Raw genomic sequence first — 99,267 nt, 5'->3', positions numbered from 1 at the left:
CTCTAACGACCAGGATGCCGGACGACCTTCCGCCCGCACACATCATACCACAAGCCGCTATACACAGGATGCCGGCTCAAGGCCGGCATGACGGAAAGGCTGGGCAGGCGACAATCAGAGCGTCGTCGCCGCAGGTAAGCACGGTCTACCGCGTCAGCCGCTTGTACGTCACCCGCTTCGGGTTGACGCTTTCGGGGCCGAGCCTTCTGATCTTGTCGGCTTCGTAGTCGGCGAAGTTGCCCTCGAACCATTCCACATGGCTGTCGCCCTCGAAGGCGAGGATGTGGGTGGCGAGGCGGTCGAGGAACATGCGGTCGTGGCTGATGACCACGGCGCAGCCGGCGAAGTTTTCCAGCGCGTCTTCCAGCGCCGCCAGCGTCTCGGTGTCGAGGTCGTTGGTGGGCTCGTCGAGGAGGAGCACGTTGGAACCGGATTTCAGCATCTTGGCAAGGTGAACGCGGTTGCGCTGGCCGCCGGACAGCGTGCCGACCTTCTGCTGCTGGTCGCCGCCCTTGAAGTTGAACGAGCCGCAATAGGCGCGGCTGTTGACCTCGTGGCTGCCGAGCTTGATCACGTCATTGCCGCCGGAAATCTCTTCCCAGACCGTCTTGTTGCCGTCGAGCGTATCACGGCTCTGGTCGACATAGCCGAGATCGACCGTCTCGCCGATGCGGATTTCGCCGGCGTCCGGCGTTTCCTGGCCGGTGATCATGCGGAACAGCGTCGATTTACCGGCGCCGTTCGGGCCGATAATGCCGACAATGCCGCCGGGCGGCAGCTTGAAGGAGAGATCGTCGATCAGCAGGCGGTCGCCATAGCCCTTGGAAAGGCCTTCCGCATCGATGACCACCTGGCCGAGACGCTCGCCCATGGGGATGACGATCTGGGCGTCGCCCGGACGGCGGTCGGCCGCCGACTTGACGAGATCGTCATAGGCGCGGATACGGGCCTTCGACTTGGTCTGTCGGGCCTTGGGATTGGACGAGATCCACTCCTGCTCGCGCGACAGCGCCTTCTGGCGGGCGGCATCCTCGCGGCCCTCCTGCGCCATGCGCTTGGCCTTTGCCTGCAGATAGGCCGTGTAGTTGCCCTCATAGGGAATGCCGCGGCCGCGGTCGAGCTCAAGGATCCAGCCGGTGACATTGTCGAGGAAGTAGCGGTCATGGGTGATCATCAGGACGGCGCCCGGATATTCGCGCAGATGCTTTTCCAGCCAGGCGATGGTTTCGGCGTCGAGATGGTTGGTCGGCTCGTCGAGGAGCAGCAGGTCGGGCTGTGAAAGAAGCAGGCGGCAGAGCGCGACGCGGCGCTTTTCACCGCCTGAGAGGTTGACCACATTGGCTTCCCCCGGCGGGCAGCGCAGCGCGTCCATGGCCATTTCCACCTGGCTTTCCAGGTCCCAGAGGTTCTGACTGTCGATGACGTCCTGCAGCTTGGCGGCCTCGTCGGCTGTCTCGTCGGAGTAATTCATCATCAGTTCGTTGTAGCGGTCGAGGACGGCCTGCTTGTCGGCAACGCCTTCCATGGCGTTTTCCATCACCGTCTTTTCCGGGTTCAGCTCCGGCTCCTGCGGCAGATAGCCGACGGTTGCGCCGTCCGCCACCCAAGCTTCACCGGTATATTCGGTGTCGAGGCCGGCCATGATTCGAAGAACCGTCGACTTACCGGCGCCGTTCGGGCCGAGAATGCCGATCTTCGCATCCGGATAGAAGGACAGGTGAATATCCTCGAGAACCTTCTTGTTGCCATAGGCCTTGTTGAGGCCTGCCATGTGATAGATGAACTGACGTGCCATATGCCGCGTGATCCTGGTTTGAATTGCTTCATTCTCTTGGGCCGCTATTTAGGCGAAACACTCCCCTTTAACAATGCGCCTTGCGAGAATTGACCGATTTGTCCCTGCCCCATGGTGGCCTTGATCGGGTCACGAATTGAACAATCGCCGCCGCCATACGTTTTTACGTTACGAGAAAACGAGAAGAGGAAGGACGCGACGATGGTACACAAGAAAGCAGCTTTCTTCGGTAAACCGGTAGAGAACACCGAGGACTGGAAGGAAGGCGCGCGGAAGGAAGACGCAATCGCCTCCGAACTGGCCGCCTCCGGCCTTGTGGACGCGACCGAGGTGCAGGTCACCGTCGAAGGCGACGAGGCGAGGCTGATGGGCGATGTCTATCTGAGGGAAGAGATCGCCACCGCCGGCAATATCGCCCTCGGCGTCGAAGGCATCAACCGCGTCAGAAACGGCCTTCGGGCGCGCGAGCACTCCATCCAGAGCAGAGGCAAGGAAGCCGACGCCCGCGCCCAGACGCGCACGCTGTAGGCCTCATCGATCAAGGCCTGCGCGGTCGACAATGCCGCCCTCGCAGCCGAACGACGTGCCGCCCGCCGACTGGATGAGGTCTGCGAGCGGTTTATCGTTGCGATAATCAGCGCCGAGCCCGATGGTCAGTTCGGTGATCAGGAGGCGCCCGTCATCATCCTTGCGGCATTTCATCTTCACCCGCCGTGCCGCGCCTTCCCCGAAGGCCTCGTCAAAGGCATGCATGACCGCCTCGGACGAGACATGTTTCCCGGTATTTTCCGCAAACAAATCGGCTACCCCCGATATGTTCAGGTCTTCCATCAGGGCGATCGAGCGAGCGTAGTACCGTTCCGCATCCATGCCGCTGCAGGTGCCGTGCTTGATCCATTCATGGCGCTGAAGGCCTGACTGCGTGCCGGGCATGACCGTCTCGAGCAGATGCCTGGTTTGGGCGTCAAGTTCGAGCGCGGGAAGCTCAAACCAGTCGCCCGCCTCATCCAGCTTCCTCGGCTTTGCGGCGACCCCGCAATAGTTCCTGCCCATCGGCCACAGGCCGTGCAACGAGAAACGGCGGGCATCGAAGCGGTCTCCGGTCTGGCTGCGGCATTCGGGCTTTTCAGGCCGCCCCTCGCAGAAGGCCGGCTGCCAGCTGACGGCCAGAAGCGCCACTGTCTTGCCGGCCATGGCAGTACTGCCGGTCCCGAGCATGACGAAAGCCGCGAAAAGGCCGAGAACAGATCTTGATATCTTACCGGTCACATTCACTCTCCCAAACACAAACGGCCCCCGCAAACGCGGAGGCCGCCCAGTATCCTCAGAGTCGAGGCAATCAGTCCAGTGCGGCTGTCACGGTGAACTCGACCAGGATCTCCGGCTTGGCAAGCTCGGCCTGGCTGGTGGCGCGGGCCGGCGGATTTTCCGGATCGATCCAGTCCTTCCAGACGGCGTTCATCTCGGCGAAATCGCTCATATCCTTCAGATAGATCAGCGTCTGCAGGAGCTTCGACTTGTCACTGCCGGCGGCGGCCAGAAGTCTGTCCACCTTGGCAAGGCAGTCCTTCGCCTGCTCGGCCACGGTCGCGCCCGAACCCGTCTGGCCGGAAAGGTAGATCGTGTTTCCATGAACAACGGCGCCCGTCATCAACGGGCCGACTTCAATACGTTTTACAGTCATTTATCACTTCTTTCCAATGTGATTTACAAACAGAAATTCATCCGCGGAACCGCTTCGCTTCCTCATAGATGCGGGTGGAGCGGGCGCCTGATCGGCAATAGCCGAGCACGGGCTTTTCAAGATCGTCCAGCGCGTCGACCATGCCGGTCACCGCGTCCGGGGTCAGCCCCATGCCGCCGACCGGCACATGGGCGACGTAAAGACCTTCCTTCTCGGCGGCAGCCGCGACATCGGCGAAGGCGGGTTGGCCGGGCTCCTCCTCGTCGGGCCTGTGGCAGACGATGGACTTGAAGCCCGCCGCCTTGATCTCGGCGACGTCTTCCGGGGTGATCTGTTCGCTTACGGCGTAAAAATCATCGATGGGACGGATATTCATTCCGGCACTCCTTGCGTTTTGCCAGGAAATTAAGACAAAGCCGCGCCATTGCAAGGGCGAAAGGGTTCAGGCGAAGCGAATGCGCAGGCGAAAGGTCCGGGCTTCATCCGGTGCCAGCGGCTCCAGTGCGCCCTCCTCCGAGAGCTTCCGCCGGCTGGTCCAGCGATGCGAGGCAGGCTCGATGCCGACGATATGGGCCGGGGCCTCCTGGTTACGCCAGATCTGCAGGAAAGGCAGCGTCGCCGTATCCACCTCGAGATGAAACGACAGCCCGCCGAGGGCGGCGATGGGGCCGAAATGCGTGGACGACCATCCGTCTTCGCCGGCAACGGCCGGCACGCAGAAAATGCCGTGATCGCCCTCGCCGAAGCGCCAGGGCAGCGACTTTTCCGGCAGCGAGTGGCTCTCCAGCCGCACGCCGTCATCGAGGTGCTTCGCTCCGAAATTGATATGATACATCATCATCGCCGGCAGCGGGCGATCCGATTTGTTGACCACGGTATCGGTGAGTTCCAGAACCCCGGATGCCCCGTTCAGGGTCCACTGGCGCTCGATCAGCATGTCGCCGCCATTGGCGGTCTTCACCGGGATATGGCAGACGCACTCCGCGCCCAGATCGCTGATCTCCAGCGATTTCACCGCCGGCGCATTGCCCGAGGCCGAGCCGTGCAGCGGGAAGAACCTGCCCTCATCGCCCTCCACCGGTTCGGGGTGGCGGATATGATCGGGACCGCAGGTAAAGAGAAAGCCCTCGAGCGAATGGTCGATCCGGGCATCGCCGTCGTCGGGGATCGCCCGCTTCGGCGCGATGTCGACGCCGGCGACGACGCAGCCGGCGATATCCATGACGGAGGTGGGATCAAGAAAGACGCGGGGTCCGTTACCGGCGGCAAATTCTATCATTTTGTTAACCAAGTTACTCGGTAGTGGAAACAAGCGCGTTCAGCGAACGTTCACCTGAAAAGCGCCCCAATGGACAGTCAATAGGCAAAGGCCACGCTAGGCGAAACATCGCTCCAATGACAGCAGCAATGCGTTGAGACCATGAAAAAAGCGACCTTTTACACCATTCCCTTGCTGATCGCCGCGCTCGCCCTACCGGCGACGGGCGCCCATGCGCATGAACCGCTCTACAAGAACGGGCAACAGATCTTTCTCGTCGCCCCGGACGGGAGACAGCTCGACTATATTCCCGAATATGGCAGCGTGGTGATGGGCCGGGATGCAAGAGGACGGCCGATCCTGCTCGATCGCAACGGCAATCTGGTCGCGACCGAAATGTCTGCCGGTGACTACCGGGCTATCCGCGACAGCTACGGCGGCGCACCGGACCCGGCCGCCAACGGCTGGGGCCGCAGGGACTGGCGGCAGAACGGCGACCGGTACGCCGCGCGGCCGAACCGGCCCGGCGCGTTCGAAGAGGCCCCGCCGCGCTGGAGTGACAGCCCGCCCGCCGCCTTCCCCCAGGCGCCCGAAATCCCGGCGCCTGCCACACCTGATACGGCCCAGGAGCGCCCCGCCGTCAGGACAAGCAGCGCCAAGCCGGACATGAACGTCGTCGCGCTTCAAGTGTTTCTCGACCGCAACGGCACGTCCCCGGGCGTCATTGACGGGCTGATGGGCGACAATGTCCGCAAGGCGCTTGAGGCCTATGCCGAGAAGAGCGGTCGCGCGATCGACCCGGAGGCCGACAAGGAGACCATCCTGCAGTCGCTCTCGCTGGAAGGCGGCCTGCCGGTCCGGACATACACGATCACGGCAGAGGACGCCGCAGGCCCCTATGTCGCCAGCATCCCCTCCGATTATGGCGAGAAAGCCCAGCTTGCCGAACTGTCCTACACCTCCGTCTCCGAAATGCTGGCCGAGAAATTCCATATGGATGAGGGCTTTCTGAAGGCGCTCAATCCCGACGCCGATTTCTCCCGTCAGGGCACTGTCATCAAGGTGGTGAACCCCGGCACCAAGCAGAAGGGAAAGGTCGCCCGCATCATCGCCGATAAGTCCAGAAAGCAGCTCTTCGCCTATGATGCGGCGGGTGCCCTGGTAGCGGCCTATCCGGCCACCATCGGCTCAGCCGACACGCCCTCGCCCTCCGGCACGGTCTCGGTCGAGCGGATCGCGCTTGACCCGAACTACACGTATGATCCGGAAAAGAACTTCAAGCAGGGCGACAACAACCGCGTGCTGACCATCAACCCGGGCCCGAACGGACCTGTCGGCAATGTCTGGATCGCGCTCTCAAAACCGAGCTACGGCATTCACGGCACGCCCGATCCGGCCCGGATCGGCAAGACGTCCAGCCATGGCTGCGTGCGCCTGACGAACTGGGACGCGCAGGAGCTTGCCGGCATGGTGAGCCCCGGCGTGACGGTCGAGTTCATCGACTGAGCACGCCCGGCGAAGCCGACAATCGCCAAAAAATGACTTTCAGGATGTGACTGTTCGCAAAAACGGGCGTGCCCCGTCTTCGCAAATGCGAAATATTCGTTTATGTTCGGACTATAGTTTAGCCAATTCCGATAGTTCTTTTCCAATACGGCTGCCGCTGCAGGGGTAGCCTGATTTCAGCGGCTCGCTCCGAACATGAACGACATTACCTCTTTCGAGATCATAGGCATGTTTTCCGAAATCGCGGCGTCGGTTTCGCGCAACAGCCACTGGCTCACCCGGCTCGACACAATCACCGGCGATGGCGACCATGGCGAGGTCATGGCCTCCGCCTTCATGGCGATGGAGCACCAGCTTGCCGCCATCGATCCCTCATCCGTCACGCCCGCCCAATTATTCGACATGGCTGCGGAAACCTTCCTGACGATCGACTCGGCCTCGGCCCGGCTTTACGCATCGGCCTTCCGCCGCGCGGGCAGCCGCCTTCCCGGACGCCATGTCATCACCGAGGCGGAATTCGATCGCGCCTTCGAGGCGATGGCGAGCGGCATCATAGACCACGGACAGGCGAATGCGCCGCACAAGAACATGGTGGACGCTTGGAATCCGGCGCTCCTGGCCTATCGCTCCGCAAGGGATACGGGCGGCCCGCTCAGCGACAGTCTGACGGCCGCCGCCGATGCAGCGCTCGCTGGCGCCGAGCCCGATCCGAAGCGGGCAGATCCCCTGCCCTTCGCCCATCCCGACAGGGTGATGGACCCAGGCTGCGCCTCGGCGATCCTGATCATGCGTTCGATGCGATACGCCCTGCAGGAGTGAGGCAAAGCGGGCTCTCACAAGCCGGGGCCTTTTCTTGATCGAGGCCTGCCCTACATCATGGCCATTCATTGCCGTGACGGGACATCATGCCGAACAAGACGCCTGCCATATACTGGATCCGCAAGGACCTCCGCATTGCCGACAATCGCGCGCTTCTGGCCGCGGCCGAAAACGGCCGGCCGGTCATTCCGCTTTTCATCTGCGAGGACGACAGAGCCGGCGCGCTTGGCGGCGCTCAGTCCTGGTGGCTGGAGCGCTCGCTCGCCCGCCTCGGCGAATCCTATGAAAAGCTCGGCGTCGGACTTGTTCTGAAAAGCGGGGATCCCGCCGAGATCATACCCGATCTCATAAGGGAAACCGGTGCCGAGGCCGTCTACTGGAACCGACGCTATGCGCCCGACGGGATAAAGACCGACAAGGCGCTGAAGCAGAAGCTCAAGGCAGAGGACATCACCGTCGAAAGCTTTGGCGGCCACATCCTGCACGAGCCATCGAAATTCAGGACAAAGACCGGCGGCCCCTACAAGGTCTATACCCCGTTCTGGAAGGCATTCTCGGCCGAGCCGCACGTCCCGGACCCGCTCGATGCGCCTGAGCGGCTGGAAAAGCCCGGTGCGATGCCCGAAAGCGAGAGGCTTGCCGACTGGGCGCTTTATCCGGGAAAACCGGACTGGGCTGAGGGGTTTGAACCGATCTGGACACCGGGCGAGGCCGGAGCATGCGAAAGGCTTGACCGGTTCCTTGACGAGATCGCCGAGGACTATGCTGCCTCGCGCGACAGACCGGACATCGAGGCGACGTCCATGCTTTCCGCGCATCTCGCCCTTGGTGAAATCTCTCCGGCAACGGTCTGGCACAGAGTCAACGCAGCCAGGGACCTTTCGGCTGAAAACAGGAAAAAATACCTGCAGGAACTGGTCTGGCGCGACTTCTGCCATCACCTTCTGTTTCACGCGCCCGACCTTGCGACTATAAACTGGAACGACCGTTTCGACGGGTTTGACTGGTCCGATGACGACAAGGCCTTCGAGGCTTGGAAGCGCGGCCGGACCGGCTATCCGATCGTCGATGCGGGCATGCGTCAGCTCTGGGCCGAGGGAACGATGCACAACCGGGTGCGGATGATCGCCGCCTCATTCCTGATCAAGGATCTGATGATCGACTGGCGCAGGGGTGAGGCATGGTTCCGCGACACGCTTGTCGATGCCGACCCGGCCTCCAATCCGGCCAACTGGCAATGGGTGGCCGGTTCCGGCGCCGATGCCGCGCCATTCTTCCGCATCTTCAACCCCGTGCTCCAGGGCGAGAAATTCGACCCGAAGGGGGATTATGTCCGCCGCTATGTGCCCGAGCTTGAGGCAATGCCGGCAAAACACATCCACGCGCCGTTCGACGCGCCCGAAAAGGCTCTGAAGGAAGCGGGCGTCACGCTCGGAGAAACCTATCCAAAGCCGCTTGTCGACCACAAGACCGCCCGCAAGAATGCCCTTGCCGCGTTCGAGAAGATCAAGGACTGAAATGGCTTTGCGCCAAACAGCCCTTCCGCGCAATCGATTTCCTTGCCCGCCCCCGGCGGCGGGTTCATAGGGAACGAAAAATCAAGGATTTTGCGATCATGACGACACCAAGCTCGGTCATAGACCTCATCGGAAACACCCCTCTGGTCAAACTCAAGGCGGCTTCCGAAGCCACGGGCTGCTCCATCTACGGCAAGGCCGAGTTCCTCAATCCCGGCCAGTCGGTCAAGGATCGCGCCGCGCTCTACATCATCCGCGATGCCGAGAGGCGCGGCCTGATTGCGCCCGGCGGCACCATTGTCGAAGGCACGGCCGGCAATACGGGTATCGGGCTCACCATGGTGGCCAACGCGCTCGGCTACAAGACGGTGATCGTCATTCCCGAGACGCAGGCGGAAGAAAAGAAGGATGCACTTCGCCTTCTGGGCGCGAGACTTGTCGAGGTGCCCGCCAAGCCCTACCGCGACCCGAACAATTACGTGAAGCTCTCCGGCCGGCTGGCGAAACAGCTGGCGGCGAGCGAGCCGAACGGCGCGATCTGGGCCAACCAGTTCGACAACACCGCCAATCGCGACGCCCATATCGAAACCACGGCGGAAGAGATCTGGCGCGACACCGACGGCAAGATCGATGGCTTCGTGGCGGCCGTCGGCTCCGGCGGCACGCTTGCCGGCACCGCCATGGGCCTGAAGGCCAGGAACCAGGACATCAAGATCGCCATCGCCGATCCGGAAGGCGCAGCCCTGTTCGAATATTACACCAATGGCGCCTTGAAGAGCGAGGGCGGTTCGATCACCGAGGGCATCGGCCAGGGCCGCATCACCGCCAATCTCGAGGGCTTTGCGCCCGATTTCGCCTTCCGCATCGCCGACAGCGAGGCTCTGCCGCTGATATTCGATCTCGTCAGCCATGAGGGCTTGTGCCTCGGCGGTTCATCGGGCATCAATATAGCCGGCGCTATCCGGCTTGCGCGCGAGCTCGGCCCCGGCCACACCATCGTCACCGTGCTGTGTGACTATGGCAACCGGTACCAGTCGAAGCTCTACAACCCTGCCTTTCTGAAGGAAAAGGGCCTGCCCGTGCCGGAATGGCTGACGGCGAAAACGGAGATCGCCGTACCGTTCGAATAGAAAGTGACCCATGCCTGTTGATGCCCTCTTCCGCGACGATTTCTACCTTGCCAGGTGCGATGCGGTGGTCACGGCGGTGCATGACGACGGCACGTTCGAAACGGACCGGACATGCTTTTACGCGACCTCGGGCGGCCAGCCGGGCGATACCGGCCTGGCCCGGCGCGCCGATGGATCGACGCTTCATCTCGACGTGACCCGCCATGGCGACGGGAAGGACGTCATCCTGCATGTTCCAGCCGAAGGCGAAACGCCACCTACCTTTGGTGAGGCCCTGGCGCTCGAGATCGACTGGCCGCGCCGGTTCAAGCTGATGCGCATGCACACGGCCTGTCACCTTCTTTCCGTTGTCTGTCCCTGTCCGATCACCGGCGCCTCCGTCGGCGAGGACGAGTCGCGCGTCGATTTCGACATGAGCGAGACCATCGACAAGCAGGCGGTCAGCCAGGCGATGATGAGGATCGTCGCCGAGGACCATCCTGTCTACGTCCAGTGGATCAGCGACGATGAGCTCGCCGCCAACCCCGACATCGTCAAATCGAAGAATGTCCGCCCGCCAATGGGCATGGGGCGGATATCGCTTGTGTGTATCGGGAAGGACTCATCGGTCGACAGCCAGCCCTGCGGCGGCACGCATGTGGCCTCGACCGCCGAGGTCGGCGCCGTCTATATCGGCAAGATCGAAAAGAAGGGCCGCGAGAACCGGCGCTTCCGCATCCGCTTTGACGCGTGAGCTATCTGTTTTTCAAGGAGTATGATCGAGATGAGTGCTGAAAGCCGGTTTATCGTGTCGCCGGACTGGGTGGCAGAACGCCTCAGGACACCCGGGTTTGCCGTCATCGATGCCTCATGGTATCTGCCCGCCCATAACCGCGACGGCAAGGCGGAATATGCCGCAGGCCACATTCCCGGCGCCGTTTTTTTCGATCAGGACGAGATCGCCGACAAGACGACCGGCCTGCCGCACTCCCTGCCCTCGCCCGAATTCTTCGCCGCCGAAATGGGACGGCGCGGCATCAGCGATCGTCACACGATCGTGGTTTATGACGGCCCCGGCTTCTTCTCCGCACCCCGCGTGTGGTGGATGCTGCGGATCATGGGCGCAAGCGACGTCTATGTGCTGAACGGCGGGTTTGACGGCTGGAAAGCGGACGGCCATCCGGTCGAAGCCGAACTGCCAAAGCCGGAAACCGTAAGTTTCTCGCCGCAATTTGCAGGTCATAGGGTCACGACATTCAACGCGATGCGCGACATCATCGCCTCCGGCAGCCGCCAGATCGCCGACGCGCGCGGGGCCGGCCGGTTCGAGGCAGCCGAACCGGAACCGCGCCCGGGCATGCGCGCCGGCCACATGCCGGGCGCCAGGAACCTGCCGGCCACAGCTTTTTCGAAAGACGGACGGTTTCTTTCCAATGCCGAACTGAAGGCGCTGTTTGATGAAGCCGGAATAGACCTCAACGGGTCCGTGGTGACAAGCTGCGGCTCCGGCGTCACGGCGGCGATCATCACGCTGGCGCTCGAGAGCCTGGGCCATCAGAACAACAGCCTCTATGATGGCTCGTGGTCGGAATGGGGCAGCCGCGACGACACCGCAATCGTGACCGGAAAGGCCTGAAGCAGGATGAAAAGCAAAGAGCAGAAGCCGATCCGCGTTCATGTTACGGAACTGGAAATGACGGCGCCGCCGAAGGCGCACATGATCGCGCCGTCCAATCTGCATATCGCACTGATGCGCGTGCCCGATATTCCGCTCCCATTCTACCGTTTCCTCTATCGCCAGGTCGGCACACGCTGGGAGTGGGTGGATCGCGTGCGCATGGAAGACGAGGAGCTGTCGGCCAACATCCACAATGACCGCACCACGATCACGGTCTTCTATCTTGAGGGAGCGCCTGCCGGCTTTTACGAATATCAGCAGCAGGATGACGGGGTCACCGAGCTCATTCATTTTGGCCTGTTCGAGCGCGCGCTCGGCCTTGGCGTCGGCAAATGGTTTCTGCTTCAGGGGCTGAAGGCGATGTGGGCCGACAAGCCGGAAAAGATCATTACCGCGACCAACAGCCTTGATCACCCGCGCGCGCTGCAGCTTTACCAGCAGTTCGGCTTCTCGCCGGTCTCGACCTATGAAAGCGAGATCACCCCGCTTTCGGACGCCGAACTGCTTGCCTTTGCCCGCAAGATGTAGCCCGCGCCCGCAAACCGGAGGCGGACTGTCGCGAGCCTTGTCGCTCAGTCTTCTCCGGAAGACGATTGGTCGTCGTGCGGCCCGCCGGCCTTTTCGATCCGCTCGGCTAGAGCCAGAAGCTCGGCGACGACGGAGCCTGCTGCGCCCGCGTCCTCTTCCAGCCTTCGATCTATGACCTCGCGCATGTTGAGAAACGCCGCCTCCACGCTGCGCGGCAGATTGTCGCCGCCGCGCGCGCGTTCACGCTTGCGTTCGCGCGCACCGAGGCGTTCGGCAACCGATTTCAGCGCCGTGACCGCCATTTCGGCTTCCGGCGCCTCCTCATCGAGATAGGCCTGGCCCCTTTCGGTGATCGAATAGGACTTTTTGTTGCCGTCGGCAGAAACCGCGACATAACCGCCATCCTCGAGAAATGAGAGCGTGGGATAGATCACGCCCGGGCTAGGCGAATAGAAGCCGCCGCTCAACTCCTCGATGGCCTTGATGATGTCATAACCGTGACGCGGCTCCTCAGCGATGAGCTGCAGCACGAGAAACCGCATCCGGCCATGGCCGAGAAGCCGGCCGATCCGGCCGAAGCCGTCATCGCCGCCTGATCCACGGCCGCCTCCCCCGTGGCCGCGCCCCGGCCCTCGTCCCTGTCCTCGTCCCGGTGCGCGCGCCATGGCGATGCGCATGCCGCAATCCTGGCCGTGCCCGCTGAAACGTCCCAACATGATCTGTGCCTTTCAATCATTTTCGATATATCGAAATATAGATCGAAATCAGATCAACGCAAGCTATTCGATATATCTAAAACATATTTTTTCAGCGAATGTGCCGTGATCGCCGGAAGACGCCCCGAATGTCTGCCTCCGGCGAATAGGTTCCCTTACGAACGCAATGCCCCTCCGTGACCGGGTTGATCGCCCGCACGGAATTTCCTTGCGGGACACGGCTTGTCTCGCCGCCAAATCAGACTATTATTCGAACAAGAAGAACAAAATTCGCAGGGAGTTCGAAAATTGGACCTCGACGACATCGATCGTGCGATTCTGAAAGCTCTTCAGAACAATGGCCGCATCACCAATGCCGAGCTGGCCGAAACCGTGGGCCTTTCGCCCTCGGCCTGTTCGCGCCGGCTGGACCTTCTGGAAAAAAGCGGCGTGATCGAGGGCTATACCGCCAGGATCTCGCCCGAGGCGCTTGGCTACAAGATGACGGCGCTGGTCCACATCTCGCTGTCCGGCCAGTTCGCCCGCACGCTTGCGGAGTTCGAGGAGGCCGTCCGGCGCTGCCCGAACATCATTGTCTGCTACATGGTGTCGGGCCAGTATGACTATATCCTGCGCGTGGCGGCAAAGGACCTGAAGGATTATGAGCGCATCCACCGCGACTGGCTCTCGGCCCTGCCGCATGTGGTGCAGATCAATTCGTCCTTTGCGCTGAGGCCGATCATCGAACGGCTCAATGTCGATGTCGACGCAGCCTTCACGGCGCCGACGGCTTGATCATCAGCAGCCAGTCATCGCCATCCGCATGCCAGTCGGGCGCCGTCACCAGGGTCTGGCGCGCCTTCTCCTTGAAGCCGAGACGCTCGTAGAACCGTCTGGCGGGCGCATTGGCGTCGGAGACGATCAGGCTGATATCGCTGTCACCTGAAAGCCTGTCCGCCTTGTCGAGCAGGAACGATCCGAGCCCGCGTCCCCTGTATTCCGCATAGGCCGCCAGCACATGGATGTGGAATGTGCCCTCGGCCTGGCGTTTCAGGTCGCGCAGAGGCGTCACCACGGGATGATCGATCTCGCAGCCATAGCCCGGCGCCTCGCCCTCAAGCGGATAGGCGAGCATCAGCGCGGCGACGTCCGAACCGAGCGTGGCGACCGTGCCGTTGGTCCAGGAAATCGCCCCTTCATCGCGTGCGGCAAGCGTGCGGCCGACCTGCCACGGGTCTTCCCGTCCGCCCTCAAGCTGGCCCCAGCACCACAGCGGCAGGCGATGACCGGCGATATTGATCAGCCGCACCATGTCCGGCACATCCTCGCGGGCCGCATTTCGGATCGTGAAACTGGTTACCAAGCTTTCCTCCCGTATTGACGGCCGGCACGCCCTCCAAATAGCGTACCACTTTGGTTTCATTGTCGACCCAAGGTTGGTGCTTAATCACGCCCGATGTCAACCGCCTGTCACACGACGGTGCGAAGCGATGATGGCGTTCCATAATTTTCCGCGCAAGCGATGAACCCCGGAGCTCTCATGACCACGACCCTTCTGATGCCATCGATCTCGCGCCGCGCCCTTCTGAAGGGCATGACGGCCGCTTCCGCGCTGATCGCGCTCCATCCCTTCGCCGTCCATGCGGCCGAAAACCAGGCGCATCTGCGGCTGATGGAAACCACGGACATCCACGTCAACGTGTTTCCCTACGACTACTACGCCGACAGGCCCAACGACACGATGGGTCTGGCGCGCACGGCCTCGATCATCGATGCGATCCGCGCCGAATCGGCCAATTCCATGCTGATCGACAATGGCGACTTCCTCCAGGGCAACCCGATGGGCGACTATATCGCCTATGAGCGGGGCATGAACGAGGGCGACGTCCATCCGGTGATCAAGGCGATGAACGTGCTTGGTTATGATGTCGGCACGCTCGGCAATCACGAGTTCAACTACGGCCTCGACTTCATGTTCAAGGTCGTCGGCGGCGCGAACTTCCCCTTCGTCTGCGCCAACCTGACCAAGGGGCAGCTTGCCGGCGACCCGCGCAATGACGACCTGATGTTCAAGCCCTATCTGATCAAGGAAAAGATGATCACCGACGGCGCCGGCAACACAAGCCCGGTCAAGGTCGGCTTCATCGGCTTTGTGCCGCCGCAGATCATGGTCTGGGACGAGAAGAACCTTTCCGGCAAGGCCAATACCCGCGACATCGTTGCCGCAGCCGAAGTCTGGATACCGGTAATGAAGGAAGAAGGAGCGGATATCGTCATCGCCCTCTCCCATTCCGGCATCGACGGTACCGGCCCTGCCGAGCTGATGGAAAACGCCTCGCTCTATCTCGCCGGCGTTGACGGCATCGACGCGGTCTTCACCGGTCACCAGCATCTGGTCTTCCCCGGCCCGACCGATTTTCAGGGCATTGCCGGCGTCGACCCTCAAAAGGGCACGCTTCAGGGCAAGCCCGCCGCCATGGCCGGCTTCTGGGGTTCGCATATGGGCCTCATCGACCTGCTTCTGGAAAAGGACGGCAATAGCTGGAAGATCGTCGACTTCACCACCGAGGCGCGGCCGATCTATCACCGCACCGAGGACCGCAAGGTCGTCGCCGATGTCGCCTCCGACACCGCCGTCGTCGCCGCCGCCAAGGCCGATCACGAGGCAACGCTCGAATATGTCCGCACGCCCGTCGGCAAGACCTCGGCGCCGCTGCAGTCCTATTTCGCTCTTGTCGCCGATGATCCCTCCGTCCAGATCGTCTCCAAGGCGCAGACCTGGTATACGAAGGAGATGCTGAAGGACAGCGAATACAAGGACTTCCCCGTCCTGTCCGCGGCAGCGCCCTTCAAGGCTGGCGGTCGCGGCGGTCCGGACTATTATACGGAAGTGCCGGCGGGCGACATCGCCATCAAGAACGTCGCCGACCTCTACCTCTATCCGAACACCACCCGCGCCGTGCTGATCAACGGCGCGCAGGTGCGCGAATGGCTGGAAATGTCGGCGGGCATGTTCAACCAGGTGGAACCGGGTGCCACGGATGCCGCCCTGCTGAACCCGGATTTCCCGTCCTACAATTTCGACATCATCGACGGCGTTTCCTACAAGATCGACCTCGCGAAGCCGGCGCGCTACGCCAAGGACGGCAGCCTCGCCAATCCCGACAGCCACCGCATCATCGACCTTTCCTTTGACGGCAATCCGATCGATCCGGAACAGCAATTCATCGTCGCCACCAATAATTACCGCGCCGGCGGCGGCGGCAATTTCCCGGATATCAATGGCGACGTCATCGTCTTCGTCGGTCCGGACACCAACCGCGACGTCATCGTCCGCTATATCGTCGATCAGGGCACGATCAACCCGTCCGCCGATTTCAACTGGACCTTCGCCCCGATGCCCGGCACCACCGCCACCTTCGAAACCGGCCCGCGCGCCAAGGCCTATATCGACGACGTGAAGGGCGCCAGGATCGAAACCGCCGGCGACGGCGAGAACGGCTTTGCGCTTTATCGGGTGGTTCTGTGATCGGTTGATTTTGCGGCAAAGCGGGATGACAGGAGCCGGCCTGAGGGCTACTAACAAACCCGCCCCACCCTCTTTCGTCACCCTCGGGCTTGTCCCGAGGGTCCAAGCACCTACCCGCGCGACAAGCCTTTCGGATTAAAATGGAAGAAAGAACAGCGTCTTACAACCGCAGACTCCGCTCGCATGGAGGGGTGATTAGATCCTCGGGTCAAGCCCGAGGATGACGTTGAATAGAGGGGGACGTTTGTCAGCAAACTGGGGCCAGCCTTGGGACTGGGCGTTGCTCGTCATCGCTGGCCCACTTCGCACACTAATCGGGCTTTGACTCAGTGAGTGCAGATCCAGCACAGCGGGAACACGCATCAAGGAGCCGGTCGGCGGAATGCCCGATATTGAATATGGATGATAAAATAGCTGTCATGAGGGACTGCGATCTTCACGCCTGCTACCGACCCCATTCACCTGTCTCGACCGAGTTTGAGGCTATACAATTCGCTTTGCGTTGATGAGATAAGGGCTGGCGATGGCGTCCATCCAAAGGCATCTAGGAATTCAGCTATTATAGAAAGAGAGATGTCCTTTGGGTCACCAAGCAATAGCTCTGATGTCTTCAGAGATCTTTCAACCGCAATGCTTTCTGAACTGGTGGTCATTGGAGATATGAAATCCAGCCGATTGGGGTCCTCAACCCATAGCCTGCGTCCTCGGGTATTACCGAGAGATATTTGAATTGTCGCGCCTTCTTTGTATAATCCGGCCACTCGGAGACGGTGTGCAAATTCGGTCACTTCGGTAACCGTATACATGAAGCTTCCGACCGCAAGGACGGGACCCGCGGGCACATTGCCTTCCTTACTAAGGTCCTCACGAAGGGCCTTGTAGTGCAGGAACTGACCGCTTTTATACATGCGCCAGAACTCGACATGGTGATACCAGTCACACCACTCTTGGGCATATTCTGCGTGGTGTTCGTACCCGCCATGCTCATCGTTCCGTGACGCAACGTGCGGATAGTCCCAACCACGTAACGATACGCTGGCTTTATTTACAACTTCTCTGGCAGTCGCGACAGTTAAGGACTCGGGGATTACTGTCGGGCGGATCACCACACGGACGAAGCCAACAGATTTTATCTTTTCCAGTAGGTCTTGAGGCATCATAGACCGCCAAGCTCCTTGTCGAAAATCTCTGCCATTTTTGTGGCCAGAGCGGGCGCGCCAAGAGGCGCGGCCGTCTCAATAGACCCGGCCTCAAGGCCCAGATTATGGAAGTGCCGCATTGTCTGAATAGCTGCGCGTTCGATGATGTCACGCATGTCGTTTGCATTATCGACGCGCGCACTTTTGGGGCGTCCGGTTTTGCTCCGGTAGTACATCGCTCCGCGTTTCAACTCGTTTTTGGCTCCCCCGTCTCTACTGCAGATTACGGGCGTTCTATCAAATGCCGCGACGCTGATTATCACAAAATGCAGGCCTGTTGCGTCGGGGAGCTTATCAATCGAAAAAGAGACGTGTGGGTCCGCAAAAAGCCCTACTCTGTCCATCATGGTATCGGGACTGAAACTATCCAGTTGCTCTTGGCTAACACCTTGGCGCGTTAAGGTCCCGTCCTCAATACCTATCACAATGCGCCCGCCATCCTGGACATTCGCCATGGCGAGGATGTCTTTGACAAGGCCTAGGTCCCAGCCCATTGCGCCTTTGAACTCAAGGCTGTCGCTCTCTTGTGCACCCTGCAGCAGCTCCTCAAGTTCTTCAGTGGTCACGTCTGGTCATCTCCGCAAGCAGATATCTAAACAGTTGCTCAAAAGGCCTTTCAGCACAAGAGTCGCCCCTTCGTTTTCAACGCGCTTAACCGTCTTTACAGGAGGCTGTGCAAAAAAGGATTGCGGAGATCACCCAATACTAGACACTCCACTCAAATAAACGGAACGGCAGCTTTCGGGCGTGCCGCTGGTCGGTCGAACGTCCAAAATGGAGGCGCAAAGCAGTCGCCAATAGTCACCCCTCACACAACAGTCTCAGGCCGCCCAACTCCCTGCCCCAACAAAAAACTCACCCCTCCCGAAGCATCTCCCACACAGCCGCCACAAGCTGCTTCAGGTTATACGGCTTCGGCAGGAAGCCGAATTTGGCATCTTCCGGCAGGTTTTTTGCAAAAGCGTCGTCGGCATAGCCGGAGACGAAGATGAATTTCAGTTCCGGATATTCCTTGCGCGCCTCGCGCAAGAGCGTCGGGCCGTCCATTTCCGGCATGACCACGTCGGAGACGACGATGTCGACCGCGCCTTCCAGCTTTTCCAGGATCTTCAGCGCATGCACGCCGGTGTCGGCCTCGTGCACGGTGAAGCCGCGCATTTCCAGCATGCGCTTGCCCGAGCGGCGCACGGCGTCCTCGTCTTCCACCAAGAGCACCACGGCCGACTGACCGGTGAGGTCCATATCCTCCTCGCGGGGCGCCTCGTTGTCGCTCTCATTGCCCTCGGAGAAGGCCGAGGCGATCGGCTGGCCCTTGTGGTCTTTCGGCGCCTCGACCGTTTCCTCTGTTCCCACGCGCTGATGGCGCGGCAGGAGGATGATGAAGCGGGTGCCCTTGCCGACCTCGGAGACGGCGTTGAGGAACCCGCCCGACTGGGTGACGATGCCATAGACCATGGCAAGGCCGAGCCCGGTCCCCTTGCCCACATCCTTGGTGGTGAAGAAGGGCTCGAAGATCTTGTCCAGCACTTCCGGCGGAATGCCCGTGCCGGTATCGGCGACTTCGATTTCCACGTAATCGCGCTCCGGCACCTCGCGCAGGCCAAGGCTCGCCACCTCGCCGGCGGCGATATTGCGGGTGCTGATCGTCAGCGTGCCGCCCTCCGGCATGGCGTCGCGCGCATTGACGCAGAGATTGGTGATCACCTGGCCGAACTGGCCCGGATCGGTACGCACCGGCCAGAGATCGCGGGCGAAATCGGTCGTCAGCCGGATATCCGATCCGCCGGTCAGCCGCTCGATCATCATCCGGTTGTCGCCGATGACGTCGTTGAGATCGACCACTTCCGGCCGCATGGTCTGCTGGCGCGAGAAGGCAAGCAACTGCCGCACCAGGCCCGAGGCGCGGTTGGCATTGCGCTTGATCTCGACCAGATCGGCAAATTCCGGGTCGGAAGCGCGCGACTGCAGCAGAAGATGATCGGCCGACAGGAGAATGGCCGTCAGCACATTGTTGAAATCATGGGCGATGCCGCCGGCAAGCGTGGCGACGGCATTGAGCTTCTGCGTGCGCGCCATCTGCGCCTCGAGCGCCTTCTGCTCGCTGATCTCGATGACATAGACAAGCGCCACGGCATCCGGCCCGCAATCGCGCGCGGCATGGACGAAAACCCGGAAATGGCGGGCATCATCGCGCGCATGGCGCACCTCGAAAGGGGCGATCTCGCCCTGCCCGTCGGCGGCAGCCGCCAGCGCGTCGCGCGCCTTCTGCCGGTCGCCTTCCTCGATCAGCCCGCCGATGCGCGCGCCGCGCCCGACTTCGTCGCGCTTCAGAAGATCGGGGAACATGGCGAGGAAGCGCGCATTGGTGGTCAACAGACGGCCGTCGCGATCGAGCGTGGCAATCGCCATCGGCGTGTCGTCGAAGAAACGCCCCTGGCCCGCAAGGCCGGTCTCGGCGCCCTTTCCTTCCTCGCGCTTCAGCACCACGGTGCGGCTTTCCGCCGGGTGGCCGTCACGGCCGCCGGTCAGGTCATGCAGCAGGGTCACCGGCATATGGCGCCCGGACGGCAGGCGCAGCGAGGCCTCGACCGTCTCGCTCAGCCGCTGCCCCGGCTCGGCCGCTAGCGTGTCGATCAGGGTCATGCCCTCGCCGCCGACGACATCGGCCAGACGCACCGTCCCGGCGACGAAGCCGGCAAGGTCGATGCCGAGCCAGCCGGCGAGCGTGGCGTTGAGATAGCGGATCTTCCCCTGGCCGTCCGATGTCAGGAAACCGACCGGCGCATGATCCAGATAATCAATCGCCTTCTGCAACTCCTTGAAATAACGTTCCTGTTCCTGCCTCTCCTCGGTAATGTCGGAGACCTGCCAGATGTTGAAATTGCGGGTGTGGGCGCGGCTGTCGGTCACCGGAAAGAACCGGGCGCTGAGGCGATACCACCGCGCCTCGCCCTTGCCTGAAAGCGGATGCGCCAGGCGGAACTCCTCCTGGTCGTCGTCGCCGCCGCGCACAGACTGCGTCAGCCGGTAGAGGGTTTCGGAGCTCTCCGGCTCCTCCGACAACAGGGCCTCGAGGCTCGGCGGCGAACCGCCATCCGTTACCCCCGTCAGCCGGCCATAGGCCGAATTGGCATAGACCATCCGGTCGCGGTGATCGGTGATGACGACCGCCTCGGGGAATTGATCCAGGAACGGGCCGGCAAAGCTGTTCTGGCGGGCTCCGGGAAAGATCTCAGCAAGACCGGTGAGCACGGCAAGGCCGAAAAAAACGCCGAGAACCGCAAAAAGGCCCAGAATCGCCAGCAGGATATCCTCCGGCAGATAGCCGCGATACTGATAGCCGATCGTGACGATCACCGCCAGAATGAGCAATACAAGCGCAAGCTTGGCGACAACGCCGGAGCCCGGGCCACGCCTGACAACAGGCTTGGCAGCCTTTTCGCTCTTTCGAACCATTGTAACCTCATCATCTGCACTGTTCAGCACGAAGCCGCTTCAACGCAAAATTCCATCACCACGCCAGCCGCCGAAGCCGGAATGCCGGATTTCCCGGACGCGCCGGGACCGGCATCGACGGGCAAGTTTTAGCCATTCTGACGCGTCAGAATAGGCCGAAATGCTTAATTTTGGGTGTTGGCCGGGCAATTTTCCGAAGCTGGGACAAAGCTCTGCGTTTCGACCTTGAAGGTCCCGACCAAAAAGTTGATATTCCGAACACAAACCGCGTATTAAACCACTACGCGAAATGAACTCCTCCGGCCGCAACCCTGCCCGGACCCTTGAATGAAGACTGCCGATTGAAAGACGAGCGATGGGAAACATGACATTCAGCAACGCCATTTTCGATTTCCCGCTGCTGTCCCTTGGCGTCATCGTGCTGGCGATCCTGGCGATCTGGTTCCTGCTGCGTCACCGGCCGCCGTCCCCCTTTATCAAGGGTGGCAAGAACAGGCGTCCGCGCCTTTATGTCGTCGATGCCGCGGCTGTCGACGCCCGCAGGCGCGTCGTGCTCGTGCGGCGCGACAATGTCGAGCATCTGGTGATGATCGGAGGTCCCAACGACATCCTGCTTGAAACCCGCATCCCCGCCCCCATCGGCACACGCCACAGGCCGCAGTCCGCCCAGCAGGAAGCCAAGAACGAACCGCAGAAGCCTACAGAGGAAAAGCGCGAAGCCGAGTGATTCGCCGGACAAAGGGCCACAAGGCGGCAATGTCGGCGCCGCCGAAACGCGGCCGGAAGGTCATGGCATCACGGTGACGGAACGATGCTGAGACATCAAGGCACCAGCCGACCATCGGCGGCCCGGACACAACAGAAGCATCAAACCAAAAGGCCGCGTCCTCATCGGACGCGGCCTTTTGATGTGTTATTCTATTCGTCGCGGTAGACTTTCTCGCGTCGCTCGTGACGCTCCTGCGCCTCGATCGACAAGGTCGCGATCGGCCGCGCGTCGAGACGCTTCAGGCCGATCGGCTCGCCCGTCTCCTCGCAATAACCGTAGGTCCCTTCGTCAATCCGCCGCAATGCCGCATCGATCTTGGAAATCAGCTTGCGCTGACGATCTCTCGCCCGCAATTCGATGGATCGGTCGGTTTCGGAAGAGGCCCGGTCCGCAAGGTCCGGATGATTGGCGCTTTCGGCTGCCAGATTGTCGAGCGTTTCGCGGGCTTCCCGCAAAATATCATTTTTCCAGGCGATCAGCTTCGCGCGGAAATAGGCTCGCTGGTTGGGATTCATGAACTCTTCGTTATCGGAGAGAACATAGCTACTAAGATCAATGTTCTTGTTCAAAGCCATTCTCCTGAACAACACCCCACGGGCGCTGTATATCCCAAACAAACCTGATTATTCAAGCCTCTGCTGTAAATTTGAGCAGTCTAAAAACTGTTGAAAAAATAGGCCGACTTTCCGGTATTTCTGCAAAAAAAGAAGGCAACTGCCATAAAACATTCATCTGCGGCCTCAACGCCCGGTTTCGCCGGGGCTGAAGCCGATTCGTCCGGATGGCGGCACTGTTGCCGTTGCCTGAAATCAGGTCATTCGGCAAGCTGTCTTTTTGTGAAAAGAACAATCCGGGGCTGCAAAAAAGCACGCGGGCTTGCGGAAATTTCGTGATAAGGACATGTTCAAACCCGCTGCACCGCCCAAACCGACGGATGCCGCACCGCCGAAACCGCTTATGCCGCTTAGAGATGAGCAATGTCGACGATCAGTCCTCACCCTGAACGGATCTACCTTTTCCGGCATGCCCAGGCCGTCTGGCCGGAGCCAACCATGCGCGACTTCGAACGCCCATTGTCAAAGCGCGGCGTCGATGACGCCGCAGATATCGCAAGGCGCATGAAAGCATCAGGCTACGTGCCCGAAGTGATCCTGTCATCGTCGGCGATGCGCTGCCGTCAGACGGCCGATGCGGCCTACCGGGCGCTCGATCGCATTCCTTCCTGCAGGTTTATCGATGATTTCTACCAGGCGGCGCCGATAACCTATATCGAGGCGATCTCGGACCATGCCGACCGCCAGTCGGTGATGATCTGCGGCCACAATCCGGGCATCGAGGAAACGCTTCTCATGCTCGTCGGTTACGAGGCCTTCAACGCCACCTGCCCCTATGGCTTTCCCACGGCCGGCGTCGCCGTGCTCGACCATTCAGGCGCGCGGCAAAAGCCCGGCGACGGATCGCCGGAATGGAAAGTGACGGCCTTTCTCGCGCCGTGACGGCGCAAGCAAGGCCCAACCTTTCAACACGGATCGGCCCTGCCTATATTGCGTTCAGAACCGCAAAAGAGAGCCGATCTTCATGCCGATCCACACGTCGCTTGGCGATAATGCCAGAATTACGCTCGACACGATTTCCGATCGCGCTTCCGATCTCGTTCAGCCGACCCTGAGACTGGGCGTCACCGGGCTCTCTCGCGCCGGCAAAACCGTGTTCATCGCCTCGCTGGTTCACAATCTCCTTCATCGCGGCCGGCTGCCCATGTTCGAGGCCATGCGTTCGGGACGGCTGTCGAATGTGCATCTTGACGAGCAGCCGGACGACCAGATCCCCCGCTTCGACTTCGAAACCCACATCGACCGGCTGGTCGATGACCGCGTCTGGCCCGACTCGACCCGCGCTATCTCCGAATTGCGGCTGACCATCGAATTCGAAAGCGCCAGCCGCTGGAACCGGATGTTCTCGCGCGGCAAGATCGCGATCGATATCGTCGACTATCCAGGCGAATGGCTACTGGACCTGCCGCTTCTGGGTCAGGATTTTCGGGCATTCTCGGCGGAAACCGAGGCGCGCGCACAAAACGGAGCGCGTGCGGCGCTGGCACGCGACTGGCTCGAATTCGCCAAGGGCCTCGACTATGACGCTCCGGCAGACGAGAAGACGGTAAAGGCACTGCACGAACGCTTTGCCGCCTATCTGGTGGCGTGCCGGGCAGACGAACACTCCCTGTCCACGCTCCCGCCCGGCCGTTTCCTGATGCCCGGCGACCTTGAAGGCTCTCCGGCGCTTACTTTCGCTCCGCTTCCGGGGCTTGGCGAAGGAACAGCCAAACGCGGCTCGTTGGCCGCCCTTATGGAGCGCCGGTTCGAGGCGTACAAATCCGTTGTCGTCAAACCCTTCTTCCGCAATCACTTTGCCCGTCTCGACCGGCAGATCGTTCTGGTCGACACGCTTCAGGCCTTGAGCCGTGGTCCGGAAGCGATCGCCGATCTGGAGCGGGCGCTGTCCGAGGTGCTTGCCTGTTTCAGGCCCGGCCGCAACACCTGGCTATCGGCACTGGTACGCCGGCGCATCGACCGGGTGCTGATCGCCGCGACAAAGGCCGACCACCTGCACCACGAAAGCCATGACCGACTGGAAAAGCTGACGCGCCGCCTGGTTGATGACGCGGCGAAGACCATCGGCGCATCCGGCGCCGGGATCGAGGTGATGGCAATCGCTTCGGTCAGGGCGACGCGGGAAGCAACGGTGGAGAGCGGCGAAAGCCTTCTGCCGGTCATCGTCGGAACACCGATAAACGGTGAGAAGATCGGCTCAGAAACATTTGACGGAAAACGAAAAACGGCGATATTCCCCGGTGACCTTCCTGCCAATCCAGACGCCTTTTTCCGGCTGTTGCGACGCGGCGGCAAGGCGCCGGACAATCTCGCCGAGATCAACGCCGTGCGCTTTCGACCGCCGGAAATCGACGTCGCGAGCCAGGAGGATGGCCTCTCGATCCCGCATATCCGCCTCGACCGCGCCCTTCAGTTTCTTTTGGGAGACCGGCTGGCATGACACCCAATGATCCGCGCAAACCCGCAGTGTTCGATATCGAGAACGAGGAGCGCAAGGACAACGGCGCTCCGCATCGCAGGCCGCGTCATTTCGATGACCCCCATGTGCGGGTGACGCCGGACGAGGAGGATCCGTTCCTCGGCGACGCTGAAGCGATTGCCGCCGAGGAAGGCGAACCGCCGGTCGCGACCATGAAGAAACGCGGCTTTTCCTTCACGAAACTGGCCGCCGCCGCCTTCGGCATCGTGCTCTCGCTCGCGATCGGACTCTGGATCGACGACCTGGTGCGCAGCCTGTTCGCCCGCGCCCCCTGGCTCGGCTGGCTGGCGCTCGGCGCCGTTGTCGTCGGTATTTTCGCGGCAATCGTGGTCGCGGCGCGCGAGGCGATCGCGGTCCTGCGGCTCGGCGCCATCCAGAACATCAAGCTCGGCCTCGCCGAGGCCCATGCCGGAAGCGACAGCGCCGCCGCCCGCAAGGCCGTCGGCGAGCTATCCGCGCTTGTGGCGGCCAAGGCCGAAACCGCGCGCGGACGACAGCGTCTGCGCGAACTCGACGATGCTGTCGTCGACGCGCCGCAACTGGTGGAATTGGCGGAGCGCGAAATGATGGCGCCGCTCGACATCAAGGCCCGCGCGCTGATCCTCAACGCCTCCAAACGTGTGTCCGTGGTCACAGCCATCAGCCCGCGCGCGGCGGTCGACATCCTCTATGTCTTCTACGAATCGGTCCGCCTGATCCGCAACATGGCCGAGCTCTACGGCGGCCGGCCGGGATCGATCGGCCTCACCCGGCTGATCCGCGACGTACTCGCTCATCTTGCCGTCACAGGCTCGATCGCCGTCGGCGACAGCCTCGTCCAGCAAGTGCTCGGTCACGGGCTCGCCTCCAAGCTATCCGCCCGATTCGGCGAAGGCATGATCAACGGGCTGATGACGGCGCGGATCGGCATCGCCGCCATGGATCTCTGTCGCCCGATGCCCTTCACGGCTCTCAAGCGGCCGGGCATCGGCGATTTCATCAACGATCTCGGCCCCGGCGAAAGGCGCGATCTTTCAAACCCGTAACGTTCATCCACCCGCAATGCGGGCAGAAAAACCAAAGCTTAACGTTTGACCTTCATTCTTGCCGCTCGATAGAAACCGCCCTGCCCGGAAGCGCCAAGATGACACGACGGCCAGCACGCCTGTTCAGTTCCGCGATGATCGCCGCAGCCCTTGTCTCCGCCCTGCCCGCAGCCTCAGCGGCCGAAAGCGACGACAGCGCCTTCTTCCGCCAGGTGGCCGGCAAATGGTCCGGCCCCGGCAAGATCGTCGAGGGCAAGATGAAGGGCACACGCTTTCGCTGCGAGCTTGACGGGCTTCCCATCGAAGGCGACACGCAGGGCTTCAAGCTCGACGGCAAATGTCGGGCTGGATTGTTCACCCATCCGATGACCGCCATCTTCATTCGCGAGAAGGACGGCTATCGCGGCCGGTTTCTCGATGGCGAGGACGGCGACGGGCTCGAGGTCACCGGCGGATCGGTCGAGGACGGCAAGGCGGTGATCGCGCTCAGGCGCGAGGAGGTCGAGGGCGCGCTCGTGACCAATCTCATCGGAGACGAGGACCTCAACATCACGCTTCTGATCAAGGGCGGCACGCGCTACGTGCCGGTGATTGGCCTGTCGCTGAAACGCCAGACGGACCCGTTTTCGGTCGGCTCCGTCGACTGAACCGCATCAGACCTTCCACCACGATCCGTCTTCGCTGACGGGGTCGATATCGGCCGTGTCCGCCATAGCGCGCCATTCGGCGACCGTCCGCCCTCCCACCAATTGCTCCGGCGCGATCTCGGCAAGCGGCACGAGCACGAAGCCCCGCTCCGTCATGCGTGGATGCGGGAGGGTGAGCAAGGCGCTTTCACGAGAAAGATCGCCGAAGGTCAGGATATCGATATCGATGAGGCGCGGGCCCCAGCGCTGGTCGCGCACCCGTTTCAGCCGCTTTTCGATATCGAGGCAGAAACGCATCAGCGCTTCCGGCGCGCGTTCCGTTTCGATCAGCGCACAGCAATTGATGAAGGGCGGTTGAGGAACCGGCCCCCAGGGCGGCGTCCGGAAAAGACGCGAAACCGCGACGACGGTTGTTTCCGGATCGCCGTCAAGCAGGGAAAGCGCGCTGGCCATGGCCAGGGCCGGTTCTCCCAGATTGCCGCCAAGGCCGAGCGCGGCGCGGCCCCTCTCATTCGACATCGTAGGCGACCTTGGCCTCTGCATGGTCGAGCAGGCCGGGCACCGGCGCGGACGGCTTGCGCACCGTCACCTCGATCCGCCTGATCGCATCGTAATGGCGCGAGACCGAAACGGCGATCGCGTGCGCAAGGGCCTCGATCAGTTTGAAACGGCGGCCGGTCACGACGTCGTTGATGATGCGGTAAACCTCGCCATAGTCCACGGCCTCGGAAAAGTCGTCATGGAGCACGGCCGTCTCGTCCTCGATTTGCATGGTGATGTCGACATAGAAGCGCTGGCCGAGCCGTTCCTCCTCCTCCATCACGCCGTGGGTGGAGAAGAAAGCGCAATTCTTCAGCGTTATGACATAATGGCCGTTCATGACAGGTCTCCCATGCGCCGCGCGATCATGGCATCGGCAAATGCAAGCGCCGCGCGACTGGCACCGACATTGTGAACGCGGAAGATCGCGCCGCCCGAAAGGCGGGTGATGGCGGTGGTCGACGCCGTTGCGAAATCGCGGGTCAGATTGTCCTCGCCGCCGCCGATCGCGCCGACGAAACGCTTGCGCGACGTGCCGATCAGGATCGGCAGGTCAAGCGCGTGAAGGGCATCGAGATGCGCCATGACATCGAGATTGTCCTCGACGTCCTTACCGAAGCCGAAACCCGGATCGATTGCCAACTGCGCCTCTCCGACGCCGGCAGCGCGCGCGGCGGCAAGCGCCTTCTCCAGAAAGAAGAGCTGGTCGGCGACGGGTTCGGCAAGCGTCTCGCGATCGCGGCTCGTATGCATGAGGCAATAGCCCGCTCCGGTCCTGGCCGCGAGCGCAAGAATGGCCGGCTCGCCAGTACCGCCGGTTACGTCGTTGATGATGTGGGCCCCGGCGGCAATGGCAAGCCGCGCCGTATCGGCACGATAGGTGTCGATGGAGATCAGCGCCTCGGTCTTTGTCGCCAGCGCCTCGATCACGGGCAAGACGCGCGCCTGCTCTTCATCGGCGGAAACCGGAGCGGCGCCCGGCCGGGTCGACTCGCCGCCGATATCGAGAATGGCGGCTCCATCGGCGACAGCCTGAAGCGCATAGTCGATGACGGCAGCAGTATTCGCAAAACGGCCGCCATCCGAAAAGGAATCCGGCGTCACGTTGATAATCGCCATCAACACGCCTGCCGGTCCAAGCGCAAGCGTGCGACCGCCGGCGCAGGAAAGCATGCGCGGCCTGAAGCAGGTCTTCGGGGCTCGCATCATGTCGCTACCCTTCCCTCATCACCCGTTCCGGCTTGCCATTTGCGCGTCCGGCCGGTTTGCGCCCTGCGGAACGCCTCAACCCTGCTCGTCCGGCACGCGCACCGTCAGCCCGTCAAATTCCGGGCGCATGTTGATCTGACAGGAGAGACGCGAATTGGCGCGCAGGTCGACAGCGAAGTCCAGCATGTCTTCCTCCATCGGCTCGGGCTCGCCGACCTTCTCGAACCATTCCTCATCGACATAGACATGACAGGTGGCGCAGGCGCAGGCGCCGCCGCATTCGGCCACGATGCCCGGAACGCCGTTGCGCACCGCGTTCTCCATCACCGTGGAGCCTTCCTCCACCTCGAGATCGTAGACGGTGTCATCATTGCCGATGATTTTCAGTTTGAGCATGTCATGGACCTTAATGTTCTAAAGTGCCGGGCGGCTTCGGGATTGACCGGTTCTTCCCTCATTCCGCGCGAACAGTCAATATTGCGACCAACCGCCGCCCCATCATCGTGGCGTGTGCGTGCGTGAGAAAAAACGTGACGATGTGGAAAGCCTCAGAAAAGGCGTATTATGGTTAATATTTGCTAAATGACGGAATTTGATCGCTTTTTGCAGCTTCCGCTGACGGCATTTGTCGACCGAACCGGCTTGCGGCCCGGTCCGGCCTTCTGGTTGATGTTGTATGGCTATTGTGAATATGCGATTGAAAACGGGGGTAATCCCTTGAAATAGAAGACATTTGCCTGTCTTCAACTGCCCGCCTTCAAGGTCGCGGGTGTTTGAGACAAGGCATTTGGAGACTGTTTCAAACCTGTGTGCCGGCCGTCCGCCCCGCCCCGAAAGGGACAGAGTGGCCACCGGTTTTGAAGTTTCTGGGTGTTTGCGGCGCATCGGCTTAAGACGGGCGCCCTGAATAGGCCCATGTGTCACGAGGCGTATCCATGGCGAAACAATCAGGCGGCACTTCGCTCGATGATCAGGCACTCCACGCGCTGGAGGATGCCCTGTCCCCCGATTCGTCGGAACAGAACGCTGAAGACGAGGCGCAGCGCGAACAGGAAGCGCCCCGCAAGGAAAGCGTCTTCGCGCGCCCGGCCGCGAGCGGCGCCCGCCCGGAAGATAACCGCGCCAACGCGCCGCGCCCGAAATCGCCCGCCTTCCGGCCTGCCAATGATCCGGGCATGCTGTCGACCCAGCGCGTGCTGAAGGCCTTCGAACGCCGTTCGACCGTCAGGGCGCTTCGCAATTCCACGATCATGTCCGCCGGCTGGCTTGCAATCGGCGTCACGGGAACGCTGGTCACCTTCGGAAGCCGGATCTTCAACGCCTCCTCCTTCGCCGACATTCTGAGCATCGACGGTATCGGCCTCGCTGCGGCGCTCACCGTTGCCCCGATCTTCGTCTTCTACGCCTTCAACCTCATGCTGGCGCGCGCCCGCGACATGCAGGAAGCCGCCCGCTCGATGGCCGAAGTGGCGCTTCGCCTGTCCGATCCCGACGAAAATGCCGCACAGCAGGTGCGCAATGTCAGCCAGGCGGTCCGCCGCGAAGTCTATGCCATGAACGAGGGCATCGAGCGGACTATTGCCCGCGCCTCCGAGCTGGAAAATCTCGTCCATTCCGAGGTCAACGCGCTCGAGCGCAGCTATGCCGACAACGAGATGCGCATCCGCAACCTGGTGCAGGAACTGACGGCCGAGCGCGAGGCCGTGGTCAATCACGCCGCCCGCCTCAGGACCTCGATCCTCGGCACCAACGACCAGCTCAAGGATGAAATCGGCACGGTAATGGACGAACTCACCCGCAAGGTGAGCACGGCCGGCGATGGCGTCGCGGAAATGCTGGAGACCCGCGCCGCGGTGATCGACGAAAACACCGCCCGCGCCGTGTCCTCGATCGGGGACCTTCTGGAGGATCGCTCGAGCGCGCTCAGAAGCGAGTTCGACCGAAGCTACGGCGAGCTCTCCGATCTCTTCGACAAGCGCTTCAACGACCTGTCCCAGCGCTTCGAAGAGCGCGGCAGGACGCTGATCGGCGACTTCAACACCAGCGCCACCGCCCTCAACGAGAAGACCGAACAGGTCACCTCGGCGCTTGCCGAACGCGGCGGCGCGCTCGAAACGCTTCTCGGGGAACGCACCGAAACCCTGCGCACGGTCGCTGAGGACAGTGAAGCCGCGATGAACGCAGCGCTGGAGCGGGTTGTCGGCGGCCTTTCGGCGACGCTCAGCGAGAGCCAGGCCCGCTTCAACCAGCAGATCAGCGAGACTGACGCCGAGATCGCCCGTCAGGTCGAAGAGCGCAGCCAGTATGTCGACCAGCGCCTCGAGGCGACGATTGCGCGTCTCGGGACAGATCTCGACGGCAGGCTCGACGCCTTCACCGGCGCGTTCGAGGACAGCGGCAGCGCGATGGAGAGCCGGATCGACAACACGCTCGGCCGCTTCAACCAGATCTTCTCCGAGGGCGAATCGAGCATCGATTCCATGCTCTCGCACGCCTCCGACCGGCTGCAGGAGCGCATGACCGACCATACGCTGTCGCTGGCGACGACGCTCTCGACGAGCACAGAAATGCTCGACCAGACGCTGAAAACCCGCACGGACGAGATCACCGAGACGGTCGGACGCGACCATGGAAAGCTCGAACAGGTCTTCGGCGAGGCTGCCGAACGACTGGAGGAAAAGCTTACCCGCTTCAACCAGCAGATCACCGGCGGCGAGGCCAATATCAGCGCCACGTTGAATGATGCGGGCGAGCGACTCGGCGAACGCATGAACGATCAGGCAATCATGCTGGCCACCACGCTGTCGACGAGCGAAGAAGCCTTTGCGATGTCGCTGGAGGGCCACACCACGCGGATCGAGGAGCGCATGCGCGAGGGCAATGAACGCCTGAGCGGCACGCTGACGGGCGCCTCGGACCGGCTTGACGCACAGCTTGCCCAGTTCAACGAACGGGTGGGCAACGGCGAAAACGGCATTGCCGCCGTTCTCGACAATGCCTCGGAGCGCCTGCAGGATCGTATGCATGAGCATGCGGCAGGCCTGGCGGCCACATTGTCCTTGAGCGAAGAGACTTTCGGCGAGACCCTCGGGGCTCATTCCGACAAGCTTGAAGAGACCCTGCGCCAGGGCCATGAACGGCTCAGCGGCTCGCTTTCGGGCGCGTCCGAACGGCTCGATGCGCAGCTCAGCGACTTCAGAGCGAAGGTTGACGAGAGCGAGACGGGCATCACCTCGGCCATGTCGGCCGCCTCGCAGCGCCTTGGCGAACAGATGAACGATCAGGCCATCATGCTGGCCACCACGCTTTCAGCGGCCGAGGAAACCTTCGGGGACACGCTGAACACCCATTCCGAGCGACTGCAGGAAACGCTGAATACGGGTCATGGCCGCATCGACAGCTCCCTCTCCGGCGCGTCGGAGCGGCTCGACGCCCAGCTTCAGCGCTTCAACGCCCAGATCAATGACGGCTCGACCGGCATCGGTGCGACCATTTCGGCTGCCACCGAACGCCTCGGCGAACAGATGAACGAACAGTCCATCATGATCGCCACCACGCTTTCGACCGCCGAAGAAACCCTTGGCCAGACGATCGGCTCGCGCACCGCCCGGCTCGGAGAGACGCTGGAAGCAGGCCAGGGTCGGCTGGACCGCTCGCTTGCCGATGCCACCGGCCATATCGACCGCCAGCTTGAGCATTTCAACGAGCGCCTCGGCAGTGGCGAGGCCGACATCACCGCCGCCCTTTCCGGCGCGAGCGAGCGGCTCGATGCCCGGCTTACGGAAAGATCCGACGCGCTTTCAAAGAGCCTTTCCTCGGCACAGACCGCTCTGGAGGAAACTTTCGGCGAGCATGAGCGTCGCCTCAGCAGCGCCAGCGAGAAGAGCCAGGAAAAGATCGCCGAAACGCTAGAGACGGCCGGCCAGCGCTTCGAGACCTCGGTCGGAAACGCCGCGGACAGACTCGAAACCGGCCTCGGCCAGCGCGAGCAGAACATCACCGCCGCCCTTTCCGGCGCAAGCGAGCGGCTTGACGAACGGCTGAACGATCACGCCATCATGCTGGCCACGACGCTTTCGACCAGCGAGGAAAGCTTCGGTCAGACGATCGAATCATCGACTACGCGTCTTGCCGAAACGCTTACCGAAAACCAGAACCGCCTTTCGGGCGCCTATCGGGAAGTCTCATCCAAGCTTCAGGAAACCGTGGACACCCAGGCGAGCGCCCTCGACGGCCGCATCGCCGAAATCGACGGTCGGATCACCCGGACATTCGCCGAACGCGAGGCGGGCATCCGCGACGCGTATGAGCATGGGCAGTCGCGTCTGGAAGAAAGCCTGCGCACAGGAACGGGCGCGCTCGAAGGCGCCATCGAGCGGGCGAGCGCCGATATTTCGGAAACGCTTTCCGACGGCACCACCAGCATTTCCGCGACGATCGCCGCATCCTCCAGCCTGCTTGAAATGTCTCTGGAAGGCCGCGAGAGCGCGCTGCGCGACACGATCGACAAGGCCGGCATGGCGCTTGAGGACCGGCTGCGCGGCTCCGCCGGCGCGATCGCCGAAAGAGTATCCACCGCAGCCGGCTTGATCACGCGTTCCGCCGAGACGATGACCGACCGGGTCGAAACCTCGTTCGGCGCGCTTGGCGAAAGCCTCGACAGACACGGCCAGAGCGTGGAAAGCGGCGCGCTGCGGATCGAGGGTCTGGTTGACGAGGCCGGACGCCGCCTAGACAAGGCGCTGCACGACCATGCCGGCGCCATTGAAAACACCGGCGGGGCCGTCGAAAGCCGCCTCACCTCCTCGCTTTCGCGCCATGTCGAGAACCTCGCCGAAACCGGAGAGACGACGCGCAGCCGCCTGGAAACGACCTTTGCCGAGCAGAGCGCGGGCTTTGAGCGGGCGACGCAGGACGCTGCCGACCGGCTCGCGGCCTCGGGCGAGACCATCAACGGACGCGTTGGCGAAACGTTGGCCGAGAACACCAGAAGGCTCGAACAGGCAGGCGAAACCATCGCCAACACGCTGAACGAGACGCTGCTGACGCATGAAAACGCCTTCATGCTGACGGGTTCGCAGATGGACGAACGTCTTGGCGGCATGCTCGATGAAAAGACCCGGATGATCGAGACGGCAAGCGGCGCGGCCGCCGAAAGGCTCAGTGAAACGCTCGAGGCGCGCCGCTCCGCCATCGCCGCGGCGCTCAACGACGGCCAGGAACACATCGAGACCCGTTTTTCGAAACTCGAAGGCGCGCTCGACCAGGGCCTCGTCAATATCAGCGAGACCATGGACCGCCGCACCACCGAGCTTGCCGGGCGCATCCGCGAAACGGTTTCGGAGAGCTCAGCCGAGATGGGCCGCAGCGCCGAGGACGCACGCATCAAGCTGGAACAAGCCGGCCAGGGCTTCACCGAACAGGTTTCCGGCGCGGTCGCCTCCGCGCAGCGGAGCATGGAGGGTTCGGCCCACGAAATCTTCGATCGCGCACGTGAAATGCAGGCGGAGCTTGCCAATCAGGCGGCTGTCGCCGGCGAGCACGCCTCGGAGAACAGCACACGCATCTCCGAGATCCTGTCCGCCACCAGCGCCCGGATCGACAACCAGATCGAGACAATCCGCCTGACGATGGGTGAGGCAGAGCGGCTTTTGGCCGAACGCGGCGAACGGCTCAACAGCGGCATCGCCGGCACCGCCGAAATGCTTTCCGAACGCCTTGGCGAATCGGAACAGTCGCTGACGGCACGTGCTCAGTCGCTGCGCGACAGCCTCGGCACCCAGATGAAGGCGCTGGAGGAAACGCTCGGCACGGTTGATCGCGTGCTCGCCGCGCGCGGCGATGCCGTCGGCACTGCCCTTGACGAGCGCGCCCGCGACATGAATTCTATGCTTGCCGGCCATACGAGCGAGCTCAGCAGCCTGATCGAGGAAAAGGCCCGCCCGCTGATCGAAAGTTATGGCGAGACCGGCCGGGTTGCTGCCGAGCAAATCCACCGCGCCTCCGAGGAAAGCAGCCGCCAGTTGCGCGCCGACGGCAATGCGCTTGCCGGCAATGTCGAGGCGCTGGTCAGCCATCTCAGCCAGAGCCACCAGATGCTGGCCGGCATTGTCGACCAGGCTGCCGCGCGCCTGTCTTCCGCAGACGAGCAGTTGAGCTCGACGGCAAGTCGCATCGAAAACACGGCCGAGCGTTCGGCTGCCTCGCTTGCCGATTCGAGCAATCTCCTCGGCGCGAAGGTCGATGCGCTTGACGGCAGCGCGGCCGGTGCGCTTGAGACCGTTCGCGGTCTCGTTTCCCAGATCGAAAGCCATGCGGGCGTGCTCGACCGTGCCTCAAACCTGATCGAGGCTGCCCAGTCGAACCTCGCCAACACGCTGTCCGAACGCCAGGAAGCGCTTGGCCTGCTTTCAACCGGCCTTGCCGAACGTTCGCAGGAGATCGAGAAGGGACTGACGGGCGTCGCCGCCGCGGTCGCCGCGACGATGGAAAAGACGGGTCAGGACGCCGAAAGCGTGTCGCAGCGGGTTGCCGAGACCATGCGCAATTCGGTGGAAGACGCCGCCCGCCGTTTCTCCGGCGCCACAAAGGAAATCGAGCGGATTTCCGCGGAGATCCGTTCCGAACTCGACAATACGCGCGAGGCGGTCAAACGCGGCATTCATGACATGCCGGAAGAGGCGCGCGAAAGCGCGCAGGCAATGCGCAAGGCCGTCGAAGACCAGATTCGCGCGCTTGAGGACATCTCCTCCGTGATCGCGACATCCCGCTCGCAGGTTTCGGCACCCGAGACGCCCCGCCCGCAGCCGAAGAAGGAAGAACCCGTCGCTCAGCGCCCGTTCACCAGCCCCCCGGCCGGTTCCCTCAGCGCACCGGATCTTTCCGCTGCAACGCCGAAACAGCCGGCCCGCGAACCGCGCCAGCAGGCTGTCACCCGGTCCGCTGGAAGCAATGCCCCGGGCGGCGAAGGCTGGATCAGCGACCTTCTGCGGGCGGCCGCCCGCGAGGAAGCCGGTCAGCGCGAGAGCCAGAAGGCCTGGACCGGCCAGCCGACCGCCAGCGAGCGCAAGCCCAACCAGGTTGTCGACTCACTGAATTCCCTGTCGGTCGATATTGCCCGCGCAATCGATCACGACGCCTCCGTCGAACTCTGGGGACGCTACCAGCAGGGAGAGCGTGACGTCTTCACCCGCAGGCTCTACACGCTGAAGGGCCAGCGCACCTTCGACGAGATCAAGGCAAAGTACGAGGGCGACCGCGAATTCAAGACCGCCGTCGACCGCTATATCGCCGATTTCGAGAAGCTGCTCTCCGACGTGATGCGCAAGAACCGCGACCGCACCGCCGTCCAGTCCTACCTGACGTCGGACACCGGCAAGGTCTACACCATGCTTGCCCACGCTGCCGGACGGCTGAAATAGGAACCGGAATTCCGTAAGTTGAATTAAGGATGGGGCGGCTCCAATGGGGCTGCCCCAGTTTTTTTGGACAATGCGCGCCTCACCCTCATCCGTCATGCTCGGGCCTGTCCCGAGCATCTAAACACGCATCAACGAGGCAAGCGTCTCGGCCGATCAAAATGCATTTAGATACAATATATTACAAAACACCAACGCCGCGCGTGCGGAACGGTGGTTAGATCCTCGGGACAAGCCCGAGGATGACGTCCATACAGAAGGATGGCTTTGTCGTTAGCCTGAGAGGCAGCCCCAGCAGCCTTTCCCGAACCCGGCCTTTCTAAAGCCTGCGCGAGACCGGCAGAACCGAGAGATTGCTGAAGGCTGACTGCAGCGCGCCCCAGACGCCGCGCCGGTTGACGATCATGACGGCGATCGCGATCGCGCCCATGGCCATCAGATACCAGGTGCCCCAGTCGGCGGCGATCCAGCGCAACAGGAAGAACAGCACCGTGCCGATGATCGGCCCCTCGATGGAGCCGAGCCCGCCGATGACGACGATGAAGATGACGAAGGCCGTCCATTCATTGACGCTGAAGGCGGCATCCGGCGTGATTCTCAGCTTCTGCAGGAAGATGAAGGCGCCGGTCAGGCCCGTATAGAAGGCGGCGAAGACATAGACCATGAATTTGACCGCCTCGACGCGCACGCCGACGCTTTCCGCCGCCGGCGCGCTGTCGCGGATCGCCGTAAGCGCCAGCCCCCAGCGCGAGCGCAGAAGCCCCCAGACGGCGAGAATGGAGACGACGCCGAGGCCGAAGGCGATGTAATACATGATCATTTCGCGAGCAAAGCGGTCTGCCGAAAGCGAGCGGACGATGGAAACAGGCAGGGATATGCCCGACCCGCCGCCAAGCGCGCCGATCTGGGCCATGGAAAGCCGGAAGACCTCGGCGATCACCCAGGTGCCGATGGCGAAATAGGCCCCCTTCAGACGAAAGGCGACCCAGCCGGTGGGCACCGCGATGACGGCCGTGGCGACGGCTGCCGCCGGAATGGCCACGAGCAGCGGCACGTTCAAAAACATGGCGAGCGCGAAGAACAGATAGCCGCCGAGCCCGACGAACGCCTGCTGGCCGACCGAAATGAGCCCGGTATAGCCGGCAAGCAGGTTCCACATCTGGGCAAGCGCCAGGAGGCTGAAGGCCTCCATCAGAAGCCGCATGCCCGCAGGCCCGGTCCAGAGCGGCGCGACGGCAAGCAGCACGAGCGCTGCCGCCAGAACCGTGCGCAGGCCGGGCGAGACGAAATCGCGCGAGACGGGCGGTGCGGTCGGAACGGAAAGGGACATCGGCTCACCTCACATTTTCGGAAACAGGCCGCGCGGCCGCACGACGAGAAGGGCGAGGAAAACGAGATGCCCCGCAAGGATCTGGTAGCCGGCGTCGATCTGGGCGCCGACCGTCTGGGCGATGCCGAGAATGATGCCGCCGGCAAGCGTGCCCCAGAGGCTGCCGAGACCGCCGATGATCACCGCCTCGAAGGCGAAGATCAGGCGCGCCGGGCCGGCAGACGGATCGAAATTGGTCTTCATCGCCAGGAAGATGCCGGCCACACCGACGACAACGCTCGCCATCATCGTCGCCAGCGCGAAGATATGAGCGTTCTTCGCTCCCATCAGCGGCACGATTTCCGGGTCGTCGGAAGTGGCGCGCAAGAGCCTGCCGAGCGATGTGCGATAGAAGATGAACTGCAGGATGGCGATCACCGCCACCGCCGCCGCGAACATCAGAAGCGGCAGATAGCCGACGGCAAGCCCGCCGCCGAGCGAAAGGCTGCCCGTGTCGAGCCCGCCGGTGGCAAGCCGCTGGCTGTCGGCGGAAAAGATCTCCAGAAGCGCGTTCTGGATGATGATCGACATGCCGAAGGTCACCAGGATCGGCGGAAGAATGTCCTTGCCCAGCATGCGGTTCAGGAGAACGCGCTGATTGAGGTAACCGGCAGCCCCCAGAATGGCGAGAACAGCGACGGCGGCGATCGCCGGATGGATCGCCCAGCCCGCGACGAAGGCGACCATGAGATAGGCCGCCGTGACGATGAAATCGCCATGGGCGATGTTGATGAAGCGCATGACGCCGAACATCAGGCTGAGGCCCGCGGCAAAGAGCGCATAGAGGCCGCCGAGCAGGATGCCCTGCAGCACAGCGTTGACGAAAACCATCATGAAGCCTCCTTCAGATCGGACGCGCCGAAATAGGCGGCAGCGATTTCCTTGCGGGTGAGCGAGGCGGGCGTGCCCGTCAGCGTCACCCTGCCCTCCATCAGGCAATAGACCCGGTCGGCGACGGCAAGCGCCTGCCCGACATCCTGCTCGACGACGAGCACCGACGCGCCGGAAGCGCGGATTTTCGGAAGAGCCTGGTAGATGTCGCGGATGATCTTCGGCGACAGGCCAAGGCTGATCTCGTCGCAGAGCAGCAGCACGGGGTTCGACATCAGCGCCCGGCCGATCGCCACCATCTGCTGCTGGCCGCCGGACAGCGCCGTGCCGGGATTGTTGCGCTTTCCGACAAGATCGGGAAAGAGATCGTAGACCGCATCGAGGTTCCAGGCGCCCGCGCGGCCGCCGGCAGCGCCGATCAAAAGATTCTCCTCGACGGACAAGGAGGGGAAAAGCCTGCGTCCCTCGGGCACCAGCGCAATGCCGGCGCGATGGATGCGATCGGCCGGCCAGCCCGATATCGCCTCGCCGCTGAAGGAGAGCGTCCTTGCGCGCGACGGCACCAGGCCGGTCAGCGCCTTGAGGAAGGTGGATTTTCCCGCGCCATTGGCGCCGATCAGCGCCACGGCCTCGCCTTCGCCAACCGAGATATCGACGCCGAACAGCGCCTGGAAATCGCCGTAGAAGGCTTCGAGGCCTTCGGTTTCAAGCAGTTTCGTCATCGACGGCAATCCCCATGTAGATTTCCTGAACCAACGGATCGGCCATGACGGCGGCGGGCTTGCCATCGGCGACGATACGGCCGAAATCGATGACGATCAGCCGCTCGACCACCGCCGTCAGCGCATGCACGACATGCTCGATCCAGATGATGGACACGCCCGCATCGCGGATGCCGCGGACCGTTTCGACGAGATCATGACACTCCGCCTCCGTCAGCCCGCCGGCGATCTCGTCGAGCAGCAGAAGCTTCGGCCCGGAGGCGAGCGCGCGGGCAAGCTCCAGCCGCTTGCGCTCCAGAAGCGTCAGGCTGCCGGCCGGCCGGTTGGCCTTGCCCATCAGCCCGGTGCGCTGAAGGATTTCGGCGCATACTTCCTTGCCGCCGCTGCCGCCCGGCGCGCCGAAGGCGGCGGCCACCAGCAGGTTCTCGTAGACGCTCATGCCGGTGAAGGGGTGCGGGATCTGGAACGAGCGGGCAATGCCCATGCGGCAGCGCTCGGCGGCGCTCTTGCGAGTGACGTCGCGGCCCTCAAAGAAGATGGCGCCCGAGGACGGCGACAGCGCGCCGCCGATCAGGTTGAACAGCGTCGACTTGCCGGCGCCGTTCGGGCCGATGATGCCGAGCGCCTGGCCTTCCGGCAGGTCGAAGGTGACATTGTCGGCAACCGTCAGCGCGCCGAAACTCTTGTTGACGCCCGAAAGCGAAAGGATCGTCGTCATGAAAACTCTCCCGGCGGGATCCGGGGCGGCCTTCCCGCCCCGGACCTCACCCTCAGCCGATCGGCTTCATTGTGCCCGTAAGCGGGATTTCCGGGTGGTCCTTGTTCTCGACGATCTCGAGAACCGGCTTGTCGCCGTCCATGTGCCACTGGCCGCCGACCAGCGGCGTCTTGGCGACATTGGGAACCGGACCCTTGGAGAAATCGATCGGGCCGACGATGGAGTTGTAATTCGTCGCCGCGATCGCCCTTGCGATCGAATCCGGATCGGAGATGTCCTCGGTGCGCTTCAGCGAATCGACGACGACCTCGAACAAGGCGTGCTTGAAGCCGAGCGGCATGGTCCAGGGATTGCCGGTCGCATCCTCATAGGCCTTGGCAAGTTCGGCCGATGACTGGCCGGTGAAGCCGGAGGAGAAGGGATGATAGGGCGACCACCAGACTTCCACCGAAAGACCATCGGCGCGCTGGCTGAGACCGGCGACCGCTTGCGGGAACTCGGTGGCCTTCGCCACATTGACGACCTTCGGGGCAAAGCCCTGCTGGGCGGCCTGGGTCCAGAAGGTGGTGAAGTCCGGCGGCACGACGACGCCCGTGACGATTTCCACGCCGGCATTCTTGAAGGCGGAAATCTGCGCGGAAAAGTCGTCGGAACCGGACTGGAAACGGCCGGGATCGACAAGCGAATAGCCGCGCTTTTCCATGACCGGGGGGAAGCCCACCGTCTTGTCGGCCCAGCCATTGCCGTCCGGATCGTTCGGCCATAGCGCGCCGACAACCTTGTTGGTCGGCACCTCGTCCCACATGTTGATGAAGGTCGAGATCACGTCCTCAAGCCCCCAGAAGAAGTGGTAGGTGTACTGGAAGCCGACCTTGGGGTCGCCCTGCCGGCCGAAGAAATGCGGCTGCCAGGGCGTGTCATTGGTCACGCAGGGCACGCCGTTCAATTCGGCCTGGTCGGCCACCGGGTTGGTGGTGTCAGGCGTCGAGGCGGCGCAGAGAATGTCCACCTGGTCGCTGAAGATGAGGTCCTGGGCAACCGACGAGGCGCGGTTCGAACTCGACTGACTGTCCTTGACGATGATTTCGACAGGGTGCTTCGTGCCGTTGATCATCAGCCCGTCGGCAAGCCCCTTGGAGAACTGCTCGATCGTGAAGCGATCCGGCTCGGCGAAGATGGCGAGTGGCCCCGTTTCCGGCGAGACGAAGCCGATCTTGATCGTCTTCGGCGCCGCAATCGCCGGCATGGCGAGCCCGCCGGTCGCGGCGAGCGTTCCGGCCACGCCCGTCGTCTTGATGAACGTCCTGCGCGTGATGAATTTTCTGGACATGGGGTTTCCTCCTCCTGAACGTCCTGTCGTGCATGAACCCGCTTTTCGGCACAGCCTCACCCAGTCCGCGCGCGACAGGCGTGCGCGGATCAATCGAAACCGGCTCGGAAAAGGTGTTTCTTCAAATGCGGCCGGCGACCTCCCGCTCGCCGACGCGCCTCGCTCTGGGCGGACGCCGTCCGGTCGCATGAAAGCGCCGGTATTGCTTGTTTCGTCCGCGCGTCCCGGCCAGGGCCGGAGCTGTTCCCTTCAGGCTATTTTCCCGTTTCTCCCGCTCCCCTTTCGGGGAATTTCTTCATCGTGTTCTCGATGCCGCGCAGCGTGTTCGTCACGTCGGCCCAGAGATTGGGCCCGCTCTGGATCGCTACCGCGCCGATCACATTGTCCTGCTTCACCCAGATCTGCGCCGGCTCGAAATTGAGCGCCGGAGCCTCCGGCTCGCTGCTTGCGCGCGTGACATAGAGCCCGAAGGCCTCTGCGATCGCCGCGACATCCAGAGAATAAGCGAGCGGCAGGCGAATGAGCTGCATGTCCTCCTTCAGCCGCTCGGTCTCCGCCCGTCCGTCGGCCGATGCGGCGATGAGCCGAATGCCGCGAATGGCGAAATCGCCAATCCGGTCGTCAAGCTCCTTCAGCGCGTTGCGCGTCCACTTGCAGTGGCGGCCGCGATGAAAGGCGATGAACGTACCGCCCTCCGGCGCGTCCACCGCAAGATCAAACAGGCCGTGCGATACGGTTTCGCACCGCAATGAGGGAGCCTCGATACCCGGAACAAGCCGCGCAATCATGGCCGGACCTCACGCGGTAAGCTTCATCTCCGCAAGCCGCGCCTCGATTTCGGGTACGGTGCGGAAAATGTGGTCGGCGGTCAGTTTCTCGGCGCGCTCGGCGTCGCGATCGATCACCGCCTCGAAGATCGCCTGGTGCTCGGCGCGCACGTCACGCGGGATGCAGCGTTTCTGCGCGAACGAGATCTGCAGATAGCGAACCGAATGGCTGTAGAGCATGGACCGGCAGTTCAGAAGCCAGACATTGGTGCAGGCTGCCGTCATCGCGTCATGGAAGGCGCGGTTGCGCTTTTCCCAGTCGCTGACCAGTTCGTCCTCGTGGCCGACGGCATCGGTCTCAAGCTTGGCAAGCCGGTGATGGGCGGCGACGAAGGCGCTTTCCCAGTCATCATCGCCCGTCTCGATTGAATGGCGCACCGCGCGCGCTTCAAGCAGCGCCCGCATCTCGACGATCGACTTGAAATCCTCGATCGAGATGGTCGCGGCGCGGAACCCGCGCTGGCCTTCGGTGGTCACCAGATTTTCGGCAAGAAGCCGCGACAGCGCCTCGCGCACGGTCGATGAGCCAACGCCGAAGGTCGCGCGCAGATCCTCGACGCGCATCCGGCTTTCCGGCGGGATCTCACCACACAGAATCGCCCGGCGCAGCGCTTCATAGACGAGTTCGATCGTCGTCCGGCTGCCCGATGTGGCGCTGATTTCCTCGACCTTCTTCAGATGTGTCACGACCTCTCCGTCCCTTGCGGCGTGCTTGTCTTCCTCAATGCTTAACATATCGGCGATCAAAAACAACGACAAAATTGCAAAATATCGTTTTTAAGTTCTAATTTATAAAAATATCGTTTTTTGTGTTTGACAAACGAGATTGCCGGGCGCAGTCTCAGATCATCGGTTTCGACTGCGGGAGGAGAGATGACCGAAAGCAATGACACGAAAGAACACACGATCCGTATCGCCGGCCGTTCAAAGGTCTTTTCCTGCAGGGACGGCGAACCGGTTCTGTTTTCCATCGAACGGGCGACATCGTCGCATGAGCGTCCGCCGGTCAGGATCGGTTGCCGTCGCGGCGGCTGCGGCGCCTGCCGGGTTCGGGTCATCTCCGGAAGCTACGAAACCCTGAAAATGAGCCGTTATCACGTCTCCGAGCAGGAACAGGAGGAAGGCTATGCCCTCTCCTGCCGGCTCATTGCCCGGAGCGATCTCGTGATTGAACCCGCCTATCGTCCGCCGCGTGCGCCGGACGAGACGCGAAACGAGAGACAACGGGAAGAAGTCTGAGAACAGGTAAGGAGGAACGCCAAAATGTCTCAGGAAGGTCTGCTGCGCCCGGGCATCGCCCAGTTGCGCGTTCTCGACATGGACGAGTCGATCACCCACTATGTGGATCGGCTCGGTCTCGAACTCGTCAGCAAGGAGGCCGACGGTCGCGTCTACCTGAAGGGGTATGACGAATTCCACCGTCATTCGGTGGTGCTGCGCGAAGCCGATCGCGCCGGTATCGATTACTTCGCCTTCAAGGCCGACAGCCAGGAAAGCGTCGACAATTTCCGCCGCCGCATCGAGGAATGGGGCCTGGCCGTGGACGACGTGCCTGCCGGCGAACAGCCCGGCGTCGGACCGCGCATCGGCTTCACCATCCCTTCCGGTCACCGCATCGAGCTCTTTGCCGACATGGAGCTCTCCGACGACGGCCCGGACACCCGCAACCCCTACACCTGGAAGACCGAGCCGCGCGGCATGCGCGCCCAGCGCATGGACCATTGCCTGCTCTACGGTCCGAATATCGACCAGGTCGAGGAATTCTTCACCAAGGTACTCGACTTCCATTTGCCCGAGCGCGTCGATCTTCCCGACGGCACGCTGGCGATCTGGATGACGGTATCGAACAAGGCGCATGACATTGCCTTCGTCAAGCATGACGAGCCCGGCAAGCTGCATCACCTGGCCTTCTTCCTGGAAGACTGGAACGCGATCGGCAACGCCGCCGACATCATGACGCGCTACGACATGAGCCGCGACCTCGGCCCGACGCGTCACGGCATCACCCGCGGCCAGACGATCTATTTCTTCGATCCGTCCGGCAACCGCAACGAGGTCTTCTCCGGCGGCTACACCGCCTACAAGGACCACCCGACCCGTATCTGGGATCACAACAATGTCGGTCGCGGCATCTTCTACTACGAGCGTCAGCTCAACGAAGCCTTCCTGTCGGTCGTAACCTGATGGATGTCACCCGCACATCGTTGCGGCTGACCGCCGCCGCCGCCCACAAGGCCGTGGGCGCGGCGGTGGAAAAGGCCATCGAACTCGGCGTCGCGGTCAATGCCTGCGTCGTCGATGCCGGCGGCAATCCCCTCGCCTTTCTAAGGGGTGACGGGGCCTTTCTGCCGTCCGGCAATATCGCCCGCGACAAGGCCTATACGGCGGCGGGGTTCAACGCGGCGACAGGCGCCTTCTTCGAGGCGCTTGTCGGCGAACCGGCGGTTCTTGCCGGCATCACCGGCCAGCCGGGCGTTGCCGCCTTTCCCGGCGGCCTGCCGATCCGGGCGGACGGCGAACTCATTGGCGGCATCGGCGTTTCCGGCGCCTCGGCCGAAGAAGACGAGATTTGCGCCCGGGCCGGGCTCCAGGCGATCGGCCTCTCGGAGCAGTAGATTTTACCAAGGGCTTGAAAAGCATAAAGGATCACGATCGTGCTCAAGATCAACCTGCGCGAGGCAATGCACTTCATCGACGGCGAATATACCGCGGGCAGCTCCGGCAAGACCTTCGACAACGTCTCGCCGGTGACCGGACGCAAGATCGGCATCGTGCATGAGGGACTGAGACCGGAAGTGGACGCCGCCGTATCCGCCGCCCGCGCAGCGCTTTCCGGCCCCTGGGGCTATCTGCCGCTTGCCGAGCGCGCCGCCCTGCTCCATGCCGTCGCCGACGGGATCACAAAACGGTTCGACGACTTCCTCGAGGCCGAAATCCTCGACACAGGCAAGCCGAAAAGCCTTGCCTCCCATGTCGACATTCCGCGCGGGGCCGCCAATTTCAAGGTCTTTGCCGACCTGGTGAAGAATGTCCCGACCGAAAGCTTCATGCTGGATACGCCGGACGGCGCGGGCGCGCTGAACTACGGCGTGCGCAAGCCGAAGGGCGTCATCGCCGTCATCTCGCCGTGGAACCTGCCGCTGCTGCTGATGACGTGGAAGGTCGGCCCGGCGCTTGCAAGCGGCAACACCGTCGTCGTCAAGCCGTCCGAGGAAACGCCGCTGACGGCGACGCTTCTGGGCGAAGTGATGAACGAGGCCGGCATTCCGAAGGGCGTCTTCAACGTCGTCCACGGCTTCGGGCCGGATTCGGCCGGCGCCTATCTCACCGAACATCCGGGCGTCGACGCCATCACCTTCACCGGCGAAACGCGTACCGGCGAGGTCATCATGCGTTCGGCCGCCAAGGGCCTGCGCCAGGTCTCGATGGAATGCGGCGGCAAGAATGCCGGTATTGTCTTCGCCGACTGCGACATGGACAAGGCGATCGAGGGGACCATGCGTTCTGTCTTCGCCAATTGCGGCCAGGTCTGTCTCGGGACCGAGCGCGTCTATGTCGAGCGGCCGATCTTCGACGCGTTCGTCGCGCGGCTGAAGAAAGAGGCCGAGGGCCTGAAGCTTGGCGCGCCCGAAGAGGCCGGCACCAGTCTCGGCCCGCTGATTTCGCAGGAGCATCGCGAAAAGGTGCTCTCCTATTTCGAACTCGCGAAGAAGGACGGCGCGACGATCGTCACCGGCGGCGGCGTGCCCGACATGGGCGAGGAGCTTTCCGGCGGCGCATGGGTCGAGCCGACCATCTTCACCGGTCTACCCGAGAGCGCCCGTATCATCCGCGAGGAAGTCTTTGGCCCGGTCTGTCATATCGCGCCCTTCGATACGGAGGAGGAAGCAATCCGCCTTGCCAATGACACCGAATACGGGCTCGCCAGCGCCGTCTGGACCGAGGATCTGAGCCGCGCCCACCGGGTCGGACGCAAGATCGAGGCCGGCATCGTCTGGGTCAATTCCTGGTTCCTGCGCGATCTCAGAACCGCCTTTGGCGGCTCCAAACAGTCGGGCATCGGCCGCGAGGGCGGCGTTCACGGCCTCGAGTTCTACTCGGAGCTGACGAATGTCTGCATCAAACTCTAGGACAACATCATGAGCAGCGAAGAAAACATTCAAAAGGCCGCCGACCGTCTCTGGCAGGCCTGGCAAGCGGGCGAGACAACCGCGCCGATCCGCGACCTTCTCGATGAAGGCGATGTGGCGGCGGCCTATGCCGTGCAGGAGATCAACACAAGGCGCTGGCTGGGCGGCGAGGAGCGCCAGCTCTCCGGCCGCAAGATCGGTCTGACCTCGAAGGCGGTGCAGAAGCAACTCGGCGTCGGCCAGCCCGATTACGGCATGCTGTTTGCCGACATGGAGGTGATGGACGGCGAGGAGATCGCCTTCTCGCGCGTGATGCAGCCGAAGGTCGAGGCGGAGATCGCCTATGTGATCGCAGCGCCGCTCACCGGCGGCTTCATCACCATGGTCGATCTGATGGCCTCCATCGGCTACGTCGTGCCGGCGATCGAGGTGGTCGGCTCGCGCGTTGCCAACTGGGACATCCGCATCACCGACACGATTGCCGACAACGCCTCGTCGGGCCTCTACGTGCTCGGCCAGAGCCCGAAACGCGTCGGCGATTTCGACCAGCGCATGTGCGGCATGGTGATGTTCAAGAACAACCAGCCGGTCTCCGTCGGCGCGGGCGCGGCCTGCATGGGCTCGCCGCTCAACGCCGCCCTGTGGCTGGCGCGCACCATGGCGAAGGCCGGCCGCGCGCTCGGCCCCGGCGATGTCATTCTCTCCGGCGCTCTGGGGCCGATGCAGCCTGCCGCTCCGGGCGATGTGTTCGAGGCCCGCATCAACGGGCTCGGCTCGGTTCGCGCCGCATTTTCGAAGGATTGAGACGATGGAAAAGATCAAATGCGCCATCATCGGTTCCGGCAATATCGGAACCGACCTGATGATCAAGGTCATGCGCAAGTCGAAGACGCTGGAAATGGCCGCCATGGTCGGCATCGACCCGAAATCCGACGGTCTGGCGCGCGCCGCCCGCCTCGGCGTCGCGACAACGCATGAGGGCATTGACGGGCTGACGAAGTTCGATTGCTACGACGACATCCGCATCGTCTTCGATGCCACCTCCGCCGGCGCCCACAAGCGCCATAACGAGGTTCTTCAGAAGGACGGCAAGCAGGTGGTCGACCTGACCCCGGCGGCAATCGGCCCCTACACGATCCCGGTCGTCAATCTCGACGCCAATCTGACCGAATCCAACGTCAACATGGTGACCTGCGGCGGCCAGGCGACGATCCCGATCGTCGCGGCAGTCAACCGGGTGAGCCCGGTGCGCTACGGCGAGATCGTCGCCTCGATCTCCTCGCGCTCGGCCGGCCCCGGCACCCGCGCCAATATCGATGAGTTCACCGAAACGACGGCGGCGGCGATCGAGAAGGTCGGCGGGGCCGAGCGTGGCAAGGCGATCATCATCCTCAATCCGGCCGAGCCGCCGATCATGATGCGCGACACGGTCTACTGCCTCTGCCACGAGGCCGACCAGGAGGCGATCCGCAAGTCGATCCACGACATGGTGGAGGACGTGCGCGCCTATGTGCCCGGCTACCGGCTGAAGCAGGCGGTGCAGTTCGAGCATATCGGTTCCAACGCGCCGCTGCATATTCCGGAAATGGGCGGCGATTTCACCGGGCTCAAGGTCACGGTGTTCCTCGAGGTGGAGGGTGCAGCCCACTACCTGCCCGCCTATGCCGGCAATCTCGACATCATGACCTCGGCGGCGCTGAAGACCGCCGAACGCCTCGCCGAAAAACGCAACTGGATCGCAAAGGCCGCCTGAGATGACCAAGCTCTACATACAGGACGTCACGCTGCGCGACGGCATGCACGCCGTGCGCCACCAGTATGATCTCGGCCATGTCCGCGCCATTGCCGAAGCGCTGGACGAAGCCGGCGTCGATGCCATCGAGGTCGCCCATGGCGACGGGCTGACGGGTTCGACCTTCAATTACGGTTTCGGCAAATGCACCGACGAGGCCTGGATCTGCGAGGCGGCGAAGGTTGTGAAGAAGGCCAAGCTGACGACGCTGCTTCTGCCCGGCATCGGCACGATTCATGACCTGAAGCGCGCCCGCGACATGGGGGTCGCCTCCGTGCGCGTCGCCACCCACTGCACCGAGGCCGACGTTTCCGCCCAGCACATCGCGGCTGCCAAGGAAATGGGCATGGACGTCTCCGGTTTCTTGATGATGAGCCACATGAACACGCCGGAAAAGCTCGCCGAACAGGCAAAGCTGATGGAAAGCTACGGCGCGGACTGCGTCTATGTCACCGATTCCGGCGGCAGGCTCACCATGAAGGACGTCGCCGCCCGTTTCGAGGCCTATAATGCGGCTCTGAAGCCCGAGACCCAGCGCGGCGCGCATATGCACGAGAACCTGTCGCTGTCGGTCGCCAATTCCATCGTCGCCGTCGAGCACGGCGCATTCCGCGTCGACGCCTCGCTTGCCGGCATGGGCGCCGGCGCCGGCAATACGCCGATCGAGGCCTTCATCGCCGTTGCCAATCTCTATGGCTTCGAACATGGCTGCGACCTGTTCAAGCTGCAGGATGCGGCCGAGGAACTGGTGCGCCCGCTGCAGGACCGGCCGGTGCGGGTCGACCGTGAAACCATGACGCTCGGCTATGGCGGCGTCTATTCATCCTTCCTGCGTCACGCGGAACGGGCGGCCGAAGCCTACGGGCTCGACACGCGCGATATTCTCGTCGAGGTTGGCCGGCGCGGTATGGTCGGCGGCCAGGAAGACATGATTGTCGATGTCGCCCTCGACATGATCAAGGAAAAGGAGCTGGCGATATGACCGATATCAGCGCAATTGCGGAGATTGTCGACCGGGCAGCAATGACGGCGACGGAAATCCCCCAGTTCTCCGATACTGAAGCGCTTTCGATGGACGAGGCCTATGCCGCTCAGGCGCTGTCGCTGCAGCGGCGTTATGCCCGCGGCGAAAAGCGCGTCGGCATCAAGATGGGACTGACCTCGCGCGCCAAGATGGTGCAGGTCGGCGTCTCCGACGTGATCTGGGGCCGGTTGACGGACGCCATGCGCGAGGAGGAAGGCGCGACCGTCTCGCTCTCGAAATATGTGCATCCGCGCGTCGAGCCGGAGATCGCCTTTCTGATGAAGAAGCCGCTTTCGGGCAAGGTTTCGGCGCTCGAGGCAATGGAAGCGGTCGCCGCGATCGCGCCGGCGCTGGAAATCATCGACAGCCGCTACAAGGCCTTCAAGTTCGATATCGGCGACGTGATCGCCGACAATTCGTCCTCTTCCGGTTTCGTCATCGGCCAGTGGTCGGACGCTTCGACGGATATCGCCAATCTCGGCATGGTTCTCGCGATCAACGGCGAGGCGCGCGAGATCGGTTCGTCGGCCGCCATTCTCGGCCATCCGGTCCGCTCGCTCGTCGCCGCCGCGCGCATGGTGGCGGCTGCCGGCGAGGAACTGAAAGCGGGCGACATCGTGCTTGCCGGCGGCGCGACGGCCGCCATTCCGATGGTTGCCGGACAGGCCGTGACGCTCGAGGTCGAGCGCCTCGGCACCGTCGCCTTCAACGTGGGAGAGTGACATGCCTTTCGTCGACGTAACCATGATCGAGGGCCGCAGCAACGCGGTAAAGGAAAAGCTGATCGAAAAGCTGACCGAGGCGGTCGTCGAGACCACCGGCGCGCCGATCGAGAGCGTGCGCGTGGTCCTGCGGGAAGTGCCGGGCCATCACTGGGGCATCGCCGGCAAGCCGAAATTCCCCGCCCCCGACGCCTGATCATGACCGGGGGTTTTGTCGAGCCGGGCGAGGAAGGCCCGGTCACCGTTCAGGTCTCGCGCCGGGTGCGCCCCGGCCGCGAGGCCGACTACGAGGCCTGGCTGCACGGCATTGTCGAGGCGGCGAAGGACTTTCCAGGCCATATGGGCGTCAACATCCTGAAACCCTCCGGCAAGACCGGCGGGCGCTATGTGCTGATCTATCGCTTCGACAGTTTTGCCCATTGCGAGGCCTGGGAAAATTCGTCTCAAAGGGCGGATTTCGTCGCCCGGCTCGGCGATCTGGTGGAGGGCGAGACCGAGCGCCGCCGCGTTACCGGGCTGGAAGCCTGGTTCGAACTGCCCGAACTGCCGGTCTCAAAGCCCGCGCCGCGCTGGAAGATGTCGATCGTGCTCATCGCGGTCGTCTTCGTGCTGGTCTACCCCCTGCAGCTCATCGTGCCGCCGCTCATTCCGAACTGGCCGCATTGGTCGAAGACGCTGACGATCGCCATCATTCAGGTGCTGGCGATGACCTATGTGGTCATGCCGCGCGTGACGAAAGCGCTGAAATCCTGGCTGTTTGCCGGCTGACCCTCGCCGTCCGGCCGCCCGTTCATGCGCGTGCAGTCAGGACCGGAAATAGTCCGGATGACGGGCCTTGACCTCCTCGATCTGCGACAGTGTGCCCGACAGATGCGCGCGCACGGCAGCCTCCGCTGCCGGTGCGTCGCCGGCGGCGATGCTGTCGAGAATGAGGCTGTGGTAGTGGATGATACTCGCCGGTTTGCCCGGATCGGGCAGCGTCAAGTTGCGCAGCCGGTCGATATGGCCTGATCGCGACCCAATCAGCTCCCAAAGATTTGAGACGCCGGCGGCCTCGCAGAGCGACTGGTGAAACAGCCGGTCAAGCTGGGCGAAACGCTCAAGATCGTTTTCCGCCAGAGTGGCCTTCTGCAGAGACAGGACCCTCGCGGCCGTTGCGAGCACCGTCTTGTCTGCCCTTTCAGAGAGTCTCCTGGCCACCTCCAACTCAACGGACAAACGCAGGAACTGGGTTTCGCGCGCCTGCTCGACATCGATCATCGAGACTTCGGTCTTCGATTGCGGAAAGATGACAAGCAGCCCCTCCTCCTCAAGCCGGAGCATGGCATCCCTGACAGGGGTCTGGCTGACTCCGTAATAGGCCGCGATCTCCTGGCGCGACAGGTTACGGCCCGGTTCGAGGTCAAGCGACACGATCCGCGCGCGCAATGCGGCATGGATCTGATCGCTCGCCGAGGCGCGCTTGATCCGCGGCGACGCTGTCTCGCCGGGCATTGCGGCAATCGTGGCACGGGGCAATTCAGGTGGACTCATAACTGAAGTCTATCTCGGCACTGGATGAATCGAAATCCTATCATAATGCACAGTTGACGGAGATGCACTAATATATTAGTACATCAATTAACGGGAAGAGGGTCCCGTTTTTGCTCAATGGGAGGACACCATGAAATTTGCCAGGACGGCCGCGCTTGCGGCTTCCGTTTCCCTGTTCGCGTCCGTCGCGGCAGCCGAAACCTTCAACATCCAGACCTCGTTCAATGCCGGCGATTTCTCGACGCAATATCTGACCGAGAACTGGCTGCCGAAGATCCAGGAGATGACCGACGGGCGCATCGAGATCGTCCTCACCCCCAACGGCTCTGTCGTGCCCGCGCGCGAAACGCCGGATGCGGTTGCCGCCGGCGTGCTCGACGGCGACTTCACCTCGGTGAACTATTTTGCAGGCCTCGAGCCGGCCTATGCGATCATGGGCGACCTGATTTCCGGCTATGACACGCCCCAGCAGATGATCGGTTTCTGCAAGGACGGCGGCGGCGAGGCGATGATGCAGAAGGCGGCTGATTCGGTCACCGGCGGCGAGGTCCAAGTGGTTGCCTGCGGCCCCTATTCGCGCGAGGCGCTTCCCGCACGCACCCCGATCCGCACCTTCGAGGACCTGTCGGGCAAGAAGATCCGCTCGCCCGAAGGTCTGGCCGCAGCCGTCTTCCAGGCCGCCGGCGCTTCTCCGGTCTCCATTCCGTTCTCGGAAGTCTACGGCGCGCTCGAAAAGGGCATCGTCGATGCCGCTGACGCTTCGGCCTATGTCAACAATGACGCGACCGGCCTGCACGACGTCGCCCCCTACCCGCTGTACCCCGGCATTCATTCGATGCCGTCGATGCAGTTCACCATCAACAAGGCGAAGTGGGACGCCCTGTCTGCGGCCGACCAGCAGGCGCTGCGTGAATGGTGGTATGAGGCCATGTTCGCCATGGCTGCCGAAGTCGCGGCCAAGGACGAGGAACTGGCAGCCCGCGACAGCGCCGGCGACAAGATCGAAGTCATCAACTGGGCGCAGGAAGACCGCGACCAGTTGCGCGAGGTCGCTCGCCAGCAGTGGGAAGCCTATGCGGAGAAATCGGCACTCGCCCAGGAGGCGCTCGACGCCAATATCGACTACATGACCTCGATCGGCCTGTTCAAGAACTAGCATCCGATGCGGCATGGGGGCGTCGGCCACAAACGACGCCCCCGAACCTTTCCATGTCATTTCATAAGGCTCAGTGATGAGACGGCTTCTCGCCACCTATGCCGACGTCATGGACCGCATCAGCGTGTTCATTGGCCAAGGCTGTTCCGTTCTGTTTTTCGCCTGCGTCGGCGTATCGGCGCTCGAAGTCGTGATGCGTTACGGCTTCAACCGTCCGACCGTCTGGTCCACCGAACTGGCCATGACGCTGTGCGCCTCGGCCTGGGTGCTTGCCGTCGGCTATGTCACCGAGCGACAGCGCCACATCTCCATCACCATGATCGAGACGCTCGTCAGCGAGCGGGTCTGGCACGTCTTCCGCCTGCTGCAGATGCTGATCTCGGCCGGCGCCATTTTCGTACTGACGCTGGCTCTGTGGAAGCCCGCCGTCAAAGCGCTTGGCCACATGGAGACCTCCGGCACGGCGCTCAACTCCATCCAGCCGACCTATCTGAAGGTGCTTCTGGTGGTTGGCTGCATTCTCTACCTCCTGCAGCTCGCCGCCAACATCATTCGCTGGGCACAGGGCACCGAGAAGGAGAACCTCGGTGGGCATTGAAACCATTACCATCCTGATCGTCCTATCGCTCCTGGCGCTGATGGCGATCGGCGTGCCGCTCGGCATCACCACGCTGACAGTCTCGCTCGGCACCGCGCTTTTGTATTTTGGCGAACGCGCGGGCTATTTCATCGTCGCCGCCAATGTCGGCGAGGTGCTGCACAAATACGAGCTGATCGCCGTTCCCTTCTTCGTCTTCATGGCGAACGTGCTGGAACGCTCCGGCATCGCCAAGTCGCTGTTCGACAGCATGGCAGTCATGGGTGGACGCTTCCGCGGCTCGGTTGCCGTGCAGACCTGCATTGTCGCCGTCGTCCTTGCCGCCATGTCCGGCATCATGGGCGGCGAGATCGTCATGCTCGGCCTCATCGCCCTGCCGCAGATGCTGCGTCTCGGCTATGACCGCAAGCTCTCGATCGGCATCATCTGCGCCGCCGGCGCGCTGGCAACCTTGATCCCGCCCTCGGTCGTGCTGATTGTCTACGGGCTTGCCGCACAGGTCTCGATCACCAAGCTGTTCGCGGCCTCTGCCGTGCCGGGCCTGATCCTCGCATCGCTCTACATCGCCTACATCATGGTCAGGGTGCGCATGAACCCGGCCATCGCGCCGATCTACGACATTCCCGAGACAGGCCTGCCCTTCTTCAAGCGATTGAGGTTCCTGAAGGGCGTCATTCTTCCGGGCGCGCTGATCGGCTCCGTGCTGGGCGTGATCTATTCGGGCATCGCCACCGTCACCGAGGCGGCCGCCGTCGGGGCTGTCGGCGCGCTGGTCGTCGCCGGCATCCGCAAGGAACTGAACTGGCGCATGACCCGCGACGCCATGCGCCAGACCGTCCTGACCGTCGGCTCGATCATCTGGCTGGTGCTCGGCGCTGTCTCGCTGATCGGCATCTACAACCGCATCGGCGGCGGCGAATTCCTGCGCGGCGTGCTGACCGCCCTCGATATCGCCCCGATCTGGGTGATCGTGGTGATGATGCTGATCGTCATGGTGCTCGGCACCTTCCTCGAGTGGATCGCGATCATCTTCATCACCGTGCCGATCTTCGCGCCGGTGGTGGTCGATCTCGGCTACGACCCGGTCTGGTTCGGCGTGCTCTTCGCCATGAACATCCAGATCTACTACCTCTCGCCGCCCTTCGGTCCGGCCTGCTTCTTCCTGAAATCGGTCGCGCCCAAGGATATCGAACTGCAGGAGATCTTTTCCGCCGTCCTTCCCTTCATCGCGCTGCAGGCTGTCGGCCTGTTCCTGGTCCTGTTCTTCCCGGACCTCGCGCTCTGGCTGCCGGCGCAGTTTAACTGAGGAGACACGAGATGAAGATCACCGACGAGGAACTCACACGGCAGGACGAGGACATTCCGCCCGCGGATTTCGCGCGGGAGGAAGCCCGGCACGACCGCTTCGGCAACTGGCCGGAGGTCGCCGGGCTCGTCTTCACCCTGTTTGTCATTTGGCTGACTTTCGCATTCACCGGATAGAAACATGACACGCAAATCGCCCCAGGATCTGCGCTCGGCGCGCTGGTTCGCCCCCGACGACCTTCGCAGCTTCGGCCATCGCTCGCGCATGATGCAGCTCGGCTATGCGGAAGAGGATTTTCGCGACAAGCCGATCATCGGCATCCTCAACACCTGGTCCGAACTCAACACCTGCCATTCGCATTTCAGGGAGCGCGTGCAGGATGTGAAGCGCGGCGTGCTGCAGGCCGGCGGCTTTGCCGTCGAGATGCCCTCGCTCTCGCTGGATGAAAGCTTTCTCAAGCCGACCTCCATGCTCTACCGCAACATGCTGGCCATGGAGACGGAAGAGATGATCCGCGCCCATCCGCTGGACGGGGTGGTGCTGATGGGCGGCTGCGACAAGACCACGCCGGGCCTGGTGATGGGCGCGATCTCGGCCGGTGTGCCCATGATCTATCTTCCCGCAGGACCGATGCTGCGCGGCAATTATGCCGGCAAGGCGCTCGGCTCAGGTTCTGATGCATGGAAATACTGGGACGAGCGGCGGGCCGGGAAACTCTCGGACGCGGAATGGATCGGCATCCAGGGTGGCATCGCGCGCTCCGCCGGCACCTGCATGACCATGGGCACAGCCTCCACGATGATGGCAATCGCCGATGCCATGGGCCTGACGCTGCCGGGCGCCTCGTCCATACCGGCCGTCGATTCCGGTCATCAGCGCATGAGCGCGGAATGCGGGCGACGCATCGTGGAAATGGTTTTCGAGGACCTGACGCCGGACCGGATCATCACCGAGGGCGCCTGCCGCAATGCCGCCGTGGTGGCGATGGCGACCGGCTGCTCGACCAATGCCGTCGTCCACCTGATCGCCATGGCCCGCCGCGCCGGCGTGAACCTGACGCTCGATGATCTCGATGCGCTCGGTCGCACAACCCCGCTGCTCGCCAATATCCGGCCTTCCGGCAAGGACTATCTGATGGAGGACTTCTTCTACGCCGGCGGTCTGCGCGCGCTGATGAAGCAGATCGAGGACCGCCTCGACGTCTCGGCCATGATGGTGAACGGAAAGACGATGGGCGAGAACCTTGAGGGCGCGGCGGTCTATAATGACGACGTCATCCGCCCGATTTCAAACCCCGTCTATGCGGAAGGTTCGCTCGCCGTGCTGCGCGGCAATCTCTGCCCGGATGGCGCGGTGATCAAGCCCGCGGCCTGCGATCCTAAGTTCCATGTCCACGAGGGCCCGGCGCTGGTCTTCGACAGCTATCCCGAGATGAAGAAGGCGGTCGATGACGAGACCCTCGACATTACGCCCGACCATGTGATGGTGCTGCGCAATGCCGGGCCGCTCGGCGGTCCGGGTTTTCCCGAATGGGGCATGCTGCCGATCCCCAAGGCGCTGATCAAGAAGGGTCACCGCGACATGCTGCGCATCTCCGATGCCCGCATGTCCGGCACCTCCTACGGGGCCTGCGTGCTGCATGTCGCGCCCGAAAGCTATGTCGGCGGGCCGCTGGCGCTGCTTCAGAACGGCGATATCGTGCGCCTCGACCTCGCCGCCCGCAGGCTCGACATGCTGGTCGACGAGGCCGAGCTTGCCCGCCGCAAGGCCGCCTGGATAAAGCCCGAAGGCCGATACGAGCGCGGCTATGGCTACATGTTCTCGCAGCATGTCACCCAGGCGGACCAGGGCTGCGACTTTGATTTCCTGCAAACCGATTTCGGCCGCACGGCCGGCGAACCCGACATTTTCTGAGGTGTCCCATGACCGATTATGTTCTTTCCGATGAGACGCGCGCGATCTTCAAGCGGGTTTCCACGGCCTCGATCGCGACCCAGCTTTTCAGGCGCGGGCTGCGCAACCAGTTCATCCAGGGCGTCTCGCCGGTCTCGCCGAAGGCGGAGAACATGGTCGGCCAGGCATTTACCCTGCGCTATATCCCGGCGCGCGAGGACCGCAACCAGCTTGAGGTTTTCCGCAATCCCGAGCATCCGCAGCGCGTTGCGGTGGAAACCTGCCCGCCCGGCCATGTGCTGGTGATGGACGGACGCAAGGATGCGCGCGCGGCAACCGCCGGCTCGATCCTCGTCACCCGCATGGCCGTGCGCGGCTGCGCCGGTGTGGTCTCGGATGGCGGATTTCGCGACGCCGAGGGGATCGGCAGGCTGGATATGCCCGCCTATTGCGCCAAACCCTCCGCACCGACGAACCTGACGCTGCACGAAGCGCTCGACATCAACGTGCCAATCGCCTGCGGCGACGTCGCGGTGTTTCCCGGCGACGTCATCGTCGGCGACCGTGACGGGGTGATGGTCATCCCGGCGCATCTGGCAGAAGAGATCGCCGAAGTCTGCGCGGGCATGGAGAGCTTCGAGGACTTCGTTCTCGAACAGGTGCTGGCCGGCGCGAGCATTATCGGCCTCTACCCCTGCACCAAGGACGAGAACCAGAAGAAATATGAGGAATGGCGCGAGAAGACCGGCCGCTGAGCCGCGCCCTCACGCCGGAAAGGACCGTTCGATGAGCTTCAAGCCCCACGGAAAGCATCTGATTGCCGGCGACTGGATCGCCGGCGAGACCACCTTCATGAGCGAGCCTGCACATGGCGACGCCTATCCCTTCTCGGTCGGGACCGTGGACCTCGTTGACCGCGCCTGCGTGGCGGCCGAGGAGGCCTTCCCATCCTTCGGCTATGCGACCCGCGCCGAGCGCGCCGCCTTTCTCGAGGCGATTGCCGACGAGATCGAAGCGCGCGGCGATGCGATCACCGAGATCGGCACGTCCGAGACCGGCCTGCCCGCGGCAAGGCTTGAAGGCGAGCGCGGACGCACGACCGGCCAGCTGAGGCTGTTTGCCGCCCATATCCTCAAAGGCGACTATCTCGACCGCCGCCGCGACAAGGCGCTTCCCGAGAGGAAGCCCCTGCCGCGCCCCTATATTCGGCTCATGGAACGGCCGATCGGCCCGGTCGCCGTCTTTGGCGCATCGAACTTTCCGCTCGCCTTCTCCACGGCCGGCGGCGATACGGCAGCCGCGCTCGCCGCCGGCTGTCCCGTCGTCGTGAAGGGCCATTCCGGCCATCCGGGAACAGGCGAGATCATTGCCGAGGCCATTCACGCGGCCATAGAGAAACGCGGCATCCATCCGGGCGTCTTTTCGCTGGTGCAGGGCGGCAATCGCGATGTCGGCCAGGCGCTTGTCACCCATCCGCTGATCAAGGCGGTCGGCTTCACCGGGTCGCTTGCCGGCGGCCGGGCGCTGTTCAACCTCTGCGCCGCGCGTCCCGAGCCGATCCCCTTCTTCGGCGAACTCGGCTCGGTCAATCCGATGTTTCTTTTGCCCGGGGCCGTTGCCGCGCGCGGCGCCGACATCGCCACGGGCTGGGCAGCTTCGCTGACAATGGGCGCCGGGCAATTCTGCACCAATCCCGGCATCGCCGTCGTGCTGGAAAGCCAGGTCGAGACCATCGCCGATGCCGCGCGCGAAGCGCTGTCGAAGGTCGGCGCGCAGGTGATGCTCTCGGACGGGATCGCGGCGGCCTATCGCGCCGGACGCGACCGGATCGCGCCGGCAACGGGCGTGCGCGAGATCCTGACCTCGACCTGCGACATGCGCAACGCCACGCCCTACCTCTATGCCGTGAAAGGCGCCGACTGGCTGGATAACCATGCCCTTGGCGAGGAGGTTTTCGGCCCGCTCGGCCTGATCGTCACCGTTGAAGGGGAGGACGACTTCCTGAAGATCGCCCGAAGCTTCAGCGGGCAGTTGACGGCAACATTGCACATGGATGACGGCGATACGGCGCTTGCCCGCAGGCTGATGCCGATCCTGGAACGCAAGGCCGGCCGCGTGCTTGCCAACGGTTTTCCGACCGGCGTGGAAGTTTGCGATGCCATGGTGCATGGCGGTCCCTACCCGGCGTCGACCAATTTCGGCGCGACCTCGGTCGGCACCCTGTCGATCCGCCGCTTCCTGCGTCCGGTCTCCTACCAGAACCTCCCGGACGCGCTGCTGCCCGAAGACCTCTTGTAGGGCGGCGCGGCCTGCTCCGGTCTCAGCGCGGGACCGGGGCCGGCCTGCGGCGGGCGCGCAGCAGCGAAGAGGTGTAGATCGCCAGCGCTGTCCAGATCAGGGCGAAGGCCAGCAGCTTGACCGGCTGCAGCGGCTCGCGGAAGACCAGAACCGCGATCAGGAAGATCATGCTCGGCGCGATATACTGCATGATGCCGATGGTCGAGAGCTTCAGAAGCTTTGCTGCATTCGCATAGATCATCAGCGGAATGGCGGTCGCCGCGCCGCAGCCGATCAGAAGCAGCGCATCGGGGAGCGAACCGAGGAAATGGCCGTTGCCGGTCGCCTCCAGCCAGATGATGTAGACCGCAGCCGGCAGGCTCATGATCAGCGCCTCGAGGGTGAAGCCCGGATTGCCGCCGATCGGCACGATCTTGTGCAGGAAAGCATACATGCCGAAGGAAAACGGCAGGAGCAGCGCGACCACCGGCAGACCACCAGCTTCGACCGCCAGCATCACGACCGCGATCGTCGCCAGCGCGATGGCGACAAGCTGCGTGCGCGAAAGCCGCTCGCGCAGAATCACCGCCGCAAGCGCGATAGAGAACAGCGGATTGATGAAATAGCCGAGCGCCGCATCCACCGTGTGGGCGTTGCCGACGGCCCAGATATAGGTGCCCCAGTTGAGGCAGATGAAGGCGCTGCAGAGCGCGACGACGGCAAGTATCCTCGGCTTGCGGCAGGCCGCAACGATTTCGCCGCCCTGCCCCGCATAACCGACCACGACGCCGGCAAAGGGCACCGACCAGATGATGCGGTGGGCGAGCACCTCCAGGGGCGGCAGATGCGCCACCAGCTTGAGGTAGAGCGGCAGGAAGCCCCACATCATGAAGACGACGAGCGCCAGGACGAAGCCCTTGGGCGTATCGCCGTCGGCAACCGTCTTCACCGGCGCGGTTACGGTCGTGTCACTCTCGCTCGTCATGGCGCTTTTCCATCCGTTGTCGAGATGCAGATATCGGCAGTTGAGACCGCGCGCCACCCGTTTCTGGTGAAGCACTCATCAACAACGGTGATGGAAATCGCCCTGTCGCGCCTCACTCCGCCGCGACCCGGCCGGCAAGCGCGCGGTTCTTCATCAGCTTGAAGGTGATGGAATCCATCAGCGCCTGGAACGAGGCATCGATAATGTTCTCCGAAACGCCGACCGTCCACCAGCGCACGCCGTCATCATCGATGCTTTCGATCAGCACGCGGGTGATCGCCTCCGTGCCGCCGTTGAGGATACGCACCTTGTAGTCGGCAAGCTTGAGATCGGCGATCTCGGTCTGGAACTTGCCGAGATCCTTGCGGAAGGCCTTGTCGAGCGCATTGACCGGGCCGTCGCCTTCCGAAACCGACATGACGGTTCGACCGTCGATCTCCAGCTTGACCACCGCCTCCGACACGGTCTTGATCCGGCCGTGGCTGTCATAGCGACGCTCGACCATGACGCGGAAACTGTCGACGTGGAAGAAATGCGGCACGCTGCCGAGCTCGCGCAACGCCAGAAGCTCGAAGCTCGCATCCGCGCCCTCATAGGCATAGCCCATGGATTCGCGTTCCTTGACGATCGCAATCAGCTTGTCGAGGCGCGGGTCGTTCTTGGCAACGGTGATGCCGCGGCGCTTCAGCTCGTTGATGAAGTTCGACTTGCCGCCCTGGTCGGAGACCATCACCTTGCGCGTATTGCCGACCTTTTCCGGATCGACATGCTCATAGGTGCGCGGGTCCTTCAACAGCGCGGAGGCATGAATGCCGGCCTTGGTGGCAAAGGCAGAGGCGCCGACATAGGGAAGCTGCGGATCCGGCGCGCGGTTCAGCAACTCGTCGAAGCCGTGGGAAAGCGCGGTCAGCTCGGCAAGCTGCTCTTCGTCAAGGCCCAGCACATAGCGTTCGGCGTAGCGCTCCTTCAGCGAAAGCGTTGCCGCCAGCGTGATGATATTGGCATTGCCGCAGCGCTCGCCGATACCGTTCAGCGTGCCCTGCACCTGGCGCACCCCGGCGCGCACGGCGGAAAGCGAATTGGCGACCGCCTGGCCCGTGTCGTTATGCGCATGGATGCCGAGTGAAGCGCCCGGAATGCCGCTTGCGATCACATCGGCGATGATTTCCGCGATCTCGTCGGGCTGCGTGCCGCCATTGGTGTCGCACAGCACCACCCAGCGCGCGCCCGCATCATAGGCGGCCCTGGCGCAGGCCAGCGCGTAAGCGCGGTTCGCCTTGTAGCCGTCGAAGAAGTGTTCGCAATCAACCATCGCCTCCTTGCCCGAATGAGCGACGGCCGCCACGCTTTCGGCAATGCAGGCAAGGTTCTCGTCATTGGAGATGCCGAGTGCCACGTCCACATGATAGTCCCAGCTCTTCGCCACCAGACAGACAGCGTCGCCTTCCGCGGCGATCAGCGCGGCAAGTCCCGGATCGTTGGAAGCGGAGACGCCGGCGCGCTTGGTCATGCCGAAGGCGGTCATCTTCGCGGTTTTCGTGCGCCGCGCGGCGAAGAAGGCCGTGTCCGTCGGGTTCGCGCCCGGATAGCCGCCCTCAACATAGTCGATGCCGGCCTGATCCAGCATGTCGGCAATGGCGATCTTGTCCTCCACGGAGAAGTCGATGCCCGGCGTCTGCTGGCCGTCGCGCAATGTGGTGTCGAACAGATAGATGCGCTCGCGCTTTTCCATGTCGTGGGTCTCCATCCCATTTGATCGGCCGTTTTCGGCCTTGTTATCCGGCGTCCGTATCATCCTCGGGCGGCCATTTTTCGGTGTCGTGGTCGGGGTGCTGAAAGGAAACGATGTCGCTGCCTTCAACGAGCTGCGCCCGGGCGGGCTTGTCGAACAGGCGATCGATCCAGGGCAACCGGTCTTCGTGATTTACCTGGATCTGCGGTTCGAAATGCTCCGGCTTGTCAAAGGCGCCGATGGCAAGCTCGATTCCGCCGGGATGCTGATAGGTCAGCGGCGTGCCGCAATGCTCGCAGAAGCCCCGCAGGATCTTCGCCGATGAACGGAACAGCTTGGGCTTGCCGCGCGTCCAGGTCAGATGCGCGATATCGGCGGAGACCAACGGCCCGAAGAAATTGCCGAAAGCCTTCTGGCACATGCGGCAATGACAGATGGACGGGCGGCCGAGATGGCTTGCGCGAAACCGGACCGCGCCGCACTGACAGCCGCCGGAATAGGCAACAGAGCTGCTCATGGCTTGGACTCCTTCGGCCATGTTTCGGTGTCGTGATCGGGATGCTGATGATTGCTTGCGGCAATCGCGTCATTGCCGCCCGGCAGATCGGAACGGTCGGTCAGCTTTTCCCGAAGACCGGAGAGCGCGTGGAAGAACGGCACCCGCCCCTCGACGCCATCCTGGGAAACCGGCGGAAGGGCGGAGGGATCATCCAGGCTGCCGAGCGTGATGGCGATATGATCATCCCCCACGGACTCAAAGAAGAGCGGCGTGCCGCAGGCCGCGCAAAAACCGCGCCGGACCTGATCGGAAGAGTGAAACCAGCTCGGTTGGCCGCGCGTGATACTGAAGCGCGCATGATCCGCGCCGGCAAGCGCCATGAAATAGTTCCCAGACGCCTTCTGGCACATGCGACAATGGCAGATATGCGGATAGGAAAGCGCGCCTTCGACGCGATAGCGCACCGCTCCGCACTGACAGCCACCGGAGAAGCTGGGTTCCGTCATGGCGCATTCCTCCCGATGGTTCTGAGAATATGGGTGCAAACGGCGTCGATATCGCGCAGCACATCGTCGTTCCAGAAGCGGAGCACGGTCCAGCCGAGCGCGGCGAGGCGCGTGGTGCGCTCTGCGTCTTCAGTGCGCCTTTCACCATGCTGCGAGCCATCGACTTCGATGATCAGTTTGTGATTGGGGCAGGCGAAATCGGCAATGTAGCGATCAATCGGCATCTGGCGGCGAAACTGCAGCCCCTCCAACCGTCCCGCGCGTAGCTCGTTCCAGAGCTTCAGCTCTGCCTCGGTCATGTCGCTGCGCATGCGCCTCGCGTTGGAGCGCAAACGTCGTGAGACGCTGTAATGCGGCATAGAATGCCCCCCTCTGTCGCTTCGCGACATCTCCCCCTCAAGGGGGGAGATTGAGGGAGTCTTGCGGCGATACCAAGCAAAATATGCACGCGAAGAAACAGGCTGCGCTGCAAACCATGGCGAAGGCTCGATGACTGCAGACCAGAGCCTTGCGACGGAGGAAGAGACATCGAATAACCGCTTTGTCTCACCGCATCCATCCGATCTCCCCCCTTGAGGGGGAGATGTCGCGAACGCGACAGAGGGGGGTAACGGGCGTTTGCCGCCTGCTCCGAATTTGCCGAGAGGGTTCACCCCCCTCTGCCCCTGTCGGGGCATCTCCCCCTCAAGGGGGGAGATTGTTTGGAGCGATCCGGCGCACAAGGTGCTCACCGCTTGACCTCCCAGGTGGTCTCGCGCTCGCCGGTTTCCTTGTTCTTTGAATCCCTTAGCTGGATGCCCTGAGACGCCAGTTCATCGCGGATGCGATCGGCCTCGGACCAGTTTTTTTCGCGGATGAAGGTGAGCCGCAGGGTGATCTTGGCGTCTATTTCATTCTCATCAAGCCGTGAGAGTTTGCCTATTGCATTTTCGATCAGCCCCTCGAAACCGAGAAGTTGAAGCGAAACAAGCAAAGGCATTCTGTTTGGCCTGGTGTCTTTTAGACGGGGTAACCATTTTAGGTTGCCGGTGAGAAGGCTGATTGCAGCGTAGACGTCTAAGTCGTTCTCTAGGTGCTCAACAACTCTATCCGGAATCTGGGTTTGGTCTATATCGGCAAGACTAGCAATCATGCCATCCTTTATCACTGAGCTAACAGCCACTTTCCAGTTGGCGATTATATTCTCCGCCTCCTCCAATCGCTTCACCGAAAAATCGATCGGCTCGCGATAATGCGTCATCAGCATCGCCAGGCGCAGCACCTCGCCCGGCCATTTACGGCCGCCGAAATTTTCCGTTTCCAGCAGTTCGTGGATGGTGAAGAAGTTGCCGTCGGACTTCGACATCTTCCGGCCTTCGACCTGCACGAAGCCGTTATGCATCCAGACATTGGCCATGACGTGGTTGCCGTGGGCCGAGCAGGATTGCGCGATCTCGTTTTCGTGGTGGGGGAAGATCAGGTCGAGGCCCCCGCCGTGAATGTCGAACGTCTCGCCGAGATGCTTCTCCGACATCACCGAGCATTCGATATGCCAGCCGGGGCGGCCGTTGATGGTTTCGGTCTTCCCCTCAAAGGTAAAACGCCCGTCCCAGCCGGGCTCGTCGGCCGCACTTTCCTTCCACAGCACGAAATCCGCCGGGCTCTTCTTGTGGCTTTCGACGGCGATGCGGGCGCCGGCCTGCTGGTCTTCCAGATTGCGCCGTGACAAGCGCCCATAGTCGGACATGGACGGCACGTCGAACAGCACTTCCCTGCCCTCGGCGCCCTGCGCGACATAGGCGTTGCCCTTGTCGATGAGCGTCTGGATCATCGCCACCATGCCGTCGATATGCTCGGTCGCGCGCGGCTCCACGGTCGGTTCCAGCACGCCGAGGGCCGCAACATCCTTGTGGAACTGATCGGCGGTCTTTTCGGTCACGCGGCGGATCGCCTCGTTCAGCGGCAGGTCCGGGTAGTCCCGCTTTGCCCGGGCGTTGATCTTGTCATCGACGTCGGTGATGTTGCGGACATAGGTGACGTGGTCTTCGCCATAGAGATGGCGCAGCAGGCGGAAGAGGACGTCGAAGACGATCACCGGCCGCGCATTGCCGATATGGGCAAAGTCATAGACCGTCGGCCCGCACACATACATGCGCACATTGTCGGGATCGATCGGCCGGAATTCGGCCTTCTCGCGCGTCAGTGTGTTGTAGAGCTTCAGGGCGTCGCCCATGTCCAGTCTCCCGAAATCAGTCTTGATGCACGCACAGGCCAGCGGCCCGGCCGGGTCGTCTGTCAGAGATTGGATTTCAGGACAAGAACGGCCGGCCAGCGAAACGCTAGCGAATAATCGTGCAGATAATGCAAAGGGCCGTGTTCATGACCGAACTTATGCCCATTCGGCTTTGAAGCGTCAAGTCCCGGACAACGATTCGGAGAAAAAGCCCAAACAAGGCATCCACAATTCAAAAGAAGAAAATTTTCGATAGAAAATATATAATTCAAATAAAAAATGCAATTTTATTAGTATAAAATTATATAAACCCGTAATTATAATTATAATTTACTTGTACATCTTCGATACCGTGGATTTTATTTTGTTCCATGGGGCTCTACACATGAAAAGGATATGCAACATTATCGCCGCACTGTTCGGCTCGGCATTTCCCGCCATTGCCGCAGACATCTCAACCCCGCCGACAGTTTCAACGCCACTCCCGCTACCCGACAGCTATCGCGTGGTTCGGGATCATCTCCCGATCAATGCCTGGCTGGGCGGCGCGATCTTAGGCGCAAACTACCAGTTCGGTGGCAGTTTTCTCGTGGGCCTCGAAGGCGAGCTTGATTGTCTTGCCGGGCTGACACGGAATGAATTGAAGCGGTGATCGCCAACAAGGTCGAGACAGCCCCCGGCCAATTGATCAGGGCCTTCTCAGGAAAGGCGATATGTTCCGCCTATCGAAGCGCGTGAAACCGCCAATCATTCTGCGAGAGGACAAGGCCACCTTCAACGCACTGCAACAGCAGTGCGGCGACTGCTGGAGCATCAGGCGAGAAAGCGGTTGAGGGTATTTCGACAACCCGATGCGCCAGAACGACGATCTAGTCGCCGATGATCACCGTCATGTTCTTCAGTCCGACGGACTGAGCTAGCTCGAAGAGTAAGGCCGCATTGTCCGGGTGAAGACGCACGCAACCATGCGAGGCGCGAGAGCCGAGACGCGAGAGCTGATCGGTGCCGTGAACGGCATAACCATGATAGAAGAAGATGGCATACGGCATCGGCGCATTGTTGTATTTGCGTGAGCGATGGTTCTTCGAGAGCCATTCGGCGCCGTAGATGCCCTCGGGCGTCGCATAACTGCCCGCCCCTGTCGAAACCGGCCATACATAGCGCTCGTAACCGCCGATGATGACCTTCATCGTTTGTGAGCTGAGGCTAACGGCGGCGACCACCTTGCCGGGTTCGAAGATATCACCCCCGGACTTGCGCGCCGCATCGGCAAAGGACACCGATGCCAGCAATGCGAAAAAAGCAACGAGAACGGCACGCATGTTTTCCCCCGGATACACAATAGCCCCTGAAGTCGAGAATAAGTGCACCCGGAGAAGCGATCAACGCGTTACTGCAAACAGGGTAAACAATTCAAACCAAATAGCAGAGTTACTCGGCATGGACTACAGTCGCTTCAGTCGAACGCATCGCGATCCGACTATTAGAGCCCATGCACCGCGCCTGCCGAAAACTGATTCCGGCTTTCAGAAAGACACGCTAGGGCGCGAGCGTCGCGGCCACGAGGTCGACGACCTTCACAGCCTCGATGGTCATGGCCACCTGCTGTTCGGGCTTGTCGTCCCAGGCGCTCGGCGGAAAGAACGGGCCGGCGGGCTTTTGCAGCGTCAGGCCATCGGCGATGCCGCCGCAGACGACGCGCACCGACCCTGCCCGCAGACCGAAAAGCTCCGGCGCGACGACATAGACACAGGCGCAGCTGTCATGGACGACCATGCCGTCATCCACCTGCTGGCTGTAGAAATCAATATAGGGATCGGAGATCTTGGCAAGAAGCTCGACCGCGGGCCCGCCGCGCAACGCGAGATCCTTCATCATCGTGCGGGTCATGACCGTCTGGATCGTGACGTCGAGACCGATGATCACGACATTCCACGGCGCGGTGAAAACCGCATCGGCCGCTTCCGGGTCACCGTGGATATTGGCTTCGGCTGCCGGCGTAACGTTACCGTTGCGCTCGAAGGCGCCGCCCATGACGACGACCTGCTTCACAAGCCCGGCAATCTCCGGATCGCGGGCGAGCGCCAGCGCCAGATTGGTCATGCGACCGACGGCGACGATCTCCACCTCGCCCGGATTTTCGCGCACGGTGTCGATGATGAACTGATAGGCAGGGCGCGGGTCAAGCGGCACGTCATCAATGGTTTCGGGCATCTCGATATCACCGAGACCGTTGACGCCATGCACGACCACCGGCCAGGGCGCCATCGGGCGGGCCGGATCATAGGTCTCGTCGGCGCCGCGCGCGACCGGCGCGGAAATGCCGAATTCCCGCTTCAGGAACTGCGCGTTGCGGGTTGTGGTGTCGGCGGATGCATTGCCGAAAACCGAGGTGATGCCGAGAAGCTCGATATCGGGGTGACGCTCGAGGAACAGCAATGCCATGGCATCATCAATGCCCGGGTCCGTGTCGAAAATAACCTTGTGCATGAAAACGAATCCTGCTTCTTGAAAGATCGTAAACCGGCTGAAGCGCCGCCCACAAATGACCTACACGATCCCGGCGCAAAAGGAAACGATGACCGCCCCGGTCATGACCGTGCACGCCCTCTCATGGAGTTCGACCCGATTGTTCGATGCCAGTCTCGACCTGCTGCTCATCTTGTTTTCGGCAGCCTTCATCGCCGGCTTCGTCGATTCAATCGCGGGCGGCGCAGGCCTGATCATCATTCCGGTGATGCTGATCGCCGGCATCCCGCCGCTCGAAACGCTCGGCACGAACAAGCTGCAGGGCATTTTCGGGGCCGCATCGGCGACAATTTCCTATGCGCGCGGCGGTCGCGTGGACCCGAGGACACAATGGCCCATGGCGCTACTCGCTTTTGGCGGCGGCGCGCTCGGCGCGGTCCTGGCCACCATCATCTCGGGAGACGTCCTGCTGGCGGTTCTGCCCTTTCTGCTCGCCGGCATCGGGCTCTATTTCGCCCTGCGCAGCGGGCTGGATGACACCGACCGCCACCAGCGCCTCGCCGTGCCCGTCTTCGCCGGTCTGGTGGTCCCGGCAATCGGCTTTTATGACGGGCTTTTCGGACCGGGCACCGGGTCCTTCTTCATGCTCGCCTTCGTCACGCTCGGCGGACTTGGCATGCTGAAGGCGACGGCGCGCACCAAGATGCTCAATCTCTCGTCCAATCTCGGCGCCTTCGTCGTCTTTCTTGCCGGCGGCGCCATTTTGTGGAAGATCGGCCTGATCATGGGCGTCGGCCAGTTTCTCGGCGCACAGACGGGATCAAGACTGGCGATGAAGCGCGGCGCGAAGATCATCCGGCCGCTTCTGGCGGTCTCGAGCCTGGCCATGGCGGCCAAGGTCTTTCTCGACGAGCAGAACCCGGTCTATCAGTGGCTCATGATGTAGGCTTCATCGTCATCGGCAGGCCCGCCGCCATGAAGATTACCGTGTCGGCTGCCGCCGCGACCTTCTGGTTCAAGAGCCCGGCTTCGTCGCGGAATTTTCTGGCGAGCGCGTTGTCGGGCACGATGCCGAGACCGACCTCGTTTGCGACGAGGAAAAGCGGATAGGGACAGTCAGCAATAAAAGCGGCAAGCCTGTCGCCCGCTTCGCCAACATCCCGGTCGCCGAGCATGAGATTGGTGACCCACAAGGTCAGACAGTCGACCAGCACCACCGGTCTCTCTTGCCGGACAAGGCCTTCAAGGCAGGCGACGAGTTCTACCGGCACCTCATGCGTCCGCCAGCCATGACCGCGCGCAGCCTGATGATGGGCAATACGCGCCGTCATTTCGGCATCGAGGGCCTGTGCTGTCGCGACATAATGGAGATTGCCGTCCGCTTCACGCGCCAGCTTCTCGGCATGTGCGGACTTGCCCGAACGCGCGCCGCCCAGGATCAGGCAGGTCTTCTGTGCTAGCGTGCGCAAAGATGGACCCTGATCACCTGTTGGACATGAAGACGCCGGAAAAGGTCCCGAAATGAAAGCGGACGATTCGTAGAACAAAGAGGCGTCCGCGCTGTTGATCATCCCGGATGCGCGCTGCCGGAGATCATCTCCGGCAAGCCGCAAATCCTGTCCCGGCGCCCCTCACATATAGCGTCCCGAAGACGCATTCACAAGGAGCGGCCTGACCGGATATCAAAGAGCCCCTGCAACCCTCTCCGCAACATCATCGGCAAGCCAGGCCTTCCAGACATCGGGATAGGTCGACAGAAAATGGCGGGCCCCGGCCTCGTTGCCAGCGTCGTTGGCGCTCATCCAGGCAAGCACCTCGCTCACGGTTCCGTTGCTCCAGGAGCGATTGTTGAAATAGTCCATAAGCTCGGGATATTCGGTCACGAACTCGCCGTCGACCAGCGTGTAGACGGCGGAAACGGGATAGGCATTGAGCTTGGGGTCGGCGCAATCGGCGACGATCGTGCAACTGTCCCATTCCTGCTTGCTGAATTCGACCCCGAAGCTGAGCTTGACCATATCATATTCGCCGAGAAGCGCAGTCGGCGCCCAATAGTAGCCGAGCCAACCCTGTTGATCGGCAAAGGCGCGCGCAACCGACGCATCGAGCGCTGAGCCCGATTGGGCCTCGACCAGGTCAAACCCCTTGTCAGCCGCCCCCAGCGCGCGGAACAGGTTTTCGGTCGACACCCGGCAGGCCCAGCCCTCGGGACAGCTAAACACGGCAGGCCTTTCGCCACCCTCCGCAGCGATGAAGAGTTCGGGATGGCTGAGCGCCTGCTGCACGGTCGTGACCTCGGGATGCGCATCGACAATGAATTTCGGAATCCACCAGCCCTGAACACCGCCTTCGTTGAGAAGCGGGGCGGCAAAAGCGATACGCTTGTCGGCGACAGCCTCGTCAAGCGCCGGTGTCGCGCTCTCGAACCAGAACTCGGGAATGATATCAGGCTCGCCCGTGGCGATGATGGCGTCCATGGTGCTGTCGGTATCGCCGGAAACCATGCTCACCGAGCAGCCGAAGCCTTTTTCCAGAATAAGCCGGTCAACCCATGCGGCCAGCCCCGCCGAGGTCCAGTTGAGCTCGGCGATTGACACAGTCGAGCAGCTTTCCCGAGCGTTCGCGCCCTCGGCAAAGAGCGCGGCGCCCAAAAGCATTGAGGCGGCGGCGATATGTGCGTTCATGACCGTTCGTCCATCCCCTCCCCGAGCGCTTCCGTAATCCATCAGGTCAGCCCGTTCGTCGGAAACGTGTCGGATTCGATATTTGTCAAAAATAGTGCCGGAGCGTTGAAATGACAAACACCGGCTTTGGCTTTTTTTGTGGCAGAGCTGTGCGAGAATGCGCCGACGCTAACCAAGCAGTAAGGTTCTGCCGTTAGAAACAGGACAGCGGACGGTTGCGCGGCGACAAAGCCCCGATCTTCTAGAGTATTTGCGTGCTCGGGGTGCCGTTTAGGGTATTGCGTATGCAGCCGCCGCGCGTGGGCGCGCCGCCCTTCCGGCAGGCGTCAGGAAACGATGGTCAGCCGCTCGGCGGCGCGCGTGATCGCGGTATAGAGCCAGCGCTCGCGCGTATCCCTGAAGGCCCAGCTCTCGTCAAACAGCACGACATTGTTCCACTGCGAGCCCTGCGCCTTGTGGACCGTCAGCGCATAGCCATAGTCGAAATCGTCATAGCGTTTCTTGGTGGACCACGGGATCTCCGTCTCGCTGTCCTCGAAGGCCGCCTTCAGGAGCTTGATCCTTGCCGCGCCGCGATCGGGGTCGTCCTCTTCCGGGTTGACTAGAAGATTGATGCCCGGCTTCACCGTTTCCTTGGAGGCTGACATCACCTTCCAGAGCGAACCGTTGAGCAGACCCTTGGCCGGGTCGTTGCGCAGACAGACCAGCTTGTCGCCCGATTGCGGATAGACCTGTTCAAACCCCTTCAGTTCGCGCAGGCGCTGATTGTAGCGTCGACGGGTCCGGTTGGTGCCGACGAGAACCTGATCGGCCTCCAGAACCAGTTCCTGCGTCACCTCGCGCCGCGAGATCACCTTCGCCTCGCCATAGTCCCCCAACGGGATCTCGTCGCCCTCGCGCACCCGCATGGCAAGGTCGATGATCGGGTTGTCGCGCGCCTGACGATGGATTTCGGTCAGAAGATAATCGGGCTCGTGATTGGTGAAATAGCCGCCGCCGGAAACCGGCGGCAACTGACCGGGATCGCCAAGCACCAGAACCGGCGTGCCGAAACTGACGAGATCCTGGCCGAGCTTTTCGTCGACCATCGAACACTCGTCGATGATGATCAGCGCCGCCTTGGCGAGGGGGCTCTGCCGGTTGATCGAGAACATCGGCGCGACCGAGGTCTTTCCGGTCTCCTCGTCCTCGATCATTTCCTCGCCCTTGGGACGGTAGATCAGGGAATGGATGGTGCGGGCATTGCTCGCCCCGCGCGACCGCAGCACCTGGGCGGCCTTGCCGGTGAAGGCGGCAAACAGCACCTCCCCGTCGACATGCTCGGCGAAATAGCGCGCGAGCGTGGTCTTGCCGGTTCCGGCAAAGCCGAACAGTCGGAAAACCGGCGACCGGCCTTCCTTCAGCCAGCGCGAAACCGCCTTGAGCGCCTCATCCTGTTGCGGTGAAAACTCCATGGGCGTGACTTGGCAGGATTCGCCGCGGCGGGGCAACAAAAAAACTCGTGCCTGCCTGGAATAAAACAGGAGCCCGACGTGTCTAGGGGGTGAACGCGTCACTTTCGAACCCCGACGCGACAAAACGAAACGGACTGAAAGACATGATCAGGAAAGCATCCATTCTCGCCGCCGCCGCGCTCATTGCCGTCGCCGGCACCGCCTTTGCCGGCACCAGCACCTTCCGCACCGTGGACACCTATGACGGTCAGGTCCTGGCCGCGCAGAACGGTCACACCCTCTACACCTATGACAAGGACGCAAGGGACGTATCCGCCTGCTACGGTAGCTGCGCGACCGATTGGCCGCCATATATCGCCAACCCAACCGCGCAACCTTTTGCACATTTCTCGTTTGTGGTGCGCAAGGATGGGCAGAAACAGTGGGCTCTGAATGGCGAACCTCTCTATTTCCGGGCAAATGACAAGAAGCCTGGCGACGTCACCGGCGCAGACGTCAGCAATCTCTGGCAGGTCGCGCGCCCGGCCTGACCCCGAACCGGCGCGGCGGATACAACCCGCCGCGCCCGAACGCCTGTTCGAAACGGAGCTGCGGCGCTGCCTGCCGCAACTCGGCCGCATGGCGCAGAGCCTGGCCGGTTCGCCCGAGGACGGCGCCGACCTGCTGCAGGACACGATTGAACGCGCCCTCTCCCACCGGGCGCAATGGCATGGCGACAATCTCGGCGGATGGCTCTATGCGATCATGGTGCATATCAACGCCAACCATTTCCGCCACCGCAACACGCTGTCCTTTGTCGAAATCGATGCGGCCGAGGAATTACCGGACGACCATGCCGATGAAGATGTCGAAATCGACCGGCTGAGACTTGCCGATGCGCTCGACGCCTTGCCGCCGGCTGCCCGCGATATCGTGGTGATGTGCGACCTTGAAGGGTTCAGCTATGAGGAAATCGCCGACCGGCTCCATGTGCCGGCAGGCACCGTCATGTCGCGCCTGTCGCGCGCGCGGCATCGCCTTGCGGCCCACCTTGCCGGAGATGAAGCCTCACCGCAGCATCGGCCAAAGGCTTGCCACCAGCACCAGAGCCATAACGATATTGAACCATTTGAGCCGATCGCCGTAGGAAAGCCAATGCCTGAGCCCCGAGCCGAAGCCGGCCCAGAGCGAAATGCTGGGGATCGTGATCAGGCCGAACACGACCGCCACAATCGCGACGGAGCGACCGTAATGGGCGGGATCGGTAAAGACGGACATGGCCGTCAACGCCATGATCCAGCCCTTCGGATTGACCCACTGAAAACCGACTGCCTGAATGAAGGTGAGCGGCCTGCCGGTCGTCGCCTCGCTGGAAGACATCTTCCGCGTCGTGCCGATCTTCCAGGCGATCCACAGAAGATAGAGGGCGCCGGCAATCTTCGCGAAAACAAGGATGGGCGGAAAGGCGGTGATGACCGCACCCAGACCGGCGCCCACGCCAGCCATCAGAATGGCGAAACCCGCAACGACGCCAGATATGTGCGGCAGCGTGCGCAAAAAGCCGAAATTCACCGTCGAGGCGAAGACCATCATGTTGTTCGGGCCGGGCGTGATCGAGGCCGCAAGCGCGAACCCAAGCAATGCCAGAAGCGTGTCATGCGTCATCGCCCTGCCCTTCTTGTCTCAAGCCCGTACCGGAGCGGCGTCCCCTGATCCGGCGAAACGGGTCTCCTGACCTTATACCAAGGATCAATCATTGATCCTTCAGAATGCTGACGAAGCCTGTTGGAGATGTAAGAAGCCTGCTCCTCATTTTCCGTCATCCCGGCCTTGAGCCGGGATCCAGGCCAAATAGCGAGGGCCGCGGCGCGTAAGGCGCTGTGGCAAAAGGTTTTCTTGTAGCCCTGGACCCCGGCTCAAGGCCGGGATCACGGATGAGGGGGAAGCGTAGTTTGTCAAATAAACCGAAGGATCAATTCATCGATCCTTGGTATCACATGCCCTGCGGACCGCGGTTCATCGAGGCAGGACCCGTGCGGCAGATCTCGACAAGGCCGAGCGGCCGCATGATGGAGATGAACTGATCGACCTTGGAGACCTTGCCGGTCAGCTCGAACAGGAAATGTTCGACTGAGGCGTCTACCACCTTGGCTTCAAACGCATCGGCAAGCCGCAGCGCTTCCTGACGCTGGTCGCCATTGCCGACGACCTTGATCAGCGCCACCTCGCGTTCGACCGGAGGGGCAATCCCCAGTTCGCGGGCGCGCACCGAAAGATCGACCACCTTGTGCACCGGCACCTGCCGGTCGAGCTGCGCCTTGATCTGCTCCAGCACGTCGGGCGTGCCCTTGGTGACGATGGTGATGCGCGACAGGTGCGCCTCGTGCTCGGTCTCTGAAACGGTCAGGCTTTCGATGTTGTAGCCACGGCCGGAGAAAAGGCCGATGACGCGGGCAAGGACGCCCGGCTCATTGGCAACGACCACGGACAGCGTGTGGCGCTCCGGCGGCGCCGTGGGGCTGGAGATGAAATAGGCTGAACCGGTCGGCTGTAGTTTGGCGTTCATTGTTTCAAACCTTTCTCAAGCTCAGACGAGCTGACGGCCCTTGGCATCGATGGCGGTTGCGACGGCTTCGTCATTGGCCTCGTCCGGCAGCAGCATATCGTTATGCGCCCTGCCCGACGGGATCATCGGGAAGCAGTTGGCGAGATTGGCGACGCGGCAGTCGAAGATTACCGGCTTGGGACTGTCGATCATCCGCTGGATCGCCTCATCCAGGTCGTCCGGATTGTCGCAGTAGATCCCTTCCGCGCCGTAAGCTTCCGCCAGCTTGACGAAATCGGGCATAGCCTCGGTATAGGAGTGCGACAACCGGTTGCCGTGCAGGAGCTGCTGCCATTGCCGGACCATGCCCATATACTGGTTGTTCATGATGAAGATCTTGATCGGTGCATTGTGCTGGATCGCCGCCGACATCTCCTGAATGCACATCTGGATCGAGGCATCGCCGGCAACATCGATGACGAGCGCTTCCGGATGCGCGATCTGGACGCCGAGCGCTGCCGGCAGGCCATAGCCCATCGTTCCCAAACCGCCGGACGTCATCCAGCGCTTTGGCTCCTCGAAATCGAAGAACTGCGCCGCCCACATCTGGTGCTGGCCGACTTCAGTGGTGATGTAGAAATCCCGGCCCTTGATCGCCGCGTTCAGCCGCTCCAGCGCATATTGCGGCATGATCACGTCCTTGTTGGGCGTGTAGGCGAAGCAGTCGCGCCCGCGCCAGCGGTCGATATTGCCCCACCAGTCATCGAGCGACGGCTTTTCCGCCGGCAGCGCGCGCCAGGCGCGGACCATCTCTTCGAGAACATGCGCGACATCGCCGAGGATCGGGATATCGACGTGGATGTTCTTGTTGATCGAGGACGGGTCGATATCGATGTGGATCTTGGTCGAGTTCGGCGAGAAGGCATCGACGCGCCCGGTAATGCGGTCATCGAAGCGCGCGCCAATACAGACCATGACGTCGCAGTCATGCATCGCCATATTGGCCTCGTAGGAACCGTGCATGCCCAGCATGCCGAGCCAGTTCTTGCCGGACGCCGGATAGCAGCCGAGACCCATCAGCGTGGAGGTGATCGGGAAATTCGTCAGCCCGACCAGTTCGCGCAGCAGCCGCGTGGCGTCATCGCCGGAATTGACGACGCCGCCGCCGGTGTAGAGGATCGGGCGTTTCGCCTTGGCCATCAGCTCGACCGCCGTGCGGATCGCATCGGCATTGCCGTTGACCTCCGGACGATAGCTCTCGCGGATCGGATGGCCTTTGAGCGGCGTATAGCGCCCCTTGGCGAACTGGACGTCCTTCGGGACATCGACGACGACGGGGCCGGGACGACCGCTCTGGGCAATGCGGAAGGCCTCATGGATGACATTGGCGAGGTCGTTCACGTCCTTGACCAGCCAGTTGTACTTGGTGCAGGGCCGGGTGATGCCGACGGTATCGCATTCCTGGAAGGCATCCGAGCCGATCAGGGTCGTCGGAACCTGGCCGGAAATGCAGACCAGCGGAACGGAATCCATCAGCGCATCCTGCAGCGGCGTAACCGCATTGGTCGCCCCCGGACCGGAGGTGACCAGCATGACGCCGACCTTGCCGGTGGAGCGGGCATAGCCCTCGGCCGCATGGCCCGCGCCCTGCTCGTGACGCACAAGCACATGGGCGATCTCGTCCTGCTGAAAGATCTCGTCATAGATAGGCAGCACGGCGCCGCCGGGGTATCCGAAGATATGTTCAACCCCGTTTTCTTTCAGCGCCTGCAAAACGATCTCGGCGCCTGTCATCAAGTTGTCCGTCGCGGTCATCGTCATTTTTCCGTTTCGATGGTCTCTAGGTGTTTGCGTTCCTATCGGGCATAAAAAAAGGCCCCTTCAAGGAGCCTGTCGTCGCGCATGGGTGGCTTATGCCGGATGGTTACACCATCCTGCCCATGCGCGATCCCACCACAATAAGAAGTTCTTTCATAGCCATGCTTGGCTGATAGCCCGTCTTGCCGCATCAGTCAACGCGCGAGTGCAAGAAAAATAGCCAAACGGGCGATCGAGTGAAATTAAATTAGGCAGAACCGGTGGTGCCCGCCAAGGCTAAAGCGCTGTGGGATCGAGCCTTTTCCAGTCCTCACCCATCTGATTGCGAAACCAGGTCATCTGCCGCTTGGCATATTGCCGGGTTGCGGCACTCGCCCGCTCGATGACGGCCTCGCGGTCCATTTCCCCGTTGAGCATGGCTGCGATCTCGCGCACGCCGATTGCCCGCATCACCGGCATTTCGGGGGGAAGATCAAAGGCCAGAAGAGCTTTCACCTCCTCAACCGCTCCCTCATCCAGCATGGCGGAAAAACGCGCATTGATGCGCTGGTGCAGCACCGGGCGTTCGGGAAGGATCACCACCTTCTCGGCCGCCTCCGGACGGATCAGCGGCGGCGGCGTCTCGGCCTGATAGTCCGCGATCGATCGCCCGGATGCCTCCTTGACTTCAAGCGCGCGCACGATCCGCTGCCCGTCGGCAGGCTTAAGCCGCGCCGCCATGACCGGGTCGCGGTCGGCAAGAATGGCGTGAAGCGCCTCGGGGCCCTGATCTTCCAGTGCCTGCCGCCAGTGCGCGCGGATCTCCGCGGGCACCTCGGGCATTTCGGCCAATCCCTCGGTCAGAGCCTTGAAATAGAGCCCAGTGCCGCCGACGAAAACGGGCAACCGCCCCTCGCCTTCAAGCCGCGCGATCAGCGCCGCTGCATCGCGCAGCCAGGCGCCGGTAGAATAGTCCGCTCCCGCGGCGACATGGCCGTAAAGACTGTGTTCGATCCCCTGCATGTCTTCGTCCGAGGGACGCGCCGTCAGCACCCGCAACGTATCATAGACCTGCATGCTGTCGGCATTGATCACGACGCCCCCGGTCTCGCGCGCGCGCCGCAAAGCATAAGCGGACTTGCCGCCCGCCGTCGGCCCGGTTATCAGAACCGCACGCAGTTTTTTGTCCAAGGAATTCGCCATGGTTCTCGTTGCCACGCTTGTCGCCAATCCGTCAAACCCTGTTGTCACCTCGGAGCAGGTTTCAAGGGTTTCCGACGCGGTCGCGGTGGAAAAGGTCGACTGGCTGAACGAGGGCATCGCCGTCGATCTTCACCTTGCCCACCATATCAACCGGCAGGAAGCCGAAGCGGCGATCCGGGCGGAAATCGCGAACCTGCCCGTCGACCTCGTGATCCAGCCGCAGGTATGCCGCCGCAAGAAGGCGCTGCTGGCGGACATGGATTCCACCATGATCGGTCAGGAGTGCATTGACGAACTGGCCGCCGAAGTCGGGCTGAAGGACAAGGTCGCGGGCATCACGGCGCGCGCCATGAACGGCGAGATCGAATTCGAGCCCGCCGTGCGCGAGCGCGTCGCGCTGCTTGCGGGTCTCGATATCGGCATTGTCGACGAGATCATCGAAAAGCGCATCACGCTGACGCCGGGCGGCAAGGAACTGGTCGCGACGATGAAGGCCAATGGCGGCTATACCGCTCTGGTGTCCGGCGGCTTTACCGTCTTCACCAGCCGCATCGGCGCGATGATCGGGTTTGACGAGAACCGCGCCAACACGCTTATCGAGAAGGACGGCAAGCTGACAGGCCATGTCGCCGACCCGATCCTCGGCCGGCAAGCCAAGATCGAGGCGCTGCACGATGTCGCCCGGAAACGCGGCATTTCGGAGACCGAGATCATGGCCGTCGGCGACGGCGCCAATGACCTCGGCATGCTGGAGCTTGCCGGTTCGGGTGTCGCGCTGCATGCCAAGCCGACGGTTGCGGCACAGGCCGATATCCGCATCGACCATGGGGACCTGACGGCGCTGCTTTATATCCAGGGTTATCGCAAGGCGGAGTTCGTCGGCGGCTGAGGCTTCTATTCCAGCACCAGGCTCTTGATGCTGAGGGCGCCATCGGGCTCGGCGACCATGATCGAGACGCTGCGGCGGCCCTCGGAAATCAGCTCGACGATGCGCGAGCGAACCTCCTGCGGCGTCGTCACCGCGTCCTGGCCGACCTCGGCGATCACCATGCCGGGCATCAGCCCCTCGTCAGCGGCAGCGCTGCCCTCTTCCACCTCGGTGATCAGAACGCCCTCGACATCGCCGTCGATCTGGTAGAGTGCGCGGCCATTGTCGTCGAGTTCGGCAAGCGTCATCCCGTAAACGCTGACCGGCAGGCCGGGCGTCACGGCATCGCCATCGTCCATCGGCTCTTCCGTCTCGGCCAGAGCCTCTTCCACCTCTTCCGGCTCCTCCAGCAGTTCCGGCGTGACCTGAACCGTCATGCGCTCTCCTTCGCGGATGATCTCGACGTCCACCGGCTCACCGATGCGCCCCTCGGCAACAAAGCGCGGCAGGTCGCGTGGATTGTCGATCGGCTGACCGTCGAAAGTGAGAATGATATCGCCTTCCTGCAAAGGCCCGCCGTCGGAGGGGCCGCCCTCGATGATCGAACCAACGGCAACGCCGGCGGGATCATCGGCACCGAGCGAGGCGGCAAGCGCATCGCTTACCTCAAGGACACGGATGCCAATCCATCCCCGGCGCGTGCGACCGAACTCGACGAGCTGGTCGATGACGTTTTCGGCAAGCTCGCTCGGCACGGAGAAGCCGATTCCGATGGATCCGCCCGAAGGCGACAGGATCGCGGTGTTGATGCCGATCACCTCGCCATCCATGTTGAACAGCGGGCCGCCGGAATTGCCCTTGTTGATCGCCGCATCCGTCTGGATGAAATTGTCATAGGGCCCGTCAAGCTCGCGTCCGCGCGCCGAGACGATGCCGAGCGTGACCGAACCGCCAAGCCCGAAGGGATTGCCGATCGCCAGCACCCATTCGCCGATGCGGACCCGGCGTGAATCGCCGAATTTCACGGCTGGCAGCGGCTCGTCCGACTCGACCTTGAGCACGGCGAGGTCGGTCTTGTCGTCAACGCCGAGCAGCGTCGCATCAAGCGTGGTGCCGTCGGCAAGCGTCACCTCGATCGTGTCAGCATTGTCGATGACATGGTTGTTGGTGACGATGATGCCCGACGGATCAATGATGAAGCCGGAACCGAGCGAGGAATATTGCCGGCTGCGCGGCCCCTGCTCACCTTGAAAGAAATCCTCGAACAGATCTTCGAAGGGCTGGCCCTCGGGAACATCCGGCAAAGGCCGTGTCTCGCCGGACGGGCCGCCTTCCTCGGAGATCGAGATATTGACGACGGAGGGCAGCAGCCCTTCGGCGATATCCGCGACCGATACATCGGAAAGGGTCTGCGCAAACGCAGGCCGAACGTGCGCAGCGAGAGGCAGCACGGAAATGGCGGCAAGAAGGCCGGCGCCGACCACATGCCGGGCGATGGACCGGCGAACCGGGGAATTCAGCTTGACCGTCGTCATCATGCCTCCGTCCTGTCGATTGTCATCATAGCGGAAGGCCGGCGGGAAGCCTATCCGCGTATCAGCCAGACCAGGCCGACCCCGAGCGCGACGGCAATCAGGCCGGTTGCCCGCAAGGCACCTTCCGGCACCGTTGGCAAAAGCCGCGCCATGGCTATCAGTAGCGAAGGGGCCAGCGCATAGACCAGCCCCTCGATGATCAGATAGAACGCAAATCCGATCACAATGTCCTGAAGCAGCATTACTCGGCTGCCTGTTGCGCGGCCTCTTCAGCCGGCGCGCCACCGGGCAGCGCCGGGCTCAGCGGCAGTTCGCTCGCGCCGGAGGAGCGGAAATACTCGAAGAACTCCGAATCCGGCGACAACACCATGGTCGAGTTTTCCCCGAGCACGTCCCGATAGGCATTCATCGACCGATAGAAGTAGAAGAACTCCGGATCCTTGCCGTAGGCTTCACCGAGAATGAAGTTCCGTTCGGCATCGCCCTCACCACGCAACAGTTCGGAATCGCGGTTGGCAGCCGACTGGATCTCGACGACTTCACGATCGGCCGCAGCACGGCGGATTTCCGCTCGTTCGCGGCCCTGGGCGCGGGTGGCTTCAGCTTCGGCGAGACGTTCCGACTGCATCCGGGCATAGGTCTCGTCGGAGACCTCCGGCGTCAGGTCGGTCCGGCGGATACGCACGTCAACGATCGAAATGCCGAGCGATTCGGCGGCCGGGCGCAACTGATCGCCCACTTCCTGCATCATCGAAGCGCGTTCGCTCGAAAGAGCGGCCTGGAAGTCTCTCAGACCATAGACACGACGCAGCGAGGAATCGAGACGGGTGCGCAGACGCGAGACCGCCACATCCCGATCACCGGAAACCGCCTCGCGGAACCGTTCGGGATTGGTGATGCGGTACACGACGAAGGCATTCACTTCATAGAACTTACCGCCGGAGACCTGGACGCGAATGTCGTCTAGGTCAAAGCGCATGTCCTGATTGGAGATGAACTGCACCTTGTCGGCGCCGGCAAACGAGAAGGGCAGCTTGAAATAAAGCCCCGGCTCGCTCTTCACTTCCTTGATCTGGCCAAAGCGGATGACGAGCGCCTGCTCGCGCGGGTTCACGATAAAGATCGACGCATAAACGAGCAGAAGAAGGGCCGCGATACCGGCCAGGAAAACGAGAACACGATTGGATGACATTACTGGCTCGCTCCCTGGGTCAGGTTCTGTGTTGCGGCGGAAGGCGCCGTGGTGGAAGAAGACGACCGCTGGCTTGCTGCCGCATTGCGGTCAATCGCATCAAGCGGCAGATAGGGAATGACCCCCTGCCCGTCATCCTCGTCGACGATGACGTTCTTCGAGCGACCGAAGACATCCTGCATGGTTTCCAGATAGAGCCTCTTGCGGGTCACTTCCGGAACGGCGGCATAGGTCTCGTAGATCGAATCGAAGCGACCTGCCTCACCCTGTGCTTCCTTGACCACGCGGTCCTTGTAGGCGGCAGCCGCCTCGCGGATCTGCGCCGCTTCACCACGGGCAGCACCGAGTACGCGGTTCGCATACTGGTTGGCTTCCTCGAGATAGCGATCCTCGTCCTGTTCGGCGCGCTGGACCTCGTCAAACGCATCGGCGACTTCGGCCGGCGGCGCTGCTTCCTCGATGGAAACGGCATTCACGGTGATGCCGGCGCCATACTGGTCCATGGTGACCTGAATGATGTCCTTCACATCCAGTGCAATCCCCTCACGGTCGTCACGGAAGACGTCCTGGGCGGGACGCGAACTGACGACCTCGCGCATCGCGCTTTCGGAAACCTGCTGCAGCGTCTGAACCGGATTCTCGACGTTGAACAGGAAGGCTTCCGGATCGGTAACGCTGAAGAGCACGGCGAACTCGATGTCGACGATGTTCTGGTCCCCGGTCAGCATGATACCGGAGCGCGCGGCGCTGCCGCCACCGATATTGAGCTGTTGCTCGGTGATGTTCACCGTCTCGACCCGGTCGATCGGCCAGATCATCATGTGCAGGCCGGGGCCGGCGATTTCCTGCTGCGGCTTGCCGAACCTGAGCTCGACGCCGCGCTGATCCGGCTGGATCGTGTAAATCGACTGCATCACCCAGAAGGCCGCCAGCACGACGACGACGATCATCACCAGACCGATGCTGAAGCCACCCGGGAACATGCCCTTGAACTGATCCTGGCCCTTGCGGAAGAAGTCCTCGATGTCCGGCGGGCCGCCATTGCCACCGCCGCCATTGCCGCCGCCACCAGGGCGCCGGGGACCTTGTCCCCACGGACCCTGATTGTCGCCGCCGCCACCGCCCCCTCCCCAGGGACCGCCGCCATTCTGATTGCTCCAGGGCATTCACACCTCTTCCAAAATAGTCCGTTCCTGGCTGCGGAACCATTGCCGCAGCCGCGCATTGACGCATTAAGCGTTTGTCCCGTTATAGGGACGCGACAAGGCGCTTTCAACGCGATCGGTCAACTGTGCAGCCAAATCGCGGTAAATTCCTGTTCATCGGCCTTTGCGGGCATAGATCACGTAGCGGGTCGGATAGTCGTCCTTCTCGCCGGCCGGAACGCTTTCGCTCGTCTCGACGCGCCAGACCGCGGGATCGATCTCGGGAAACACCGTATCGCCCTCAAGCGCCTTCTCAACATGGGTGATGTGAAGCCTGCCGGCAAAAGACATCGCCTGCCGGTAGATCTCGCCGCCACCGATGATGCAGACGTCCTTGTCGTTGCCCGCTTCCTTGCGCGCGACTTCAAGAGCCCTGTCCAGGTCATTGACGACAATGCAATTTTCCGCCGAGAAATCGGGATCGCGGGTGACGATGATATTGGTGCGGTTCGGCAGCGGCCGACCGATCGACTGGTAGGTCTTGCGCCCCATGATCACCGGATTGCCCGAGGTGATCGCCTTGAAGCGCTTCAGGTCGGAGGAAAGCCGCCAGGGCATGTCGCCATTGCTGCCGATCACGCCGTTCTCGGCGACCGCGGCGATCATCACGATGTCATTCATGGCCATTCTCAAACCGCAATCGGCGCCTTGATCGACGGCGCGGCTTCATAGCCCTCGAGAACGAAATCCTCGAAGGTGAAGGCGAACAGATCGTCGACGTCCGGATTGAGCCGCATTACCGGCAGGCGCCCCGGAACGCGGGAAAGCTGCTCGCGCGCCTGCTCGAAGTGGTTGGCGTAGAGATGGGCGTCGCCCAGCGTGTGGACGAAATCGCCGGGCTTCAGGCCGGTCACCTGCGCCACCATCAGCGTCAGCAGCGCGTAGGAGGCGATGTTGAACGGTACGCCGAGGAAGATGTCGGCGGAGCGCTGATAGAGCTGGCAGGAGAGCTTTCCGTCCGAAACATAGAACTGGAACAGGCAGTGGCAGGGCGGCAACGCCATGTTGTCGACCTCTGCCGGGTTCCAGGCGGTGACGATATGGCGGCGACTGTCGGGATTGGTGCGGATGTTTTCAACCACCTTGGCGATCTGATCGATATGGCCGCCGTCCGGCGTCGGCCAGGAGCGCCACTGCGCACCGTAAACGGGACCGAGATCGCCGTTCGCGTCGGCCCATTCGTCCCAGATCGAGACGCCGTTTTCCTTCAGATAGGCGATGTTCGTGTCGCCCTTCAGGAACCACAGCAGTTCATGGATGATCGAGCGCAGATGCAGCTTCTTGGTGGTCAGCACCGGAAAGCCCGCCGCAAGGTCATAGCGCATCTGGTAGCCGAAGACGGAGCGCGTGCCCGTGCCGGTCCGGTCCGCCCGGTCGGTTCCGTTTTCAAGCACGTGGCCCAGAAGGTCCAGATATTGGCGCATGATGCTCCCTCGTTCGAAGTCGGTTTCTTCTTCTATCGCGACGAAAGGCGCCGGGAAAAGGGCCCGCAGACGCCTTTCCCCGCCTTTTGCGCGCCACCCCCCTTTGCAGAAGCTTTTGAAACACTTATATCAAGCGTGCCGGCTTGACCGGCTATGGTGATAAACGGCGTTGTAATAAGCTCATTGGACCCGGGGGCGGTACCCGGCGCCTCCACCACAAACAGGCGGTTCAGGCCTTTTTGTGATGGGGGCGAAACAGGATCGACAAGAGTGTAAAGAACGACCTTTTGCCCGGCATGATACCACCGTTATCGGGTCAAACGAGTAGTTGCAAATGACAACAAAGCTCAGGGTTACGCTGTAGCTGCCTAATGGCGGTTCCAGAAACCCACCTTAAGTCCTTGCGGGTAGCACTGTAAGGCGGGGTCCGGAGGCACCTGGCAACAGAAGCCTCCACCTGAATTTGAACAAAATCCCCTATAATGATTGCGCTTCTGCATCAGGCGACTTAATTGGCTATAGTCAGAGCGCAACCGAACGGCCAAGGGCAGGAAAGACGTGATGGGGCAAGACCATATTCGCTACGACATTCTGGCACAGGACGCACTGCGCGGCATGGTGCGCAAGGTGCTCGCAGAGGTCGCCGCAACAGGCCACCTGCCCGGTGAGCATCACTTCTTCATCACCTTCCTGACCAATGCCCCCGGCGTGCGCATTTCCCAGGCGCTGAAGGAAAAATATGCCCAGCAGATGACCATCGTCATCCAGCACCAGTACTGGGACCTGAAGGTGACCGACAGCCATTTCGAGATCGGCCTGTCCTTCTCGGATGTGCCCGAGCGCCTCGTCATTCCCTTCAACGCGATCGTCGGCTTCTATGATCCCTCGGTGAATTTCGAGCTCGAATTCGACGTCGCGACGCTGGACCTCGAAGACGAAAAGCCGGCCGAACCCGAAAACGAAGGCGGCGATGATGACGGCCCCGGCGGCGATGACGGCGCTTCGGTCGTCTCCCTCGATGCCTTCCGCAAGAAGCACTGACAGCCGATGTGCGCCGAGATCGTCAATCTCAGGATGAGCCGCAAGCGCGCGGCACGGCAGAAGGCAGCCGACGACGCTGCTGAAAACCGGGCGATCCACGGCCGCACCAAGGGCGAAAAGAACCGCGACAGGCTGGAACGCGACAAAAGCGAGCGGCGCTTTGAGCAAGGGCGCATCGAGCGCCTGACGCTTTCCCCTTTGCCAGGGGACAAGGACGATTGATCCGCAAGCGCTCCGTCAGCCTCCATGGCCACCGCACGAGCTTTTCCCTTGAAGATGCGTTTTTCGAGGAAATCAAGACGATAGCCGGAAAGCGCGCAACAAGCCTCGCCTCCCTTCTCAGCGAAATAGACGAAACGCGAGAGCCGGATGTGAACCTTTCATCCGCCGTGCGTCTGTTCGTGCTGGACGACCTCAAGGCAAGGCTTGGCGAATAGCGCCCTACTCTGCGGCATCCCGCCGCTCCGGCTCGTCGGCCGGGGCATCCGGGCTTCCACCCGCCGTCTGCCGGTCAAGATCGGGAAAGGCGACGATGCGCAGGCCGGCAAGATCGGTGTGCAGCACGATCAGCCCCTGCTCCTCGAACCAGTCGAGAAAGCGCCTGGCCCGGCGCGCCGAATGCGTGCCATAGGCGCGCGCGATCATGGCGTCCGAGGGGCAGGCATCGCCGGCGATCGCCGCCTTTGCCAGCATCAGGAACACGCCCTGAAGGTCTTCCGTCACATGCGCGAGCAAGGACACCGCCATCTGCCATTGCTCGCTTTCCACCATCGCCGCGTCCGCGCCCGAGCGGGCGATCGCGAGGCGGCGGCGGAATTCGTTCATGGCAAGCGGAGCGCCGGATATCCGTTTCATCCGACCGCGCATCAGGAAATCCTGGTAAAGCTCTGAATCAGAACGAAAAGCAGATTCCGGAGCGCCGGCGATTTCCGCCAGCGTCATCGCAATCCAGTCGTCCTTCTCCTCATCCGACATCGCCGGCGCACGCGGACCGCGGGTCGGCGCCTCCGGCGTTTCTGCCTCTTCGGAAGACTTCGACAGCGCATCCATGATGTCGACGGTCGGGCGCGGACGCGGGGCCACCCGGCGCGGAGCCGAGGCCTGGCGAGCCATGTCTTCCGGATCGGGCGTGAAGATCAGGTCTTCGACATCCTCCGGCTTTTCCGGCAGCGGCATCAGTTTCGGGCTGGAAGAGCGCGCCGATGTCTCCACCGGGCCGATGGTCACCGGCAGCGGACGCCGCGACAGCGCCGGGCCGAGCGCAACGAAATTGCCGCGCTTCAGATCACGGAATTGCTCGGCCTGGCGGCGGTCCATGCCGAGAAGATCGGCCGCGCGCGCCATGTCGATATCGAGGAATGTCCGGCCCATGAGAAAATTCGAGGCTTCCGCCGCAACATTCTTGGCAAGCTTCGCCAGACGCTGGGTCGCAATCACGCCTGCCAGACCGCGTTTTCTACCACGACACATCAGGTTGGTCATGGCGCCGAGCGAGAGCCGACGCACCTCCTCGCTCACCTCGCCGCCGGAAGTGGGGGCAAACATCTGCGCCTCATCGACCACCGTCAGAACCGGATACCAATAGTCGCGATCGGCATCAAACAACGCGTTGAGAAAGACAGCAGCGGCGCGCATCTGGTCGTCGATCTCGAGACCTTCCAGCGTCAGCACGCAGGACACGCGATGCTGGCGGATGCGATTGGCAATGCCGATCAGTTCACCCTCGGAGCGCTCGGCATCGACCACGATATGGCCGAAAGCCTCAGACAGGGTGACGAAGTCGCCCTCAGGATCGATCACCACCTGTTGCACCCATTTGGCGGATTGCTCCAGAAGCCGGCGCAGGAGGTGGGATTTACCCGAGCCGGAATTGCCCTGCACCAGAAGACGGGTCGCCAGCAGCTCCTCGATATCGAGTTTGGCCACGTCACCCGCCGATGTCGTTCCCATATCGATATCGACCTGCACTTTTCGCCTTTGCCTTCTTTTCGGTGTTGCGCCCGTTTGTAACAGGTCATGAGTGCCCGTGCCGAGACCTTGCGGCGTTACCCACAGCTTTCCGGGCTGACGATCCTCAGCGCCTCCGCGGGCAGGCCGAAGGTTTCGGCCAGGCCTGCCTGTCCGGTGCGCGTCAGCGTCAGGGCGCGACCGTCGCCGGCCGGCCTCAACCAGTGCCGCTCACGGCAGCGTTGAAGCATCGCGGCGCCGAGCCAGCCGCCGATGTGAGGCCGGCGCTCACTCCAGTCGAGACAGGTCCGGCAAAGCGCCCGCCGGCTCTTTCTGGCGGCCGAGAGCGAGATGCCGAACTCTGCCAGAAATACCTCTCCCCTTTCGGTCACCATGCCGGCATTTCCATCGAAGAAAACCGCACCGGACTTCACCATCGAATCGGCGATGCCGACCGCGATCGCACCGGCCATGTGGTCGTAGCAGGTGCGCGCCACCCTCAGCGCTTCGTCCTTCGGTCCTGTCGGGCGGTATCGCACGGGGCCGATGGCCGACAGAAGGCTGAGATGTTCCAGCGTTTCGGCGACCTCGGCCGAAGCCAGCCGGAAATAGCGGTGCCTGCCCTGTTTTTCGACGGTGACCAACTGACCATCCACGAGCCTGGAAAGATGATTGCTCGCCGTCTGCGGCGAAACACCCGCGCATTCGGCCAGTTCCCCCGCCGTCAATGCCTTGCCGCCGAGAAGCGCCGCCAGAATGTTCGCGCGCGAAACATCGCCGATCAGGGCAGCGACGGCGGCGAGCGTATTTCCCGAAACCATGTTTGTCATAGCTCTCAATCTACCACCGCAAACTGCCGCCGTCAGCGTCCGTTACTTCGTTCCCGATCGAAGCATGCGCGAATGCAGACGGGCTATTGCCTTCGACTCCAACCGAAGGAAAAGCCCATGCATGAGATCGTGATCGCCAAGCCCCGCTCCCTACCCACGAAGGTCGCCGCAGGCGCCTGCAATCTGGCGAGGCTGATCTTCATCCGCTGGCCGCAGCGCCGCCGGCAACGGCTGCATCTCCTCGAAATGACCGACGAGCGGTTGCGGGATATCGGCATCGAGCCGCATCAGGTGCGACAGGAGGCAAGTCGCCCATTCTGGGACTAGCCGCGCACATTCTTCAAAAACGCCTCGAAGGCCGCGAGCGTCTCGTCGGAGACATGATGCTCGATGCCCTCGGCGTCGAGTTCGGCGGCCTCTTTGGGAACGCCGACAGCCAGAAGCAGATCGAAAACCAGGGCGTGGCGGATGCGGGCCTTCTCGGCCATGGCCTCGCCGGCTTCGGTCAGAAACACGCCGCGATAGGGCCGCGATGTCGCAAGCCCCTCGCGCTTCAGCCGTGAGACGGCCTTTGCCGCCGTCGGATGGGCGATGCCCATGGCTCGCGCGATATCCACGAGCCGCGCTTCCCCATGCTCCGCGGTCAGGTCGGCAATCAGTTCGGTATAATCTTCCAAAAGCGCGGAGGCGCGCTCCGAACGGGCCTTGGAAAACCGATCCGCCTGACTATCGGGTCCGTCACTCATGTCCCTGTCTCAACTCCCTGCCCGAAGACCGCATTTTCCCGAAAACACGCTTCGCTTCATCTCTTCCTTCCGGCGTTTTCGCGCCAAGGAACGGCTCTGTTCCGCCTCGCCGCACAAGAAGGAATGCCATCGCCGTCCGGCGCGCGCGGCTCTGAAAACAGAGCCGCGTGATATGGCGAAATTAAGCCCTATCACATTTTCAAGCCCAGGCTAAACTTTGTCACCTCAATACCAGGCGGAACCAAAGCCCTGGGAAAGGCTTTGCTGATATAACGCCGATTGACAAAAATGTAGCCTTGGCTATATCTAGAACCTTTCCAATTGTGATTTTACCAGCTCCAGAATGCCCGACACCCCATCCAGACGTCCCTCGCTGAGTGATCGCACCAATACGGCGATCGAGCAGGCCATGGCTTCCGGCCGCATCAAGCCACGCTCGGCGCTGCTCTTCGTCGGTCCGGCCGTCATCGCCTCCATCGCCTATGTCGATCCCGGCAACTACGCGACGAACATCCAGGCGGGCGCCGGCTATGGCTATACGCTGTTGTGGGTCGTGCTGTTCGCCAATCTGATCGCCATGCTGTTCCAGGGCCTGTCCGCCAAGCTCGGCATCGTCACCGGCCGCAATCTGGCGGAAGTCTGTCGCGACGAGTTTTCCAAGCCCGTGGTGATCGCGATGTGGATCGTCAGCGAGATCGCCGCCATGGCGACCGATCTTGCCGAATTTCTTGGCGGGGCAATCGGCCTAGCGCTGCTGTTCAACATGCCGCTGATGGCGGGCATGGGCGTCACGGCGATCGTCACCTATGGCATCCTGCTGTTCGAACGCCGCGGCTTTCGGCCGATGGAGCTGATCATCGGCGCGCTGATCGGCGTGATCAGCCTTTGCTACATCGTCGAACTGTTCATCGCGCCCATTGCCTGGGGCGAGGCCGCCTTCCATCTGGTCAGGCCCGACATCCCCGACACCACCGCGCTCGCCATTGCCGTCGGCATCATCGGCGCGACGGTGATGCCGCATGCGGTGTTCCTGCATTCGGGCCTTACCCAGCACCGCATCAGGGTCGGCAACGAGGCCGATCGCCGCCGCGTGCTGCGCTTTTCCAACACAGAGGTGGTGCTGGCGCTCGCCGTTGCCGGCGTGGTTAACATGGCGATGGTGATGATGGCGGCAAGCGCCTTTCACAAGGGCCACAGCGAGGTGGCCGAGATCGAGACAGCCTATCACATGCTGACGCCGCTTCTCGGGGTCGCGGCAGCCGGCGCCTTCCTGATTTCGCTGATCGCCTCGGGCATCTCGAGCTCAGTGGTCGGCACCATGGCGGGACAGATGATCATGCAGGGCTTTGTCGGTTTCCGCATTCCGATCTGGCTGCGCCGGCTGATCACCATGGCGCCGGCCTTCATCGTCGTCGCGCTCGGCGTCAACGCGACGGAAGCGCTGGTCGTCAGCCAGATCATCCTGTCGATCGCGCTGCCCGTGCCGATGATCTCGCTCGTCATCTTCACCCGCAGCCGCGCGATCATGGGCGAGTATGCCAATGGCCGGCTGATCGGGACGCTGGCGATCCTCGGTTCGCTCGCCGTGCTCTCGCTCAACATCGTGCTGCTGCTGCAGACCTTCGGTGTACCGATCCCGGGACTTGCGGCCGGCTAACTCGCCGCGTCGGCGACGATCAGTCCAAAGCCCTGCATCAGCCGCTTGATCTCCGCTCGAACATCGCTGCTGGTGAAGATCGCGATATCGCGGTTCGTCCCCTCGATCGCCGCAGACGGCCGCTCGCCCAGAACGCGTCTGGCCTGCAGCGCAATCGCCTCGGCCGGGTTCAGCCAATCGACCGGCCAGGGCGCAAGCTTGCGGAAACGATTGGCAAGGAAGGGGTAATGCGTGCAGGCGAGCACGACGATATCGGTGCGCCGGCCGTCTTCCTCCACAAAACAGGGCGCGATTTCCGCCCACAAGGCCTCGTCCGAAACCGCGCCGCCGCTGATATAGGTCTCGGCCAGCGCCGCCAGATATTTCGAGCCGACCAGCCGCGCATGGCAATGGGCGGCGAAGCTTTCGATCAGCGCGCGGGTGTAATCGCGTTTGACTGTCGCCGGCGTCGCCAGAACCGAGATCAGCCCAGAAGCGGTGCGTTCAGCCGCCGGTTTGATCGCCGGAACCGTGCCGACGAAATCGGTTGCCGGAAACCGGGCGCGCAGCGCGCTTCCGGCAAGCGTGAAGGCGGTATTGCAGGCGATGATGACGCAGGCCGGATGGATATCGTCGAGCAGGCGCTCGAACAGCGCCAGAAGATGGGCCAGCAGCGCCTCCTCCGGCCAGTCGCCATAGGGAAAGGCGGCATTGTCGGCGACATAGACGAAGCGCCGGTCCGGCATCAGCATGCGCGCCTCGCGCAGCACGGTCAGCCCGCCAATGCCGGAATCGAAGACCAGGACCGGACCTTCGGCCGCCTCAGCCATCGCTGCCCTCGCCGCCGCGCGGGTTCTTCCGGCTGTATCTGTCGAGCGAGGAGATCACCCCGCGTAACAAGTGGATTTCCTGCATGCTCATGGCGCGGCGGGTGAACACCGAGCGCAGATTGTCGATCATCCGCGGCTTCTTGTCGGCCGGGCGGAAATAGCCGCGGGCATCGAGCGCCTCTTCCAGGTGTCCGAAGAAACCGAAGAGATCCTGTTTCGTCGCGGGCGTCTGCTCGACCGCCTGGAACGGCGTCTGGCTTTCGTCCTCCATGCCGGACTTCATCCACTCGTAGGACATCAGCAACACGGCCTGGGCGATGTTGAGCGAGGCAAAGGCCGGGTTGACCGGAAAGGTGACGATCTCGTCTGCCATGCCGACCTCCTCATTGTTGAGGCCCCAGCGTTCGCGGCCGAAGAGGATGCCGGTGCGCTCGCCGCCGCGATAGCGCGTTCGCAGCGTGCGGGCGGCAACGCTCGGCCCCCTCACCGGCTTGAACCCGTCCCGGCTTCTCGCCGTCGTCGCATAGACGAAGTTAAGGTCGGCTATCGCATCGGCGAGGCTGTCATGCACGCTCGCACCGTCGATCACATGGTCGGCCTTGGAGGCGGCGGCGCGGGCCGTGTCGCTCGGCCAGCCGTCGCGCGGGTCGACAAGGCGCAGTTCGGCAAGGCCGAAATTCGCCATGGCGCGCGCCACCATGCCGATGTTCTCGCCAAGCTGCGGGTTTACCAGAATGATCACCGGACCTTCGGCGATGAGCGGAAGCTCGCTGTTCGTGCCTGCCATGGCATCCTTCTTCATTTCGATCGATTGCAGCGGCTTATCGCTCCGCAGGCCGGTGATTGCAAGAAAAACGCCGTCAATCCGGCAAGGTCATGCGGCCGTCCGCATCAAGCGGCGAGAACGGATTATAAGCGACTTCCCACAAATGCCCTTCCGGATCGGCGAAGTAGCCGCTGTAACCACCCCAGAACACCGCCTCGCCCGGCTTGACCACCGTCGCGCCGCACTGCGCGGCAAAGGCGATGGTTTCATCCACCGCCTCCTCGGAGGAAACATTGTAGGCAAGCGCGACGCCCGAAAATGCGGGCCGTTCCGCCGCAATGCCGGCCAGCCCCGCATCTTCCGCCAGCGCCCTGCGCCCGAAAAGACCGAGCACCAAGCCGTCGAGTTTGAAGAAGCTCACGCCCTCCTGCGAGGCCGATGACCGCTTCCAGCCGAGCCGTTCATAAAAGGCGGTTGCCGTCGGCAGATCGTCGACGCCGAGTGTAATCATGCTTATCCTGCGCTCAAGGCCCATCCCAAACTCCCGATAACATCCATTTTGTTCTTCATATGTTCTCACGAATTCAGACGGCAGGCTAGAGGAAATGGAGCCGTCCGGGAGAAAACTTTCTCCGCTTGACGCCGGGTTGAGGTCCAAACTGGGCGAACAAAATACGGTAAAATATTACCTCAATCGCAAAACATTGAAAAATATACAAAATTCATTTCTTCAGTCACGCAATTGCGCTTGACGTTCAGCAAAGCGCTCTCTATACAACCGCCAACATATGCGCATCCCGCATCTGTTACCGCTTGGATACGCCAAGCAAAGCAACAAGAAACGTCCGTCCCCCGGGATCGGATTGAATTTGAGAGTATCAGAAAATGGTTACCTTCTCCCAGAAGCCTGAAGAGGTGGTGAAGAAGTGGGTCGTGATCGATGCCGAAGGCCTCGTCCTCGGCCGTCTCGCTTCGCTCGTCGCCATGCGTCTTCGCGGCAAGCACAAAGCCACCTACACCCCGCATGTCGATGATGGCGACAATGTCATCGTCATCAATGCCGAAAAGGTCGCGATGACCGGCAAGAAGTACAATGACAAGATGTACTACTGGCACACCGGTTATCCGGGCGGCATCAAGGAGCGCAATGCGCGCCAGATCATCGAGGGCCGCTTCCCCGAGCGCGTCATCGAGAAGGCTGTCGAGCGCATGGTTCCGCGCGGTCCGCTTGGCCGTCGCCAGATGAAGAACCTGCGCGTCTACGCCGGCACCAACCACCCGCATGAAGCCCAGCAGCCCGAAGTCCTCGACGTTGCCAAGCTCAACAAGAAGAACGTAAGGAGCGCTTAATGGCTGACCTGTCCGATCTGAAGGCACTTGGCGACTCCGCCACGACCTCCGAAGCCCCCGCAGCCCCCGTCCATGAACGCAAGGTTGACGATCTCGGCCGCGCCTATGCCACCGGCAAGCGCAAGGACGCCGTCGCCCGCGTATGGGTCAAGGCCGGTACTGGCAAGATCACCGTCAACGGCAAGGACTTCACCGAATATTTCGGTCGTCCGGTTCTGCAGATGATCCTGCAGCAGCCGATCGTTCTGACGTCGCGCGACGGCCAGTTCGATATCGTCGCAACCGTTACCGGCGGCGGTCTTTCCGGCCAGGCCGGTGCGGTCCGTCACGGCATTTCCAAGGCTCTGACCTATTTCGAGCCGGAACTGCGCGGCATCCTGAAGAAGGGTGGTTTCCTCACCCGCGACAGCCGCGTCGTCGAGCGCAAGAAGTACGGCCGCGCGAAAGCCCGTCGTTCGTTCCAGTTCTCCAAGCGCTGATCTCAAAAGCCGCTTGCAATTATCGAAAAGGGCCGCAATCGCGGCCCTTTTTTGTTGTCCAGCCTTTCGGTCGGCTAGAGCCTGTTCTTGTCTTCGAGCACTTGAAGCGTCACTTCCGCCGCCCGCCTGCCGGGCGAAACCTCTGTGCGCATCTTCGAAAAGACCTCGTCGAAACCGTCCAGCATCGTCTGCCGCTGCGGCGTGTCGCGGGTCAGAAGCTCCATCCACCGCGCCAGCGCGCCGGCGCGCATCGTGTCGTCGAAGTATTCCGGCACCAGCGGCCGGTCGGCGATCAGGTTTGGCAGCGAGGCGGACCAGATGATAATCTTCTTCAGCATGAACCGGCCGATGAAATCCGCCTTGTAGGCCGAGATCACCGGAATGCCGGAGAGCGCCAGTTCCAGCACCACCGTACCGGAGGCGGCAACGGCCGCATGCGCCGCACAAAAGGCCTCCCATTTCGCCGCATCGCCGACCACGACTTCGGGCTTCACCGGCCAGTCCGCGATGGCGGCGCGCACCAGCGCCTCGCGGCGGGTGACCGTCGGCAGCACGAAGCGGGGCATCGCATTGCGCTCGGCATAGATGCTGGCAACATCGCGGAAGACCGGCGAAAGACTATTGATCTCGCCCGCGCGCGAACCCGGCAACAGAAGAATGGTCGGCGGCCCCCCCTCCTCCGGCAAGGCAGTGTTGCGACGGGCCGCGAGGACGCCCGGCTCTTCACTCAGCCGGTGGCCGACGAATGTTGTCGGCGGGCCGCCAAGGCGCTCCATCGCCGCCGGCTCGAAGGGCAGAACCGCCAGCACATGGTCGACATAGGCCAGCATGTCGCGCGCGCGGTATTCCTTCCAGGCCCAGACGCTGGGGCAGACATAATCGATCACGGGGAGATCCGGCAGCGCCTTCTTCACCCGTTTGGCCACCCGGTGGGTGAAGTCCGGACTGTCGATGATGATCAACACGTCCGGCCGCGCGGCAATCAGCGCGTCCGCCGTCTGACGGATGCGCCGGATCAGTAGCGGCAGCCGCGCGAGCACCTGGGTGAACCCCATGATCGACAGGTCGGAATAGTCAAAGAGGGACTCGAGCCCCTCTTCGGCGAGCGCATCGCCGCCGACGCCGACGAGTTCGATCGGACCGGCATGCATCGCCTTCAGCGCGGCGATCAGGTCGCCGCCGAGCAGATCGCCGGAAACCTCTCCCGCGATCACGCCGATTTTCAAGCTTCTGGACAAGGGCACACTCCGTTGAAGACAACCATTCGGGAGGCGGCTCAGTTCATGCCGGGTTCCAGCCCCAGCAGAAAGAGGCCCGCCCCGTCGGCCTCGGCGATCGCCTCCGCGCGGTCAAGCACCAACGCACGTCCGGCTTCCACAGCAATGCCGCCAAGACCGGCGGCGGCCGCGGCACGCACCGTTTCCGGGCCGATCGACGGCAGGTCGGCGCGCAGATCCTGCTGCGGTTTGCACAGTTTGACAAGGACGCCGCGACGCTTCCGGGAAATCCGGCCGGCTTCGCGCATGGCGCGGACCCGCGCAAGCATCTGGTCAGTGCCTTCCGCGCCCTCGAGCGCTACCACCCGTCCGCCGAGACTGACGGCGCCCTGGCCGATATCCATGGACCCGATAACATGAGCCGCCCGTGCCGCAGCGTCGATATCGGACCGGTCCTCGCGATCCGGCGCGACAGCGCCGAGCGTGCCCGCGGTCGCCAGAAGATCGCCGGCAATGTCCTGCGCGGCGATGATCTCGAAGCCGTGGCGCTCGAACAGGTCGATCACCATACGCAGGACCTTGTCGTCACCGCCGCTGCGCAATTTCCTGATGATAACCGGCAACGACCAGATCAGGCGAGCCGTCGGACGCAGGCTCTTCAGTTCCGGTCGAGTGCGTACGCCGCCGGAAAGCACGACCTTGCGGATACCGCGCTTCTGCAGCGCGGCCACGACCGGCTGAAATCCGCCGAGATCGGCTTCCATATGTTCGAAATCCGCCCAGTCAGTGCCAGTTTCGCCGCTGAGCTGGATGATGAAAGGCGGCGTGCCGGCCTCCCGAGCAGCCTCGGCGACGTAAAAAGGCAGACGGCCGTTTCCGGCGATGATCGCCACCGGCTCCGCTTCGCGGGCCGATGTCCCGCTCACGCCTGGCTGCCCCGGCGCCGCGAACCTGGTGTCGTCAGCGCACGCTCGCTCTCCCGGTCGAGGATGAAATCGACAATCTCGCGGGCAGCGCCCTCAGGCGCGCCAGGTCCGCTACGCAGCGCTTGAGCATTTTGCACGACAGTGCCAGCGGCAAAGATCGCCTGATAGGCTTTCCGTGCGGCATGGACCTCGCTCTTGCTCATACCTGCGCGCTGCATGCCGACCACGTTCAACCCGCCCATGAAGGCCGGATTATCAACCACCATGGCGTAGGGGATGACATCGTTGACGACGCCCGCAAGCCCGCCGATGAAGGCCTGACGGCCGATCTGCACGAACTGGTGGATCGCCGCGCCGCCGCTGAGGATCGCCCGGTCGTGAACGGTCGCATGACCGCCGATCATCACATTGTTTGACAGGATCACATGATTGCCGATTCGGCAGTCATGGCCGACATGGGAATTGGCCAGAAACAAATTGTCGTGGCCGACAATGGTTTCGCCGCCGCCGTGGGAAGATCCGGTGTTGACGGTCACGCCTTCGCGAAAAACGCAATTGGCGCCAATTTCTAGCCGCGTTTCACTGCCGTCGTGCCGGATGCTCTGCGGTGCTCCTCCGATTACCGCCATGGGAAAGACCTGGCAGCCATCGCCAAGCCGGGTCACGCCCTCGACCACGGCATGATGGAGAAGCTTCACATTGCTGCCGAGCACAACATTCGCGCCGACATAGCAAAACGCGCCGATCTCGGCGTGTTCACCAATCACGGCTCCGTCCTCGACAATGGCAGTCCTGTCGATTTTAGCGGAGCTGGAAATTCTGGTCATTCTTCGTCCTTGCGCACCATCATGGCGCCGATATCGGCTTCGGCGACGAGCTGGCCGTCGACAAGCGCTTCGCAATGGAACTTCCACACGCGCCGGCGCTGTTTCTGTTTAACCACCTTGTAATGCACCTGATCCCCGGGCACCACCGGCTTGCGGAAGCGCGCATTGTCGATCGTCATGAAATATACGAGATTGTCGACCTCATCGGCCTTGCGTGCACAGATCGCCCCGGCCGTCTGGGCCATGCCCTCGACAAGCAAGACACCGGGCATGATCGGCATTTCGGGGAAATGCCCCTGAAAATGCGGCTCGTTGGCCGTCACATTCTTGATGCCAACCGCGCTGTCATCGCCTTCAATCTCGACGATACGGTCCACCAGCAGAAAAGGGTAACGATGCGGCAGGAACTTCATGATGTCCAGAAGATCCATCTTCCCCATCGATGACTTTGTCTCTTCACTCACCTTGCTTGTCTCCCGATTTGGCGGCCCGCCGTGCGATCTCCGCCACGTCCCGCAGATAGTCCCGGACAGGCCTGGCCGGATTCCCCCCGATACGCGCGCCGGCGGGCACAGAGGTCAAGACCCCGCTCTTGGCCGCTATCTGCGCGCCGCTGCCGATTTCAATATGGCCGTTGAGCCCGGCCTGACCGCCAATCATCACACCGTCGCCGATCTTCGTGCTTCCCGCAATGCCGACCTGGCTGACAATACCGCAATGTCGGCCAATCTGCACATTGTGCCCGATCTGGACGAGATTATCGATCTTGGTGCCCTCGCCGATCACGGTATCGTCCATGGCGCCACGATCGATCGTGGTGTTGGCCCCGATCTCGACGTCATCCTGAATGATGACGCGACCGACCTGCGGCAGCTTCACCATGCCGGCGGGACCCGGTGCATAGCCAAACCCGTCCTGCCCGATGCGAGCCCCCGTATGGATGATGACATTATTGCCGATCAGTGCATTGGAAAGCGAGACATGGGCGCCCAGCGTGGCGTTGCGGCCGATCTTGACATCCGGCCCCACCACGGCGCCGCACAGGATGCGGCTGCCAGCACCGATCACCGCGCGCGCGCCGACGACGGCAAACGGAGCGATCTCCACGCTCTTCTCTATGACCGCCGTATCGTCAACGACGGCCTGGGGCGAAATTCCGCTCTGGCGGTTCAAGACCGGCTGGGGACGCATTGCGGCGGGATAAAGCTGCGCAGATGCCCGGGCAAAAGCGAGCTGAGGCGCGTCGGAGACAAGCGCCGGCAGGCTTGAAGGGACATGCTTCTTCAGGTCGGGAGAACAGATCACCGCCGCCGCGTGACAGGTCTTCAGTTCGTCAATGCTGTTCCGGGAAAGGATGTAGCAGATATCATAGGGACCGGCGCGATAGATCGGCGAAACGGATTCGACCATCCGTTCGCCCGCATCCGGGTTCGACAACACAGATCCGATGCGCGAGGCCAACTCATCGAGACGAATCGACTGCCGCGCACCGAAAAACTGGTTCTGATCCATTCATTCTCTCCAGAACAGGAACGATATGAGCTCTGGAAAGCAATATCAGAACGTGTTGGCAATTCCGAACCGGAAACGCTGGGTTTCGTCGAAATCTTCCTTCACGAAGGGAATGGCGTAGTCGAAGCGCAGATCGCCGAATGGCGAGTTCCAGATCAGACCAACGCCGCCGGATGCGCGGATCGAGAAATCCGTGCCTTCGATCGCCGTGCCGGCGAGTTCGACAGAATTGCCCCAGGCCGAGCCGGCGTCAAGATAGGCCGCGCCGCGCAGATTGATATCCTCGGGCAGGCCGGGAAGCGGGAAATTCGTCTCGGCCGAAATGGTCGTGTAGTACTGCGCGCCGAGCGCGTCGCCCTGCTGTACCGTCCGCGGGCCAAGACCGTTCTGCTTGAAGCCGCGAATTTCCTGACCACCGATCGTGAACTGGTCGAACACGTTCAGATTGTTGTCGAACGGGGTAACAAGACCGCCGCGCGCCGTCAGCGAGCCGATGATGTCGGCCTGGTCGGAAATCATCTGATACCAGCGGACCTTACCGGTCAGCGAGTAATAATGCGAGTCGCCGCCAAGACCTGCGATCGTGTTCGTCACGTTGGCGAGAACGCCCTCGCGCGGCTGCTGGATATTGTCAACGCTCGAGAAGTTGAAGGCCTGCTCGACCGAGGACACAGTCCACGGGCTGCCATTGATCAGGTTCTGGAAGACCGGCGACAGGTTGTTCGGGTTCTGCCAGTCGCCCGTGCCGTCATATTCGAACTTCTGATAAACGTATTTGATCGTCGAGCTGAGCTCGTCGGTCAGCGGCGCGGTCAGGCGGATATCGCCGGCCGTCTCGGCATAGGTGTAGTAGTCCTGCGAGGCCGAATAGGCGCGATAGAGATCGAAGCCGGCCGCCACGCGATAACCCAGGAAGAAGGGTTCGGTGAAGGAGAAGTTGTAGATCTGCGAATCATTGTCGCCGAGACCGGCCGACGCGCGGATGAACTGGCCGCGGCCGAGGAAATTGCGCTCCTGAACCGAAAGCTCGACAACCAGCGAATCGCCCTCAGCGTCATAACCCGCGCCGATCGAGAACGCGCCGGTCGGCTCGTCGGTCACGTCTACGACGATGACGACCCGGTCAGGCGCGCTGCCCGGCTGAGTCGAGATGTTGACTTCACTGAAATATCCGAGCGCCTCGAGGCGGCGCTTGGTCCGCGCGATCATTTCGCGGTTATAGGCATCACCCTCGGCCAGGTCGAATTCGCGGCGGATCACGTAGTCGCGCGTACGGGTATTGCCGACGATCTCGATGCGCTCGATATAGGCGCGAACGCCCTGATCGATCTCGTAGTTCACCGAGAATGTGTCATTGCCGAAATTGCGGTCGCCGCGCGGCGTGACCTGCGCAAAGGGATACCCCTGCGAGGAAACCGAAGCGGCGATCGATTCCGAGGTCTTCTGCACGTCATCGGCATCGTAGATCTTGCCGGACTTGGTCTTGATGTCGCCCTGCAGCGTTTCGAGATCAACGCCTTCGACGGTCGAGGCAACGCCGATATCGCCGAATCGATAGCGGTCGCCTTCTGACATCGTAAAGGTAATCGAATAGGAGTTGTCTTCCTCGTCATAATCCACATCGGTGGAAATCAGGCGGAAGTCCGGGAAGCCGTGATTGTTGTAGAACTCACGCAGCAGAACTTCGTCGTGGCGCACCTTGTCCGGATTGTAAATATCCTTGCGGGTCAGGAACGACAGCGGCGTCGAGCGCTTGGTCGCAATCACCGAGGCAAGACGCGCGTCGCCGAAGGTGTTGTTGCCTTCGAAGTTGATCTTGCGGGTTTTGGTGCGCCCACCTTCGTCGATCACGAAGGCCACGTTGATGCGGTTGTCCTGAACCGTCGCGGTCTCGATCGAAACCTCGACATCGGAACGGCCGATCTGAGCGTAGGCATCCTTGATGCGCTGAACGTCGACCTGAGCCTGAGCCTCGTTATACGGGCCGAGCGAATGAAGCTGGACGACGCCTTCAAGCTTCTTGTCATTGACCTTGCGGTTGCCGTTGAAGACCACCTGATTGATGAGCTGGTTCTCGGTGACGTTGACGACGAGTGTCGAGCCGGACACCGAAATCTTGACGTCGGAGAAATAGCCGGAGCTGTAGAGATTGCGGATCGACTGGTTGATATCGGCGTCGGTGAAGCTGCGGCCGGGCTGGATGGTCAGCTTCGATTTGATCGCATCGGAGCCGGCCTGGCCGGTTCCGTTGACCACGATATTGCTAACAACAGCGGCGTATGCGCTCGCGGGCACAGCAACGGCGGCGACGACCCCCCCGGAAACGGCGACTGCCAACGAAAGCGCCGCACCTGAAACTGTGTTCAAAAATCTTGAACCGGCCATGCTACTATCTACCCTTTATGATCGCTCAATATCAGCGTTTTATAGGTTTTGTGGTCTTTCGTTCTAAAGACTTCACACCCCCACGCAATAGAAAGCCGTCCGACTTCTGCAACTTCCGCCCCAAGCGTGACCAAATCGCCACGATCTTTTCCAGTTATGGTAAACGAAAAGCTATAGTGATCGAAAACGTGTCTCCTATGCGTTTCCTATCATTTCACGCGCCAAAGGCAAGGCCACAATCTCATAAGCCGAGGCCTTCGACAAGATCATCGCCGCCTCGCGTTAATCAAACGCTGTCAAAGGGTTAAAATGTAAACCCTCAACCCATTCGGCCGATCGTGTCGTTCCATGTGGCAAAAACCATCAGCGCCAGAACGAGAAACAGCCCTATCCTGAAGGCGAACTCCTGGATACGGACCGACAAGGGCCGGCCGCGAACGGCTTCGATCGCGTAAAACAGCAGATGACCGCCATCCAGCATGGGCACCGGCAACAAATTGAAGAGGCCGACCGACACGGAAAGAATCGCCGCGAAATTGGCGAAGGCGACGATCCCGAGTGAAGCCATCTGCCCGGCCATCGTCGCCACCCGAACCGGGCCGCCGATCTGGTCGGCCTTCATGCGCCCGGCAAAAACATTGGTGATATAGTCATAGGTGCTGACAACGATATGCCAGCTCTGAAGGGCGCCCTGCCCGATCGCCTCCAGCGGTTGATAACGCTCGACCCTGAAATTGCTCGAATCGCGGGTGCCGACCACGCCGATGCGGCCAAGCTCCATCGC

Annotated in this window: 100 protein-coding genes, 1 other RNA gene and 2 pseudogenes (1 of these 103 cut by a window edge); 46 read left to right on the top strand and 57 right to left on the bottom strand. The window is 62.3% G+C overall.

Annotation, left to right across the window (positions count from 1 at the left end; all coding sequences use genetic code 11):
* Positions 1–145 precede the first annotated feature (145 nt).
* Entirely contained in the window at positions 146–1,795 is a 1,650-nt protein-coding gene (gene ettA, locus GGR30_RS08825; RefSeq protein WP_183485006.1) for an energy-dependent translational throttle protein EttA, read from the bottom strand.
* A gap of 201 nt (positions 1,796–1,996) precedes the next feature.
* Between ettA and GGR30_RS08820 the strand changes: the two genes are divergently transcribed.
* On the top strand, positions 1,997–2,323 hold the full coding sequence (locus GGR30_RS08820) for a BON domain-containing protein (protein WP_183485003.1): 327 nt from the start codon (positions 1,997–1,999) through the stop codon (positions 2,321–2,323).
* Between the two features lie 3 nt (positions 2,324–2,326).
* Here the strand turns inward: GGR30_RS08820 and GGR30_RS08815 are convergent, their stop codons facing one another.
* From GGR30_RS08815 to GGR30_RS08800, 4 genes are all read right to left on the bottom strand, one after another.
* Entirely contained in the window at positions 2,327–3,064 is a 738-nt protein-coding gene (locus GGR30_RS08815) for a ribonuclease T2 family protein (RefSeq protein WP_343066478.1), read from the bottom strand.
* 70 nt (positions 3,065–3,134) lie between these two features.
* On the bottom strand, positions 3,135–3,479 hold the full coding sequence (locus tag GGR30_RS08810) for a RidA family protein (protein WP_183485000.1): 345 nt from the start codon (positions 3,477–3,479) through the stop codon (positions 3,135–3,137).
* A gap of 37 nt (positions 3,480–3,516) precedes the next feature.
* Positions 3,517–3,855, bottom strand: coding sequence for a protein tyrosine phosphatase family protein (locus GGR30_RS08805; protein ID WP_183484995.1), 339 nt, complete (start codon positions 3,853–3,855; stop codon positions 3,517–3,519).
* Positions 3,856–3,921: 66 nt separating this feature from the next.
* Positions 3,922–4,758 carry a DUF4432 family protein gene (locus GGR30_RS08800; protein ID WP_183484992.1) on the bottom strand — a complete coding sequence of 279 codons (837 nt, stop codon included), beginning with the start codon at positions 4,756–4,758 and terminating at the stop codon, positions 3,922–3,924.
* A 141-nt stretch (positions 4,759–4,899) separates the two neighbouring features.
* Here GGR30_RS08800 and GGR30_RS08795 point away from each other — a divergent pair, with 141 nt between their 5' ends.
* The 7 genes from GGR30_RS08795 to GGR30_RS08765 all read left to right on the top strand — a co-directional run bounded on the left by GGR30_RS08795 (position 4,900) and on the right by GGR30_RS08765 (position 11,894).
* Entirely contained in the window at positions 4,900–6,243 is a 1,344-nt protein-coding gene (locus tag GGR30_RS08795) for a L,D-transpeptidase family protein (RefSeq protein WP_183484989.1), read from the top strand.
* 195 nt (positions 6,244–6,438) lie between these two features.
* A complete protein-coding gene (locus GGR30_RS08790; RefSeq protein WP_183484986.1) occupies positions 6,439–7,062 on the top strand; it encodes a DAK2 domain-containing protein in 624 nt (207 codons plus the stop codon).
* 86 nt (positions 7,063–7,148) lie between these two features.
* Positions 7,149–8,579, top strand: a complete 1,431-nt coding sequence (locus GGR30_RS08785) for a cryptochrome/photolyase family protein (RefSeq protein ID WP_183484983.1) — start codon at positions 7,149–7,151, stop codon at positions 8,577–8,579.
* Between the two features lie 98 nt (positions 8,580–8,677).
* Positions 8,678–9,709 carry a cysteine synthase A gene (locus GGR30_RS08780; protein ID WP_183484980.1) on the top strand — a complete coding sequence of 344 codons (1,032 nt, stop codon included), beginning with the start codon at positions 8,678–8,680 and terminating at the stop codon, positions 9,707–9,709.
* Between the two features lie 10 nt (positions 9,710–9,719).
* Positions 9,720–10,442, top strand: coding sequence for an alanyl-tRNA editing protein (locus GGR30_RS08775; protein ID WP_183484977.1), 723 nt, complete (start codon positions 9,720–9,722; stop codon positions 10,440–10,442).
* Between the two features lie 30 nt (positions 10,443–10,472).
* Positions 10,473–11,324, top strand: a complete 852-nt coding sequence (sseA, locus tag GGR30_RS08770; protein WP_183484974.1) for a 3-mercaptopyruvate sulfurtransferase — start codon at positions 10,473–10,475, stop codon at positions 11,322–11,324.
* A gap of 6 nt (positions 11,325–11,330) precedes the next feature.
* Positions 11,331–11,894: a GNAT family N-acetyltransferase gene (locus tag GGR30_RS08765; protein WP_183484971.1), complete on the top strand. Its 564-nt coding sequence runs from the start codon at positions 11,331–11,333 to the stop codon at positions 11,892–11,894.
* 44 nt (positions 11,895–11,938) lie between these two features.
* On the opposite strand, the gene GGR30_RS08760 is transcribed toward GGR30_RS08765, so the two are convergent.
* Positions 11,939–12,610, bottom strand: coding sequence for a PadR family transcriptional regulator (locus GGR30_RS08760; RefSeq protein ID WP_183484967.1), 672 nt, complete (start codon positions 12,608–12,610; stop codon positions 11,939–11,941).
* 288 nt (positions 12,611–12,898) lie between these two features.
* Here GGR30_RS08760 and GGR30_RS08755 point away from each other — a divergent pair, with 288 nt between their 5' ends.
* Positions 12,899–13,384 (top strand): Lrp/AsnC family transcriptional regulator, encoded by a 486-nt coding sequence (locus GGR30_RS08755; RefSeq protein ID WP_183484964.1) that lies wholly within the window; start codon positions 12,899–12,901, stop codon positions 13,382–13,384.
* Here the strand turns inward: GGR30_RS08755 and GGR30_RS08750 are convergent.
* Positions 13,365–13,952 carry a GNAT family N-acetyltransferase gene (locus GGR30_RS08750; RefSeq protein WP_183484961.1) on the bottom strand — a complete coding sequence of 196 codons (588 nt, stop codon included), beginning with the start codon at positions 13,950–13,952 and terminating at the stop codon, positions 13,365–13,367. The two genes, GGR30_RS08755 and GGR30_RS08750, sit on opposite strands and share 20 nt — an antisense overlap.
* A gap of 177 nt (positions 13,953–14,129) precedes the next feature.
* On the opposite strand from GGR30_RS08750, the gene GGR30_RS08745 reads away from it, so the two are divergent.
* On the top strand, positions 14,130–16,118 hold the full coding sequence (locus GGR30_RS08745; RefSeq protein ID WP_183484957.1) for a bifunctional 2',3'-cyclic-nucleotide 2'-phosphodiesterase/3'-nucleotidase: 1,989 nt from the start codon (positions 14,130–14,132) through the stop codon (positions 16,116–16,118).
* Between the two features lie 458 nt (positions 16,119–16,576).
* Here GGR30_RS08745 and GGR30_RS08740 read toward each other — a convergent pair whose 3' ends face one another.
* The 3 genes from GGR30_RS08740 to cckA form a co-directional block, all read right to left on the bottom strand.
* On the bottom strand, positions 16,577–17,278 hold the full coding sequence (locus GGR30_RS08740) for a hypothetical protein (RefSeq protein WP_183484954.1): 702 nt from the start codon (positions 17,276–17,278) through the stop codon (positions 16,577–16,579).
* A complete protein-coding gene (locus GGR30_RS08735) occupies positions 17,275–17,883 on the bottom strand; it encodes an RNA-binding domain-containing protein (RefSeq protein ID WP_183484951.1) in 609 nt (202 codons plus the stop codon). Before GGR30_RS08735 ends, GGR30_RS08740 begins: the two co-directional genes overlap by 4 nt.
* A 289-nt stretch (positions 17,884–18,172) precedes the next feature.
* Positions 18,173–20,773, bottom strand: coding sequence for a cell cycle histidine kinase CckA (cckA, locus tag GGR30_RS08730; protein ID WP_183484948.1), 2,601 nt, complete (start codon positions 20,771–20,773; stop codon positions 18,173–18,175).
* Between the two features lie 451 nt (positions 20,774–21,224).
* On the opposite strand from cckA, the pseudogene GGR30_RS23750 reads away from it, so the two are divergent.
* Positions 21,225–21,401: pseudogene (locus tag GGR30_RS23750) on the top strand (flagellar biosynthetic protein FliO); the annotation flags it as partial.
* 290 nt (positions 21,402–21,691) lie between these two features.
* Here the strand turns inward: GGR30_RS23750 and dksA are convergent.
* Positions 21,692–22,111: an RNA polymerase-binding protein DksA gene (gene dksA / locus GGR30_RS08720; protein WP_183484940.1), complete on the bottom strand. Its 420-nt coding sequence runs from the start codon at positions 22,109–22,111 to the stop codon at positions 21,692–21,694.
* A gap of 408 nt (positions 22,112–22,519) precedes the next feature.
* Between dksA and GGR30_RS08715 the strand changes: the two genes are divergently transcribed.
* From GGR30_RS08715 to GGR30_RS08700, 4 genes are all read left to right on the top strand, one after another.
* Positions 22,520–23,038: a SixA phosphatase family protein gene (locus GGR30_RS08715; protein WP_183484936.1), complete on the top strand. Its 519-nt coding sequence runs from the start codon at positions 22,520–22,522 to the stop codon at positions 23,036–23,038.
* 82 nt (positions 23,039–23,120) lie between these two features.
* The gene (locus GGR30_RS08710; RefSeq protein ID WP_183484933.1) at positions 23,121–24,596 is read left to right on the top strand and encodes a YcjX family GTP-binding protein; all 1,476 of its coding nucleotides are present in this window, start codon (positions 23,121–23,123) and stop codon (positions 24,594–24,596) included.
* Positions 24,593–25,660, top strand: coding sequence for a YcjF family protein (locus GGR30_RS08705; protein WP_183484930.1), 1,068 nt, complete (start codon positions 24,593–24,595; stop codon positions 25,658–25,660). Before GGR30_RS08710 ends, GGR30_RS08705 begins: the two co-directional genes overlap by 4 nt.
* Positions 25,661–25,758: 98 nt before the next feature.
* Positions 25,759–26,307 carry a hypothetical protein gene (locus GGR30_RS08700; protein ID WP_183484927.1) on the top strand — a complete coding sequence of 183 codons (549 nt, stop codon included), beginning with the start codon at positions 25,759–25,761 and terminating at the stop codon, positions 26,305–26,307.
* Between the two features lie 6 nt (positions 26,308–26,313).
* Here GGR30_RS08700 and folK read toward each other — a convergent pair whose 3' ends face one another.
* The 4 genes from folK to GGR30_RS08680 all read right to left on the bottom strand — a co-directional run bounded on the left by folK (position 26,314) and on the right by GGR30_RS08680 (position 28,452).
* Positions 26,314–26,826, bottom strand: a complete 513-nt coding sequence (gene folK, locus GGR30_RS08695) for a 2-amino-4-hydroxy-6-hydroxymethyldihydropteridine diphosphokinase (RefSeq protein ID WP_183484924.1) — start codon at positions 26,824–26,826, stop codon at positions 26,314–26,316.
* Positions 26,816–27,187, bottom strand: a complete 372-nt coding sequence (gene folB / locus GGR30_RS08690; RefSeq protein ID WP_183484921.1) for a dihydroneopterin aldolase — start codon at positions 27,185–27,187, stop codon at positions 26,816–26,818. Before folB ends, folK begins: the two co-directional genes overlap by 11 nt.
* Entirely contained in the window at positions 27,184–28,056 is an 873-nt protein-coding gene (gene folP, locus GGR30_RS08685) for a dihydropteroate synthase (protein ID WP_183484918.1), read from the bottom strand. Before folP ends, folB begins: the two co-directional genes overlap by 4 nt.
* A 75-nt stretch (positions 28,057–28,131) precedes the next feature.
* Positions 28,132–28,452 carry a 2Fe-2S iron-sulfur cluster-binding protein gene (locus GGR30_RS08680; protein ID WP_061449870.1) on the bottom strand — a complete coding sequence of 107 codons (321 nt, stop codon included), beginning with the start codon at positions 28,450–28,452 and terminating at the stop codon, positions 28,132–28,134.
* Positions 28,453–28,991: 539 nt separating this feature from the next.
* On the opposite strand from GGR30_RS08680, the gene GGR30_RS08675 reads away from it, so the two are divergent.
* On the top strand, positions 28,992–35,477 hold the full coding sequence (locus tag GGR30_RS08675) for an apolipoprotein A-IV repeat region-like domain-containing protein (RefSeq protein ID WP_183484914.1): 6,486 nt from the start codon (positions 28,992–28,994) through the stop codon (positions 35,475–35,477).
* A 316-nt stretch (positions 35,478–35,793) separates the two neighbouring features.
* On the opposite strand, the gene GGR30_RS08670 is transcribed toward GGR30_RS08675, so the two are convergent.
* The 7 genes from GGR30_RS08670 to GGR30_RS08640 form a co-directional block, all read right to left on the bottom strand.
* Positions 35,794–36,804 (bottom strand): branched-chain amino acid ABC transporter permease, encoded by a 1,011-nt coding sequence (locus GGR30_RS08670; RefSeq protein ID WP_183484911.1) that lies wholly within the window; start codon positions 36,802–36,804, stop codon positions 35,794–35,796.
* Between the two features lie 9 nt (positions 36,805–36,813).
* Entirely contained in the window at positions 36,814–37,674 is an 861-nt protein-coding gene (locus GGR30_RS08665) for a branched-chain amino acid ABC transporter permease (RefSeq protein WP_183485065.1), read from the bottom strand.
* Positions 37,674–38,396 carry an ABC transporter ATP-binding protein gene (locus tag GGR30_RS08660; RefSeq protein ID WP_183484909.1) on the bottom strand — a complete coding sequence of 241 codons (723 nt, stop codon included), beginning with the start codon at positions 38,394–38,396 and terminating at the stop codon, positions 37,674–37,676. The genes GGR30_RS08665 and GGR30_RS08660 overlap by 1 nt, the downstream gene beginning before the upstream one ends.
* Entirely contained in the window at positions 38,380–39,114 is a 735-nt protein-coding gene (locus GGR30_RS08655) for an ABC transporter ATP-binding protein (protein WP_183484906.1), read from the bottom strand. Before GGR30_RS08655 ends, GGR30_RS08660 begins: the two co-directional genes overlap by 17 nt.
* A 52-nt stretch (positions 39,115–39,166) precedes the next feature.
* On the bottom strand, positions 39,167–40,444 hold the full coding sequence (locus GGR30_RS08650; RefSeq protein ID WP_183484903.1) for an ABC transporter substrate-binding protein: 1,278 nt from the start codon (positions 40,442–40,444) through the stop codon (positions 39,167–39,169).
* Between the two features lie 254 nt (positions 40,445–40,698).
* The gene (locus GGR30_RS08645; protein ID WP_183484898.1) at positions 40,699–41,232 is read right to left on the bottom strand and encodes a redoxin domain-containing protein; all 534 of its coding nucleotides are present in this window, start codon (positions 41,230–41,232) and stop codon (positions 40,699–40,701) included.
* A 9-nt stretch (positions 41,233–41,241) separates the two neighbouring features.
* Positions 41,242–41,958 carry an FCD domain-containing protein gene (locus GGR30_RS08640; protein WP_183484895.1) on the bottom strand — a complete coding sequence of 239 codons (717 nt, stop codon included), beginning with the start codon at positions 41,956–41,958 and terminating at the stop codon, positions 41,242–41,244.
* 186 nt (positions 41,959–42,144) lie between these two features.
* Between GGR30_RS08640 and GGR30_RS08635 the strand changes: the two genes are divergently transcribed.
* The 10 genes from GGR30_RS08635 (at position 42,145) to GGR30_RS08590 (ending at position 49,707) form a co-directional block, all read left to right on the top strand.
* Positions 42,145–42,510: a 2Fe-2S iron-sulfur cluster binding domain-containing protein gene (locus GGR30_RS08635; RefSeq protein ID WP_183484892.1), complete on the top strand. Its 366-nt coding sequence runs from the start codon at positions 42,145–42,147 to the stop codon at positions 42,508–42,510.
* 24 nt (positions 42,511–42,534) lie between these two features.
* Entirely contained in the window at positions 42,535–43,455 is a 921-nt protein-coding gene (locus GGR30_RS08630; protein ID WP_183484889.1) for a catechol 2,3-dioxygenase, read from the top strand.
* Positions 43,455–43,886, top strand: a complete 432-nt coding sequence (locus GGR30_RS08625; RefSeq protein ID WP_183484886.1) for a GlcG/HbpS family heme-binding protein — start codon at positions 43,455–43,457, stop codon at positions 43,884–43,886. Before GGR30_RS08630 ends, GGR30_RS08625 begins: the two co-directional genes overlap by 1 nt.
* A 66-nt stretch (positions 43,887–43,952) precedes the next feature.
* Positions 43,953–45,401 (top strand): 2-hydroxymuconic semialdehyde dehydrogenase, encoded by a 1,449-nt coding sequence (locus GGR30_RS08620; protein WP_210287995.1) that lies wholly within the window; start codon positions 43,953–43,955, stop codon positions 45,399–45,401.
* Between the two features lie 9 nt (positions 45,402–45,410).
* Positions 45,411–46,205 (top strand): 2-keto-4-pentenoate hydratase, encoded by a 795-nt coding sequence (locus tag GGR30_RS08615; protein WP_183484882.1) that lies wholly within the window; start codon positions 45,411–45,413, stop codon positions 46,203–46,205.
* Positions 46,206–46,209: 4 nt separating this feature from the next.
* Positions 46,210–47,154 (top strand): acetaldehyde dehydrogenase (acetylating), encoded by a 945-nt coding sequence (locus GGR30_RS08610; RefSeq protein ID WP_183484878.1) that lies wholly within the window; start codon positions 46,210–46,212, stop codon positions 47,152–47,154.
* A gap of 1 nt (position 47,155) precedes the next feature.
* Entirely contained in the window at positions 47,156–48,175 is a 1,020-nt protein-coding gene (gene dmpG / locus GGR30_RS08605) for a 4-hydroxy-2-oxovalerate aldolase (RefSeq protein ID WP_183484874.1), read from the top strand.
* The gene (locus GGR30_RS08600; RefSeq protein WP_183484871.1) at positions 48,172–48,939 is read left to right on the top strand and encodes a 2-keto-4-pentenoate hydratase; all 768 of its coding nucleotides are present in this window, start codon (positions 48,172–48,174) and stop codon (positions 48,937–48,939) included. The genes dmpG and GGR30_RS08600 overlap by 4 nt, the downstream gene beginning before the upstream one ends.
* Position 48,940: 1 nt before the next feature.
* Complete coding sequence (locus GGR30_RS08595; protein WP_183484868.1) at positions 48,941–49,135, top strand: 2-hydroxymuconate tautomerase; 195 nt, start codon at positions 48,941–48,943, stop codon at positions 49,133–49,135.
* 2 nt (positions 49,136–49,137) lie between these two features.
* A complete protein-coding gene (locus tag GGR30_RS08590; RefSeq protein WP_183484865.1) occupies positions 49,138–49,707 on the top strand; it encodes an antibiotic biosynthesis monooxygenase in 570 nt (189 codons plus the stop codon).
* 36 nt (positions 49,708–49,743) lie between these two features.
* Here the strand turns inward: GGR30_RS08590 and GGR30_RS08585 are convergent, their stop codons facing one another.
* A complete protein-coding gene (locus GGR30_RS08585; RefSeq protein ID WP_183484862.1) occupies positions 49,744–50,433 on the bottom strand; it encodes a GntR family transcriptional regulator in 690 nt (229 codons plus the stop codon).
* A gap of 169 nt (positions 50,434–50,602) precedes the next feature.
* Between GGR30_RS08585 and dctP the strand changes: the two genes are divergently transcribed.
* The 7 genes from dctP to GGR30_RS08550 all read left to right on the top strand — a co-directional run bounded on the left by dctP (position 50,603) and on the right by GGR30_RS08550 (position 57,723).
* Positions 50,603–51,628, top strand: a complete 1,026-nt coding sequence (gene dctP / locus GGR30_RS08580) for a TRAP transporter substrate-binding protein DctP (RefSeq protein WP_183484859.1) — start codon at positions 50,603–50,605, stop codon at positions 51,626–51,628.
* Positions 51,629–51,704: 76 nt separating this feature from the next.
* Positions 51,705–52,226, top strand: coding sequence for a TRAP transporter small permease subunit (locus tag GGR30_RS08575; protein WP_183484855.1), 522 nt, complete (start codon positions 51,705–51,707; stop codon positions 52,224–52,226).
* Entirely contained in the window at positions 52,216–53,532 is a 1,317-nt protein-coding gene (locus tag GGR30_RS08570; RefSeq protein WP_183484852.1) for a TRAP transporter large permease subunit, read from the top strand. Before GGR30_RS08575 ends, GGR30_RS08570 begins: the two co-directional genes overlap by 11 nt.
* An 11-nt stretch (positions 53,533–53,543) precedes the next feature.
* Positions 53,544–53,708, top strand: coding sequence for a hypothetical protein (locus GGR30_RS08565; protein ID WP_183484849.1), 165 nt, complete (start codon positions 53,544–53,546; stop codon positions 53,706–53,708).
* 4 nt (positions 53,709–53,712) lie between these two features.
* On the top strand, positions 53,713–55,446 hold the full coding sequence (gene araD / locus GGR30_RS08560; RefSeq protein ID WP_183484845.1) for an L-arabinonate dehydratase: 1,734 nt from the start codon (positions 53,713–53,715) through the stop codon (positions 55,444–55,446).
* Positions 55,447–55,454: 8 nt separating this feature from the next.
* On the top strand, positions 55,455–56,180 hold the full coding sequence (locus GGR30_RS08555) for a ribonuclease activity regulator RraA (protein WP_183484842.1): 726 nt from the start codon (positions 55,455–55,457) through the stop codon (positions 56,178–56,180).
* A gap of 31 nt (positions 56,181–56,211) precedes the next feature.
* A complete protein-coding gene (locus GGR30_RS08550) occupies positions 56,212–57,723 on the top strand; it encodes an aldehyde dehydrogenase (NADP(+)) (RefSeq protein WP_183484839.1) in 1,512 nt (503 codons plus the stop codon).
* Between the two features lie 22 nt (positions 57,724–57,745).
* On the opposite strand, the gene rarD is transcribed toward GGR30_RS08550, so the two are convergent.
* The 6 genes from rarD to cysS form a co-directional block, all read right to left on the bottom strand.
* Positions 57,746–58,687: an EamA family transporter RarD gene (rarD, locus tag GGR30_RS08545; RefSeq protein WP_183484836.1), complete on the bottom strand. Its 942-nt coding sequence runs from the start codon at positions 58,685–58,687 to the stop codon at positions 57,746–57,748.
* A gap of 112 nt (positions 58,688–58,799) precedes the next feature.
* The gene (gene cimA / locus GGR30_RS08540) at positions 58,800–60,419 is read right to left on the bottom strand and encodes a citramalate synthase (RefSeq protein ID WP_183484833.1); all 1,620 of its coding nucleotides are present in this window, start codon (positions 60,417–60,419) and stop codon (positions 58,800–58,802) included.
* Between the two features lie 43 nt (positions 60,420–60,462).
* Entirely contained in the window at positions 60,463–60,936 is a 474-nt protein-coding gene (locus GGR30_RS08535; protein WP_183484830.1) for a GFA family protein, read from the bottom strand.
* Positions 60,933–61,424, bottom strand: a complete 492-nt coding sequence (locus GGR30_RS08530; protein ID WP_183484827.1) for a GFA family protein — start codon at positions 61,422–61,424, stop codon at positions 60,933–60,935. Before GGR30_RS08530 ends, GGR30_RS08535 begins: the two co-directional genes overlap by 4 nt.
* The gene (locus GGR30_RS08525) at positions 61,421–61,783 is read right to left on the bottom strand and encodes an endonuclease domain-containing protein (protein WP_183484824.1); all 363 of its coding nucleotides are present in this window, start codon (positions 61,781–61,783) and stop codon (positions 61,421–61,423) included. The genes GGR30_RS08530 and GGR30_RS08525 overlap by 4 nt, the downstream gene beginning before the upstream one ends.
* Before the next feature lie 368 nt (positions 61,784–62,151).
* Positions 62,152–63,636: a cysteine--tRNA ligase gene (gene cysS, locus GGR30_RS08520; protein ID WP_183484821.1), complete on the bottom strand. Its 1,485-nt coding sequence runs from the start codon at positions 63,634–63,636 to the stop codon at positions 62,152–62,154.
* 334 nt (positions 63,637–63,970) lie between these two features.
* Here cysS and GGR30_RS08515 point away from each other — a divergent pair, with 334 nt between their 5' ends.
* Complete coding sequence (locus GGR30_RS08515) at positions 63,971–64,288, top strand: hypothetical protein (protein WP_183484818.1); 318 nt, start codon at positions 63,971–63,973, stop codon at positions 64,286–64,288.
* Between the two features lie 217 nt (positions 64,289–64,505).
* On the opposite strand, the gene GGR30_RS08510 is transcribed toward GGR30_RS08515, so the two are convergent.
* Both GGR30_RS08510 and GGR30_RS08505 read right to left on the bottom strand, forming a co-directional pair.
* Entirely contained in the window at positions 64,506–64,958 is a 453-nt protein-coding gene (locus tag GGR30_RS08510; RefSeq protein WP_183484816.1) for a L,D-transpeptidase, read from the bottom strand.
* 217 nt (positions 64,959–65,175) lie between these two features.
* Positions 65,176–66,126 (bottom strand): nucleoside hydrolase, encoded by a 951-nt coding sequence (locus GGR30_RS08505; protein ID WP_183484813.1) that lies wholly within the window; start codon positions 66,124–66,126, stop codon positions 65,176–65,178.
* 55 nt (positions 66,127–66,181) lie between these two features.
* On the opposite strand from GGR30_RS08505, the gene GGR30_RS08500 reads away from it, so the two are divergent.
* Positions 66,182–67,051 (top strand): TSUP family transporter, encoded by an 870-nt coding sequence (locus GGR30_RS08500; RefSeq protein ID WP_425488343.1) that lies wholly within the window; start codon positions 66,182–66,184, stop codon positions 67,049–67,051.
* Here GGR30_RS08500 and cobU read toward each other — a convergent pair.
* The 3 genes from cobU to GGR30_RS08485 all read right to left on the bottom strand — a co-directional run bounded on the left by cobU (position 67,041) and on the right by GGR30_RS08485 (position 70,243).
* Positions 67,041–67,574: a bifunctional adenosylcobinamide kinase/adenosylcobinamide-phosphate guanylyltransferase gene (cobU, locus tag GGR30_RS08495; protein ID WP_246413672.1), complete on the bottom strand. Its 534-nt coding sequence runs from the start codon at positions 67,572–67,574 to the stop codon at positions 67,041–67,043. The genes GGR30_RS08500 and cobU overlap by 11 nt on opposite strands.
* 213 nt (positions 67,575–67,787) lie before the next feature.
* Positions 67,788–68,789: a glycine betaine ABC transporter substrate-binding protein gene (locus tag GGR30_RS08490; protein ID WP_183484807.1), complete on the bottom strand. Its 1,002-nt coding sequence runs from the start codon at positions 68,787–68,789 to the stop codon at positions 67,788–67,790.
* A gap of 326 nt (positions 68,790–69,115) precedes the next feature.
* Positions 69,116–70,243 carry an ATP-dependent DNA helicase gene (locus GGR30_RS08485; RefSeq protein ID WP_183484804.1) on the bottom strand — a complete coding sequence of 376 codons (1,128 nt, stop codon included), beginning with the start codon at positions 70,241–70,243 and terminating at the stop codon, positions 69,116–69,118.
* A gap of 143 nt (positions 70,244–70,386) precedes the next feature.
* Between GGR30_RS08485 and GGR30_RS08480 the strand changes: the two genes are divergently transcribed.
* On the top strand, positions 70,387–70,773 hold the full coding sequence (locus tag GGR30_RS08480) for a COG4315 family predicted lipoprotein (protein ID WP_183484801.1): 387 nt from the start codon (positions 70,387–70,389) through the stop codon (positions 70,771–70,773).
* Positions 70,676–71,215 (top strand): annotated as a pseudogene (locus GGR30_RS23745) (RNA polymerase sigma factor); the annotation flags it as partial. The gene GGR30_RS08480 and the pseudogene GGR30_RS23745, both read left to right, overlap by 98 nt.
* A 75-nt stretch (positions 71,216–71,290) precedes the next feature.
* Here GGR30_RS23745 and GGR30_RS08470 read toward each other — a convergent pair.
* From GGR30_RS08470 to miaA, 4 genes are all read right to left on the bottom strand, one after another.
* Positions 71,291–71,887 carry a LysE family translocator gene (locus tag GGR30_RS08470; RefSeq protein WP_183484798.1) on the bottom strand — a complete coding sequence of 199 codons (597 nt, stop codon included), beginning with the start codon at positions 71,885–71,887 and terminating at the stop codon, positions 71,291–71,293.
* 328 nt (positions 71,888–72,215) lie between these two features.
* Entirely contained in the window at positions 72,216–72,788 is a 573-nt protein-coding gene (gene ilvN / locus GGR30_RS08465) for an acetolactate synthase small subunit (protein ID WP_138749627.1), read from the bottom strand.
* Positions 72,789–72,809: 21 nt separating this feature from the next.
* Positions 72,810–74,582, bottom strand: a complete 1,773-nt coding sequence (locus GGR30_RS08460; protein WP_183484795.1) for an acetolactate synthase 3 large subunit — start codon at positions 74,580–74,582, stop codon at positions 72,810–72,812.
* A gap of 279 nt (positions 74,583–74,861) precedes the next feature.
* Positions 74,862–75,767, bottom strand: coding sequence for a tRNA (adenosine(37)-N6)-dimethylallyltransferase MiaA (miaA, locus tag GGR30_RS08455; protein ID WP_183484792.1), 906 nt, complete (start codon positions 75,765–75,767; stop codon positions 74,862–74,864).
* Between miaA and serB the strand changes: the two genes are divergently transcribed.
* Positions 75,766–76,656 carry a phosphoserine phosphatase SerB gene (gene serB / locus GGR30_RS08450; protein WP_183484789.1) on the top strand — a complete coding sequence of 297 codons (891 nt, stop codon included), beginning with the start codon at positions 75,766–75,768 and terminating at the stop codon, positions 76,654–76,656. The two genes, miaA and serB, sit on opposite strands and share 2 nt — an antisense overlap.
* Before the next feature lie 5 nt (positions 76,657–76,661).
* Here serB and GGR30_RS08445 read toward each other — a convergent pair whose 3' ends face one another.
* The 6 genes from GGR30_RS08445 to GGR30_RS08420 form a co-directional block, all read right to left on the bottom strand.
* Positions 76,662–78,170, bottom strand: a complete 1,509-nt coding sequence (locus tag GGR30_RS08445) for a Do family serine endopeptidase (protein WP_183485055.1) — start codon at positions 78,168–78,170, stop codon at positions 76,662–76,664.
* A 50-nt stretch (positions 78,171–78,220) separates the two neighbouring features.
* A complete protein-coding gene (locus GGR30_RS08440) occupies positions 78,221–78,412 on the bottom strand; it encodes a DUF2065 domain-containing protein (RefSeq protein WP_183484786.1) in 192 nt (63 codons plus the stop codon).
* Positions 78,412–79,362: a protease modulator HflC gene (gene hflC / locus GGR30_RS08435; RefSeq protein ID WP_183484783.1), complete on the bottom strand. Its 951-nt coding sequence runs from the start codon at positions 79,360–79,362 to the stop codon at positions 78,412–78,414. The genes GGR30_RS08440 and hflC overlap by 1 nt, the downstream gene beginning before the upstream one ends.
* Complete coding sequence (gene hflK, locus GGR30_RS08430; protein WP_183484780.1) at positions 79,362–80,528, bottom strand: FtsH protease activity modulator HflK; 1,167 nt, start codon at positions 80,526–80,528, stop codon at positions 79,362–79,364. The genes hflC and hflK overlap by 1 nt, the downstream gene beginning before the upstream one ends.
* 153 nt (positions 80,529–80,681) lie before the next feature.
* A complete protein-coding gene (locus GGR30_RS08425; RefSeq protein ID WP_425488342.1) occupies positions 80,682–81,188 on the bottom strand; it encodes a dihydrofolate reductase in 507 nt (168 codons plus the stop codon).
* Between the two features lie 8 nt (positions 81,189–81,196).
* Positions 81,197–81,991: a thymidylate synthase gene (locus tag GGR30_RS08420; RefSeq protein WP_183484773.1), complete on the bottom strand. Its 795-nt coding sequence runs from the start codon at positions 81,989–81,991 to the stop codon at positions 81,197–81,199.
* Positions 81,992–82,089: 98 nt separating this feature from the next.
* Between GGR30_RS08420 and ssrA the strand changes: the two genes are divergently transcribed.
* From ssrA to GGR30_RS08400, 4 genes are all read left to right on the top strand, one after another.
* Positions 82,090–82,449, top strand: a transfer-messenger RNA (tmRNA) gene (ssrA, locus tag GGR30_RS08415).
* A gap of 103 nt (positions 82,450–82,552) precedes the next feature.
* Positions 82,553–83,032 (top strand): SspB family protein, encoded by a 480-nt coding sequence (locus GGR30_RS08410; RefSeq protein ID WP_183484770.1) that lies wholly within the window; start codon positions 82,553–82,555, stop codon positions 83,030–83,032.
* Positions 83,033–83,038: 6 nt separating this feature from the next.
* Positions 83,039–83,254 carry a DUF4169 family protein gene (locus GGR30_RS08405; RefSeq protein ID WP_183484767.1) on the top strand — a complete coding sequence of 72 codons (216 nt, stop codon included), beginning with the start codon at positions 83,039–83,041 and terminating at the stop codon, positions 83,252–83,254.
* On the top strand, positions 83,251–83,469 hold the full coding sequence (locus GGR30_RS08400; RefSeq protein ID WP_183484764.1) for a ribbon-helix-helix domain-containing protein: 219 nt from the start codon (positions 83,251–83,253) through the stop codon (positions 83,467–83,469). The genes GGR30_RS08405 and GGR30_RS08400 overlap by 4 nt, the downstream gene beginning before the upstream one ends.
* Positions 83,470–83,473: 4 nt before the next feature.
* Here the strand turns inward: GGR30_RS08400 and GGR30_RS08395 are convergent, their stop codons facing one another.
* Together GGR30_RS08395 and GGR30_RS08390 are read right to left on the bottom strand one after the other, a co-directional pair.
* Positions 83,474–85,000, bottom strand: a complete 1,527-nt coding sequence (locus GGR30_RS08395; RefSeq protein WP_183484730.1) for a helicase HerA domain-containing protein — start codon at positions 84,998–85,000, stop codon at positions 83,474–83,476.
* A gap of 77 nt (positions 85,001–85,077) precedes the next feature.
* The gene (locus tag GGR30_RS08390; RefSeq protein WP_425488344.1) at positions 85,078–85,800 is read right to left on the bottom strand and encodes an ArsR/SmtB family transcription factor; all 723 of its coding nucleotides are present in this window, start codon (positions 85,798–85,800) and stop codon (positions 85,078–85,080) included.
* A gap of 126 nt (positions 85,801–85,926) precedes the next feature.
* On the opposite strand from GGR30_RS08390, the gene GGR30_RS08385 reads away from it, so the two are divergent.
* A complete protein-coding gene (locus GGR30_RS08385) occupies positions 85,927–86,136 on the top strand; it encodes a DUF1127 domain-containing protein (RefSeq protein ID WP_210287982.1) in 210 nt (69 codons plus the stop codon).
* On the opposite strand, the gene mntR is transcribed toward GGR30_RS08385, so the two are convergent.
* A complete protein-coding gene (gene mntR, locus GGR30_RS08380; protein WP_183484721.1) occupies positions 86,133–86,555 on the bottom strand; it encodes a manganese-binding transcriptional regulator MntR in 423 nt (140 codons plus the stop codon). The two genes, GGR30_RS08385 and mntR, sit on opposite strands and share 4 nt — an antisense overlap.
* Positions 86,556–86,898: 343 nt before the next feature.
* Here mntR and GGR30_RS08375 point away from each other — a divergent pair, with 343 nt between their 5' ends.
* Positions 86,899–88,212 (top strand): Nramp family divalent metal transporter, encoded by a 1,314-nt coding sequence (locus tag GGR30_RS08375; protein ID WP_183484718.1) that lies wholly within the window; start codon positions 86,899–86,901, stop codon positions 88,210–88,212.
* Here the strand turns inward: GGR30_RS08375 and murI are convergent.
* The 3 genes from murI to GGR30_RS08360 form a co-directional block, all read right to left on the bottom strand.
* Positions 88,209–89,021, bottom strand: coding sequence for a glutamate racemase (gene murI / locus GGR30_RS08370; protein WP_183484715.1), 813 nt, complete (start codon positions 89,019–89,021; stop codon positions 88,209–88,211). The genes GGR30_RS08375 and murI overlap by 4 nt on opposite strands.
* Positions 89,014–89,808 (bottom strand): RNA methyltransferase, encoded by a 795-nt coding sequence (locus tag GGR30_RS08365; RefSeq protein ID WP_183484712.1) that lies wholly within the window; start codon positions 89,806–89,808, stop codon positions 89,014–89,016. Before GGR30_RS08365 ends, murI begins: the two co-directional genes overlap by 8 nt.
* 73 nt (positions 89,809–89,881) lie before the next feature.
* On the bottom strand, positions 89,882–90,298 hold the full coding sequence (locus GGR30_RS08360; protein ID WP_246413666.1) for a VOC family protein: 417 nt from the start codon (positions 90,296–90,298) through the stop codon (positions 89,882–89,884).
* Positions 90,299–90,672: 374 nt separating this feature from the next.
* Here GGR30_RS08360 and rplM point away from each other — a divergent pair, with 374 nt between their 5' ends.
* The gene (gene rplM / locus GGR30_RS08355; protein WP_183484706.1) at positions 90,673–91,137 is read left to right on the top strand and encodes a 50S ribosomal protein L13; all 465 of its coding nucleotides are present in this window, start codon (positions 90,673–90,675) and stop codon (positions 91,135–91,137) included.
* Complete coding sequence (gene rpsI / locus GGR30_RS08350; protein WP_138749649.1) at positions 91,137–91,616, top strand: 30S ribosomal protein S9; 480 nt, start codon at positions 91,137–91,139, stop codon at positions 91,614–91,616. Before rplM ends, rpsI begins: the two co-directional genes overlap by 1 nt.
* A gap of 74 nt (positions 91,617–91,690) precedes the next feature.
* Here the strand turns inward: rpsI and lpxB are convergent, their stop codons facing one another.
* From lpxB to rseP, 7 genes are all read right to left on the bottom strand, one after another.
* Positions 91,691–92,854: a lipid-A-disaccharide synthase gene (lpxB, locus tag GGR30_RS08345; RefSeq protein ID WP_183484704.1), complete on the bottom strand. Its 1,164-nt coding sequence runs from the start codon at positions 92,852–92,854 to the stop codon at positions 91,691–91,693.
* Between the two features lie 38 nt (positions 92,855–92,892).
* Complete coding sequence (locus GGR30_RS08340; RefSeq protein WP_183484702.1) at positions 92,893–93,759, bottom strand: UDP-2,3-diacylglucosamine diphosphatase LpxI domain-containing protein; 867 nt, start codon at positions 93,757–93,759, stop codon at positions 92,893–92,895.
* Positions 93,756–94,586 (bottom strand): acyl-ACP--UDP-N-acetylglucosamine O-acyltransferase, encoded by an 831-nt coding sequence (gene lpxA / locus GGR30_RS08335; RefSeq protein WP_183484700.1) that lies wholly within the window; start codon positions 94,584–94,586, stop codon positions 93,756–93,758. Before lpxA ends, GGR30_RS08340 begins: the two co-directional genes overlap by 4 nt.
* Positions 94,583–95,050 (bottom strand): 3-hydroxyacyl-ACP dehydratase FabZ, encoded by a 468-nt coding sequence (gene fabZ, locus GGR30_RS08330; protein ID WP_183484698.1) that lies wholly within the window; start codon positions 95,048–95,050, stop codon positions 94,583–94,585. Before fabZ ends, lpxA begins: the two co-directional genes overlap by 4 nt.
* Entirely contained in the window at positions 95,043–96,098 is a 1,056-nt protein-coding gene (gene lpxD / locus GGR30_RS08325) for a UDP-3-O-(3-hydroxymyristoyl)glucosamine N-acyltransferase (RefSeq protein WP_183484696.1), read from the bottom strand. Before lpxD ends, fabZ begins: the two co-directional genes overlap by 8 nt.
* A 45-nt stretch (positions 96,099–96,143) precedes the next feature.
* Positions 96,144–98,483, bottom strand: a complete 2,340-nt coding sequence (gene bamA / locus GGR30_RS08320; RefSeq protein ID WP_183484694.1) for an outer membrane protein assembly factor BamA — start codon at positions 98,481–98,483, stop codon at positions 96,144–96,146.
* A 319-nt stretch (positions 98,484–98,802) separates the two neighbouring features.
* Positions 98,803–99,267, bottom strand: the 3' portion of a protein-coding gene (gene rseP / locus GGR30_RS08315) for an RIP metalloprotease RseP (protein ID WP_183484692.1). 672 nt of this gene lie beyond the right edge of the window; the window shows 465 of its 1,137 coding nt (coding positions 673–1,137); its start codon lies off the right edge, out of view; the stop codon is at positions 98,803–98,805.

Source organism: Martelella radicis, from assembly GCF_014196625.1.
Lineage (GTDB): Bacteria > Pseudomonadota > Alphaproteobacteria > Rhizobiales > Rhizobiaceae > Martelella > Martelella radicis.
Note: the sequence above shows the minus strand (reverse complement) of the source record. Positions and strands in the feature narration are given on the sequence as shown.

Excerpts from the sequence above, each read along its gene's own strand:
- miaA (WP_183484792.1), bottom strand. The coding sequence starts at position 75,767 with ATGGCGAATTCCTTGGACAAAAAACTGCGTGCGGTTCTGATAACCGGG.
- sseA (WP_183484974.1), top strand. The coding sequence starts at position 10,473 with ATGAGTGCTGAAAGCCGGTTTATCGTGTCGCCGGACTGGGTGGCAGAA.
- serB (WP_183484789.1), top strand. The coding sequence starts at position 75,766 with ATGGTTCTCGTTGCCACGCTTGTCGCCAATCCGTCAAACCCTGTTGTC.
- GGR30_RS08705 (WP_183484930.1), top strand. The coding sequence starts at position 24,593 with ATGACACCCAATGATCCGCGCAAACCCGCAGTGTTCGATATCGAGAAC.
- dmpG (WP_183484874.1), top strand. The coding sequence starts at position 47,156 with ATGACCAAGCTCTACATACAGGACGTCACGCTGCGCGACGGCATGCAC.
- folB (WP_183484921.1), bottom strand. The coding sequence starts at position 27,187 with ATGAACGGCCATTATGTCATAACGCTGAAGAATTGCGCTTTCTTCTCC.
- GGR30_RS08630 (WP_183484889.1), top strand. The coding sequence starts at position 42,535 with ATGTCTCAGGAAGGTCTGCTGCGCCCGGGCATCGCCCAGTTGCGCGTT.
- GGR30_RS08675 (WP_183484914.1), top strand. The coding sequence starts at position 28,992 with ATGGCGAAACAATCAGGCGGCACTTCGCTCGATGATCAGGCACTCCAC.
- folK (WP_183484924.1), bottom strand. The coding sequence starts at position 26,826 with ATGTCGAATGAGAGGGGCCGCGCCGCGCTCGGCCTTGGCGGCAATCTG.
- GGR30_RS08800 (WP_183484992.1), bottom strand. The coding sequence starts at position 4,758 with ATGATAGAATTTGCCGCCGGTAACGGACCCCGCGTCTTTCTTGATCCC.
- GGR30_RS08375 (WP_183484718.1), top strand. The coding sequence starts at position 86,899 with ATGCCCGACACCCCATCCAGACGTCCCTCGCTGAGTGATCGCACCAAT.
- GGR30_RS08480 (WP_183484801.1), top strand. The coding sequence starts at position 70,387 with ATGATCAGGAAAGCATCCATTCTCGCCGCCGCCGCGCTCATTGCCGTC.
- GGR30_RS08390 (WP_425488344.1), bottom strand. The coding sequence starts at position 85,800 with ATGGTTTCGGGAAATACGCTCGCCGCCGTCGCTGCCCTGATCGGCGAT.
- GGR30_RS08715 (WP_183484936.1), top strand. The coding sequence starts at position 22,520 with ATGTCGACGATCAGTCCTCACCCTGAACGGATCTACCTTTTCCGGCAT.
- GGR30_RS08680 (WP_061449870.1), bottom strand. The coding sequence starts at position 28,452 with ATGCTCAAACTGAAAATCATCGGCAATGATGACACCGTCTACGATCTC.
- GGR30_RS08405 (WP_183484767.1), top strand. The coding sequence starts at position 83,039 with ATGTGCGCCGAGATCGTCAATCTCAGGATGAGCCGCAAGCGCGCGGCA.
- cckA (WP_183484948.1), bottom strand. The coding sequence starts at position 20,773 with ATGGTTCGAAAGAGCGAAAAGGCTGCCAAGCCTGTTGTCAGGCGTGGC.
- GGR30_RS08420 (WP_183484773.1), bottom strand. The coding sequence starts at position 81,991 with ATGCGCCAATATCTGGACCTTCTGGGCCACGTGCTTGAAAACGGAACC.
- cysS (WP_183484821.1), bottom strand. The coding sequence starts at position 63,636 with ATGGGCGACGCCCTGAAGCTCTACAACACACTGACGCGCGAGAAGGCC.
- lpxA (WP_183484700.1), bottom strand. The coding sequence starts at position 94,586 with ATGACCAGAATTTCCAGCTCCGCTAAAATCGACAGGACTGCCATTGTC.
- GGR30_RS08555 (WP_183484842.1), top strand. The coding sequence starts at position 55,455 with ATGACCGATTATGTTCTTTCCGATGAGACGCGCGCGATCTTCAAGCGG.
- GGR30_RS08525 (WP_183484824.1), bottom strand. The coding sequence starts at position 61,783 with ATGCCGCATTACAGCGTCTCACGACGTTTGCGCTCCAACGCGAGGCGC.
- GGR30_RS08615 (WP_183484882.1), top strand. The coding sequence starts at position 45,411 with ATGAGCAGCGAAGAAAACATTCAAAAGGCCGCCGACCGTCTCTGGCAG.
- GGR30_RS08775 (WP_183484977.1), top strand. The coding sequence starts at position 9,720 with ATGCCTGTTGATGCCCTCTTCCGCGACGATTTCTACCTTGCCAGGTGC.
- folP (WP_183484918.1), bottom strand. The coding sequence starts at position 28,056 with ATGATGCGAGCCCCGAAGACCTGCTTCAGGCCGCGCATGCTTTCCTGC.
- GGR30_RS08550 (WP_183484839.1), top strand. The coding sequence starts at position 56,212 with ATGAGCTTCAAGCCCCACGGAAAGCATCTGATTGCCGGCGACTGGATC.
- GGR30_RS08575 (WP_183484855.1), top strand. The coding sequence starts at position 51,705 with ATGAGACGGCTTCTCGCCACCTATGCCGACGTCATGGACCGCATCAGC.
- hflK (WP_183484780.1), bottom strand. The coding sequence starts at position 80,528 with ATGCCCTGGAGCAATCAGAATGGCGGCGGTCCCTGGGGAGGGGGCGGT.
- GGR30_RS08655 (WP_183484906.1), bottom strand. The coding sequence starts at position 39,114 with ATGACGACGATCCTTTCGCTTTCGGGCGTCAACAAGAGTTTCGGCGCG.
- GGR30_RS08820 (WP_183485003.1), top strand. The coding sequence starts at position 1,997 with ATGGTACACAAGAAAGCAGCTTTCTTCGGTAAACCGGTAGAGAACACC.
- GGR30_RS08670 (WP_183484911.1), bottom strand. The coding sequence starts at position 36,804 with ATGTCCCTTTCCGTTCCGACCGCACCGCCCGTCTCGCGCGATTTCGTC.
- GGR30_RS08565 (WP_183484849.1), top strand. The coding sequence starts at position 53,544 with ATGAAGATCACCGACGAGGAACTCACACGGCAGGACGAGGACATTCCG.
- GGR30_RS08410 (WP_183484770.1), top strand. The coding sequence starts at position 82,553 with ATGGGGCAAGACCATATTCGCTACGACATTCTGGCACAGGACGCACTG.
- rplM (WP_183484706.1), top strand. The coding sequence starts at position 90,673 with ATGGTTACCTTCTCCCAGAAGCCTGAAGAGGTGGTGAAGAAGTGGGTC.
- GGR30_RS08790 (WP_183484986.1), top strand. The coding sequence starts at position 6,439 with ATGAACGACATTACCTCTTTCGAGATCATAGGCATGTTTTCCGAAATC.
- rarD (WP_183484836.1), bottom strand. The coding sequence starts at position 58,687 with ATGACGAGCGAGAGTGACACGACCGTAACCGCGCCGGTGAAGACGGTT.
- dctP (WP_183484859.1), top strand. The coding sequence starts at position 50,603 with ATGAAATTTGCCAGGACGGCCGCGCTTGCGGCTTCCGTTTCCCTGTTC.
- hflC (WP_183484783.1), bottom strand. The coding sequence starts at position 79,362 with ATGTCATCCAATCGTGTTCTCGTTTTCCTGGCCGGTATCGCGGCCCTT.
- ettA (WP_183485006.1), bottom strand. The coding sequence starts at position 1,795 with ATGGCACGTCAGTTCATCTATCACATGGCAGGCCTCAACAAGGCCTAT.
- GGR30_RS08365 (WP_183484712.1), bottom strand. The coding sequence starts at position 89,808 with ATGGCAGGCACGAACAGCGAGCTTCCGCTCATCGCCGAAGGTCCGGTG.
- GGR30_RS08490 (WP_183484807.1), bottom strand. The coding sequence starts at position 68,789 with ATGAACGCACATATCGCCGCCGCCTCAATGCTTTTGGGCGCCGCGCTC.
- GGR30_RS08590 (WP_183484865.1), top strand. The coding sequence starts at position 49,138 with ATGACCGGGGGTTTTGTCGAGCCGGGCGAGGAAGGCCCGGTCACCGTT.
- GGR30_RS08700 (WP_183484927.1), top strand. The coding sequence starts at position 25,759 with ATGACACGACGGCCAGCACGCCTGTTCAGTTCCGCGATGATCGCCGCA.
- cimA (WP_183484833.1), bottom strand. The coding sequence starts at position 60,419 with ATGGAAAAGCGCGAGCGCATCTATCTGTTCGACACCACATTGCGCGAC.
- GGR30_RS08805 (WP_183484995.1), bottom strand. The coding sequence starts at position 3,855 with ATGAATATCCGTCCCATCGATGATTTTTACGCCGTAAGCGAACAGATC.
- GGR30_RS08620 (WP_210287995.1), top strand. The coding sequence starts at position 43,953 with ATGCACTTCATCGACGGCGAATATACCGCGGGCAGCTCCGGCAAGACC.
- GGR30_RS08760 (WP_183484967.1), bottom strand. The coding sequence starts at position 12,610 with ATGTTGGGACGTTTCAGCGGGCACGGCCAGGATTGCGGCATGCGCATC.
- GGR30_RS08745 (WP_183484957.1), top strand. The coding sequence starts at position 14,130 with ATGACCACGACCCTTCTGATGCCATCGATCTCGCGCCGCGCCCTTCTG.
- GGR30_RS08360 (WP_246413666.1), bottom strand. The coding sequence starts at position 90,298 with ATGATTACACTCGGCGTCGACGATCTGCCGACGGCAACCGCCTTTTAT.
- GGR30_RS08785 (WP_183484983.1), top strand. The coding sequence starts at position 7,149 with ATGCCGAACAAGACGCCTGCCATATACTGGATCCGCAAGGACCTCCGC.
- GGR30_RS08385 (WP_210287982.1), top strand. The coding sequence starts at position 85,927 with ATGCATGAGATCGTGATCGCCAAGCCCCGCTCCCTACCCACGAAGGTC.
- GGR30_RS08665 (WP_183485065.1), bottom strand. The coding sequence starts at position 37,674 with ATGGTTTTCGTCAACGCTGTGCTGCAGGGCATCCTGCTCGGCGGCCTC.
- lpxD (WP_183484696.1), bottom strand. The coding sequence starts at position 96,098 with ATGGATCAGAACCAGTTTTTCGGTGCGCGGCAGTCGATTCGTCTCGAT.
- GGR30_RS08610 (WP_183484878.1), top strand. The coding sequence starts at position 46,210 with ATGGAAAAGATCAAATGCGCCATCATCGGTTCCGGCAATATCGGAACC.
- GGR30_RS08645 (WP_183484898.1), bottom strand. The coding sequence starts at position 41,232 with ATGATTGCGCGGCTTGTTCCGGGTATCGAGGCTCCCTCATTGCGGTGC.
- GGR30_RS08765 (WP_183484971.1), top strand. The coding sequence starts at position 11,331 with ATGAAAAGCAAAGAGCAGAAGCCGATCCGCGTTCATGTTACGGAACTG.
- GGR30_RS08710 (WP_183484933.1), top strand. The coding sequence starts at position 23,121 with ATGCCGATCCACACGTCGCTTGGCGATAATGCCAGAATTACGCTCGAC.
- GGR30_RS08795 (WP_183484989.1), top strand. The coding sequence starts at position 4,900 with ATGAAAAAAGCGACCTTTTACACCATTCCCTTGCTGATCGCCGCGCTC.
- araD (WP_183484845.1), top strand. The coding sequence starts at position 53,713 with ATGACACGCAAATCGCCCCAGGATCTGCGCTCGGCGCGCTGGTTCGCC.
- GGR30_RS08485 (WP_183484804.1), bottom strand. The coding sequence starts at position 70,243 with ATGGAGTTTTCACCGCAACAGGATGAGGCGCTCAAGGCGGTTTCGCGC.
- GGR30_RS08810 (WP_183485000.1), bottom strand. The coding sequence starts at position 3,479 with ATGACTGTAAAACGTATTGAAGTCGGCCCGTTGATGACGGGCGCCGTT.
- GGR30_RS08660 (WP_183484909.1), bottom strand. The coding sequence starts at position 38,396 with ATGACGAAACTGCTTGAAACCGAAGGCCTCGAAGCCTTCTACGGCGAT.
- GGR30_RS08445 (WP_183485055.1), bottom strand. The coding sequence starts at position 78,170 with ATGACGACGGTCAAGCTGAATTCCCCGGTTCGCCGGTCCATCGCCCGG.
- GGR30_RS08780 (WP_183484980.1), top strand. The coding sequence starts at position 8,678 with ATGACGACACCAAGCTCGGTCATAGACCTCATCGGAAACACCCCTCTG.
- GGR30_RS08425 (WP_425488342.1), bottom strand. The coding sequence starts at position 81,188 with ATGAATGACATCGTGATGATCGCCGCGGTCGCCGAGAACGGCGTGATC.
- GGR30_RS08740 (WP_183484954.1), bottom strand. The coding sequence starts at position 17,278 with ATGATGCCTCAAGACCTACTGGAAAAGATAAAATCTGTTGGCTTCGTC.
- murI (WP_183484715.1), bottom strand. The coding sequence starts at position 89,021 with ATGGCTGAGGCGGCCGAAGGTCCGGTCCTGGTCTTCGATTCCGGCATT.
- GGR30_RS08505 (WP_183484813.1), bottom strand. The coding sequence starts at position 66,126 with ATGCACAAGGTTATTTTCGACACGGACCCGGGCATTGATGATGCCATG.
- GGR30_RS08530 (WP_183484827.1), bottom strand. The coding sequence starts at position 61,424 with ATGACGGAACCCAGCTTCTCCGGTGGCTGTCAGTGCGGAGCGGTGCGC.
- rpsI (WP_138749649.1), top strand. The coding sequence starts at position 91,137 with ATGGCTGACCTGTCCGATCTGAAGGCACTTGGCGACTCCGCCACGACC.
- GGR30_RS08460 (WP_183484795.1), bottom strand. The coding sequence starts at position 74,582 with ATGACCGCGACGGACAACTTGATGACAGGCGCCGAGATCGTTTTGCAG.
- bamA (WP_183484694.1), bottom strand. The coding sequence starts at position 98,483 with ATGGCCGGTTCAAGATTTTTGAACACAGTTTCAGGTGCGGCGCTTTCG.
- GGR30_RS08510 (WP_183484816.1), bottom strand. The coding sequence starts at position 64,958 with ATGCGTGCCGTTCTCGTTGCTTTTTTCGCATTGCTGGCATCGGTGTCC.
- mntR (WP_183484721.1), bottom strand. The coding sequence starts at position 86,555 with ATGAGTGACGGACCCGATAGTCAGGCGGATCGGTTTTCCAAGGCCCGT.
- GGR30_RS08595 (WP_183484868.1), top strand. The coding sequence starts at position 48,941 with ATGCCTTTCGTCGACGTAACCATGATCGAGGGCCGCAGCAACGCGGTA.
- GGR30_RS08535 (WP_183484830.1), bottom strand. The coding sequence starts at position 60,936 with ATGAGCAGCTCTGTTGCCTATTCCGGCGGCTGTCAGTGCGGCGCGGTC.
- GGR30_RS08440 (WP_183484786.1), bottom strand. The coding sequence starts at position 78,412 with ATGCTGCTTCAGGACATTGTGATCGGATTTGCGTTCTATCTGATCATC.
- GGR30_RS08585 (WP_183484862.1), bottom strand. The coding sequence starts at position 50,433 with ATGCCCGGCGAGACAGCGTCGCCGCGGATCAAGCGCGCCTCGGCGAGC.
- GGR30_RS08635 (WP_183484892.1), top strand. The coding sequence starts at position 42,145 with ATGACCGAAAGCAATGACACGAAAGAACACACGATCCGTATCGCCGGC.
- GGR30_RS08650 (WP_183484903.1), bottom strand. The coding sequence starts at position 40,444 with ATGTCCAGAAAATTCATCACGCGCAGGACGTTCATCAAGACGACGGGC.
- GGR30_RS08600 (WP_183484871.1), top strand. The coding sequence starts at position 48,172 with ATGACCGATATCAGCGCAATTGCGGAGATTGTCGACCGGGCAGCAATG.
- ilvN (WP_138749627.1), bottom strand. The coding sequence starts at position 72,788 with ATGAACGCCAAACTACAGCCGACCGGTTCAGCCTATTTCATCTCCAGC.
- GGR30_RS08470 (WP_183484798.1), bottom strand. The coding sequence starts at position 71,887 with ATGACGCATGACACGCTTCTGGCATTGCTTGGGTTCGCGCTTGCGGCC.
- GGR30_RS08500 (WP_425488343.1), top strand. The coding sequence starts at position 66,182 with ATGACCTACACGATCCCGGCGCAAAAGGAAACGATGACCGCCCCGGTC.
- GGR30_RS08625 (WP_183484886.1), top strand. The coding sequence starts at position 43,455 with ATGGATGTCACCCGCACATCGTTGCGGCTGACCGCCGCCGCCGCCCAC.